Below are 111,958 nucleotides of genomic sequence, written 5' to 3' on the forward strand. Positions count from 1 at the left end.
CGCTCGCCGTCGCGGTTCGGGACCGTCGAGCCGAGCAGGCCCGTGATCTCGTCCTCGCGAGCGCCGTCGAAGACCGGGGTGGCGGTCTTCGTGCCGGGCTCGACGTCCATCAGCTCCTCGGGCAGGTTCTTCGCCCAGTCCGGGTCGCCGTTGATGCTCCAGCCCTGCTTGGCGATCCACCCGAGGTGGGTCTCCAGCACCTGGCCGATGTTCATACGACGGGGCACGCCGTGCGTGTTCAGCACGATGTCGACCGGGGTGCCGTCCTCGAGGAACGGCATGTCCTCGACCGGGAGGATCTTGCCGATGACGCCCTTGTTGCCGTGGCGGCCGGCGAGCTTGTCGCCGTCCTGGATCTTGCGCTTCTGGGCGACGTAGACGCGGACCAGCTCGTTCACGCCCGGGGGCAGCTCGTCGTCGTCCTCGCGGCTGAACACGCGGATGCCGATGACCTTGCCGTACTCGCCGTGCGGCACCTTCAGCGACGTGTCGCGCACCTCGCGGGCCTTCTCGCCGAAGATCGCGCGCAGCAGGCGCTCCTCCGGGGTCAGCTCGGTCTCGCCCTTGGGGGTGACCTTGCCGACCAGGATGTCGCCCGGCTGGACCTCGGCGCCGATGCGGATGATGCCGCGCTCGTCGAGGTCGGCCAGGACCTCCTCGGAGACGTTCGGGATGTCCCGGGTGATCTCCTCGGCGCCCAGCTTGGTGTCCCGCGCGTCGATCTCGTGCTCCTCGATGTGGATCGAGGTCAGGACGTCGTCCTGCACGAGGCGCTGCGACAGGATGATCGCGTCCTCGTAGTTGTGGCCCTCCCACGGCATGATCGCGACGAGCAGGTTCTTGCCCAGCGCCATCTCGCCGTTCTCGGTGCACGGGCCGTCGGCCAGCACCTGGCCGTGGTGCACCCGGTCGCCCTCGTTCACGATGGGCTTCTGGTTGATGCAGGTGCCCTGGTTCGAGCGGCGGAACTTGTGCAGGCCGTAGGTCTGCCGCGAGCCGTCGTCGGCCATGACCGTGACGTAGTCGGCGGAGATCTCCTCGACCACACCGGTCTTCTTGGCCACCACGACGTCACCGGCGTCGACCGCGGCGCGCAGCTCCATGCCCGTGCCGACCAGCGGCGACTCGCTGCGCAGCAGCGGCACCGCCTGGCGCTGCATGTTGGCGCCCATCAGGGCGCGGTTGGCGTCGTCGTGCTCCAGGAAGGGGATCATGGCGGTCGCGGCCGACACCATCTGGCGCGGCGAGACGTCCATGTAGTCGACGTCGCGCGGGTCGATCATCTCGACCTCGCCGCCCTTCTTGCGGACCAGGACCTTCTCCTCGAGGAAGTTGCCCTCGATGTCGATCCTGGCGTTCGCCTGGGCCTTGACGTACCGGTCCTCCTCGTCCGCGGTCAGGTAGTCGACCTGGTCGGTGACCCGACCGTCGACGACCTTGCGGTACGGCGTCTCGATGAAGCCGAACGGGTTGACCCGCCCGTAGGAGGACAGCGAGCCGATCAGGCCGATGTTCGGGCCTTCCGGCGTCTCGATCGGGCACATGCGGCCGTAGTGCGACGGGTGGACGTCGCGGACCTCCATGCCGGCCCGCTCACGGGACAGACCGCCGGGACCCAGCGCCGACAGGCGGCGCTTGTGGGTCAGACCCGCGAGCGGGTTCGTCTGGTCCATGAACTGCGACAGCTGGGAGGTGCCGAAGAACTCCTTGATCGCCGCCACCACGGGGCGGATGTTGATCAGGGTCTGCGGCGTGATGGCCTCGACGTCCTGGGTCGTCATGCGCTCGCGCACGACGCGCTCCATGCGGGACAGGCCGACCCGGATCTGGTTCTGGATCAGCTCGCCGACGGTGCGCAGGCGGCGGTTGCCGAAGTGGTCGATGTCGTCGACCTCGACCGGCACCTCCATCTCGCCCGGCTGCATGTTCGTCTCACCGGCGTGCAGGCGGACCAGGTACTCGATCGTCGTGACGATGTCGTCCTCGGTCAGCACGCCCTTGGCGATCGGGAGGTCCAGGCCCAGCTTCTTGTTGACCTTGTACCGGCCGACCTTGGCGAGGTCGTAGCGCTTGTCCTTGAAGAACAGGTTCTCCAGGAGGGCCTGCGCGGACTCCTTCGTCGGCGGCTCGCCCGGGCGCAGCTTGCGGTAGATGTCGAGCAGCGCCTCGTCGGTACCCGCGGTGTGGTCCTTCTCCAGCGTCGTCAGCAGCGTCTCGGAGAACGAGAAGCGCTCGCGGATCTGCTCGGTGCTCCACCCCAGCGCCTTCAGCAGCACGGTGACCGGCTGCCGGCGCTTGCGGTCGATCCGGACGCCGACGGTGTCGCGCTTGTCGACGTCGAACTCCAGCCAGGCACCCCGGGACGGGATGATCTTGACGCTGAAGACGTCCTTGTCGGTCGTCTTGTCGATCGCCGTGTCGAAGTAGACACCCGGCGAGCGGACGAGCTGGGACACCACCACGCGCTCGGTGCCGTTGATGATGAACGTGCCCTTGTCCGTCATCATCGGGAAGTCACCCATGAACACCGTCTGGCTCTTGATCTCGCCGGTGGTGTGGTTGGTGAACTCCGCCGTGACGAACAGCGGGGCCGCGTACGTCATGTCCTTGTCCTTGCACTCCTCGACGGAGGCCTTGACCTCGTCGAAGCGCGGGTCGGAGAAGGAGAGCGACATCGAGCCGGAGAAGTCTTCGATCGGGGAGATCTCGTTCAGGACCTCCTCGAGGCCGCCGGTGGGGGCCTCGTCACCCGCGTCGACGCGGCGCTGGAACCACGCCTCGTCGCCGGTGAGCCATTCGAACGACTGGATCTGCAGGTCGAGCAGGTTGGGCGTCTGAAGCGGTTCGTGGATCTTCGCGAAAGAGACTCGCTTCGGCGCTCCGGGAATCCCCGACGTGGAGTTGGTCGCAGCAGTGGCCTTGGTCGCGCGAGAGATCGCCAAGATGCGTCCTTCCAGGGACAGGTAGCTGGCTAGTCAGCGGAACTAGCACGGCTGTCAAGGGTGCGGCGATGCCCGGCAATCCAGCTCTCGGCGAAGGGCAAACGGAAAGAGGGCAGCGCAAAGGGGCAGTCTAGCCGCGCGCACGCCAACTGTCGAGAGGCACGTGGAAGGACCTTTCTCGTGCTCACCGACAGAGTGACCCTGCTGACGCCCACAGTCAAGATGCCACGCGGCGATCACCCTAGCGGCGCAAGCGGTGATAACGGGGCGTTATCGTCTTGACCTGCCGAAACACCGGGACGTGAACCAGGGTGAACCTTTGGCGGGCGGTGCGGGGGTCGGGGAGGGCCTGGCGATTTCGTTCGGTCACTGGCCGAAAACTGTGACCGAGGTCACTCTATTCGGGGCTGGTCAACGGGCTTCCGGGCCCCTTTCGGACGACACCGGGTGCCCGAGCGGGGGACAGGGGCGAGCGGCGGGTTCGAGGCGCGGGCGGCGGGGTAAGGAGGGGGCGGCGAAGGCGGCGGGAGGGGAGCGGGTCGGCCCCGGGTGCGGCGAGGGGTACGACCTCCGGGGCGGCGGGGGCCGCGGCCCGGGGCGCGGCGGCGAGGTCGGCCCCGGGGGTGGCGGGGGCTGCGGCCCCGGGTGCGGCGAGGGGGCGGGTCAGCACTTGGCGGTCTCGGCGGCCTGGTCGCCGCTCTGGCCGAACATCTCCATGTTGTCGACCCGCCAGCGGCCGTCGAGCTTCTGGGCGCCGACCCTCATCATCGCGATGCCGCCGCCGCTCTGGTTGTCGGTGGTGCGGGTGGTGACCTGGTCGAGGAAGAGCAGCACCGCGGCGCGGTCGCCGTCGAGCGAGGTCACGCCGCTGGAGACGGCCTTGACCGTGACCACCAGCTTCTGCTCGGGCGCGAGGGTGCGGACCGGGCCGAAGATCGCGTTGTACTGGCACCGGGCCTTGCCGACCAGCAGCTCGTTGGCGGCCTTCTCGGTGGCGGCGACGTCGGCGAAGTTGTAGGAGAACGCCTTCTCGACGGCCTCGCGGGCCTGGCCGGCCACCTCGGTGGTGCCGGCGCTGTCCACCAGGGCCTGGTCGTAGCGCACGTCGCCCGCCCTCTGCTGGAACCACGCGCCCAGCCCGACCAGCAGGGCGGCCAGCACGAGCAGGGTCACGGGCAGCAGCGGGCCGGAGCGGTGCGGGCGGCGGGACCCGCGGCCGGGGGCGAACGGGGCGGGGGCGCGGTCCGCCTCGTCGGGGTCGGACGCGCGGGTCCGGGCCGTGCCCGGGTCGTCGAGCACGCTCGGGGCCACCGCCTCGCCACGCCTGCGCCGGCCCCGGGGGCGGGGGCTCGGGGCCCGGGTGTCCGGGTCGGGGATGTCGGCCTCGTGGGTGTCGACCTCGGAAGTGTCGGCCTCGGGGGCGTCGGCCTCGGGGGCGACCGCTCCTGAGGTGTCGGCCCCGGAGGTGCCCGAGTCGGAGGTCTCGGTGGTCCCGATCCGGCCGGTGTCGTCGCGGGGCTCGATCAGGCCGAGTTCCTCGGTCGACCGCGCCGGGGCGGCCCCCACCGGGCCGTCGACCGGCTCGTCCCCGGGCTGCCGGGTGTCGGGCTGCCGGGTGTCGAGTTCGGCGGGAGCATCCGCGGCCGGGGCGTCGACCGGCTTCGCCCCGGGGCGTTTGCGCAGGCCGGCGACCTTCGGCCGGGTGGTGGGCGGCGTCGGGACCGGGCGGCGGCGGGACGGGGGCACTGTCATCTCCTCGCGATCACGCGCCGCCGGCCGCGACGGGCCCCAGCGCGCTGAGCTTCCAACCGGCGTCCGTGCGGGTCAGGTCGGTCTGGTAGCGGTTGACCTTCTTGACCGCCTGCCCGCCCTCCGGCGTCACGGTGGTCTCCACCACGGCGATCAGGTGCGCCTGCCCGGCCCGCGCGTCCAGCTCGGTCACGGCCGCGTCGAGCACCCGGCTCATGGTCACCGTCCGGGCGTCCGCGATCTGCTGCTTCCGGGTGTCCCGGCCGCTCTCGATCTCCGCCCGCAGCTCGCCGGTCGACGACTCCAGCCACCGGTCCAGGTCCTCGTCGACCTTCCGGTGGTCGAGCGTGGTGAAGTTGACGATGCCGACCTGCCCGACCCGCAGCACCTCCTCCCGCTCCCGGGAGAACGCCGCGGACTCGTCGGACGACGCGCTCCACCACGTCACCCCGGCCCACAGCGCGTAGCCGGCGGCCAGGACCACCAGCACGGCCGAGACCGGCAGGAACCAACGCCGAAGCCCCATCAAGACCCTCCTCCGACCGGCAGGCCGAGCAACTGCCCCAGGCTGGTCAGCAGCGGGGCCCCGGCCGCCTGGTCCACCACCGGCTCCCGGCCCGGCTGCGTGGTCTCGCCGCCGGTCGGGGTGGTCGGGGTGCCACCGTAAGGCGCGTTCTGGGCACCCCGCACGCCGGTGGCGCTCCCCGGCGCCAGCGCGCAGTACGCCTGCGTGTTCAGCGGGGCCGCGCTGGTGTCGGTGCCCTGCCGGATCGCGGTGCCCTCGTAGCCGACCGTGCAGGGCGGCGGGTCGAACACGTTCAGCGCGAGGCCGAAGTGCGCGCCCGTGCCGTCGCCCTTGGCGACCGAGAAGCCGCCGCCGACCGCGATCGGGTAGGTCACCGCCATCTGCTCCAGGCCGTCGAGCCTGGTCACCAGGATGTTGCCGGTGGTCAGCAGGTTGGCGAGCACGACGCCGAGGTTCGGCCCCGTCTCGCGCAGCAGCGCCGACACCTGCTCGGCGACCCCCGGGGACACCGCGATCAGCCGCCGCAGGTCGCCGTCGGAGTTCTTCAGCTGCTCGGCCAGGGCCCGCAGGTCCGTCGAGAACGACCTGATCGCGCTGCCCTGCTCGGCCTGGGTGTTCAGCACCACCAGCCCGTCGTCGATCAGCGCCTTGGTCTGCGGCAGGTGCTCGGTGGCGGCCCTGGTGAAGGCCCGCGTGTTGTCCAGCAGCACCTGGAGGTCGGGCCCGGTCCCGGCGAACGCCCGGTCCAGCTCGTCCACCACGATCCGCAGCGAGTCGGTCGGCACGGACCGCGCGAACGCGTCGAGGTTGCCCAGCAGCGCGTCCACGGGCGGCGGCGTGCTGGTGGCCGACCGGGGGATGACCGAGCCGGCGCCCAGGTAGGGCCCGTCCTCGCCGCGCGGGCGCAGGTCCACGTACTGCTCGCCCACCGCGGACCGGTTGGCGACCACGGCCTCCAGGTCGGCCGGGATGGGCGGCGCGCCCGGCTCGATGTCCAGGTCGACGTCGAGCCCGTCGGCGGTCAGCCGCATCTGCGCGACCCGGCCCACGCCCACGCCCCGGTAGGTGACCTCGGCGTTGGTGAACACGCCGCCGGAGTCCTCCAGCTGCATCGTCACCACGTACCCGGTGGCGCCGAACACCCGGCCGAGGCCCGCGTACCGGGCGCCGACGTAGCTGATGCCGACCAGCGCGATCACCACGAACGCGCCGATCTGGAGCTTGGTCCTGCGCGGGATCACCGGCCCACACCCCCCAGCAGCCCGCCGAGCAGGTCGCCGAGCCCCGAGCGCCCCGGCGTCACCCCCGGCAACGGCAGGTTCGGCAGCGGCAGCGGCACCGACGGGGCGGTGCCCGTGATGCCCGGCAGCACCGGCACCTCGGGCAGCACCGACTGCCGCGACCGGCCCAGGTTGTCCACGATCGAGCCCAGGTCCAGGTCGATGTCGGCGTAGAGGTTGGTGTAGTCGCCCCGCACGGCCGGGATCGAGGCGTCCGGGAACGGGTAGGTCAGCAGCAGCTCGAACGCGTTGGGCAGGTTGCTGCCCGCCTCCACCAGCTTCCGCAGGGTCGGCGCCAACGCTCTCAGGTCGGCCACGACGTCGTCCTTCGACCTGGTCACGGTGTCCACCGCCACGTCCGACAGCGCGTCCAGCGACTGGAGCAGCGTCACCAGCTGGGTGCGCTGCTCGCTGAGCACCGCCAACCCCGGCTCCAGCCCGTCGAGCACGCCCTCGATCCGACCGCGCTGCGCGCTCAGCGCCCCGCCGAGCCGGTTGAGCCCGTCGAGCGCGCGGGTGATCTCGCCCCGGTGCGCGTCCAGGTCCCCGACCAGCGCGTCCAGCCGGCCCAGCAGCGACTTGACCTGCGGCTCGTTGCCCTCCAGGGCGGCGTTGAGCTCGCGCGAGATGTCCTGGAGCTGCGCCACGCCACCGCCGTTGAGCAGCATCGACAGCGCGCCGAAGACCTCCTCGACCTCGGGGTTGCGGTTGGTCCGCTCGACCGGGATCAGCGCGCCGTCGGTCAGCTCGCCCTGCTCGGCGCCCTCGGTACCGCGTCCTCCGGTGGGACCGTCCAGCTCCACGTACTTCTCACCCAGCAGCGCGGACTGGCGCAGCCGCGCGACCGCGTTGCCCGGCAGCCGGACCCCGCCGTTGACCAGCACGGTCACCTCGGCGGTCCAGCCGTCGGCGGCCAGGTCGATGCGGTCCACCCGGCCCACCGGCACGTCGTTGACCTTCACGCCCGCCTGCGGCACCAGGTCCAGCACGTCCTGGAACCGGACCTTGACCGTGTACGGCCGGTCCCCGAGGTCCGCGCCGCCGGGCAGCGGCATGGTGTAGACGCCGTCGAAGCCGCCCGAGCCGCAGCCGGCCAGCAGCAGCGCGCCGGTCACCAGGAGGACCGCGGGCCGCCTCACCGGGGCACCCCCGCGAGCGGCAGGGGCAGCGGCACCCGGCCCTGGGCCAGGTCGGACAGCACCTCGGCCGGCGGCTTGAGCGCCACCTGCCCGGACAGGACCGGCTCCAGCTGCCGGCACGCCTGCGCCAGCACCCCGGGCACGCGGCCCGGCTCGATGCCCTGGACCAGCTTGCAGACCAGCACGATCGGCGGCTGGTTCAGCTCGTTGATGTCGGCGCGGGTGTCGAGCGTGCCGGAGGCCGCGTTGTAGGTGTTCTGGAGGTTGCCCAGGGCCAGCGGCGCCACGTCCAGCACCTCGGCCAGCGCGGCCCGCTGGTCGACCAGCACCTGCGTGACGCCGGCCAGCTTGTCGACGTTCGACTTGAGCACCGCCCGGTTGTCCTGGATGAAGCCCTGCACCTGCCCGAGCGCGGAGGCCAGCTCGGCCAGCGCCCCGCCCAGGTTCTCCCGCTCGTCGGCGAGGAACCCGGCGACCTCGGCCAACTGCCGGTTGACGTCGCGCACCTGGCTGTCGTTGGCGGCGAGCATCCCGGTGAACTTCTGGAGCTGGTCGACGGTGGCGAACAGGTCCTCCTTCGAGCCGGACAGCGTGCGGGCGGCGTCGCCCAGCCGCTCGACGGTGTCGCCGATCGCCTGGCCGTTGCCCTCCAGGTTGGCCGCGGCGCCGGTCAGCAGGTCGGACAGCGCGCCGTCGCGGTTGGCGCCGTCCGGGCCGAGCGCCGTGGTCAGCTCGTTCAGGCTCGCGTAGAGCTGGTCCAGCTCGACCGGGGTGGCGGTGCGCTCGCGCGGGATGGTCACGCCGTCGCCCAGCGCCGGCCCGCCGGTGTAGGCGGGGGCGAGCTGCACGTACCGGTCGCTGACCACGCTGGGCGCGACCACGACCGCCCGCGCGTCCGCGGGCACCTCCACCGACCGGTCGAGCGACAGGGTGACGCGCACCGTCGTGCCCTGCGGCTCCACCTCGTCGACCGAGCCGACGCGCACACCGAGCACCCGCACGTCCGAGCCGGGGTACACCCCGACGGCCGCCCCGAAGATCGCGGTCACCCGCCGGGTGTCGCCCCCGGCGAACGCCCACCACAGCGCCGCGGCCGCCACGATCACCAGCACGCACGCCATGGCCAGCGCACGGGTCAGGTCGCGGCCCGTCCTCGTCGTCGCCACCTAGTTCCCACCCCCCGCGGGTGAGCGCTGCACACCGGGTGGGAGGCAGCCCTCCTCGTTGAAGCCGATCACGCCGAGGTTCACCGACGGCGGCAGCAGGCCGCAGATGTAGACGTCGAACCAGCGGCCGTTGCCCAGCGTGTTGGCGAGCACCCGGTAGAACGGGGCCAGCAGGTTCAGGCTGCGCTCCAGCGTGTCCTGGTTGCGCTGGAGCACCGTGGTGACCCGGTCCAGCTGCTCCAGCGCGGGCCGCAGCTGCGCCTGGTTGTCCGCGACCAGCCCGGTCAGCTCCCGGGACAGCGCGCGGGTGCCGTCGAGCAGCGCGCTGATCGCGTCCCGCCGCTTGCGCAGCTCCCCCAGCAGCAGGTTGCCGTCCGCGAGCAGCCGCTCGAACTGCTCGTTGCGGTCGGACAGGGTCTCGGTGACCTGGTTGGTGTTGGCCAGCAGCCGCGCCAGCTGCTCGTCGCGGGAGGAGATCGTCTTCGACAGGGCGGCCAGGCCGTCCAGCGCGCCGCGGACGCTGTCCGCCGAGCCCTGGAGGGTCTCCGACAGCACCCGGAAGCTGGTCGCGAGCTGCTCGGTGTCGATCTGGCCGACCGTGGTCGCCAGCCCGTTGAACGCCTCCTGCACGTCGTACGGGGACAGCGTGCGCTCGCGCGGGATCGGCGTGCCCGGGTCCAGCGGCTGCTCGCCCTGCGGGTCCAGGGCCAGGAACTTCTGGCCGAGCAGCGTCTTGATGCGGATGGTCGCGGTGCTGCGGTCGCCCAGCCAGGCGTCCTTGACCTTGAACGACACGCGCACCCGGTCGCCGGCCAGCTCGACCCCGGTGACCTTGCCGACCTTCACCCCGGCCACGCGCACCTCGTTCGACTCGATCAGGCCCGCGGCCTCGGTGAACTCGGCCGAGTAGGTGGTGCCGCCGCCGACGATCGGCAGGTCGTCGGAGTTGAGCGCGGCGAGCACCAGCAGCGCGATGACCGTCAGGGAGACGATGCCGACCGTGATCGGGTTGCGTTCGGTTCTCACGGGCGGCACCTCGGCTGCGTGACCGGCAGGACGGGGATCGGGAGGGGGTCGTTGATGATCGGCGGCACGGCCACCCGACCGGTGCCCTCGCACAGGAAGAAGTTGAACCAGGACCCGTAGGACGCGGTCCGGGCCAGGGACTCCAGCTTGGTCGGCAGGTTCCGGATGACGCCCTCCACGACCGCCTCGTGGTCCCCGAGCGTCCGGGACACCAGGCCGAGGTTCGCGATGTCGTCCTTCAGCGGTTGCCTGGCCTCCTCCAGCAGGCCCGCGGTGGCGCCGGTGAGGTCGCCCAGGGCGCTGATCGCCTCGCCGATCGGCTGCCGGTCGCCCGCGAGGCCCGTGGTCAGCTCCTGGAGCGTGGTGACCAGCTCGGACACCTGGTCGGTGCGCCCGTTCACGGTGTCCAGCACGGTGTTGAGGTTGTCGATCACCTCACCGATCACCTGGTCCCGGCTCGCCAGCGTGGTGGTCAGCGAGGCGGTGTGGCGCAGCAGGCTGTCGATCGTGCCGCCCTCGCCCTGGAGGACCTTGACGATCTCCTCGGACAGCTGGTTGACGTCCTCCGGGTTCAGCGCCTGGAACAGCGGCTTGAACCCGTTGAACAGCACGGTCAGGTCCAGCGCCGGCCGGGTGCGCTCCAGCGGGATCACCTCGTCGGGGCGCAGCGGCGACGGGTCGCCCGCGCCCGCCTCCAGCGCGACGTAGCGCTGGCCGACCAGGTTTCGGTACTTGATCGTGGCGGTCACCGAGGCGGGCAGGGTGCGGTCGCCCTCCAGCGAGAACTCGACCTCGGCCACCCGCCGGTCCACCACCCGGACCTCCTCCACCTGGCCGACCCGGACGCCCGCGATCCGCACGTCGTCGCCCTCGTTGAGCGCGGTGACGTCGGTGAACCGGGCGGTGTAGGGGGTGGAGCCGGAGAAGTTGACGTTGGCGATGGTCACCGCGAGCAGGGCCGTCGCCAGGACGGTGACCGTGGCGAAGATCCCGAGCTTGACCAGGGGTGCGGCCAGCGACCTCACGCGGTCACCTCCGCGCCCCGGTACAGCGGGCCGAGCAGCAGCGCGGTGAAGCTCGGCATCTGGTCGCGCTCCAGGCCGAACTGCGGGGCCAGCAGGCCCGCCAGGAAGTCCTGCTCGGCGGGCGAGTTGGCCAGCGTCGGCACGCCGGTGGCCGACGACGGCGAGGTGGTGCCCCCGACGCCGGTGGCGGGCGGCAGCACGCCGTCGTTGGCGACCCGGGCGGCCGGCGGGTGCGTGGAGCCGTCCTGGACCGGGCCCTCCGGCGGGTACTGCGGGAACGGGTCGGGCCGCGGCACGAGGTCGTAGCAGCGCGGGCCGCGCTCGTCGCCGTACTCCGGGTCGTCCCTGCCCGGCACGTACTTGCCGCGGTTGGCGGTGATCTCCAGGGTGATGTGCAGGCCGGGCTCGTCGGTGCCCTTGCCGAACACCTGGTCCATGATCGGCTTGAACTCGGACAGGCCCTTGAGCAGGCACGGGTACTCGGGCGAGTACTCGGCCAGCAGCTCCAGCACCGGCCGCGAGACGTCGGCCAGCTGGATCAGGTTGTTCCTGTTCACCGCGAGGAAGCCGGCCAGGTCCGTGGAGGTGGTGGTCAGCGAGCCGTACACGGTGAGCAGGTCGTCGCGCTGCTCGACGAGGGTGCGGCTGGTGGCGGTGGCGTCGTCGAGGGCCCGCACCAGGTCGGGCGCGGCGTCGGCGTAGACCTCGGACACGTCCGCCAGGCGGCTGATGCCCTCCTTGAGCGCGGGCAGCTGCGGGTTCAGCTCGCCCAGGTAGGCGTCGAGCTGGACCAGCGTCTCCCCCAGCGGCCTGCCCCGGTTCTCCAGGGCCTGCGACACCGCGGTCAGCGTGGTGGCCAGCTTCTCCGGCTGCACGGCCTGGAGCACCGGCATCAGGCCGTCGAGCACGCGCTCCAGCTCGACCGCGCCGCTGGAGCGGTCCTGCTCGATCACGCCGCCCTCGGCCAGGGGCGCCTGCCGCCGCTCGGGCAGCACCAGGTTCACGTACCGCTCGCCGAACAGCGTCTTGGGCAGCAGGCGGGCGGAGACGTTGGCCGGGATGTGGTGCACCTGGTCGGGGTCGAGCGCCAGCTCCACCTCGGCGCCCTCCCCCCCGGTGCGGATGGCGTCGACCCGGCCGACGACCATGCCGCGGACCTTCACGTCCGAGTCGACCAGCAGCTGGTTGCCGACCCGGTCGGTCTTCAGCGTCACCCGCACGACCTTGGTGAACGCGTCGTTGTAGAGCGCGATCGTGAACGCGAGGAACAGGGCGATCACGGTGAGGAGCACGACGCCCAGGAAGCGGCGTTTGATCATCCGGCGATCCTCACGGTCGTGGTCGTGCCCCAGATCGCCAGGCTGAGGAAGAAGTCCAGCAGGCTCGTCGTGACGATCGCGGTGCGCACCGCCCGGCCGACCGCGATGCCCACGCCCGCCGGGCCGCCGCTGGCGCGGTAGCCGTAGTAGCAGTGGGTCAGGATGATCACGACGGCGAAGACGAGCACCTTGCCGAAGGACCAGAGCACGTCCACCGGGGGTAGGAACAGGGTGAAGTAGTGGTCGTAGGTGCCCGCCGACTGGCCGTAGAACTCCACCGTGATGAACCTCGCCGCGAGGTACGAGGTCAGCAGGCCGATCACGTACAGCGGGATGATCGCGACGAAGCCCGCGATGATCCGCGTGGTGACCAGGTACGGCAGGCTGGGGATGCCCATGACCTCCAGCGCGTCGATCTCCTCGGAGATCCGCATCGCGCCGAGCTGGGCGGTGAAGCCCGAACCCACGGTCGCGGACAGCGCGAGCCCGGCCACCAGCGGCGCGATCTCGCGGGTGTTGAAGTAGGCGGAGACGAAGCCCGCGAACGCCGAGGTGCCGATCTGGTTGAGCGCGGTGAAGCCCTGGAGGCCGACGACCGTGCCGGTGAACACCGACAGGCCGACCATGACGCCGATCGTGCCGCCGATGACCGCCAGCGCGCCCGAGCCGAAGCTCACCTCGGCGAGCAGGCGCAGCGTCTCGCGCAGGTAGCGGGTCAGCGTGCGCGGCGTCCAGGCCAGCGCGCGCAGGTAGAACCACAGCTGGTCACCCAGGGTGTCGAGCAGCGACAGCGGTGCGCCTGCCACCCTGCGGAAGCGGTTGTCGGACGTGGCCACCTCAGCTCCCCTTCGCCGGGACGACCTGGAGGTAGATCGTGGTCAGCACGAAGTTCACGAAGAACAGCAGCAGGAACGTGATGACCACGGCCTGGTTGACCGCGTCGCCGACGCCCTTGGGGCCGCCCGCCGGGTTGAGGCCGCGGTAGGCGGCCACGATGCCCGCGATGAAGCCGAAGATGAGCGCCTTGATCTCGGAGATCCACAGGTCCGGCAGCTGGGCCAGGGCGCTGAAGCTCGCCAGGTACGCGCCGGGCGTGCCGTCCTGGAGCACGACGTTGAAGAAGTAGCCGCCCATCACGCCGACCACGCTGACCATGCCGTTGAGCAGCACGCTGACCAGCATCGCGGCCAGCACGCGCGGCACCACCAGGCGCTGGATCGGCGAGACGCCCAGCACCTCCATCGCGTCGATCTCCTCGCGGATCTTGCGGGAGCCGATGTCGGCGCAGATCGCGGAGCCGCCCGCGCCCGCGATGAGCAGGGCCGTCACGATCGGGCTGGCCTGCTGGATGATCGCCAGCACGCTCGCCGCGCCGGTGAACGACTGGGCGCCGAGCTGGCGGGTCAGCGAGCCGAGCTGGAGGGCGATGACCGCGCCGAACGGGATGGACACCAGGGCCGTCGGCAGCACGGTCACGCTCACCACGAACCAGCACTGCTGGATGAACTCGCGCAGCTGGAACGGGCGGCGGAAGGTGTTGCGGACCACGTCGATGCCCAGCGCGAACATCTGGCCGGTCTCGCGCAGCGCGCCGGCGCCGGGGAACGTGGCCTGCGCGCTCACAGCACGCCCCCCTGCCGGGGCCACGGGCTGGGCGCCGGCGGGGCGGTCGGGGCCGCAGAAGAAGCCGCGGAGGACGCCGCGGCAGGGGCCGCGCTGCCCGCCATCACGCCGTAGTGGCGGCGCTCGTCGGGGGTGAGGCTCTCGATGATGCCCTGCTGCGCGTCGGCGGGCAGCGCGTGCAGGACGCTCATCACCCGGTCCTTGCGGCGGCGCACCGCGTCGCGCGGCGGCAGGCCGGGCGTCGGTTCGAGCTGGGGCACCACGCCGCGCACGTCCTCGTCGGGCGAGCCGTCCGAGTGACCCGCCCGCAGGTGCGCCAGCTCGGCGGCCATCGTGGCCTGGTCCTTCTCCTCCGACATGCCGATCGGCCCGAGGCGGCGGCCGTTGAGGAACTGCTCCACCACCGGCTCGTCGCTGGTCAGCAGCACCTCGCGGGGGCCGAACATGACCAGCTCGCGGCGGAACAGCATCCCCAGGTTGTCCGGGACCGTGCGGGCCAGCGTGATGTTGTGCGTGACGATCAGGATGGTCGCGTCGATCTGCGCGTTCAGGTCGATCAGCAGCTGGCTCAGGTAGGCCGTGCGGACCGGGTCGAGGCCGGAGTCCGGCTCGTCGCACAGGATGATCTCGGGGTCGAGCACCAGGGCGCGGGCCAGGCCGGCGCGCTTGCGCATCCCGCCGGAGATCTCGCCGGGGAGCTTCTTCTCCGCGCCGACGAGGCCGACCATCTCCATCTTCTCCAGCACGATCCGGCGGACCTCGGCCTCGGTCTTCCGGGTGTGCTCGCGCAGCGGGAACGCCACGTTGTCGAAGAGGTTCATCGAGCCGAACAGCGCGCCGTCCTGGAACAGGACGCCGAACAGCTTCCGGATCTCGTAGAGCTTGTGCTCGGAGCAGCGCACCAGGTCGGTGCCGTTGATGACGATCCTGCCCCGCTCGGGCTTGAGCAGGCCGACCAGCGACTTCAGGAACACCGACTTGCCCGTCCCGGAGGGCCCGAGCATGACGCTGACCTCACCCGGCGGGAGGGTGAGCGTGACGTCCCGCCAGATGGTCTGCTTGCCGAAGGACTTCGTCAGGCCCTCGACCACCACCTCGACGCCCATCGCACCTCCCGCTTCGACGGCACCGGCGGTGACGCCGGACAGGCCGGCGTCATACCGGTGCAACGAGGTCGCCGCGTCGTGGTTACTCGCCAGTTGGGTCAACGCAGTCTCAACTGGGTAACGACGTGACGCTTACCACCGGCACGACCCTACCCACGAGTAGGCAAGTTTTTCCAGTCCCTTCGGCGGTCCGCACGGCCCTGAACAGCACGAGGGCGGGCACCCGGTCCGGGTGCCCACCCTCGCAGCGGCGTGGAGCGCTAGATCACTTGAGCGAGATCTTGGCGCCGGCGGCCTCGAGCTTCTCCTTGGCGGCGTCGGCGACGTCCTTCGCCACGTTCTCCAGGAGCGCCTTCGGAGCGGACTCGACCAGCTCCTTGGCCTCCTTCAGGCCCAGGCCCGAGACGACCTCGCGGACGACCTTGATGACCTGGATCTTCTTCTCGCCGGCGCCCTCGAGGACGACGGTGAACTCGTCCTTCTCCTCCTCGGCGGGGGCAGCGGCGGCGGCGGGGCCGGCGGCCGCGACGGCGACCGGGGCAGCCGCGGTGACCTCGAAGGTCTCCTCGAACTGCTTCACGAAGGCCGACAGCTCCAGCAGCGTCATGTCCTTGAACGCGTCGAGCAGCTCGTCGGTGCTGAGCTTCGCCATGATGGCGGTCCTTTCTCTTTCAACGCCCGAACTGCGGCCGGGACGCGGAGTGTCTGGGGTTGATCAGCTTTCGGCCGGAGCGTCGGCCTCGTCGGAAGCCGTGGCCTCCGACGCGTCGGAGGTGGGGGCCTCCGCGGCCTTCTTCTCCTGCAGGGCAGCGGCCAGGCGAGCCACCTGGGAAGCCGGGGCGTTGAACAGACCCGCGGCCTTGGCCAGGTTGCCCTTCATCGCGCCCGCCAGCTTGGCGAGCAGCACCTCACGGGATTCGAGGTCCGCGATCGCGGCGACCTCGTCGACCGAGAGGGGACGGCCATCCATGTAGCCGCCCTTGATGACCAGGGCCTTGTTGTCCTTCGCGAAGTCACGCAGCGCCTTCGCCGCGTCGACCGGCTCGCCCTCGACGAAGGCGATGGCGGTCGGACCGACGAGCAGGGTTTCGAGACCCTGGACGCCCGCGTCCTCAGCGGCACGCTTGACCAGCGTGTTCTTCGCAACGGTGTACGTGGTGCCCGCGCCGAGAGCGCGACGCAGCGTGGTGAGCTGCGCCATGGAGAGGCCACGGTACTCGGTGACGACGGCGGCCGAGCTACCGCGGAACTTGTCCGACAGCTCGGCGACGGCCGAAACCTTGCTGGGCTTCGCCATGATCGCCTCCTCTCTGGGCTGGGGTGACCACCGGCCGGGAGAAGGACCCTCGAAAAGACGAAACGCCCACGCGCAGCAGCACGGGGCGGGACAGACCTCGACGGCCTGAGCTTCCTCGTCCTCCTGCGCGGGTCGCCCGTCGAGCGGGACCTTCGATCCGGGTTGACCCGGATGACCAGCGGTCTTCGGTGAACCGCCACCCAGAGTACGGGACGTGTCCCGGGCGCTCCAAATCGGCATGATGTGACGCGTGACCGAAGAGCCCCCGAGGAACCCGCCGCCGGACGTCGACCCGGAACAGCTCCGGCAGTTCCAGGAGTTCCAGCGGTTCCAGGAGTTCCAGCGCTTCCAGCAGGCGCAGGGCACGCCCGCCCTGCCGCCGGGCAGCCCCGCGGCGCCGGGCGGCCCCCTGCCGCCGATGATCCCGCAGCCGCCCCAGCCCCCTCCGCCACCACCCCGGCGGCCGAGGAAGCCGCTGTGGCAGGTGGTGCTGGGCAGCAAGCTGTTCCGGCGCCTGGTGTACCTGGTGGTCGCCCTGCTGGTGGCCAACCACTTCTACGAGCAGTACTTCGGCGGCGACGACCCCGGCGACATCGCCGTGGACAGCGGCGGCGTGGAGAACAACGTCCTGGCGCCGCAGACCCCGTACGGCATCAGCGGCACGGTCGCCCTGTTCTACAAGCACGTCGGCACCGGCGACGCGGGCGAGGCGTGCCGCCTGTTCAAGGAGGACGGGCCGCGCCGGGCGTTCGCCGAGGCGTTCGGGGAGGGCGAGTGCGCGGCGGCGGTGGAGAAGCTGAAGCCGCGGGTCACCAACGTGACGAACTACCGCCAGCTCGGTTTCCCGGCCACCATGCGCGGCACGCCGGCCGGCGGCTCGGTCCAGGTCAGCTCGTGCGAGCTGACCGTGCGCGACGGCCCGCGGCTCGGCCGGTTCACGCTCACCGCGCAGCCGAGCAAGAGCTGGGTGATCACCGGCTACGAGGCCGAGTCGACCTGCCCCTGAGCCGGTTGCCGCACAACGCGAAGCGCCCCCCGGCCGGAGCCGGGGGGCGCTTTTCGCCACGAGGGCCGGGTCTCAGACCGCGGCCTCGTCGCTGAGCAGGTTCCGGGTCCGGTTCGGGTCGACCGGGATGCCGGGGCCCATCGTCGTCGAGACGGTGACCTTCTTCAGGTACCGGCCCTTCGCCGCGGACGGCTTCGCGCGCAGGATCTCGTCCAGCGCGGCGGCGTAGTTCTCGACCAGCTTCTCCGGGTCGAACGACACCTTGCCGATGACGAGGTGCAGGTTGGCCTGCTTGTCGACGCGGAAGTTGATCTTACCGCCCTTGATGTCCGTCACGGCCTTGGAGACGTCGGGCGTCACCGTGCCGGTCTTCGGGTTCGGCATCAGGCCGCGCGGGCCCAGGATGCGGGCGATGCGACCGACCTTCGCCATCTGGTCGGGTGTCGCGATCGCGGCGTCGAAGTCGAGCCAACCGCCCTGGATGCGCTCGATCAGCTCCTCGGTGCCGACCGCGTCGGCACCGGCGGCCTCGGCCTCGGCGGCCTTGTCGCCCGTGGCGAAGACGATCACCCGGGCGGTCTTGCCCGTACCGTGCGGCAGGTTCACGGTGCCGCGGACCATCTGGTCGGCCTTGCGGGGGTCCACGCCGAGCCGGATGGCGACCTCGACGGTCGCGTCCAGCTTGACCTTGGAGGTCTCCTTGGCGAGCTTGGCGGCCTCCAGCGGCGAGTACAGCCGCTCCCGGTCCACCAGCTCGGCGGCGTTCTTGTACGCCTTGCTGCGCTTCATGCTGCTGTCCTTAAGAGTGGATCAGTTGTGGTGCCGAGCCAGCGCGTGGCTCTCCCACGAACTACCGATGGAGAAAGGTCTCAGCCCTCGACCGTGATGCCCATGGAGCGGGCGGTGCCGGCGATGATCTTCGCGGCCTGGTCCACGTCGTTGGCGTTCAGGTCGACCATCTTGGTCTGGGCGATCTCGCGCACCTGGTCCATGGTCACCTTGGCGACCTTGACGCGGTGCGGCTCGCCCGAGCCCTTCTCGACGCCGGCGGCCTTGAGGATCAGCTTCGCGGCCGGCGGGGTCTTGAGCTTGAAGTCGAACGAGCGGTCCTCGTACACGGAGATCTCGACCGGCACGACAGTGCCCCGCTGCGACTCGGTCGCGGCGTTGTACTGCTTGCAGAACTCCATGATGTTGACGCCGTGCTGGCCCAGCGCGGGGCCGACCGGCGGCGCGGGGTTCGCGGCACCGGCCTTGATCTGCAGCTTGATGACCGCTGCGAGCTTCTTCTTCTTGGGAGGCATCTCGGTTCCTTCATTGCGGTGTCCACGCGCGACCCTGCCAGCCGCGGCGTGACTGCCGACTCCCCCGCGCCGGGGGCGCGGGGAGCCGGAGATCGTGTTGTCCTGGCTAGATCTTGGAGACCTGGCTGAACGACAGCTCGACCGGGGTCTCCCGGCCGAAGATCGACACCAGGACCTTCAGCTTCTGGCCGTCCGCGTTGACCTCGCTGATCGTCGCGGGCAGCGTCGCGAACGGGCCGTCCATGACCGTGACCGACTCGCCGATCTCGAAGTCCACCTCGACGGTCGACTTCGTGGGCGTCGCGGCGGACTTCTTGCCCGCGGCGGGCTTCTGCTCGACCTGGGGGAGCAGGAACTTCAGCACGTCGTCGATGGTCAGCGGCGACGGCTTCGAGGTCGCGCCGACGAAACCCGTCACGCCGGGCGTGTTGCGCACCGCGCTCCACGAGGCGTCGTTGAGCTCCATCCGGACCAGGATGTAGCCGGGCAGCACCTTGCGCTGCACCTGCTTGCGCTGGCCGTTCTTGATCTCGGTGACTTCCTCGGTCGGCACCTCGACCTGGAAGATGAAGTCCTCCATGTCGAGCGTCTGGATGCGCGTTTCGAGGTTGGTCTTGACCTTGTTCTCGTAGCCCGCGTACGAGTGCACGACGTACCACTCGCCGGGCGCGTGGCGCAGGGCCTCGCGCATCTCGGCGGCCGGGTCGGCCGGCTCGTCGTGGATGTCGGCGACCGGAGCGGCCGGGGCCTCGTCGGCGTCGACCTCACCGGTCCCGGCGTCGGCCTCGTCGGTGTCGGGACCGTCGGTGGCGGCCTCGTCGGCAGCGGACTCCCCGGTGCCCTCCGACGCCTCGCCCGGCTCGACACCACCGTCGAGGTCACGCTCGTCGGTCAGGTCGTTGTGCTCCTGGGCGTCAACGCCGTTCTCGGAGGTCACTGTGGGTCTCGCTTCCTCTCGTGCATCACATGTCCGCCACCCCACCCGGGGCGGTGCGGTGTTCGGCTCAGCCGAACACCTGGAACATGCCCCAGGCGAAGGCCGAGTCAAGGCCGAAGACCAACGCCACCATGAAGGCCACGAAGACCAGCACGACCCCGGTGTAGGTGATCATCTGCTTGCGGGTCGGCCAGATGACCTTCCGCAGCTCGCTGACCACCTCACGGATGTACCGGACGAGCCTGGCGAAGATGTTGGGCCGCTTCTCCTGGTCCGTCCGCGAACGCGTGGCGCGCCCCTTGCCGGCCTCGGTGTCGGAGTCGGCGTCGGCCGACTTCTTCGCCGGGGCCGCGGCGTCCTTGCGGCCCGCCGGGCGGGCGGAGCCACGGCGCTCGCGCCGCGCTGCGGCGGTAACCGGCCGGGTCGCGCTCTCGCGCTCGTCCGGCTGGTCCTGCTCGCGGCCCTCGCTCATGCCGTCCTCCGCTCACCATCGCGCTTCGACGCAGGGGCGACAGGACTTGAACCTGCAACCTGCGGTTTTGGAGACCGCTGCTCTGCCAGTTGAGCTACGCCCCTTTGGAGTTCCACGACTGGAACCCCCTGGCTGGAGACGCCCCGCACCGCCCTCACGTGGCTCGTGAGGCAGCGACTCGGCGTTCCAAGACCGGAAGCATACGGCACCAGTCGACCCGGATACCAACTGGCCCGGTCAGAGGGGGTGCCGAGGGCCGCTCGGTTGTGCCGTCTGCCACGATTGGAGGCATGGGCACGCCTGACACGACCACCGAGAACCACCCCGCCGAGCACCCGCGCGTCTCGGCGCGCATCGGCGGTATCGCCGAGTCCGCCACCCTGGCGGTCGACGCCAAGGCGAAGGCGCTCAAGGCGGCCGGTCGACCGGTGATCGGCTTCGGCGCGGGCGAGCCGGACTTCCCCACCCCCGAGGCGATCGTGGCCGCCGCCCAGGCGGCCTGCGCCGACCCCCGCAACCACCGCTACACGCCCGCCGCCGGCCTGCCGGAGCTGCGGGAGGCCGTAGCCGCCAAGACCCTGCGCGACTCGGGCTACGAGGTCCCGGCCTCCCAGGTGTTGATCACCAACGGCGGCAAGCAGGCCGTCTACCAGGCGTTCGCCACGGTCCTGGACCCGGGCGACGAGGTGCTGCTGCCCGCGCCGTACTGGACCACCTACCCCGAGGCGATCACGCTGGCGGGCGGCGTGCCGGTGCAGGTGACGGCGGACGAGACGACCGACTACCTGGTCACCGTCGAGCAGCTGGAGGCGGCGCGCACGCCGCGCACCAAGGTGCTGCTGCTGTGCTCCCCGTCGAACCCGACCGGCTCGGTCTACGGCCGTGAGCAGATCACCGAGATCGGCGAGTGGGCCCTGGAGCACGGCCTGTGGGTGATCACCGACGAGATCTACGAGCACCTGGTCTACGACGGCGCGGAGTCGGTGTCGCTGCCGGTGGTCGTGCCCGCGATGGCGGACCGGACGATCGTGCTCAACGGCGTGGCGAAGACGTACGCGATGACCGGCTGGCGCGTGGGCTGGCTGATCGGCCCGCAGGACGTGGTGAAGGCGGCCGCGAACCTCCAGTCGCACCTGACCTCGAACGTGGCCAACGTCTCGCAGCGCGCGGCCCTGGAGGCGGTCTCCGGCCCGCTGGACGCGGTGCACGAGATGCGCGCGGCGTTCGACCGGCGGCGGCGCGCGATCGTCGACCTGCTCTCGGCCATCCCCGGGGTGGAGTGCCCGACCCCGAAGGGCGCGTTCTACGTCTACCCGTCGGTGAAGGCGCTGATCGGCAAGCGGCTGCGCGGCGTGGAGATCACCGACACGGTGCACCTGGCGGCGCTGGTCCTGGAGCACGCCGAGGTGGCCGTGGTGCCCGGCGAGGCGTTCGGCACGCCCGGCTACCTCCGCCTGTCCTACGCGCTGGGCGACGACGACCTGAAGACCGGCGTCACCCGGATGGCCGAGCTGCTGGCCGAGGTGCAGTAGAAAAAGCGACTATCCGTCACGAAAAGCGCCCTTTCGGGGGCGCTTTTCGCTTGTTTGGACACGTTCCGGTGACGATGGGTAACCAGGCTGCGGATCTTCCCGATGCTCCGGGCAGCACGCTCGCCGCCGGCGAGCGGTCCCCGTTCGAGGAGATCCCGTGACCTACCCGCAGCCGCCGCAGCTCCAGCACCAACCGCCCGTCCCCCCGCCCCCGCCGCAGAACGGCCTGGGCACCGCGGGCTTCGTGCTCGGCCTCGTCGGTCTGCTGTTCAGCTTCCTGCCCGTCATCGGGGTGGTCGCGTGGCCGCTGGTCATCCTCGGGTTGGTGCTGGGCCTGGTCGGGTGGGCGCGGGCCGACCGCGGCCGGGCGACCAACAAGGGCCTGGCGATCGCCGGCGTGGCGCTGTCCGCCGTCGGGCTGGTCATCTGCGTCCTCTGGGCGGCGGTGTTCACCAAGGCCGCCTCGGACGCCTCCACCGCCCTGGACGACCTGGAGGCGCAGGCGAACCGGGAGGCCGTGCTCGTCTACGAGATCAGCGGCGACGCCCCCGGCGCGAGCATCACCTTCTCCACCTACAGCGACGGCGGCAGCGCGGTGAACCAGGAGGAGGCCGGGACCCTGCCCTGGACCAAGGAGTTCACCGTCAAGGGCCTGTTCAGCGGCGGCACGCTGAGCGCCTCGACGGGCGCCGAGGGCGGCACGGTCACCTGCCGCATCACCGTGGACGGCGTGGAGAAGAAGACCGCCACCGCCAGTGGCCCCTTCGCCCTGGCGAGCTGCTCGAACTTCTGACCCGGTAACCCCTTCGGGCGAAGGCTGTAACCGCCGGTCGAACGACGCCGATGGATCTTTCAGCCCCACCGGTCTTCACCCGAGGAGCCCGACCCATGACGGAGCCCGACCCGCCCGAGCGCCGGTCCGCCAGGTGGTTCCTGATCCCGGTCTGCGCGGTGCTCGTGGCGGGCGCCGCCGTGCTCGTGCCGCGGCTGACGGCGCCCGCCCCGCCGGTCCGGGTCGTCTACGACGTCACCGGGCGGGCGGAGCGGGCCACCGTCACCTACTCGGCGGAGGACGGCGGGACGCGCCGGGAGGAGCTGACCTCGTTGCCCTGGCACCGGGAACTGGTCGTGCCCGGGGGGCCCGAGCGCGGCGTGCTGACCGTCACCATCGGCCCCGCGGGCGGCGAGGTGGCGTGCGAGGTGAGCGTGGACGGCGTGGAGCAGCGCTCCGCGACCGCCACCGGGGCGCACACCAGCGCCCTGTGCGACGGCTTCCGGGGCGGCTCCGGGACGGGCTAGGGCAGGCGCACGCGGGCGAACGCGCCACCGAGCACGGACTTGCCCTCGTAGGCGGCGGTGACGGCCACCCGGAACGTCCCGTCGTCGAGCACCTTGGCGACCTTGGCGGTCACCTCCACCAGCGCGCCCTCGCCGTCGTCGGGCACCGGGACGGGGCGCCCGAACCGCACGCCGCACTCCACCACGGCGCCCGGGTCGCCGGCCCAGTCGGTGACGATCCGGCCGGCCAGCCCCATGGTCAGCATTCCGTGGGCGATCACGCCCGGCAGCCCGACCTCGCGGGCGAAGCGCTCGTTCCAGTGGATCGGGTTGAAGTCGCCCGACGCGCCCGCGTAGCGGACCAGGTCGGCGCGGGTGACGCGCACCGACAGCGGGGGCAGCACGTCCCCGACCGAGACCTCGGCGGCCGTGATCACGCGTCCTCCCCCCGGACCACCAGCGTCGACTTCGCGGTGGTCACCGGCGCGCCGTCCTCGTCGACGAGCTCGGCGCGCAGCGCCAGCAGGTCGTTGCCCATGCGGGAGGTGATGCCGTCGACGTGCAGCACGACCGACAGGCGGTCGCCCGCGGTGATCGGGCGGTGGTGGACGAACGCCTGGTCCCCGTGCACCACCCGGCTGTAGTCGAGACCCAGCTCCGGGTCGTCGACGAGCAGGTCGTTGATCTTGAGCGACAGCACGATCGCGAACGTCGGCGGCGCGATCACGTCCCGGTGTCCCAGGCCCCGTGCGACGTCCGGGTCGCGGTAGGCGGGGTTGGCGTCCCCGATCGCCTCGGCGAACTCGCGGATCTTCTCGCGCCCGACCTCGTACGGGGGCGACGGCGGGTAGGAACGTCCGGTGAAGGACTGGTCGAGAGGCACCCGATGAGGTTATACGGGGCGCGATCACCTGGGGGTGCGGTGAGCCGGATGCGAACGAGGCCCGCCCCCGGGAATGGGGACGGGCCTCGTTCGGGTCCGGCTACCGGCTCAGCGGGTTTCCTTGTGCGAGCGGTGGGTCTTGCAGTTCGGGCAGAACTTCTTGATCTCCAGGCGGTCCGGGTCGTTGCGCCGGTTCTTCCTGGTGATGTAGTTCCGGTGCTTGCACTCCTCGCACGCGAGGGTGATCTTCGGGCGTACGTCGGTTGCAGCCACGGCCTTGCCTTCCTAGAGCGCGTCAACCCCGACCACCCAGTGCGGGCTTACCGCCTGGCGGGGATCTTCGTGTTGAGTAGCGGTGGCCGGACTTGAACCGGCGACACAGCGATTATGAGCCGCTTGCTCTACCAACTGAGCTACACCGCTTCACATGACTGCGAGCCGCAGTGCCCACGCACTGCGGCCGCGCCATATGGAGCCCCTTTACGGAATCGAACCGTAGACCTTCTCCTTACCATGGAGACGCTCTGCCGACTGAGCTAAAGGGGCTTGCTCTCCCGCAGCGATCAGAACTCTACAACAACCGCCCCGCAGGAGTGAAATCGGGGGGTGGTCTCAGTGCACCAAAGTGAGCACCGTCTCATCGCGAGCACCCCTGACCTGCACCGTCCGCGCCCGCAGCCACGCCTCGAAGCGCTCCTCGGACAGCGGCCGGGAGATCAGGTAGCCCTGCGCCACGTCGCAGCCCATGCCCACCAGCTGGTCGCGGGCGGCGTCGTCCTCGACGCCCTCGGCGACCACGATGAGGCCCAGGGAGTGGCCCAGCTCCACGATCGAGCGCACCACGGCCATGTCACCCAGGTCGGTGCCCATGCCGAGCACGAAGCTCTTGTCGATCTTCACCTCGTCCACGGGCAGCTGCCGCAGGTAGGCCAGCGACGAGTAGCCGGTGCCGAAGTCGTCCACGGCCAGCACGACGCCCATCGCGTGCAGGCGCCGCAGCACGGGCAGCGCCCGCTCCGGGTCGGCCATCACGCCGGACTCGGTCAGCTCGAACGTCAGCAGCTCCGGCGTCACCTCGTGGCGCGCCAGCGCGGCCGCCACCCGGTCGGGGAACTCGGCGTCGGCCAGCGTGCGCACGGACAGGTTCACCGCGATCGACATCCGCAGCCCGCGGTCGAGCCAGCGGCGCACCCGCTCCAGCGCCCGGTCCATCACGAAGTCGGTCAGCACGTCGACCAGGCCGGTGGCCTCGACGGCGGGCACGAACTCGTCCGGGTCGACCCGGCCGAACTCGGGGTGCTTCCAGCGCACCAGCGCCTCCGCGCCGACCACCTGGCGGCTCGGCAGGGCGACCTTGGGCTGGTAGTGCACGGAGATCTGGCCGTTCTCCAGCGCCGAGCGGAACTGGGTGACCAGCTGGAACCGGCGCAGGAAGATCTGGCCCATGCTCGGCGCGTACTGGCGCAGCGGCTCGTTCTCGGTGGTCGCCCGCACCGCCACGTCCGCGCGCTGGAGCAGCGCGTCCGGGTCGGGGTCCTCGACCTCGCAGTCGGCGGTGGTGGCCCAGCCGACGACCGCGCCCGCCTCCACGGTGAGCCGGTCGACCGGGTAGGGCATGGACAGCGCGGTGCGCAGCCGCTCGGCGATCTCCTGGACGCACCCGGTCTGCCGGTCCAGCAGCAGCGCGGCGAACGCGCCGCCCTCCAGCCGCGCCAGCGGCACCTCGGGGCCCAGCTCGTCGCGCAGGCGGCGACCGGCGGCCACGACCATCCGGTTGGCCCAGGTCTGCCCCAGCGCGTCGGACACGGTCGACAGCACGTCCAGGTCGATCCGCAGCACGATCGCGGTGTCCGCCTGGCGCATCGGCTCGGTCGCGGCCTCGCGGAAGCCCGGCCGGTTCAGCAGGCCGGTCAGCGGGTCGTGGTAGGCGTCGTGGCGCAGCCGGGCCAGCAGCCGCCGGTTGTCGACCGCGGTGGACAGGTGGCTGGCCAGCGTGCGCAGCAGCTGGATGTCGGACTTGCCGAAGCCGCGCCACCGGCTGAGCCGGTCGTGCACCTCGACCGCGCCGAGCAGCTGGGTGGCCCCGCGCAGCGGCACGACCAGCGCCTCCTGCACGTCGCGGCGGATGAGGGAGTCGGCGATCTCCTCCCCCGCGTCCGCCCGGCGGAAGTAGCGCACCTGCGCGCCGGGCAGCTGGAGCACGGCGTCCTCGCGCAGCACGCGCGGGTCGTCGCGGCGCATCCCCGGCGGCAGCGGCTCGCCCGCGACGAACGTGCGCATCGGCGCCTGCGGGTCGGTGCGCAGCCGCAGCACGACGCGGTTGGCGTTGAGCTGCTCGCGGATGCGCTCGGCGATCGGCTGCCACTCGTCGTCCTCGGCGCGGCCGTCCCCGTCGTCGGGGCCGGCGCCGCGCGGGCCGGTGGCGTGGCGGCCGGAGCGGGCGACCCGCAGCGAGACCTCGCTGAGCGCCTCCAAGTCGCGCTGCTCGCGCAGCAGGCCCGAGTAGGCGAGGTAGATGGCGGTGATGCCGGCGAAGACCAGCCCGATCAGCAGGCCGCCCCACGGCGCGCGGGTGGCGATCTCGTAGCCGACCAGTCCGGCGGAGGTGTTCAGCAGCGCGACCACGAGGGTCTGGAGCACCAGGCGCAGCGACGGGCCGACCCGCATCCCCTTGCCCATGGTCCGCAGCGCGGTCAGGCCGAGGACGCTGGCCAGCAGCGGCACCGCGATCGTGCCGACGAACGCGCCCGCCCAAAGCGGGCCGTCCCGCCCCAGCAGCTGCTTCACCCACTCGGCGACCGCGAAGGCCACCGAGATCTCCATGAACATCAGGCCCGCGTTGTAGACGGCGCGGTCGAGCACCCGGCGGCCCAGCAGCGTGCCGACGCCCGCGACCACGTGCGCGGCCAGCACGACCTCGAACGGCGCCACCAGCAGGCCCAGCACCAGCGGTATCTCGGTGAAGGAGATGGTCCAGGCCACGCCGCTGCGGACGTCGACGTTGATGGCCAGCTGCTCGGCCAGCAGGAACCCGATCACCAGCAGCGGACCGGTCCAGTAGAGCGCGCCGTCGGCCTGGTCGTCGGGCAGCCAGGAGCCGACGACGAACGCGGACAGCGCGCCCGCCACGAGGAGCAGGCCCGCGAACACGGTGAAAGCGCGGTTCGCCGACCGGGTCGGCGCGTCCGGCGCCACGACCGACGCGTGGTCGGACATCCAGCCTCCTCGTCGGCCATCGTCTCGGCGGGCCGGGTCGCGGCCTGCGGGCTCCTGGCGTGACTGAGGGGTCCCGAACACCGACCAGGACCCCTCCAAGGTTGCCAATGTACCCCGGTCGGACGACGAAATGGCAGGTCGAGTAGCCGATTACCACGAGAAGTAACAGGACGACCCCGGTGCCGGCCTCCTCGTGGAGCAACGTCACCGCCCGTCCGGCGAGGGTGGGGAGATCATCCGCGCACCCGGTCCCGCCTGCTCGGCGGGGGTGCGAGCGCGGAACCGGTTACGGAACTCCGCAGCGCGCGTCGGGTTCGGGCGCGGACCCGACGCCGTCCGACCGGCCGCCCGCGGCTGATCCGGCCGCCCGCGGCTGATCCGGCCGCCCGTCGCCAACCCGGCCGCGCCCGTCGCCGACCCGGCGGCCCGTCGCTGACCCGGCCGCCCATCACCGACCCGGCGGCGCGGACCCGCGCGCTAGACGCGGACCAGTTCCCGACCGGGGGACCGCTCCTCGCGGCGCAGGCCGTGCCGGACGCCGTCCAGGAGGCGACGCGCCTCGGCCGCCGCCGAGTGCTGCGCCGCGCCGCTGCCGACCGCGTCGCGCAGCGCGAGCCAGACCGCGGCCTCGTCCTCGCGGACCGCGGCGAACAGGTGGTGCCGCTCGGGGTAGGGGTGCAGGGCGATCTTGTCGAGGTGGTCCCGCAGCACGCCCAGCACGGCCCCGCCCACCTGCCCGGTCGCGACCAGCCGGTCGTACTTGGTGCCCAGGCCGACGGAGACCAGCTCGGACGACGACAGCGGACCGAAGTTGAGCACCGCGTTCAGCCCGTACTCCAGGTCGTCCGCCGCGTCGAGCAGCTCGCGCGCGTCCGCGGGGCCGCAGGGCCGCCCCCGCCCGGCCCTCCGGACGAGCAGGCCGACCACGACACCGAGCGCGAGGGCCGCGAGGGCGATGAGGATTTCGCTCATGCCCCTCAGTCTCGGGGTCGCGAGCGGTACCGCCGGCCCCGGATCCGGCGTGGGGTCGATCGCAGCGCCGACCGGTCGGCCGTACTTCGGTTGGGCTGAACAGCTCAACCGGTCGGCGCAGCATTTGTCACGCGACAAGGTGATCTCGCCTGGTCCACCCGAGTGAAGTCGGGGGTGAGGGGTACTCGCGACCCGGGTCGGAGCTCCTGGAGAAGTGAGGGGAAACAGGCGATGAGAGGCGTGGGCGAGGGGGTCGCCATGATCGTGGCCGAGGAGCTGTCCGGCCGGGCCAGGGCCGTGCTGCGGGCGGTCGCCGCAGGCAGGGCGCAGTTGACGGGGGGCTGCGAGCCGGACCTGTACATCGACGGGTTGCCGTGCTGCGACCAGATGGTGTCGCACGACCTCGTGCGGGCGGGGCTGCTCAGGGGGCGGCGGGAGGTGGGGCTGTACGAGCGCACGGAGGCCCTGCTGACGGAGGCGGGGCGCGCGGCGATCAGTTGACACTCGAACAGACGTTCGAGATGGGTTATGCTGCATTACGAGGCCGGCACGCAAGCGAGAGGAAGCGCTTGCGCGCCGGCCTCACCCCCGCGCCCAGCGGTCCGCGGCGGCCTCGAAGTGCTCACGCACCCGGCACGGGCGCCCGGTCCGCGGCGGGCCACCCGCCCCGATCGGCGCGCCAACGGCGAGCAGCGCCGCGGCGACCGGCCATGATCCCGGCATGACCGAGGACCGCCACGCTCCGGTGTCGTTCCCCCACCCGGCCCCCGACGCGCGGTCCTCCACCCGCTCACCCGTGCCGCCACCGACACCGACCACGCCACGCGCGCCGCTGGTGCCCGTGCCGCGCAGGGTGATCGCGACCGCGGCCGCCCTGATCGCCGCGGCCACGATCGGTTTGGTGGTCGTGCTGTGGTGGGCGGGCACCGCGGGCCTGTCGGGGGCCGCGCTGGTGACGGCGCGGTTCGACGCGCTGCGCACCGGGCTGAGCATCGGGATCGGCGGGGGCGGGGTCTTCGCGCTGTACCTGGCCTGGCGACGCCAGCACGCCACCGAGATCGGGCTGGTGCAGAAGGAACGCGACCAGGCCGACGTCGCCCGCGCCTACGAACTGCAACGCGAGACCGCCGAGCACACCCGCCAACACGCCGAACACGTCGCGGCCACCACCGAGCGCGACGCCGAGGCCCGCCGGATCACCGACCTCTACGCGAAGTCGGTGGAGCAGCTCGGGTCGGACAAGGCCCCGGTCCGCCACGGCGGCCTCTACGCCCTGGAACGCCTCGCGCAGGACCACCCCGCCCTGCGGCAGACCGTGGTCAACGTGCTCTGCGCCTACCTCCGCGCGCCGTTCGACCCCTGCGGCGACCCACCCGACGCCGACACCGACCGGGCGGTCCGCGACGAGCACCGCGAACGGGTCCAGGAGCGCGAGGTCCGGCTCACCGCCCAACGGATCCTGACCACCCACCTGGAGCCCGGGAACGACGCCGACCACCCCGTCGCCACCTTCTGGCCCGGCACCGACCTCGACCTCACCGCCGCGGTCCTCGTCGACTGGGACGCGACCGGCTGCCTGCTGCGCGGCGCGACGTTCCGCCGGACCACCTTCACCGGGGACACCCGCTTCGACGGAGCGACGTTCACCGGCGAAGCCCTGTTCGACGAGGCGGTGTTCACCCGAAGCGCCCCTTTCAGCAGGACGAGGTTCGCCAGGGTGACCTACTTCACCGGGGCGACCTTCACCGAGGAGGCCCGCTTCAAGGAAGCGGAATTCGCCACAGCCGTCTGGTTCCAGGGATCGACGTTCACCGGGAGCGCCTGCTTCGACGGAGCGACGTTCACCGGGAACGCCATGTTCGGCGGAGCGACGTTCGGCAGGAGCGCCCTGTTCAGGAGAGCCGAGTTCATCGGCGACGCCCTGTTCCCCAAAGCCCGGTTCACCGGTAACGCGCTCTTAGGGGAAGTGCGGTTCACCGGGACCGGCTTCTTCGGGAGGACGACGTTCGCCGGGGACGCGCTCTTCGGCAAAGCGACGTTCGGCAAGAGCGCGCTGTTCAGCAGAGCCGAGTTCATCGGCGACGCCCGGTTCGGCAAAGTGACGTTCACCGGGGACGCCTGGTTCAGCGAGGCGGCTTTCACCGGGAACACCCGGTTCGAGAACTCGACTTTCCGCCACTCCTCATCCGATCGGACGTCGTGGCCCGACCGGTGGCGCCCCTCGCCCGACCACACGACCATCGGGGGTCGCGAAGGCACCTGGCACCACCTCCTGGAGGTCGAGCCGGGGTGTGGACACCCGGACGAACCAGCCCTCGGCGCCGCTGGCCACCTGTCCCGGGAGCCCGTGCCCAACACCAGCTCGACAAGTGCGCGGCGGCCCCACCGGTGCACGGCGCCGTGAAGCGCGGCACGCTCGCCTCGATCACGCGTCAGCGTTCACCCCGCCACCGGCAACGCGTCACAGGACGGTCGCAGTCGGACCGGAACGGAAGCGCCACCCCGTCCGACTACTGACACCCTGGCTCACGACATTCACCAGGAAGCCGGATGAGGAAACGTCACCGCTCCGGCTCAGCCCACCTGGACGACGTAGACGTCGTAATCTTCCCCGAACTCGACGCGGTGGTCGCCACCAACCACAGTCAGCACCTCGCGCCCACTGGGAAGAAGCGCAAGAACGTCGCCCACCAGGTCGACCGGCGGTCGGTGGCCAACCCCGTCCAGGCCCGGACGCTGCTCAACGCCGTGGGCCGCCTTGGGCGCACCGGCGGCAAGCTCGTGGCGTTCTTCGGGCTGATGTACTTCGCGGCCCTACGCCCGAGGAAGCCTCCGTGGTGCGTCGCAGTGACCTGGTCATGCCCCCGCGCGAGTGGGACGACCAGGCGGGCCGCTGGCAGGTCACGCAGTGGGGTGACATCCACCTGGCCAAGGCGGCCCCCGAGATCGGCGCTGAGTGGGCTGAGTGGATCGACAGCGGTCGGCGGAGCGAGGAACGGGGGTTGAAGCACCGGGAGGACGGGGAGGGCCGCACGGTGCCGCTCTCACCCGAACTGGCGGTGCTGCTCCACGAGCACTTCGACCGGTTCGGCACCGCGCCGGGCGGACTGCTGTTCGTCGCCGAGCGCGGCGGACGGATCGGTAGCTCGACCTACGGACGGGTGTGGGCGCTGGCCCGTGAAGCGGTCTTCACGCCCGACGTAGTGGCTTCCCCACTCGCCAAGCGCCCCTATGACCTCCGTCACGCCTGCGTCTCGACGTGGCTCAACCTCAGCGTAGAAGCTCCGCGGGTTGCCGAGTGGGCCGGTCACAGCCTCAACGTTCTAATTCGGGTCTACGCGAAGTGCCTCGATGGCGGAGAGGAACGCGCCCGACAGCTTGTCCAAGCGGGGTTTGATGCAGCCTGACCTGTTCAACCATTCCGAGTACGCGTAAGCATCCCATCAGCACCAGGCTGTACCGTGCTTGCCTTAGCGAGCAGTAGAGCAACCGAGGTGGAACCCTGCCCGATACGACCGCTGCCCCCGACGTCACGCCTGGTCAACTAGCCGAGGCGTCGGGGCAGTCTGTCGTTCTACAGGCAGGCCGCGACATCCTGGTTGTCTACGTCATCATTCAAAAAAACTCTACGAAACCCGCAGATTGCGGCCTGGTCACCTCCGTTTGGGGAGACCATCGCCCCGCGCAGCCAGAGAGAGCACGAGTCATCCTTGCTGACTCAAAAAGCAGCATGACCTCTGTATTTCCACCCGAGGCGCCCACTTGCCCCACTGCCGACAGCAACGTGATCTGAGTCACAGGCCCTGATGGGTGTCCGACTTCGGAACGTTTGGTAGAGGCAGCGACGCGACGGTGCATGCCCCCAGCACCTGTGGAAGCCAGGCGCGCCCCTGACCGTCACGCCAGGCAGTCAGGGAGCGCCAGTCAACTTCGGTACGTCCTCGGTACAGCCACTCGTAGAACGCCGGTTGCGGCCGGACACAGCCGGACAGGACGAGAAGACCCCCGTGACCTGTTCTTGCCGGTCACGGGGGTCTTCTCACTGGTGTGGCGGGTAGAGGATTCGAACCTCTGTAGCTTTCGCGACGGATTTACAGTCCGCTCCCATTGGCCGCTCGGGCAACCCGCCCCGCGCCCGGTCTCCCGGGTGCGGTGGAGACAATACATAAGCCTGCCGGACCCCGCGCAACCGGGTATCCCCGGTAGGCTTCCGGGCGGTTCGCAGATCCACCGACGCGGAGGTACCGGGCACGTGGCAGACCCGTCGTTCGACGTGGTGAGCAAGGTCGACCGCCAGGAGGTCGACAACGCGCTCAACCAGGCCGCCAAGGAGCTGAGCACGCGGTTCGACTTCCGGGGCACCGGCACGTCGGTCGCCTGGGCGGGCGAGGAGGCGATCGCCTTCGAGTCCGAGACCGAGGAGCGCTGCCGGGCCGCGATCGACGTCTTCCGGGAGAAGCTGATCAAGCGCGGCATCTCGATGAAGGCGTTCGAGATCGACGACCCGGCGGTGTCCGGCAAGGTGTTCAAGGTCACCGGGAACCTGGTGCAGGGCATCTCCGGCGAGAAGGCCAAGCAGATCGCCAAGAAGGTCCGCGACGAGGGCCCGAAGGGCGTCCAGGCGCAGATCCAGGGCGACCAGCTGCGCGTGACCGGCAAGAAGAAGGACCACCTCCAGGAGGTGATCTCGCTGCTGAAGAGCTCCGACTTCGGCATCGCCCTCCAGTTCACCAACTACCGGTGACCCGACCGACGCGCGTGCCCGCCCCGGGCGGGTAACGCGCGGTGCCCGCGGGCCGACATCGTGGATGGCCCTCCGGGGCACCGCGCCGGGCGAACGAGCCGCGGTGCCGACCCCGGGCGGGCGACGGGGAACTACCTGGGGAGAGAGCAGATGAAGGGCATCATCCTGGCGGGGGGCAGCGGCACCCGCCTGCACCCGATCACCCAGGCCGTCTCCAAGCAGCTGCTCCCGGTCTACGACAAGCCGATGGTCTACTACCCGCTGTCGGTGCTGATGCTGGCCAGCATCCGCGAGGTCCTGCTGATCTCCACGCCGACCGACCTGCCGCTGTTCCGCCGCCTCCTCGGCGACGGCTCGCAGTTCGGCCTGAGCATCTCCTACGCCGAGCAGCCCCAGCCGAACGGCCTGGCCGAGGCGTTCGTCATCGGCGCGGACTTCGTCGGGGACGACAGCGTGTCGCTGGTCCTGGGCGACAACATCTTCTACGGCCAGGGCTTCTCCCGGGTGCTCCAGCACCACGCCGCCTCGCTGGACGGCTGCGTGCTGTTCGGCTACCCGGTGAAGGACCCCGAGCGCTACGGCGTGGGCGAGGTCGACGCGGAGGGCCGGCTGGTCAGCATCGAGGAGAAGCCGGCCGCGCCGAAGTCGAACAAGGCCATCACCGGCCTGTACTTCTACGACAACCAGGTCGTGGACATCGCCAGGAACCTCAAGCCGTCGCCGCGCGGCGAGCTGGAGATCACCGACGTGAACCTGACCTACCTGCGCCAGGGTCGCGCGCAGCTGGTGGACCTGGGCCGCGGTTTCGCGTGGCTGGACACCGGCACGCACGACTCGCTGGTGGAGGCGGGCCAGTTCGTGCAGGTGCTGGAGCACCGGCAGGGCGTGCGCATCGCGTGCCCCGAGGAGATCGCGCTGCGCATGGGCTTCATCAGCGCGGACGAGTGCTACGCGCTGGGCGAGAAGCTGGCGAAGTCCGGCTACGGCCAGTACGTCATGAACGTCGCGCGCGAGGCCCGCTAGCCGGCGGCGCCCGACGGCCGGCCGGCGCCTAGTGGCGCCGCGCCAGCTCCTCCAGCCGCCGCACCCGGTCCGGGATCGGCGGGTGGGTGGAGAACAGCCGGGCCAGTTGCTCCCCCGGCCGGAACGGGCTGGCGATCATCAGGTGCGACTGCGCGACCACGGCGGGCTCCGGCGCGAGCGGCGCGGCGCGCGTGCCGTGCTCCAGCTTGAGCAGCGCCGAGGCCAGCGCCAACGGGTCGCCGGTCAGCTCCGCGCCCGACTCGTCGGCCTGGTACTCCCGGGACCGGCTCACGGCCATCCGCACGATGCCCGCCGCGACCGGTCCGAGCACGGCGATCAGCAGCACGGCCAGCGGGTTGGGCCGGTCTTCGTCGTCGCCGCCGAACACGCTCGCGAACATCGCCAGGTTCGCCAGCGTGCTCACCGCGCCGGCCAGCGCGCCCGCCACGCACGAGATGAGGATGTCGCGGTTGTAGACGTGCGACAGCTCGTGCCCCAGCACGGCGCGCAGCTCGCGCTCGTCCAGCAGCTCCAGGATGCCGGTGGTGCAGCACACGGCGGCGTTGCGCGGGTTGCGGCCGGTCGCGAACGCGTTCGGCGCGGCCGTGGGGCTGATCCAGAGCCTCGGCATGGGCTGCCGGGCGGCCTGCGCGAGCTCACGCACGATGCGGTACATCGCGGGCTGCTCGACCTCGGACACGGGTCGCGCGCGCATCGCGCGCAGCGCGAGCCGGTCGGAGTTGAAGTACGCGTAGGCGTTCACGCCCAGCGCCAGCAGCAGGCCGATGACCAGGGCGGTCCGCCCGAACAACGAGCTGATCGCGATGATCAGCGCGCTCATGGCGCCGAGCAGCAACGCGGTCTTCAACCCGTTGAAGTGCTTGTGCACGTCGCGTCGCCTCCGGCTGTTCTACGTCCTCCCCCTCAACGCGCCCGGCCGGCCGGGGGTTCCGGCACCCGGTCGTGCCGGTCGGGCGGCGGTGCTCTCCGGCGCGGGCTCGGCGCCCGCGTCCAGCGGCGGCGGGGGCGGCACGTGCGCGACCCACGCGCCCAGCACGTCGCGTTCCTGGACCAGTTCGGCCACGGCGCCCTCGCCCGCCGGGGTGCCCGTGCCGGGGTAGGAGAAGTCGGGCGCCCAGTGCAGGGCGTCGAACGGGCACGCCTCCACGCAGATCCCGCAGTACAGGCACGAGCCGTAGTCGATGGCGAACCGGTCGAGCACGTTGCGGGCCCGGGGGCGGGCCGAGCCGGGCGCCTGCTCGGTCTCGGTGTGCGAGTCGATGTGGATGCACCAGTCGGGGCACTCGCGGGCGCAGATCATGCACACCGTGCAGTTGGCCTCCAGCAGCGCGATCACGCCGCGGGTGCGTGGGGGCAGGGTGGCCGCGACCGGCTCCGGCGAGACGTGGGGCGGCGCGGCCCGGCCGGCCGGGTCGTGCTCGGTCGAGCCCCGACCAGGGGAAACGTCCTCCGGCGCGCCCTGGGCGGCCGGATCGCGCTCGGACGAGCCCCGGCCGGCCGGGTCGTGCTCCGGCGGGACGTGCTCCGGGAAGTCCCGGCCCGGGGAGGCGTGGTCAGTCACCGGTGTTCTCCTCGTATCGCGGTCCCCACGACGGGTCGGGCACGCCGGGCGGCGCGGCGCGCCTACGGCTGGGCGCGGACGTGCCGTCCTCACCGGGTTCGAGCCGCCCCGGCCACGGGCGCACCACGCGGGACGCCAGCACGAAGTCCTTGCGCAGCGGGTGCCCGCTGAAGCTGTCGGGCAGCAGCAGGTGGGCGGCCTCGCGGTCGAGCGCCAGGCCGAACATCTCGGCGGCCTCCCGCTCGTGCCACCCCGCCCCCGCCCACAGTCCCGCCACGCTCGGCAGCGCGTCCTCCGGCCCCAGCTCGGTGCGCAGCAGCACACCGTCCCCGGTCCCGGGGTGCAGCACGTGCAGCAGCACGGCGTGCCGCTGACCGGCGGCGCCCGGCCGGCCCGCGTCCTCGACGCCGAGCCAGTCGAACTGGGCGCAGCCCAGCTCGTCGCGCACGTGGCGGGCGGCCGCCACCCACGAGTCGAGCGGCACGTGCGCCGTGCTCTGCCCGAACGCCGCCTCCACCCGCGCGCCCGGCACGCGCGCGGCCAGGTCCCCCGAGGCCGCGCTCACGAGATCAGCCGGTGGAGCGCGGCGAGGCCGTCCAGCAGCGCCTCGGGGCGCGGCGGGCAGCCGGGGACGGCCACGTGGACCGGCAGGACCTGGTCGATGCCCTTGGTCACGCTGTAGGAGTCCCAGTACGGGCCGCCGGTGTTACTGCACGCCCCGACGGACAGGACGTAGCGGGGTTCCGGCATCTCCTGGTACGAGGCGATCACCGCGGGCAACATGGCGTCGGTGACCGTGCCGGACACGACGAGCACGTGGGCCTCGCCGGCCGCGTGCACCGGGTCGACCCCCAGGGCGGCGAGCTGTTCCGGGCGGTGGCCCTCCAGGGCCGCCATGACCTCGACGCCGCAGCAGGCCAGGCCGAGGTCGAGCACGGTGACCCGGTACGTCGTGCCCCAGTCCAAGGTGGAAACCGTCACGGGGGACGAGGTTAATACGTGGGGGCCCGCCGGGCTCTCGCCCGGCGGGCCCCCAACCCCCCAATACCCCCCACGATTGCTCCCACGTGAACACGCACCTGGTTGCGGAAGAAGTCTCTTACGGGCCTCGCTTACTGTCCAGGGAAAGCACCAAGATCTTCGGATAATTTCACCGTGAACTGTGGCCAAGTTCAGTACAACTGACCGGTAGAACATCTCGCCCCGACCCGAGAGGCCCTGCATGTCGACCTCGACCCAGCTGCTCCTGCCCGCGGGCAACCGGCTCAGCAGACTCCTGCACGCCTCGCCGGTGCTGCTGGACACCACGTTGGACCAGCTCAGGACGCTGATCGCGGTGTACGAGACGCGGTCGGCGCTGCGCGCGGCACGGGTGCTCGGGCGGGAGCAGTCCAGCGTGCAGAAGCAGGTCGACACGCTCAACCGCAACTTCAAGCAGCTGTGCGGCGAGCCGCTCGTGGTCAAGCAGGGGCGCGGGAAAGACGTGCTGATCACCCCGACGGGCGAGGCGTTGGTGGAATTGGCGCGCCGGACGCTGAGCGAGTGGCTGGATTCGATTCACGAGTGCCGGCGCAAGCTCGGCACCACGCTGACGGTGGGTACCACTCGGTTCATGCTCGACTCGCTGGCGAAGGCGTGGCACCACGTGGTGGAGGACTTCCGCCGGCGGGACGTGGAGCTGAAGGTCGTGCACATCCGCACGAAGGACATCTGGACGAGCCTGGAGTCCAAGGAGGTCGACATCGTCTGCGGCAGCGTGGTGACGACCGCGGGCCGGTCGACCGGGTTCGACGAGTTCGACGTCATCGAGTGGCGCCGGGGCGGGTTGGCGCTGCTCACGAACCTGCCGCCGCACCGGCTCGGCGACCGCGTCGGCACGGGCGAGCTGCCCGGCCTGCCGCTGGTGGTGCCGGGCGACGGGCTGATCGCCGAATTCCTGCGCGGCTGGTTCGGTCCGGATTACCGGAACGAACTGGACATAGCGGCAGAAATCGACGAGATCCAGTACGGCATGTCCCTGTTGCGCTCGGGTCTGGTCGAGGGCTGCATGATCGTCACCTCGGGCCTCGGCGTGGTCGCCGCGAACGGCGAGCTGCGCGAGGGGTCCGGACTGCGGGTGGTGGAGCTGAAGAACGACCGGAAGCCGCAGCTGGAGCGCCTGGTCGGGGTCTTCGCCCGCAAGGAGGAGCGGGCGAAGTTCCCGGCCGACCACCCGTTGAACCTGCTGTGGGCGGCGTTCCAGCGCGAGGTGCCCGACTAGCGCGCCGGGCGGCGCCGCTGGGCCTGGCGCACCAACCACTCCAGCCCGGTGAGCTGCCGCGGTGAGGCGGGCTTCGGCGGTTCCGCGGTGCCCTGCGGATCGCGCCGCGGTCGGTGCGACGGTCGCTGGGCGTCGATGTCGTTCATGGTGCGCTCCCTACGTCGGTCGACGGCGAGTGCCGTCGATCGGAGCACCGACAGGGCCCGGCTCGCTAGACCGATCAACCGTACGGGTGACATGTCGCGGAATCACGCACAGGAGTGGTTCGCCTGTGGGGTCGGGTGTACCGGTCGGCGCGTGTCACCCGTTCGAGGAGTGAGCTCGACCCTGCCGGAAACCGCCCTGACGGGTGTCGCCCGCGGCGGCCGGAGGGCTAGCCGTAGCGCTGCGCGTACCGGGTCGGCGTCTCACCGAACATGGCGGTGAAGTCGCGCACGAAGTGGGACTGGTCCGCGTACCCCAGGTCGGCCGCCAGCGCCGCCCAGTCGATGCGCCCGCCCGCCGCCATCCGCTCGGTCACCTCGCGCAGCCGGTAGCGGCGGATCACCCACTTCGGGCTGATGCCCACGTGCTCGGTGAACAGCCTCTGCACGCTGCGCACGGTGGTGCCCAGTTCCCGGGCCAGCACGTCGACCCGCGTGACGTGCGGCTGGGCGATGACCAGGTCGACGACCTCGACCGCGTGGCGGGCCCGCGGGTCGGGCTCGGGCAGGTTCGCGCGCAGCGCCGCCTCGACCGACTCCACGTCCGCGCGCGCCGGCAGGCCGGTGAACACGTCGGCGGCGGGCAGGCTGCGGTCGGTGATCGACTGGACCGGGGCGCCCAGGAACGGCCGGAACGCGCCGGGGTGGAAGGCGACGCCGAAGACGCGGCCGGTCCCGTCCAGCTCCTGGAAGACGTGGCCGCTGGACACGCCGTGCACCTGAGGCCCGCTCTCGTGGAACGACAGCTGCACGTTCGGGTAGGGCACGATCAGCTGCCGGTACGGGCGGTCGTAGGTCCACTCGACCGCCCAGTACCGCGCGACGAACGCCGCCAGGTCGGGCGAGGGCTCCAGGAACTCGTGCCGCTGGTGGCGGCGCCAGGCCAGCTCGCGCTCGTCCCGCGTCACGCCCGGGAGCGTATGTCGCCTTTGTTCAAGACACGCCCGGCACCCCGTTCCTACGGTGGCGGCATGTCTCGTGAGCAGTTGATCCCCCGGGCCGTGAAGACCGCCGTCGAGGTCGTCGGCGGCGTTCAGCCCGACCAGTTGGGCACGCCCACGCCGTGCAGCGAGTACGACGTGCGCGCGCTGGTGCACCACCTGCTGTTCTGGGGTCCGTCCCTCGAAGGCGCGGCGCGCAAGGAGAGCGTGCCGCCGCCCGCCGCCGCCGAGTCGGACGTCGACCTCACCACCGGCGACTGGGCGGCGGACCTGACCGCGCAGCTCCACCGCACGGCCGACGCGTGGAGCGCGCCGGGGGCGTGGACGGGCACGACGCGCATGGGCGGGCCGCACGAGATGCCGGCCGAGCTGGTGGGCGGCATGGTGCTCGGCGAGGTCGTCGTCCACACCTGGGACCTGGCTCGGGCGACCGGTCAGGCGCCCGAGTGGGACGACGACGTGCTGGAGCAGGTCCACCGCGACCTCGTGCCGACCGCGCAGATGGGGCGTGACATGGGCATCTACGGGCCCGAGGTGCCGGTGCCCGCGGACGCGCCGCTGCTCCACCGCGTCCTGGGCCTCACGGGCCGGCGGCCGTGATCGGCGCCGGTGGCTCCGGCACCCTGGCCGGAGCCACTCGCGCCACCACATCCGGCATGGCCTCACACGCATTGCCGTTCAGCCCCGCAGGAGTGCTGGAAGGCAGCGGGGACGATCGCCGGTGGAATCGGTGATCAATCAGTTGCCACGACAGTGCCCGCAATTTTCCGCACAGGCGGAGTGGTACACGTTGATGATGTAGACCGCCCCTGCCTGGACGGCATCACCCGAGACCGGGCCCGAGATGTGGTTCCGGACGCCCGAACCGGTATCGACCTGCACATACTTCCTCTTCGACCGCCCTCGGACGAAGCGCTTCGCCAACACGACGCAAAGCGCGACGAGGACGATCGAAGGACTCAGGAAAAGAGCCAGGCCCATCCCCGCACGGAGCACTTCCCCCGGTTTTAGGGCAGGTTCAGCCAATAAGTGCGATAACGAAAAGGCTCAGGAGATGCAGACCTGTTGGTCTCATCGATCCCCCCTCACCCTCCGCCATCGGACGCCCCGCGAGAACGGGACGTGCTCACCGACCACAGTACAGCGACCACGGACCGGGTGGACTGCGACACGCCTGAGACGTCCGATCACGACCGAAGTGCCACTGGTAACCGGGTGGTATCCGCGCTGGTCAGCCAGGTCCCACCAGGCTGACCAGCGCGAAGCTCAGACCCCGGAACAGACCGGATCAGTCCCGCAGTTCCATCGTGCAGCACTTGGGCCCGCCACCGGACTTCCGGAGCTCCGAGATGTCCACGAACACCGGCTCGAACCCGCGCTTCGCCACCTCGCCCGCCAGGTGCACGGCCTCCACCGGCAGCACCACGTGCCGCCCGTCGGACACGGCGTTCAGCCCCAGGCACGCCGCGTCCTCCTCCGTCGCGACCACGGCGTCGGGGAACAGGCGCTCCAGCACCCGCAGGCTGCCCGGCGAGAACGCCTCCGGGTAGTACGCGACCAGGTCGTCCGCCAGCACGAACAGCGCCACGTCGAGGTGGTAGTACCTGGGGTCGACCAGCTGGAGCGAGATCACGGGCACCCCCAGCGCCTCCTGCGCCTCCGCGTGCGCCAGGGGGTCGGTGCGGAAGCCGGTCCCGGCCAGCAGGTACCTGCCGGTCCAGGCGAGGTCGCCCTCGGCCTCGTTCGTGCGCTCCGGCATCACCACGTCGCGGTAGCCGTTGGCCAGGAACCAGCGGCGGAAGTGGTCGGCCTCGGCGGCGCGCTGCGGGGCCCGGAAGCGGGAACCGAGGACCCGGCCGTCGACCACGGTGCCGGAGTTGGCCGCGAACACCATGTCCGGCAGGCCGGGCTCCGGCTGGATGGTCTCGACCCGGTGCCCGAGCCCCTCGTAGGTCTCCTTGAGGGCCGTCCACTGCTCGACCGCCAGCGCCGTGCTGATGGGCCGCGTCGGGTCCATCCACGGGTTGATCGAGTACGCGACGGTGAAGTGCTCCGGCGCGCACATGAGGTACCGACGGGTGGTCGGCACGCGTACCGGGGCGGTCGGCACGTCCAGCACGATCGGCTCTTCACCGGGGCCCACGAGGGAAACCGAGGTCATGGATCGAAATGTAGATGGGCCTCAGACCATCGATCAACGCCGCGATATTGCGTCTTCTGGTGCAGAATGTTGCGTGTGGACTCGATCGACCAGCGAATCATTTCGTGCCTGATGGCCAACGCCCGCTCCAGCTACGCCGACATCGGCAAGGGGGTGGGCCTGTCCGCCCCCGCGGTGAAGCGGCGGGTCGACAAGCTGCTGGACACGGGCGTCCTGCGCGGCTTCACCGCGGTCGTGGACCCGGAGCGGCTGGGCTGGGGCACGGAGGCCCTCGTCGAGGTGCACTGCCGCGGCAACGTGGCGCCGCACGACATCCAGCAGCACCTGGAGCCGATGGCCGAGGTCAGGGCCGCCTACACGGTCTCCGGCGCGGCGGACGCGATCGTGCACCTGCGCGCCGCGAACATCCACCACCTGGAGACCGCCCTGGAGCGGCTGCGCGCCGTGGAGATCGTCGACCGGACCGTCTCCACCGTGGTGCTGTCCCGGCTGCTGGACCGGCCGCCCGCCCCCTAGGCCGACCCCCCGAAACCACCGGCCCCCTAAAGTCGCGGCATGGCCGAGGTGCTGCTGGACCGCTCCGACCGCGTGGCGGTCATCACCGTGCACGACCCCGAACGCCGCAACGCGCTCACGCTCGACCTGTCCGACCGGCTCGCGGACGCGGTGCGGACCTGCGAGTCGGACACCGGCGTGCACGCCGTCGTGGTGACGGGCACTCCCCCGGCGTTCTGCGCGGGCGCGGACCTGACCGTGCTGGGCGAGGCCCGCGAGGAGGGCCTGCGGCGCGTCTACGCGGGTTTCCTGGCGGTGGCGAACTGCTCCCTGCCCACGGTCGCGGCCGTGGGCGGCGCGGCGGTGGGCGCGGGGCTGAACCTGGCGCTCGCGTGCGACGTGCGCCTGGTCGGTCCCCGGGCCCGGTTCGACCCCCGGTTCCTCCAGCTGGGCATCCACCCGGGCGGCGGGATGACGTGGATGCTCCAGCGCCTCGTCGGCCCCCAGACCGCGACCGCGATGACGCTGTTCGGGCAGGTCCTGGACGCCGACGCGGCGGTGGCGCGCGGGCTGGCCTGGCAGCGGGTCGAGGGCGGGCACGACGAGCTGGTCGCCGCCGCCGCGGAGCTGGCCCGACCGGCCGCCGACGCGCCGCGCGACCTCGTCCGGACCACCAAGGCGTCGATGCGCGCGACCGCCGACCTGGCCGACCACGGTCGGGCCGTGGACGTCGAACTGGCACCGCAGGCGGCCTCGATCGGCACCCCGGAGTTCCAGGCCGGGCTCGCCGCCGCGAAGGGCCGGATCAGCGGTAAGGGCTGAGCTGGACAGCGCGGCTCCCCGGCCGTAACTTCGAGTAGCAGTTACCTGCCGGTAAGCACAAAAGCCCCTAGTCGACCCCTAGTTGACCGGCCACGGCGCCGAGTGGGACGGATCGTCCCGCAGAGTGGTACGTCACGAACCGGGGCGCCCGGCGACACGACTACCCTCGGACACGCGGGGGACGGGGCACTGGCTCCCGAAGCGGGTGTGAGAAAGGGATCGGCGGAGGAATGACTACCGACGTTGGTAACGGCGCCGCCCCGGGTGGCTCCTCGGGAGGAACGGTCCGCAAGCTCGACCGCGTGGTGATCCGGTTCGCCGGCGACTCCGGTGACGGCATGCAGCTCACGGGCGACCGGTTCACCTCCGAGGCCGCCGCGTTCGGCAACGACCTCGCGACCCTGCCGAACTTCCCGGCCGAGATCCGCGCGCCACAGGGCACCCTGCCCGGCGTGTCCAGCTTCCAGCTGCACTTCGCCGACTACGACATCCTCACCCCCGGCGACCGCCCCGACGTGCTGGTGGCGATGAACCCGGCGGCGCTCAAGGCCAACATCGGCGACCTGCCCAAGGGCGGCATGCTGATCGTCAACACCGACGAGTTCAGCAAGCGCAACCTGATCAAGGTCGGCTACGCCGCCAACCCCCTGGAGGACAACTCCCTGGAGGCGTACCAGGTCCACGAGGTGGCCATGGCCACCCTGACCATCGGCGCCCTGGAGAACACCAGCCTGGGCAAGAAGGACGCCGAGCGGGCGAAGAACATGTTCGCCCTGGGCCTGCTGTCGTGGATGTACCACCGGCCCACCGAGGGCACCGAGCGGTTCCTGCGCGAGAAGTTCGCCAAGAAGCCCGACATCGCCGAGGCCAACGTGCTGGCGTTCCGGGCGGGCTGGAACTACGGCGAGACCACCGAGTCCTTCGCGGTGACCTACGAGGTCGCGCCCGCCAGGCTCAACCCGGGCACCTACCGCCAGATCACCGGCAACACCGCGCTCGCCTACGGCATCGTCGCGGCCGGCCGGCTCGCCGAGCTGCCCGTGGTGCTCGGCACCTACCCGATCACCCCGGCGTCGGACATCCTCCACGAGCTGTCCCGGCACAAGAACTTCGGCATCACCACGCTCCAGGCCGAGGACGAGATCGCGGGCATCGGCGCGGCCCTGGGCGCCTCCTACGGCGGCGCGCTCGGCGTGACCTCCACCTCCGGCCCCGGCATCGCGCTGAAGTCCGAGACCATCGGCCTGGCCGTGATGACCGAGCTGCCGCTGCTGGTCATCGACGTGCAGCGCGGCGGCCCGTCCACCGGCCTGCCCACCAAGACCGAGCAGGCCGACCTGCTCCAGGCGATGTTCGGCCGCAACGGCGAGTCGCCGGTGCCGGTGGTCGCGCCCCAGTCGCCCGCCGACTGCTTCGACGCCGCGCTGGAGGCCGCCCGCATCGCGCTGGCCTACCGCACCCCCGTGCTGCTGCTGTCCGACGGCGCGATCGCCAACGGCTCCGAGCCGTGGCTGATCCCGGACATCGACGCGCTGCCCGACCTGCGGGTGGAGTTCGCCACGCAGCCCAACGGCCCCGACGGCGCGTTCTGGCCGTACCTGCGCGACCCGGAGACGCTGGCCCGCGCGTGGGCCGTCCCCGGCACCCCGGGCCTCCAGCACCGCATCGGCGGCCTGGAGAAGGCCGACGGCACCGGCAACATCTCCTACGACCCCGCCAACCACGACTTCATGGTGCGGCTGCGCCAGCGCAAGATCGACGGCATCGAGGTGCCCGACGTCGTGGTGGACGACCCGTCCGGGCAGGCGCGCGTGCTGGTCGTCGGCTGGGGGTCGTCCTACGGCCCGATCGGCGCCGCCGCGCGCCGGGTGCGCAAGCTGGGGCTGCCCGTGGCGCACGCCCACCTGCGGCACCTCAACCCGTTCCCGCGCAACCTGGGCGAGGTGCTCAAGCGCTACGACCGCGTGATCGTGCCGGAGATGAACCTGGGTCAGCTGGCGCTGCTGCTGCGCGCCAAGTACCTGGTCGACGCGATCAGCTACACCAAGGTGCAGGGCCTGCCGTTCAAGGCGGAGGAGTTGCAGGACGTGCTCGCCGACGTGATCAAGGGAGTGTCCGAATGACCACAACGGATCTGGGTCTGCCGGGCCTGGGGGGCCTCGCTGGTGTGCCCACCTCCGACGAACCGCAGAAGGCCAAGGACTACAAGTCGGACCAGGAGGTCCGCTGGTGCCCCGGCTGCGGTGACTACGTGGTGCTCAACGCCGTGCAGTCCTTCCTGCCCTCGCTGGGCCTCAAGCGCGAGAACATCGTGTTCGTCTCGGGCATCGGCTGTTCGTCGCGGTTCCCGTACTACATGAACACCTACGGGATGCACTCCATCCACGGGCGCGCGCCGGCCATCGCGACCGGCCTGGCCGTGGCGCGGCCGGACCTGTCGGTGTGGGTGGTGACCGGTGACGGCGACGCGCTGTCCATCGGCGGCAACCACCTCATCCACACGCTGCGCCGCAACGTGAACCTCAAGATCCTGCTGTTCAACAACCGGATCTACGGCCTGACCAAGGGCCAGTACTCGCCCACCTCCGAGGAGGGCAAGGTCACCAAGTCCACGCCGTTCGGGTCGCTGGACCACCCGTTCAACCCGGTGTCGCTGGCGCTGGGCGCGGAGGCCACGTTCATCGGCCGGGCGGTCGACTCGGACCGCGCGGGCCTGACCGAGGTGCTGCGGCAGGCGGCCGAGCACCGGGGTTCGGCGCTGGTGGAGATCTACCAGAACTGCCCGATCTTCAACGACGGCGCGTTCGACGTGCTCAAGGACGCCGACGAGGCGTCGCAGCGGATCATCAACGTGGTGGACGGGCAGCCGATCACCTTCGGCGGCGGCGAGTACGCGGTGGTCCGGGACGGCTTCGGCCTGGCCATCGCCAAGACCGCCGAGGTGGCCGCGTCCGACGTGGTGGTGCACGACGCGGCGGACCTGAACCTGGCGTTCGCCCTGTCCCGCCTGTCGACGCAGGACCTCCGGCACACCGTGACGGGCGTGTTCCGGAAGGTCTCGCGCACGACGTACGACGACGCGGCGCGCGCGCAGGTCACCGAGGCCCAGGCGGGGAAGCCCGCGGACCTCGCGGCGCTGCTGCACGGCAAGGACACCTGGACCGTGGTCGGCTAGGCCGGCGGTCCCCCGGACAGACGGAGGGCCCCTGTTCCGCCTCCCGGAACAGGGGCCCTCTCGTGTTCCCTCCCCAGGGAAACCGTGGTGCGGGCGCCCCCGTGGGGGCCCGGTTTCATACTGCCGGCTGATGCCGGCCGGTGCCTGGCAGTTTCGGAACGTGGCCGGAGTCGGTGGTCGCTCGGGCTGGGCAGCCCCAGCCCGGGTGATCACGCGAGCCCGGCAGCCGGCTCGCTCGGCCGGTCGGCGGGCTCGGCCGGGAGCTGCCGGACCGAGCGCACCGCCGGCGTGAGCGGCACGCTGACCACGGCGGCCACCGCACCCACCACGAGCACCGCGCCCGCGCCGACGCGCTCGGCGGCGGGTCCGGCCGGCGCCATCCCCAGGGGCGCGGCGCCCAGGCCGACGACGGTGGCGAAACGGCGCGGCGGGACAGCAGGTCGCCCGCGACTGGCCGGGGTGGGGGCAGGGGCGAGGGGCGGGGCAGGGTTGGTGGCCGGGGCGGCGCGGGTCGGGGCGATGAGCGCGGGGCGAGGCGGGGAGCAGGGCGAAGCGGCGAGGCAAGGCGCGAGGCGGGGGCCCGCCGACCGGACGTCGGCGGGCCCGCTCCTCTAGGGAGCCTGGTGGAAGCCGGCCTTCTCCGCGTCCGACGTCGTGCGGAACCAGACGTCGGCGCGGGTCTCGCGGAAGTTCGCCGACTCGCTGGTGAAGTAGCGGCGACCGGTGAGGGTGGCCTTCACCTGGAAGTCGGGCGCGGGTGCCATGCCGTCCGACTTCGGCAGCACGGAGCCCGGCCCGAACGGGGAGCGCGGGTTGAAGCCCTCCTCCTGCCCCCGGTACCGGGTGCTGCTGCTCGCGGGCCGACCGCCGGTGCTCGGGCTGAAGCCCACCGGGCGCGGGCGGACCGGGCGGGCGGCGGGCGGGACGGCCGGCTTCGGCGCGGGCGCGGGCGTGGACGCGGGCGACGAGGCGCGCCGGTCGCCCGACCGGCGGGCGGAGCGCTGCGGCAGGCCCGTGCCCGCGGTGCTCCCGGCGGTCACCTGGTCGCCCCCGGTGGCCGCCAGCAGCTCCGGCGCCAGCTTGGGCACGAACGGCTGGTCGTCGCCCACCCTCGCCGCCGGGCGGGACGGCTCCGGCTCCGGCTCGGCCTCTGCCTCCGACGTCGGCAGCGGCTCGAACAGGCTGCGCGGGCGGGTCGGCTCCTCCTTCGCCGCCGGGGCGGGCTTCGGGGCGGGCTCGGGCTCGGGAGCGGCGGCGGGCTTCGGCGCCGGCTCCGGGGTCTGGTGTTCGACGAACGTGGGCACGAACGGCTCGGGCTCGGCGGGGGTGGGCTCGGCGGGGGTGGGCTCGACGAACGCGGGCTCGAACGGTTCCGGCTCGACGGGGCGCACCTCGGTGGGGTGGTCGTCCCCGGCCCGGACGTCCCCGGCCCTGGCATCCCCGGCCCGGACGTCCCCGGACCAGGCGTTCCCGGACCGGCCGTCCTCCGGCCAGGTGTCGGAGTGCCTCGGTTCACCGGTCGGGGCCTCGTGGCGCGGCGCGGGCGGCACCTCCGGCGCGGCCACCACCTCGGGCGCCCGGCGCTCGCGCGGCTCGACCTCCGGGACGGGAGGGGCGGACCGCTCGCCGGACACCGGCCTGAGGATCTCGGTCGCCGGCCCGTGCCGGTCGGCCTCGACGTCCACGGGCGCGAAGTGCCCGGTCAGGTCGTGCTCCGGCCAGACCTGGGGGTCGTCCCGGTCCACCTCCGCGATGGCCCGCGCCAGCTCGGTCGCCGGGATGAGGGCCGTCTCCTCGGAACCCCGGCGCTCGGGCTCGTCGTCCTCCTCCTGGTGCCGGCCCGGGAGGTGGTCCTGGTCGTAGACCTCCTGGACCACGGTCTCCTCGCGCCACACCTCGCGCGGCTGGAACGCCCGCACCTCGGGCGGCGCGACCGGCTCCTCGCGGCGCGGCGCGACCTCGGCCACCGGCACGGCGGGCATCAGGTGCGTCTCCTCGGCCGGCAGCTCCGGCTCCTCGTCGACGCCCCGGCGCGACGGCACCGACACCTCACGCGCCGACGACCCGCGACCGGCCGGGTCGCGACCCGGCACCTCACGGCCAGGCACCTCACGGCCGGCCAGCTCCCGACCGGCCGAATCCCGACCGGCCTCCGCCCCCAGCGGCTCCCGGGCGTCACCGCCCTGCGGCGCCGACCGGTCGAACAGGCTGCGCGGCCGGTCGTCGTCCAGCTCCGGGAAGTCGTGCTCCTCCTCGAAGTCCGTCAGCGGCCGGTGCTCGTCGTCCAGCTCCTCCAGCAGCTCCTCGCGCTTGAGGTCGGCCGCGTCGTAGCGCGGCGGGTCGGGCGGCCGCACGTCGTCGGTCAGCGAGCGCGACGCCTCCACGTGCCAGTCGTCGGCCCGGTCGCGCACCGGGGCCGGGGTGATCGCGGTGGTGGTGGTCGTCGGGCGCGGCGCGGTCAGCAGGCGGTCCTCCGCCTCCTCCAACTGCCGCTTGGCCGGGCGCACCATGATCAGCCAGGTCAGCGCGACGCCTGCCGCGAAGGACAGCAGGCTCCACAGCCACACCTGCCCGAAGAGCGAACTCACGGGAGACCCTCCCACCGCTGCTTGTCACACCCCGACACGCTCCGCTTCCAGGTATTCACCCGGTCGGGGAAGCGGTGTCAAACTACCCTGACCCCCTCGTTCGGCGCGTGGGGCCGGCCGGACGCGGGACCAGCCTCCGATGGTAGGCCATCCGGAGCAACTGACCAGCCAAAACGGCAGGCGTACAGTAGCCCGCGTGCCGCCGTTGACCTCTTCTTCCGCTGCTCCGACCGGCACCGGCACCCCCGGCAGGGGCATCGCCTTCGGCACCGTCGCCTACTTCCTCTGGGGCATCGTGCCCGCCTACTGGCCGCTGCTCCAGCCGGCCGGGTCGGTGGAGATCCTGGCCCACCGGATCGCGTGGTCGCTGGTGGTGATGGCGCTGCTCACGGCGGTCCTCGGCCGCTGGGCGGGCATCCGCAGGCTGTCCCGGCGCGGCTGGCTCATGGTGACCGCCGCGTCGGTGCTGATCGCGGTCAACTGGGGCGTCTACATCCACGCGGTCAACACCGGGCACGTCGTCGAGGCCGCCCTCGGCTACTTCATCAACCCCCTGGTCAGCGTCCTGCTCGGGGTGACCGTGCTGCGGGAGCGGCTGCGCGTCGCCCAGTTCGCGGCCCTGGGCGTCGCGGTCGTCGCCGTCGTGGTGCTGGCCGTCGACTACGGCAGGCTGCCGTGGATCTCGCTGGTGCTGGCCTGCTCGTTCGGCTTCTACGGCCTGCTGAAGAAGACCGTGCCGCTGGACGCCACGGCCAGCCTGACCGCGGAGAGCCTGGTGCTGGCCCCGGTCGCGATCGGCTACCTGGTCTGGCTCGGCCCCGGCGGCACCTTCCACGACCACGGCTGGGGCCACGCGCTGTGGCTGGTGTCGGCGGGCCTGGTGACCGCGGTCCCGCTGCTGCTGTTCGGCGCCGGGGCGCGGCTGGTGCCGCTGGCCACCATGGGCATGCTCCAGTACCTCGCCCCGGTGCTCCAGTTCGCCTGGGGCGTGTTCGTGGTGCACGAGCCCATGCCCGCGTCCCGCTGGTTCGGCTTCGGCCTGGTGTGGGCGGCGCTGGCGATCTTCACCGTCGACGCCCTGCGCGCCCGCCGCCGCCTGCCGGTGGCCGACCTCGCCTAGGGGCTAGTGCGAGCGGGTCACCACGTAGTCGCTGACCGACTCCAGGGCGTCCCGCGCGGTGCCCGCCGGCAGCACCTCCAGGGTGGCCCGCGCCCGCGCCGCGTAGTCGTCCAGGGTCTTGCGCGCCCGCGCCAGCCCCGAGGACGCCCGCAGCAGCTCCAGCGCCTCGACGACCTCGGCGTCGTCGGTGATGGGGGCAGCCAGCAGCCGCGCCAGCCGCGAGTCCGGCTCGTCCTCCAGCGCGTACAGCATGGGCAGGGTCTTCACGCCCTCGCGCAGGTCGGTGCCGGGCGTCTTGCCCGACTCCTCGGTGGGGGAGGCGATGTCGATGACGTCGTCGGAGATCTGGAACGCCGCCCCGATCACCTCGCCGTACGAGCGCAGCGCCTCGACCTGCCCCGGCGACACGTCGGAGAACATCGCGCCGAACCGGGCGGCGGTCGCGATCAGCGACCCGGTCTTCTCCGCGATCGTGGTCAGGTAGTGCGCGACCGGGTCCTCGCCGTCGCGCGGGCCCATGGTCTCGCGCATCTGGCCGGTGACCAGCTCGGAGAACGTCTCCGCGATGATCCGCGCGGCCCCCGTGCCCAGGTCCGCCACCAGCGCGGAGGCGTGCGCGAAGAGGTAGTCGCCGGTGAGGATGGCGATGCTGTTGTCCCACTTCGCGTTGGCCGAGGCCGCGCCGCGGCGCATGGTGGCCTCGTCCATCACGTCGTCGTGGTACAGGGTGGCGAGGTGCGTCAGCTCGACGACCGCCGCCGCCTTGATCACGCTCTCGCGGTCCCAGGTCGCGCCGAACTGGGCGGACAGGATGGTGAACAGCGGGCGGATGCGCTTCCCGCCCGCCTCGACCAGGTGCAGCGACGTCTCCATCACCGGGTGGAACTCGCTCTGCACCACCTTGTGCAGCAGCTCCTCCACCTCGTTGAGGCCGCCCTGCACCACCTCCGCGAGCACGGGGTCCGCAAACCGGAACCCCGCCCCCGCCCGCTCGCTACTGGTCACGCCTACAGAGCCTACGTACCACTAGAAGATGAACGCGCCGGTACCCGCCCATTCGAGCACCTTGGGCGGCCAGACACCGAGCACCAGCGTGAACAGCACGCCCATCGTGATCGCCATGGTGGTGAACGCGCCGGGCACGCTCACCGCCGGGCCGTCCGCCGCGGGCTCGCTGAAGTACATGAGCACGATGACCCGCAGGTAGAAGAACGCCGCCACGGCGCTGGCCACCAGCGCGATGACCACCAGCGGCGTCATGCCCGCCTCGACCGCCGCCGTGAACACCGCGAACTTGCCGATGAAACCGCTGGTCAGCGGCAGACCGGCGAGCGCGAGCAGCAGGAACGTGAACACGCCCGCCACCACCGGCGACCGCTTGGCCAGGCCCGCCCACTGCGACAGGTGGGTGGCCTCGCCGTCGGCGTTGCGCACCAGGCTGACGATGCCGAACGCGGCGATCGTGGTGAAGCCGTAGGCCATCAGGTAGAACATCGTGCCCGACAGGCCGTCGGCGTTCAGCGAGATCGCGCCGACCAGCAGGAAGCCCGCGTGCGCCACCGACGAGTAGGCGATCATCCGCTTGACGTCGGTCTGGGTGAGGCCGAGCACCGAGCCGATCACCATCGACACGATGGCCACGCCCCAGAGCACGCCCTCCCACTCCCAACTGGAGCGCTCGAACGCGCCGTAGAGGACGCGCAGGATGCCGCCGAACGCGGCGACCTTCGTGCACGACGCCATGAACGCCGTCACGGGCGTCGGCGCGCCCTGGTAGACGTCCGGGGTCCAGGCGTGGAACGGGCCGACGGACGCCTTGAACAGCAGGCCCACCACCAGCAGGCCGAAGCCCGCGTACAGCAGCGTGTCGGACCGGTCGGTGCCCGAGGTGGCGACGGCGATGTCGGCCAGCTTGACCGAGCCCGCGTAGCCGTAGAGCAGGGCCACGCCGTAGAGGAAGAACGCCGACGCGAAGGCGCCCAGCAGGAAGTACTTCACCGCGGCCTCCTGCGACAGCAGGCGACGGCGGCGCGCCAGGCCGCACATCAGGTAGAGCGGCAGCGAGAGCACTTCCAGCGCGATGAACATGGTGAGCAGGTCGTTCGCCGCGACGAAGGCCATCATGCCGCCGAGCGCGAACAGCGTGAGCGGGAACACCTCGGTCTGCATCCCGAACCGGGTGGCCTGCTCCCGCGTCATCAGGACCGTGGCGGCCCCGCCCCGGTCCTGGGCGCCGGAGTCGGCCTGGCCCCGGTAGGTGGCGCTGCCGCCGGGCGTGTTCTCCGGCATGAACGCGCCGCCGGGCTCCACGGACCGGTCGGCGATCAGCAGCACCGAGCCGAGGCCGAGCAGCAGCAGCGTGGCCCACAGGAAGATCGCCGGCTGGTCCACCGAGATGGCGCCCGCCAGGGTGGTCTTGCCCTGCTCGGGCGTGTCCGCGTCGGACGCGTAGGCGACCAGCAGCGCGCCCGCCGCGGCCAGCGCGGCCAGCACGAGCACGACCTGCGCGGCCCAGCGCTGCGCCCTGGGCAGGAACGCCTCGACGAGCACGCCGGCGCACGCCGCGCCCAGCACGATCAGCAGCGGCGCGACGGCGAAGTAGTCGATCTCCGGTGCTTGCAGCCGCTCCACGTTCTGCGAGAGGAACGTCGTCACGTCACTTGCCTTCCTGCGCGACCGGGTCGGCCACCCCGACCTCGCTGAGCGTCGCCCCGACCGACGGGGTGATCACGTCCAACACCGGCTTCGGGTAGAAGCCGAGCACCAAGATCAGCGCCACGAGCGGTGCGAGCACGGCCAGCTCGCGCTTGTTCAGGTCGGGCACCGACGTGCGCTCGGGGTCGACCGCCGCGCCGGGTCCGCCCGCCAGGCCGACCAGCGCGGTGCCGCGCACCGGGCCCTGGAAGACCCGCTGGTAGAGCCACAGCACGTACAGCGCGGCGAGCACCATGCCGAGCGCGGCGATGACCGTGAACACCGGCTCGTTCGGGTAGGAGCCGATGAGCACGAGGAACTCGCTGACGAACGAGTTGGTGCCCGGCAGCGCCAGCGACGACAGGCCGGCCACGAAGAACAGCCCGCCCAGCACCGGCGTGAGCTTCGCCATGCCGCCGTAGTCCTCGATCAGGCGCGACCCGCCGCGGGCCATCACCATGCCGACGACCAGGAACAGCATGCCGGTCGAGATGCCGTGGTTGACCATGTAGAGCACCGCGCCCGCGCCCGCCTGCGAGCTGAACGCGAAGATGCCCAGCGCGATGAAGCCGAAGTGCGCGATCGAGGTGTAGGCCACGAACCGCTTCATGTCCGACTGGCCGACCGCCAGCAGCGAGCCGTAGACGATGCCCACCACGGCCAGCACCAGCACCAGCGGCGCCAGCTCCTGGCTGGCCGCCGGGAACAGCGGCAGGCAGTAGCGCAGGAAGCCGAACGTGCCGATCTTGTCCAGGATGCCGACCAGCAGCACGCCCGCGCCGACCGGCGCCTCGGCGCCCGCGTCCGGCAGCCAGGTGTGCAGCGGCACCAGCGGCGCCTTGATCGCGAAGGCGATGAAGAAGCCCAGGAACAGCCAGATCTGCGTGGACAGCGGCGCGTCCCGGGTCACCGTGACCAGGGTCGCCCAGTCGAAGGTGCCCTCGCCGATCCGATCCCGGCTCACCACGTACAGGCCGATCACCGAGGCCAGCATGATCAGGCCGCCGAGCAGCGAGTACAGGAAGAACTTCATCGCCGCGTACTGCCGGTTCGGCCCGCCGAAGCGGCCGATCAGGAAGTACATCGGGACCAGCACGGCCTCGAAGAACACGTAGAACACGAACACGTCGGTGGCGGCGAACACGCCGACCATGCCGGTCTGCATGGCCAGCAGCAGCGCGAAGAACCCGCCCGCGCTGCGGCCCTCGGGCAGCTTCTCCGCCCACGAGCCGCCGATGACGACCGGCACCAGGAACGCGATCAGCGCGATCATCACCAGCGCGATGCCGTCCACGCCGAACGACAGGTGCACGCCGAAGGCCGGGATCCACTCCGCCGAGCTGGTCAGCTGGAGGCGGTCGCCGCCCGGGTCGAAGGCGGTCCACGCGAGCACCGCGAGGGCCAGCTCGACCAGCGAGAACGCCAGCGCGACCAGCTTGGCGAGGCGGTCGTTGCCCCGCAGGAACGCCACCACCAGGCTGCCCACCAGGGGCAGCAGGAGCAGCGCGATCAGCACCCAGCTCACGAGAACCTCACCATCAGCAGCGCGCCCAGGACGAAGACCGTACCCAGGAGCATGGAGAGCGCGTACGAGCGGACGAACCCGGTCTGGAGCCTGCGCAACCGGCCCGAGCTACCGCCCAGCAGCGCCGCCGACCCGTTGACCAGGCCGTCGACGCCCTTGTTGTCCACGAACACCAGCGCGCGGGTGAGCCAGGTGCCCGGCCGCGCGAACAGCGCCTCGTTGAGCGCGTTGCCGTACAGGTCGTTGCGCGCCGCGCGGACCGGGAACGACACCCGCGCCGGGCGCTCCACCGGCTGGTCGCCGCGCAGGAACAGCGCGAACCCGAGCAGCGCGCCCGCCAGCGACAGGCCCAGCACCAGGAAGTTGGCCGCGGTGTGGCCCAGCACGCCGTGGCCCTCCTGGAGCTCGCCCAGCGACGGGGTGAGCCAGCCGGACAGGTTGTGGTTCGACTCGAAGAACCAGCCCGCGCCGACCGAGCCGAACGCCAGCACGATCATCGGGATCGTCATGGACAGCGGCGACTCGTGCGGGTGGTACTCGCGGCCGTCCTCCGAGCGCAGCTCGGTGTAGCGCGGCTTGCCCAGGAACACCAGCGCGAACAACCGGGTCATGTAGAACGCGGTCAGACCCGCGCCCAGGGCCGCGACGCCGCCGAACACCCAGCCGCGCCACCCCTCCATGCTGAACGCCGCCGCGATGATGGCGTCCTTGGAGAAGTAGCCGGACAGGAACGGGAAGCCGATCAGGGCCAGGTAGCCGAGCGTCCAGGTGACGAACGTGATCGGCATCTTCCTGGCCAGGCCGCCCATCCGCCGGATGTTGCCCTCGTCGTTCATGCCGTGCATGACCGAGCCGGCGCCGAGGAACAGGCCCGCCTTGAAGAAGCCGTGCGTGAGCAGGTGCATGATGCCCAGCGCGTAGCCGATCGGGCCCAGGCCCACGGCCAGGATCATGTAGCCGATCTGGCTGACCGTCGAGTAGGCCAGCACCTTCTTGAAGTCGTCGTAGGCGCAGCCGATGACGCAGCCGATCAGCAGCGTGACACCACCGATGACCATGACGACCAGGCGGCCGTCCTCGCTCAGGTTGTAGATCGGGTTCGAGCGGGCGATCAGGTAGACGCCCGCGGTGACCATGGTGGCCGCGTGGATCAGGGCGGACACCGGGGTCGGGCCGGCCATCGCGTCGGGCAACCACGCCTGGAGCGGGAACTGGCCGGACTTGCCGCACGCGCCGAGCAGCAGCAGGAGCGTGACCGCCAGCACCTCGGCCGAGGACAGCTCGCCCACGCGGGCGAACACCTCGGTGTACTGGGTGGTGCCCAGCTCCTTGAACAGGATGAAGATGGCGATCGCCAGGCCCAGGTCACCGACCCGGTTCATCAGGAACGCCTTCTTCGCGGCCGACGCCGCCTCCGGCTTGTGCTGGTACCAGCCGATGAGCAGGTAGGAGGCGAGGCCCACGCCCTCCCAGCCGAAGTACAGCGTCACGAAGCCGTTGCCCAGCACCAGCAGGAGCATCGCGGCGACGAACAGGTTCAGGTAGGCGAAGAACCTCCGCCGCCCGGCCTCGTGCGCCATGTAGCCGATCGAGTAGACGTGGATCAGCGACCCGACACCGGTGATCAGCAGCACGAAGGTCAGCGACAGCGGGTCCAGGCGCAGCCCGAACTCGACGTCCAGCGCGCCCACCGGGATCCAGTCGAACAGGTGCACCTCGGTGGTGCGGTTCTCCGGGCCCTGACCCAGGACGTCGAAGAACAGCGCCAGGCCGTACGCGAACGCGGCGACCACGGTGGCGCAGCCCAGCAGGTGGCCCCACCTGTCGGTGCGCCTGCCACCGACCAGCAGCACGACCGCGCCGAACGCGGGCAGGGCGAGCAACAACCAGGCGAGACTGCCGATCCCGCTGGCGGCAACAGGTTCCGTCACCGTGGACCTCTCAGTACTTCAACAGGTTGGAATCGTCGACCGAGGCCGAGCGACGCGACTTGAAGATCGCCATGATGATCGCCAGGCCGACCACGACCTCGGCCGCGGCCACGACCATCACGAAGAACGCCATGACCTGGCCGTCCAGGCCGCCGTTGATGCGGGCGAACGTGACCAGGCTGAGGTTGACCGCGTTGAGCATCAGCTCGACGCACATGAACACCACGATGGCGTTGCGCCGCACCAGCACGCCGACCGCGCCGAGGCTGAACAGCAGCGCCGACAGCAGCAGGTAGTACGTAGGGGTCACGACGACTCTCCCTTGAGCGCGCGTGCGTCGGGCTGCTGCCCGGTGCCGGACACCTCCGCGACGTCGTCGTCGAAACGTTCCTTGCCGGTGGTCTCGATCAGCTCGGACAGGGACTCGGCGGCGACCGAGCCGTCCGGCAGCAGGGCGGGCGTGGCCACCGAGTTGGCGGTGGCGAACACGCCGGGACCGGGCAGCGAGCCGGGGCGGGGACCGCGGAAGCGCTCCTCGACCAGCTCGCGCTGGGTCTTCTTGGCGTCCCTGCCGGCGCGCGAGGAGAAGGCCAGCACCATCGCGCCGACCGCCGCGGTGATCAGCAGCGCGGAGGTCAGCTCGAACGGGAACAGGTAGTCGGTGAAGATCTCCGCGCCGATGTTGGCGACGTTGCCGCCGCCCTGGCTGTTCGACTCGACCAGCCCGACCGGCTGCACGGAGGTCAGCGCGCGACCCAGCGAGCCGACCACCAGGCCGGCGAAGCCGACGCCCAGCACGGCCGCGGCCAGCCGCTGGCCGCGCAGCACCTCGACCACCGAGTCGGAGCTGTCCCGGCCGACGAGCATCAGCACGAACAGGAACAGCATCATGATCGCGCCGGTGTAGACGATGATCTGCACGAAGCCGAGGAACGGCGCCTGCTGGACCATGTAGAGCACACCGAGGCTGAGCATGGTGAGCACCAGCCACAGCGCGGAGTGCACCGCGTTCCGCGCGAAGAGCATCCCCAGCGCGCCGGCCAGGGCGAGCGGGCCGAGGACCCAGAACACGACCGCCTCGCCGGTGGTGACGACGTCGACCGCGGTCTCGACCGCTTCGGGCTGCTGGAGGAGCAGGGACGAGAGGCTCACTTCAACGCCTCCTCGGGCCCCGTCTCGACCGTCGTGCCCTCGGGCACGCCCGCCTCGCGGGCCAGCGCCGGGCCGTTCACGTAGTAGTCCTTCTCGTCCTCGCCCAGCCGCATCGGGTGCGGCGGCTGCTCCATGCCGGGCAGCAGGGGCGCGAGCAGGTCTTCCTTGGTGAAGATCAGCTTCTGGCGGTTGTCGTCGGCCAGCTCGTACTCGTTGGTCATGGTGAGCGAGCGGGTCGGGCACGCCTCGATGCACAGGCCGCAGCCGATGCACCGCAGGTAGTTGATCTGGTAGTCCGCGCCGTAGCGCTCACCGGGCGAGTAGCGCTCGTCCTCGGTGTTGTCGCCGCCCTCGACGAAGATCGCGTCCGCCGGGCAGGCCCACGCGCACAGCTCGCAGCCCACGCACTTCTCCAGCCCGTCCGGGTGCCGGTTGAGCTGGTGGCGGCCGTGGAACCGCGGCGCGGTGACCTTCTTGACCTCGGGGTACTCCTCGGTGACGACCTTCTTGAACATCGTGCCGAAGGTGACGCCGAAGCCCTTGACGGGATCAAACATCCCCATCGCTGGCCTCCTTGGATGCGGTAACCGCTGCCGGTTCCTGGGTGCGGGTGCCGGCTCCGCCGGCGGTGGTCCGATCACCGGCTCCGCCGGTGGTGGTGGGCAGCTCCGCGACCGGGACCTGCCGGCGCGGCGGGGCCTTGGGGACTGCGAGGTCGAGCGGCGGCACGGGGTAGCCGCCGCCGGTGACCGGGACGGCGTTCGGGTCGTGCGGCTCGCGCTTGTCGGGCAGCAGGAACGCGATCAGCAGCACGATCGCGAGGAACGCGCCGATCACGATCAGGGCGGTGCTGGTGTCCAGCCCGCCGCGGGCCTCCCACTCCTGGCGCAGGAAGCGGGCGAACGCCACCGCGACGAACCAGATCAGCGCGACCGGGACCAGGAACTTCCAGCCGAGCCGCATGAACTGGTCGTAGCGCAGGCGGGGCAGCGTGCCGCGCAGCCAGATGAACAGGAACAGGAAGGCCAGCGTCTTGAGCACGAACCACAGCAGGCCGAACCAGCCGCTGTTGAGCAGGTGGTCGTCGCCGACGAACGGGAACCGCCAGCCGCCCAGGAACAGGGTGGTGGCCAGCGCCGAGACGGTCACCATGTTGACGTACTCGGCGAGGAAGAACAGCGCGAACTTCAGCGAGCTGTACTCGGTGTGGAAGCCGCCGACCAGCTCCGACTCGGCCTCGGGGAGGTCGAACGGCGCGCGGTTGGTCTCGCCGACCATGGAGACGACGTAGATCAGGAAGCTGACCGGCAGCAGGTAGAAGTACCAGCCGCCGGACTGCGCGTCGACGATCTCCGAGGTGGACAGCGAGTGCGAGTGCATGACCACGGCGACGATCGACAGGCCCATCGCGATCTCGTAGGAGATCACCTGCGCGGCCGAGCGCAGCGCGCCCAGCAGCGGGTAGGGCGAGCCGGACGCCCAGCCGGACAGCACGATGCCGTACACGCCGAGCGAGGAGCAGGCCAGCACGACCAGCACGCCGACCGGCAGGTCGACCAGCTGGAGGGCGGTGCGCTCGCCGAAGATCGAGACCTCGCCGCCGATCGGGATGACCGAGAAGGCGAGGAACGCGGGGACGCAGGAGATCACCGGGGCCAGGAAGAACACCCACTTGTCCGCCAGGACCGGGCGGATGTCCTCCTTGAACGCCAGCTTCAGGCCGTCGGCCAGCGACTGGAGCCAGCCGTTGGGGCCGACCCGGTTCGGGCCGGGGCGCTGCTGCATCCGGGCGACGACCTTGCGCTCCCAGTTGATCATGAAGAGGGTCATCACGACGAGGAACGCGAAGATCCCCACGACCTTGATGACGATCAACCAGAGCGGGTCGTCGGCGATGAGTTCTGCGGTGGTCATGCCTCGCCTCCGAGCGTGCTGTTGCTCCCGGTGACCGCCGGGACGACCGCGACCACGGAGCCGTGGCCCGCGACCAGGTTGCGCCGCACGGTGACCGCGCCCGAGTTGCCGGGCAGCCACACGACGCCGTCGGGCAGGTCGGCCGCCTCGACCGGCAGCACCACCTCGCCCCGGTCGGTGGACACGGTGATCTCGCCGCCCAGCTCCACGCCCAGGTGCACGGCGGTGGCCGGGGACAGCTTGGCCACGACCGGGCGCGCGGTGCCCGCCAGGTTCGGCTCGCGGTCCTGGAGCGAGCCGTTGTCCAGCAGGCGGCGCCAGGTCGCCAGGACGGCCTGGCCGTCCCGGGGCTGGGTCAGCAGCGGCGCGGCCGCGGTCGGGGCACCGGCGCTCACGGTCGCCGTGCCCAGCCGCGCGAAGTCGGCCGCCGCCGCCGCCGGGGTCTGGGTGAACAGGTCGGCGTCCATCTCCACGGCCAGCGTGTCCAGCACGCGGCCGTCCGACAGCGCGCCGGTGCCCTCCAGGGTGGTCCGGAACGACCGCGAGCGGCCCTCCCAGTTCAGGTAGGTGCCCGCCTTCTCGACCGCCGGCGCGACCGGGAGCACCACGTCGGCGTGCGCGGTGACCGCGCTGTGCCGCAGCTCCAGGCTGACCACGAAACCGGTGGCGCGCAGCGCCCGCTCGGCCAGCCCCGGGTCCGGCAGGTCGAACGGGTCGACCCCGCCGACCACCAGCGCGTCCAGCTCGCCGCCCGCGGCGGCGGTCAGGATGCCCGTGGTGTCGCGGCCCGCCACGGCCGGCAGCGAGCCGGCGCCCAGGCCCCAGGCCGCCTCGACCGCGGCGCGTGCCGCGGGGTCGCCGACCAGGTGGCCGCCCGGCAGCAGCGTGGGCAGCAGGCCGGCCTCCAGGGCGCCCCGCTCACCGGCGCGGCGCGGCACCCAGGCGACCCGCGCCCCGGTGCGCTCGGCCAGCGCCGCGACCGCCGAGAACAGGCCCGGGACCTCGGCGGCGCGCTCGCCCACCAGGATCACCGCGCCCGGCTCGGCCAGGTCCTCGACCACGTCGGCCGCGTGCTCGGGCAGCGCGTTGAGCGCCGACGGCTCCTGGCCGGGCACGCAGGCCAGCAGCACACCGCCGGTCTTCTCCACCGCCGGGGTCGTGTACTGGCCCAGGTGGAAGACCTTCGTCCGGTTCTTGCGGACCGCCTTGCGCAGCCGCAGGAACACGATCGGGGACTCCTCCTCCGGCTCGAACGCCACCAGCAGCGCGGCCGGGGCGGACTCGATCGCCGCGTAGGTGACGCCGCCGCTGTCCGGGGTGCGGCCGAGGACCGCGCCGGTCAGGAACTCCAGCTCCTCGTTCGAGTGCGGCCGGGCGCGGAAGTCCACGTCGTTGGTGCGCAGCGCGACCCGGGCGAACTTCGCGTAGGCGTAGGCGTCCTCGACGGTCAGCCGGCCACCGGCCAGCACCGCCGCGCCCCGGCCGTCGCGGGCCCTGGCCAGGCCCTCGGCCGCGACCTGGAGCGCCTCGGTCCAGGAGGACTCGCGCAGCTCACCGGTCTCCGCGTCGCGCACCAGCGGGCGGCGGACCCGGTCGTCGGCCGTGCTGTAGCGGAACGCGAAGCGGCCCTTGTCGCAGGTCCACTCCTCGTTGACCTCGGGGTCGTCGGCCGCCAGCCGCCGCTGCACGGCGCCGCGCCGCCAGTCCGTGCGGGTGGCGCAGCCCGACGCGCAGTGCTCGCACACGCCGGGGGTCGACACCAGGTCGAACGGGCGGGCCCGGAACCGGTAGGCGGCGCTGGTCAGCGCGCCCACCGGGCAGATCTGGATGGTGTTGCCGGAGAAGTACGACTGGAACGGCTTCTGCTCGGCCACGCCGACCTGCTGCTGCGAGCCGCGCTCCAGCAGCTCGATGAACGGGTCGCCCGCGATCTGGGACGAGAACCGCGTGCACCGCTGGCACAGCACGCACCGCTCCCGGTCCAGCAGCACCTGCGTGGAGATCGGGATCGGCTTGGGGAAGGTCCGCTTGTGCTCGTGGAACCGGGAGTCCGCGCGACCGTGCGCGAGGGCCTGGTTCTGGAGCGGGCACTCGCCGCCCTTGTCGCAGATCGGGCAGTCCAGCGGGTGGTTGATGAGCAGCAGCTCCATCACGCCCTGCTGCGCCTTGTCCGCCACCGGCGAGGTCAGCTGGGTCTTGACGACCATGCCGTCGGCGACCGTCATGGTGCAGCTGGCCTGCGGCTTCGGCATCGGCCGGCCGCCCATCTCCACCTCGACCAGGCACTGCCGGCAGGCGCCCGCGGGCTCCAGCAGCGGGTGGTCGCAGAACCGGGGGATGACGGTCCCCAGCCGCTCCGCGGTGCGGATCAGCAGCTCGCCCTTGGGCGCGACGACCTCCTGGCCGTCGATGACGAGCTTGACGTGGCCCTCGGGGACCACCACGGCGTCCGGTCCCTTCGGGGCGCTCTTGTCAGGGGCGATCGTCATGCCTGTGCACCTGCCAACACCTTGGAGTTCTGGTCGCACAGCGCCAGGAACTCGTCCCTGAAGTACTTGATGCCGCTGGTGATCGGGCTGACCGCGCCGTCGCCGAGCGCGCAGAACGAGCGGCCCAGGATGTTGTCGCAGACGTCCAGCAGCGTGTCGATGTCGCTCGGCGTGCCCTCGCCGCGCACCATGCGCTGGAGGATCTGCACCAGCCAGTAGGTGCCCTCGCGGCACGGCGTGCACTTGCCGCACGACTCGTGCTTGTAGAACTCCGTCCACTTCATGACGGCCCAGGGCACCGACACCTTCTCGTTGAAGATCTGGAGCGCGGTGGTGCCGAGCATCGAGCCCGCCTCGGCCGCGCCCTCGAAGTCCAGCGGCACGTCCAGGTGCTCCGCGGTGAACAGCGGGGTGGACGAGCCGCCCGGCGTCCAGAACTTCAGCGGGATGCCGTCCTTCATGCCGCCCGCCAGCTCCAGCAGCTCGCGCAGCGTGACGCCCATCGGGGCCTCGTACTGGCCGGGGCGCTCGACGTGGCCGGACAGCGAGAAGATCTTCGGGCCCGGCGACCGCTCGCGGCCCATGGTGCGGAACCAGTCCGCGCCGCCGTTGACGATGTAGGGCACGCTGGCGATCGTCTCGACGTTGTTCACCACGGTCGGCGACGCGTACAGGCCGGCGGTCGCGGGGAACGGCGGCTTGAGCCGCGGCTGACCGCGGCGGCCCTCCAGCGAGTCCAGCAGCGCCGTCTCCTCGCCGCAGATGTAGGCGCCCGCGCCCGCGTGCACGACCAGGTCGAGGTCGAAGCCCGAGCCGAGGATGTCCTTGCCCAGGTAGCCCGCCTCGTACGCCTCGCGCACCGCCGCGTGCAGCCTACGGATCACGTGCAGCACCTCGCCGCGCACGTAGATCGCGGCGAAGTTCGCCCGGATCGCGTACGAGGTGATGATGATGCCCTCGACCAGCGAGTGCGGGTCCGCCATCATCAGCGGGATGTCCTTGCAGGTGCCCGGCTCGCCCTCGTCGGCGTTGATGACGAGGTAGTGCGGCTTGCCGTCGCCCTGTGGGATGAAGCCCCACTTCATGCCGGTGGGGAAGCCCGCGCCGCCGCGACCGCGCAGCCCGGAGTCCTTGCACTGCTGGATCAGCTGGTCCGGGTGGGCGGTGAGCGCCTTGCGCAGCGCCGTGTACCCCTCCAGCTGCTCGTAGGTCTTCAGCGTCCAGGAGCGCGGCGACAGCCAGCGCTTCGTCAGGACGGGGGTCAGGGGTGCCGACGTGCTCTTCCCCGCGGAGGCACCATTGGATACCGCGACCATGTCCGGCTGCCCTCCTACTTCTTCTCCGGCAGCGGCGGGAACTCCGCGTGCTCCGGCATCGCCGGTGCGGTCCACCCGCGCTCGGCCGCGATCTTGGCCCCGCGCACCGTCTCCGGGGCGGCGGACGGGCCGTCCAGGTCCGCGTCCCGGCCCTCGAAGAACCCGGCCAGCTGGAGCTCGGCCTGGCGGAAGTCGGTCAGCCGCGCACCACGCGTGGGCTGCGGCTTCTCCCCCGCCTGGAGGGACCGGACCAGCTCCAGCGCCTGCTCCGGCGTCTGGTTGTCGAAGTACTCGTAGTTGACCTGGAGCACCGGCCCGAGGTCGCACGCCGCCAGGCACTCGGCGTGCTCCAGCGTGATCGAGCCGGGCGCGCCCGGCTCGCCCGAGGTCTCCTCGTGGCCCAGCGGCCGGCCGTCGCTGCCCAGGTGCTCGCGCAGCCGGGCGTAGATGTCGTCACCGCCCAGCGCCGCGCACAGCGTGTTGGTGCAGACGCTCACCAGGTGCTCGCCGCACGGGCGGCGCTTGTACATGGTGTAGAACGTCGCGACCGCGCTGACCTCGGCGTTGGTCAGGTCGAGCTGGTCGGCGCAGAAGGTGATGCCGGCCTGGCTGACGTACCCCTCGACCGACTGCACCAGGTGCAGCATCGGCAGCAGCGCCGAGCGCGGCACCGGGTACCGGGCCACGATCGCCCGCGCCCGGTCGACGACGTGGTCGAACGCGCTGGTGTCGACGACGTTCTCGTCCACCAGGCGCTGCGTCGCCACGGGGTCCAGCGGGGAGGCCGCGTAGACCTCTTCGGAAGTGCTCATCGGTCACAACCACCCATCACCGGGTCGATAGAGGCCACCGACGCGATGACGTCGGCGACCATGCCGCCCTCACACATCGCGGGCATCGACTGGAGGTTCACGAAGCTGGGGTCGCGCACGTGGACGCGCATCGGCCGGGTGCCGCCGTCGGAGACGAGGTGGTAGCCCAGCTCGCCGCGCGGCGACTCGATCGGCACGTAGACCTGCCCGGCCGGCACCGCGAAGCCCTCGGTCACCAGCTTGAAGTGGTGGATCAGGGACTCCATGGACTGGCCCATGATCTTGCGGACGTGCTCCAGGGAGTTGCCCATGCCGTCCGCGCCGATGGTCAGCTGGGCGGGCCAGGCGACCTTGGCGTCCTCGACCATGACCGGGCCCGCGGGCAGGGCGGCCATCGCCTGCCGCACGATCCGCAGCGACTGGTGGATCTCCTCCACGCGCAGCAGGTAGCGGGCGTAGGAGTCGGCCGCGGTCGACGTGGGCACGTCGAACTCGTAGTTCTCGTAGCCCGAGTAGGGGTCGACCTTGCGCAGGTCCCACGGCAGGCCCGCGGAGCGCAGGATCGGGCCGGTGATGCCCAGCGCCAGGCACGCGTCCACGGGCAGGTAGCCGACGCCCGCGAGGCGGTTGCGCCAGATCGGCTGGCCGGTGAGCAGCTTGTCGTAGTCGGGCAGGCGGGAGTCCATCACCTTGATGAACTCCTCGATGCGCTGCACCGCGCCCTCGGGGAAGTCCTGCGCGAGGCCGCCGGGCCGGATGAACGCGTGGTTCATCCGCAGGCCGGTCAGGAACTCCAGCAGGTGCAGGACCTCCTCGCGCTCCCGGAAGCCCGCGGTCATGCCGGTCAGCGCGCCCAGCTCCATGCCGCCGGTGGCCAGCGCCACCAGGTGCGAGGAGATCCGGTTGAGCTCCATCAGGACGACCCGCGCGACCTGGGCGCGCTGCGGCACGGTGATGCCGAGCAGCTTCTCCACGGCCATGCAGTACGCGGCCTCGTTGTGCAGCGGCGCCAGGTAGTCCATGCGCGTCACGAAGGTGACGCCCTGGGTCCAGTTCCGGTACTCGCAGTTCTTCTCGATGCCGGTGTGCAGGTAGCCGATGACGCTGCGGGCCTGGGTGACGGTCTCGCCCTCCAGCTCCAGCACCAGGCGCAGCACGCCGTGGGTGGAGGGGTGCTGCGGACCCAGGTTCATGATGATGCGCTCGTCGCCCGCGGCCTCGGCCAGGACCTCGTCCCAGTCGCCGCCGGTCACCGTGTAGACGGTGCCCTCGGTGGTCTCCCGGGCGCCCGCGTAGGAGTCCGGGTTCGACGTGGTGCGGTTGGCCTCGTACGAGTCGCTGTCACGGCCCTCGGCGCTGGTGTCCGTGCCGGTCGTGACGTCGGAAAGCCGTTCAGTCATGAGTAGGACCGCCTCTGGTCTGGCGGGGGGATCTCCGCGCCCTTGTACTCCACCGGGATGCCGCCGAGCGGGTAGTCCTTGCGCTGCGGGTGGCCGTCCCAGTCGTCCGGCATGAGGATGCGGGTCAGCCCCGGGTGGCCGTCGTAGACGATGCCGAACATGTCCCAGGTCTCGCGCTCCTGCCAGTCGGCGGTCGGGTAGACCGACACGACGCTGGGGATGTGCGCGTCGTCCACGTCGACCGCGACCTCCAGCCGGATGCGGCGGCGGTAGGTCATCGACGTGAGGTGGTAGACCGAGTGCAGCCGCTGCGGGGCGTCCACGCCGTAGTCCACACCGGACACCGAGCTGCACAGCTCGAAGCGCAGCGCCGGGTCGTCGCGCAGGATGCCCGCCACCTGGAGCAGGTTCTCCCGGCGCAGGTAGAAGGTGATCTCGCCGCGGTCCACGGTGATCTGCTGGACGGTGTCGGCGGGCAGGCCCCGCTCGCGGATCGCGGCCAGCAGCTCGTCGGCGACCTCGTCGAACCAGCCGCCGTAGGGCCGCTCGGACGGCGCGGAGACGTGGGCGGGCAACCGCAGGCCGCCGAAGCCGGAGGTGTCGCCGGAGCCGGAGATGCCGAACATGCCCTGGCGGGCGCGGCCGGCCACGACGCCGCCGCGGTCCAGGTGCTCCTCGTACTCGGACTCGCTCATGGTCGAGGAGCTGAGGGCCTCGCCGGTGGCGTTGCTCGGGGTGTCGGCGCCGGGGGTCTTCTCGACCTCGCCCCTGGTGTTGTTGTCGTCAGCGCCGGTCTCGTTTGGCATTGCCGCTCACTTCTTCGCAAAGCGCTGGGAGGACGGGATCAGGTCGGTGCGGTGGCCCTGCTCGGCCAGCAGCGCAGCCCTGTTCGGTCCCAGCGGCTCGTCCATGATCTTCGCGTGGATCTTGAGGATCGCGTCGATCAGCATCTCCGGCCGCGGCGGGCAGCCCGGCAGGTACATGTCGACCGGCACGACGTGGTCCACGCCCTGCACGACCGCGTAGTTGTTGAACATGCCGCCGGAGGAGGCGCACACGCCCATGGCCAGCACCCAGCGGGGCTCCGGCATCTGGTCGTAGATCTGGCGCAGCACCGGGGCCATCTTGTTGGTCACCCGGCCGGCCACGATCATCAGGTCCGCCTGGCGGGGCGAGGCGCGGAAGACCTCCATGCCGAAGCGCGCCAGGTCGTAGCGCGGGCCGCCGGTGGTCATCATCTCGATGGCGCAGCAGGCCAGGCCGAAGGTGGCGGGCCAGAGCGAGGACTTGCGGGTCCAGTTGACCAGCTTCTCGACGCTGGCCAGCAGGATGCCGTTCGGGAGCTTCTCTTCGAGACCCATGGTCTTCCCCCTCAGTTCCAGTCGAGGCCGCCGCGACGCCAGACGTAGGCGTACGCGAAGCCGACCGTGGCGACGAACAGCACGATCTCCACCAGGCCGAACAGGCCGAGCCGGTCCGCGGAGACCGCGAACGGGTAGAGGAAGACCATTTCGATGTCGAACAGGATGAACAGCATCGCCGTGAGGTAGTAGGCGACCGGCATGCGGCCACCGCCGACCACCGGTTGCGGCGACGGTTCGATGCCGCACTCGTACGCGTCGAGCTTCGCGCGGTTGTAGCGGCGGGGGCCGATGTACGGGGCGGCCGTCACCGAGAACAGCGCGAAGGCCGCGGCGAGGGCGAACATCAATACGAGGGGGAGGTAAGGGTCCAGCACTCTCCGTCGTCCTTTCCTCGCTGTCGCGGTGGTGGTGCACCGCCGACCGTTGCGCACCCTAAGGGGTGTTCCTGCACCCTCCGGGAGTTAGGCACGCCTAACAATCCGCAGGTCGCTTGTGAAACACTTCACAAGGCATCTCAGCCGGTTGTGAACTGATTCACAAGACCCGAGGGCCAGTGTAGAACGTCACACAGAGGCGTGACACACACCCCCTGAACCGCTCTGACCTGCCCATATCGGGCTAGATCAACAGGGGGGAGGGTCGGGGGTGAACCGGAGCACACCGAATGCGGAACAGCGCCGCCCCGGAGGACGACGCTGCGCCGTTCAGGTGACCCCCGTTAGGCCGTTGGAGTGAGTTTGGTGGCCGCCGTGATGAGACGGTCGAACGAGTCGCCGTCCTTCGGGTCGTAAAGGCCCGCGAGCAGCTTGAGCACCAGTTTCATCAGCGTCTTGCGCGGCAGGCCGTACCTGGTCGCGGTGCGCATGACGGTGGGGTTGCCGATGAGCCTGCTGAAGACGTTGCCGAGCCGGTAGTAGCTGCCCAGGGCCTGCTCGATGCGCACCGGGTAGCCGTGCAGGGCGCGTTCGCGGCTCGCGCCGGTGCGGGCCAGGGCCTGCACCACGCTCTCGGCGGCGATCCGGGCCGACTCCATGGCGTAACCGATGCCCTCGCCGTTGAACGGGTTCACCATGCCGCCGGCGTCACCGACCAGGAGCAGCCCGTTCCGGTAGTGGGGCTTGCGGTTCAGGCCCATGGGCAGGGCCGCGCCGCCGATGCGGCCGGTGGCGTTCTCCTCGCGGAAGCCCCACTCCTCCGGGGTGCCGTCGAGCCAGCTCTTCAGCAACGCGCGGTAGTCGGTGGTGCCGTACGCCTTGGAGGTGCTGAGGATGCCGAGGCCGACGTTCACCGTGCCGTCGCCCATGCCGAAGATCCAGCCGTAGCCGGGCAGCAGCACGTCGTTCTCGCGGTCCCACAGCTCCAGGTGCGACTCCAGGTAGTCGTCCTTGGTGCGGGGGCTGGCGTAGTAGCGGCGGACCGCCACGCCCATCGGCTTGGCGTCGTCCTTCTGGATGCCGACCGACAGCGCGAGGCGGGCGCTGACCCCGTCGCACCCGACCACGATCGGGGCCCGGAACTCGACCGGCTCCTTGCCGGGGCCCTGCTTGGCGCTGACGCCGACCACGCGGCCGTTCTCGACGACGGCGCCGGTCACGTTGGTCTGCTCGTGCAGGCGCGCACCGGCCCGGACGGCGACCTGGGCCAGCATCTCGTCGAAGTCCTGGCGGGGCCGGACCACGCCGTAGGGCGGGAAGGTGGCCAGCTCGGGCCAGTCCAGTTCGAGCCGGACCCCGCCGCCGACCACGCGCAGGCCGCGGTTGTGCAGCCAGCCCGCCTCCTCGCGGGTGTCGATCCCCAGGTCGATCAGCTGCTTCACGCCGCGCGGCGTGAGGCCGTCGCCGCAGACCTTCTCGCGGGGGAAGGTGCTCTTCTCCAACAGCAGCACGTCCAGGCCCGCGCGGGCCAGGTAGGCGGCCGCGGTCGAGCCCGCCGGGCCCGCGCCGACCACGATCACGTCGGCGTCCTCGCCTGCCCTGCGGCGGCTGGGAGTCGTCATCCCCGCTCCTTGTGCGTGTGTTCACAAAGTCAGGGCCGAGTCTACTTGCGCGGTGCCGGGGGCCGCGTCCCTAGACGGGCTTGGTGGCCTTGTGCAGCGCGACCACGCCCCCGGTGAGGTTCATCCAGGCCACGTCCTCCCACCCGGCGCGGGCCACGACCTGGGCGAGCGAGCGCTGGTCGGGCCACGTGCGCATGGACTCGGCCAGGTACTGGTAGGCGTCCGGGTTGGACGAGACGAAGCGCGCGACCAGCGGCAGCACCTTGAGCAGGTGGCGCAGGTAGACGAACCGGAACGGCCGGAACGTCGGCGTGGACACCTCGCAGACCACCAACCGGCCGCCGGGCCGCACCACCCGGCACATCTCGCGCAGCGCGGCCTCGGTGTCGTTGAAGTTGCGCAGGCCGAAGGACACCGTGACCGCGTCGAACGCCCCGTCGGCGAAGGGCAGGCGCAGCGCGTCGGCGGCCACCTTCGGCACCGGCCGGTGGGCGCCGCCCAGCAGCATCCCCAGCGAGAAGTCGGCCGCCACGCACCAGGCCCCGGACGCCGCGTACTCGACGGTGGACACCGCCGTCCCGGCCGCCAGGTCGAGCACCTTCTCGCCCGGCCGGGCGTCCAGCACGCGCCTGCTCCACTCCCGCCAGCGCCGGTCGAACCCGAGCGTCATGACCGAGTTCGTGCGGTCGTAGCCCTCGGCCACGCCGTCGAACATCTCGGCGACCTCGCGGGGGTTCTTGTCCAAACCTGCACGCGACATGGCAAAAGCGTAGGTGACGCCCACCTCCCCGGCACCGCGCCACCACCCAGCCGCCCCCGAACACCCACCTCACGAGCCCCGAACACCCAAGCTCACGCAACCTGAACGCACAACTCGCGGGGTCTGAACGTACGACTCGTGGGATCTGAACGTACGACTCGCGGGGTCTGAACGTACGACTCGCGCGGCGCGGGTGTTCGACACGTGCGCGAGTCGTACGTTCGGGACCACCGTGTCGTACGTTCAGGACCCCCGAGTTCAACGTTCGCGACGGCGCTCGGCGGCGTGGTCACCACGTTGGCGGGAAGATTTCGTGATGATCGCCACGCGTGGGTCGGTCACACCGCGGGGTGTGAGGACACGGTGGTGTGACACCTCGGCGAACGACCGCCGAACTCCTCGCGTCGCGCTTGACGTTGGCCCCCGCTTCACCTTCTGTACGCGTCGCGGTCACTCCGTGCGTTCACACTAGGTCGGCATGACCGTCTTGTCGTCACGCCCCGCCCGGCCCGTCGATCCCGGCCTGGTGTCGATCGCGCTGGAGATAGCGGGCCGCCTCGCCAACGACGCGTCGGACGTGATCATGGCGACGGCCGGCCGCGGCGCCCGGCCCGAGGACGACACCTCGCCGTTCGATTGGGTGACCGACACCGACCGGACCCTGGAGCGGCACACCCGGCGGGTGCTGACCGCCGAGTTCCCGGACATCCCGGTGTTCTGCGAGGACTCCGACGAGGACGTGGCGAGCGACGTCGAGTACCGCTGGGTGGTGGACCCGGTGGACGGCACGGCCAACTACGTGGCGGGGGTCCCGTGGTGCGCCTACAGCCTGGCGCTGGTGGACCGCTGGGGGCCGGTGGTGGGGGTCGTGGCCGACCCGTACCGGGCCCAGATCTACGCGGCCGCGCGCGGGCGGGGGATGCGGGCCAACGGGACGCCGGTGAAGCTGGGCGACCAGGCGGCGAGCGCGATCGTGTGCACGGAGATGACGCGGACGGGGCCGTGGCCGGGGATGGGCGAGTTCATCTCGCGGGCGGCGGTGGCCGGCACGGGGGTCCGGGTGCTGGGGTCGAAGGCGCTGGCGGTGGCGCAGGTGGCGCTGGGTCACGCGGCCGCGGCGGTGCTGCACAGCTACCACGAGTGGGACGTGGCGGGCGCGGTGGCGCTGGCGGTCGAGTCGGGCGCGGTGGTGCTGGACCGGAGGGGCGAGGACGACCCGCTGCCGGTGGACGGGCTGCTGGTGGCGATGCCGGAGGTGGCCGAAGAGGTGCTGGCGTGGTGGCAGTCCTCGACGAGTCGCTAGGCCGTTTGGCGGATGAGCCAAACTTGTGTATAGTTATTTTTGCCGGGCCCAATAGGGCTCGGAAGTGAACCCGGTTCACCTACCGGACGGTGGGTTGCCGGGTTTCGCGCTGTCTAGGGCACTTGCAGCCGGTGCACCCTCTCGATCAGGCCGGCGACCCGGCGTCGCCATTCGCCGCCCGCGCCGTAGCTCCACGCGATGGCGTCGCTCGCCCACAGCATCGGGTCCTCGTGCGGGCGGAAGTGCTCGTACTTCAGGTCGAAGATCTTGCGCACCACGAGGGCCAGGGTGTGCCGGTCATCGGCGTCCTGGTGCGCGCAGCTCTCCAGCACCAGCCTGGTCGCACTGATGTTGATCAGGTGACGCCCCGCACCCGCCAGGCAGATCTGCCGAGCCGCCCGGTCGTTCGAGTGATCGCACAGGAAGATTCGTGCGTGAACGCCGAGGGACTGCAACAGGGCGAGGATCTCCCTCCGCCGGGAGTCGCTCTCCCGGTTGAAGTGCAACCGGCGCTGACCCGGCTTGACCTTGGCGCGCAGGGCACCGCGGGTGCGGTCCAGGTCGCGCGGGAGTGCGATGACCACGGCGACCAGGTAGGTGGGACCGCGGCGGGACTCGTCGAGGAATGCTTGCCACATGACGAGATGATCCCAAAGGAGCAACGCGCTACTGCATCCGGCCTACTCGTTGCCCAGGTGGGGCAACTGCTGCTCCAGCACCTCCAGGTGCACCCGCGCCCGCTCCAACGACGGCTGGTTGAACATCTGGAGCGCCACCCGCCCCACCTCGTCCTCGAACGCGGTGAAGTCGCGCACCGCCGCCGACATCCGGTGCGCCACCGGGTGCCGCTGGTCGGCCCCCAGCGCCCGCCCCAGGTCGGCGATCCGCCGCACGTCCCCCAGCTCACCGCCGAACTGCGCGGCGATCCGCTCCAGCCAGTCCCGCGCCGGGGACGGGGGCACCGTCGCCACCGCGGCCGACACCCGGCGCACCGACAGCTCGCACCGCGCCACCATCGCCGACCAGCGGTCGTTCGGCGGCAGCCGCACGGGCGGCGGCGCGGGCGGCACCAGGGCGGGCTGCGGACGACGGCGGGCCGCGCCCACGATCACACCGATCAGGGTCCCCGGCAGGCCGCCCAGCGGCCCGGCCATGATCGACGCCCCGATGAACGTCCCCATCAGCTCACCGGCCGACGAGCCGTCGTCGTCCGACAGCGAGAAGCTCGTGGTCAGCAGCACCACCATCAGCGCCCAGCCGATGAGCAGTCCCCAGAGCGCCGAACGTCCCATGCTCCCCAATGTGCCAGATCAGGCGTCGAAATCGACGGTGATCTCCGCGGACACCGCCACCGCCTGGCACGTCAGCACGAACCCCGCCGCCACCTCGTGCGGCTCCAGCGCGTAGTTCCGCCGCATCTCCGCCTCACCCGACACCACGCGCGCCCGGCACGTCCCGCACACCCCGCCCTTGCACGCGAACGGCAGGTCGGAGCGCACCCGCTGCGCCGCGTCCAGGATCGGCGTCCCCGCGGGCAGCGGCACGGCGGTCTCCCGGCCGTCCAGCACCACGGTCGCGACGCCGACCGCGTCCGACGGCACGGCCCGGCGCGGCGCGGGCGGCGGCTCGTCGACGTAGAACAGCTCGTGGTGCACCGCCGTCGGCGGCACGCCCAGCGAGGTCAGCACCTCGCGCGACTCCCGCACCAGCCCGTGCGGCCCGCAGAGCCACCACTCGTCCACGTCCGCCCACGGCACCACCGTCGACAGCAGCGCCCGCAGCTTCGCCCCGTCCAGCCGCCCGGAGAACAGCTCCACGTCCCGGGGCTCCCGCGACAGCACGTGCACCAGCTGGAACCGCGTCGGGTAGCGGTCCTTCAGGTCGGACAGCTCCTCGGCGAACATCACCGTGTCCGCCCGCCGGTTGCCGTAGAGCAGGGTGACCCGCGCGCCGGCGGCCAGCTCGGTGGCGGCGATGGACAGCGCGGGCGTGATGCCCGACCCGGCGACCACCAGCCCGTGGTGCGCGCCCCCGGCGGGCGTGAAGTTCCCGATCGGCGGCGACACCTCCAGCACGTCGCCCGCCCGCGCCCGGTCCACCAGCAGCGACGAGAACCGCCCGCCGTCCACCCGGCGCACACCGATGCGCAGCGGCGCGCCGACCGGCGCGCAGATCGAGTACGACCGCCGCTCGTCGCCGTCGCGCAGGGTCACGTGCTGCCCGGCCTTGAACGCGAAGTCCTCGGCCAGCGGTCCGGGCACGTCGAACGTCACCGCGACGGCGTCCTCGCACAGCCGCTCGACCGACGCCACGGCCAGCTGGTGGAACGGCATTCAGATCTCCTTGACGTGTTCGAACGGCTCGTCGCAGTCCGCGCACCGCCGCAGCGCCTTGCACGCCGTGGAGCCGAAGCGCGACAGCTCGGCGGTCCGGGACGACCCGCAGCGCGGGCACGCCACCCGCCGCGACGGCGGCACCAGGTTCAGCGGCACCGGCCCGGCGGCGCGCGGCCCCAGCCGGGACGGCGGCGCGATGCCCGCCTCCCGCAGCTTCCGCAGGCCGTCCTCGCTGATCCAGTCGGTGGTCCACGCCGGCGACAGCGACGTGCGCACCTCCACCTGCTCGAACCCGGCCGCCAGCAGGGAGCGCCGCAGGTCGGCGCCCATCTCGTCCAGGGCGGGGCACCCGGAGTAGGTGGGGGTGATCGTCACCGACACCCGCCCGCCGGACTCGGTCACGTCCCGCAGCACGCCCAGGTCCGCCAGGGTGAGCACGGGCAGCTCCGGGTCGCGGACCCGGGCCGCCACGTCGTAGGCGCTGACCGCGTGGACCACGGCTACCACCTCGCGCCCGGCAGCGACCGGTGCAGGTGCTGCATCTCGGCCAGCAGGTAACCCATCACCTCGGTGTGCACGCCGTCCCGCCCGGCCAGCCCGTTCACCCGCGCCGCGGGCGGCACGTCGCCGGGCCGCGCCAGCCGCGCCGCCGCCAGCACCTCGTCCAGCACCCCGTCGACCTCGGCGCGCAGCCCGGCCGGGTCGACCGCCACACCGGCCAGCCGCAGCTCGACCGGGTGCGCGGTGAACAGCTCGTCCAGGTAGGGCCACACCCGCGCCAGCCCGGCGGCCATCCGCCGGTGCGACTCCCCGGTGCCGTCGCCGAGCCGCACGACCCACTGGGCCGCGTGGTCCCGGTGGTAGGCCAGCTCCTTCACGGACTTCTCGGCCACCGCCGCCAGCACCGGGTCCGCGCTCGCGCGCAGCCGCGAGCACTGGGCGAGCCTCCACGACGAGAACACCAGCAGCCGCGCCACCGTGGTGGCGAAGTCGCCGCCCGCGAAGGGGCCGCACTCGATCTCGGCCAGGTGCACGTTGCGGAACTCGCGCTCCTCGCGCAGGAACGCCAGCGCGTCCTCGTCGCGGCCCGCGCCCTCGGCCTCGGCGGCCCTGGTGAGCAGCATCCGGGCCTGGCCGAGCAGGTCGAGCGCGATGTTGGCCAGCGCCACGTCCTCCTCCAGCTCGGGCGCGCGCGAGGTCCACTCGGCCAGCCGCTGCGCCAGCACCAGCGCGTCGTCGCCCAGCATCAGGCAGTACGCCGACAGGTCGGCGCGGTCGACGCCCGCCGGCAGCTCCCGGTCGACCCCGGCCAGCGGCTCGGAGAACCCCGTCCCGAACGCCCAGTGCGAGTCCTCCTGGTCCACCAGGCCGTCGTAGGCGTTGCTCATAGGTGCGGCACGTCCTCGGGGATGGGGTAGAACGTCGGGTGCCGGTAGACCTTGTCGCCGTTGGGCTCGAAGAACGGGTCCTTCTCGTCCGGCGACGAGGCGGTGATCGCCGCCGCGGGCACCACCCAGATCGACACGCCCTCGTTGCGGCGCGTGTAGACGTCGCGCGCGTTGCGCAGGGCCATCTCGGCGTCCGGCGCGTGCAGCGACCCCACGTGCACGTGGTTCAGCCCGCGCTTGCCGCGGAGGAACACCTCCCACAGCGGCCACGACGCGCTCATGCCGCGCCCTCCACGGCGGCGGCGCGCTTGGCCGAGAACGCCTCGGCCGCCGCGCGCACCCACTCGCCGTCCTCGTGCGCCTTGCGCCGGTGCGCCACGCGCTGCTCGTTCGCCGGCCCGTTGCCGCCGACGACGCGCCAGAACTCGTCCCAGTCGGGTTGGCCGAAGTCGTGGTGGCCGCGGTCGGGGTTCCACCGGAGCTCGGGGTCGGGCAGCGCCACGCCCAGCTTCCCGGCCTGCGGCACGGTCATGTCGACGAACTTCTGCCGCAGCTCGTCGTTGGTGTTGCGCTTGATCCGCCACTTCATCGACTGCTCGGTGTTCGAGCTCTCCGCGTCGGGCGGGCCGAACATCATCAGCGACGGCCACCACCAGCGGTCGACGGACTCCTGGACCATGGCCCGCTGCGCGTCGGTGCCGCCCATCATCGTCATCAGCAGCTCATAGCCCTGCCGCTGGTGGAAGGACTCCTCCTTGCAGATGCGGATCATGGCCCGCGCGTACGGCCCGTAGGAGGTGCGGCACAGCGGGACCTGGTTGCAGATCGCCGCGCCGTCGACCAGCCAGCCGATCACGCCGACGTCGGCGAACGACAGCGTGGGGTAGTTGAAGATCGAGGAGTACTTCTGCCTGCCGGAGATCAACTTCTCGGTCAGGTCGCCGCGGTCCGCGCCCAGCGTCTCGGTCGCGGCGTACAGGTACAGGCCGTGCCCGGCCTCGTCCTGCACCTTGGCCAGCAGGATCGCCTTGCGGCGCAGCGACGGCGCGCGGCTGATCCAGTTGCCCTCCGGCTGCATCCCGATGATCTCGGAGTGCGCGTGCTGCGCGATCTGCCTGATCAGCGTCCTGCGGTAGCCCTCGGGCATCCAGTCACGCGGCTCGACGCGCTGCTCGGCCGCCACGGTGCGCTCGAACCGGTCCTCCAGGTCCATGAACCGATGTTACACCTGGAGGCCGATTCCGGGGAAGACTGTAACAAGGGGCGGTCACGGCCGCCGGCGCAGCCACCAGACCAGCGGCGACAGCACCGCCCACACGCCGAGCAGGAACGTGCCGACCGGCAGCAGCGCCAGCACGGCGGTGCGCCCGGCGACCCGCGCCACCTCGGGGTTGCCGGTGTCGTACTCGATGCGCACCAGCTGCCCCGGCTCCAGGCCCTCGGGGTACAGCACGCCCTGCTCCGGGCTGTGCACGGCGCCGTCGTCGGAGGCGAAGCGGACCACGGCGCGCTGGAACGACACCGACACGACCTCGGCCGTCGCCTTGCCCAGCCGCTCCTCGATCATGGCGTCGTCCCGCCGGCACGCCGCCAGCAGCACCAGGGCGATCAGCGTCACCAGCCCGCCGAGCACCAGCAGCGACCGGCCGAGCAGGAGCCGAACCGCCGGGCGGACCGGCGTCCTCAGTGCGTTGTCCACCACAAACACGGAGTCTAGGGCGGGCTCGGCGACCCGTCTCAGCCGTCGGTCCATACCCTCGCAACCGTGACCACAGCTCCCGCCTCCCGGATCGGACAGCGGCTGCGCGTGCGCACCGCGCACGCGCCGGACGTCGACCTGCTGGGCCGGCTGCCCGCGCCGACCGGCGCACTGAGCTGGGTGCGGGGCGGGTCCGGCCTGGTCGGGTGGGGCGAGGCCGCGCGGTTCGAGACCTCGGGACCGGACCGGTTCGCCGCCGCCGACCGGTGGTGGCGGGCGTTCACCGCCGACCTCGACGTGGACGACGAGCTCGGCGTGCCGGGCAGCGGGCCGGTGGCGTTCGCGAGCATGGCGTTCGACGACCACCCCGGGCACTCGGTGCTGGTGGTGCCGGAGGTCGTGGTGGGCAGGCGCGACGGGCGCGCGTGGGTGACCACGATCGGCGACCACGAGCCGCGCGGCACCACGCCCGTGCGCGGCCCCTCCCGGGTGCGCTACGCCGACGGCGAGCTGTCCGTCACGGCCTACCGCGAGGCGGTGCGCGCGGCGGTCGGGCGGATGCGCGCGGGCGAGCTGGACAAGGTCGTGCTGGCCCACGACCTGCTGGCCGTGGCGGACGTGGAGATCGACCACCGGTTCCTGCTGCGCGGCCTGGCCCGCCGGTACCCGGGGTGCTGGGTCTACGCGGTGGACGGCCTGGTCGGCGCCACCCCCGAGCTGCTGCTGCGCCGCACCGGCCGGGTGGTCGACTCGCGCGTGCTGGCGGGCACGACCTGGCCGCGCGACGGCGCGTCCGACGAGGAGCTGGCCGCCGCGCTGCTGTCGTCGCCCAAGGACCGCGAGGAGCACGGCTACGCGGTGGCGTCGCTGGTCGAGGCGCTGCGGCCGTTCTGCTCGACCCTGTCGGTGGACGGCCCGTCGGTGCTGCGGCTGCCGAACGTGTCGCACCTGTCCAGCGACGTGGTCGGCCGGCTGGGCGGCACGCCGTCGCTGCTCGCGCTCGGCGCGGCCCTGCACCCCACGGCCGCGGTCGGCGGCACCCCGCGCGCCGGGGCGGTGCGGGTCATCCGCGAGCTGGAGGGCCTGGACCGCGGCCGCTACGCGGGCCCGGTCGGCTGGATCGACGCCAACGGCGACGGCGAGCTGGGCATCGCGCTGCGCTGCGCGCGGGTGGAGGGCCGCACGGCGCGGCTGTTCGCCGGGTGCGGCCTGGTCGCCGGGTCGGACCCGGACACCGAGGTCCGCGAGGCGCACGCCAAGATGCGGCCGGTGCGCGAGGCGCTCGAAGGCCGCTAGGTGTGACCGGGGTCACGGGGACGCCGGGAGGCCGTGCGGCCAACCGGTACGTGACCACAGCACTGGACGAACCGCCGGACCTCCGCGGCCCCGACGTGACCGCCGCGTTCGCGGAGCTGTTCGACACCCACGCGCGCCGGCTGCGCGGCTACCTCGCCGGCCGCGTCGGCGAGTCGGCGGCCGACGACCTGGTGGCCGAGACGTTCCTGGTGGCGCTGAAGCGGCGGCACAGCTACGACCCGGAGCGCGCGCCCGTGAAGGGCTGGCTGTACGGGATCGCCACCAACCTGGTGCGGGAGCACCTGCGGCGCGAGGCGCGGGGTCGCCGGGCGGTGCTCCGCGTGGTCGGCCGCGCCGAACCCGAGCCCGACCACGGCCACCGGGTCGACGCCCGCGTCGACGCCCAGCGGCGGGCCGCGGTGCTGGCCGGCGCGCTGGCCGGGCTGCGCGACGAGGACCGCGACGCGCTCCTGCTCACCTCCTGGGCCGGGTTGACGCCCGCCGAGGTCGCCGCCGCGCTCGGCGAGAACGACAGCACCGTCCGCTCCCGGCTGCACCGGGTCCGCACCAGGCTCCAAGCCCTGCTCACCGAGGAGAACCCCGATGCGTGAACTCGACGACGCGCTGGACCTGCTCCACCGCGACGCGCGCACGTCGGACGCGCCGCTGGACGCCGTGCGCGCCCGCGTCCTGGCCGCCGCCGCCGACGAGGGCGCCGCCGCGAGCCCGTCGTCCCCGCGCTCCCGCCGCTGGTACGCCCCGGTCGCGGTGGCCGCGGCGGCCGCCCTCGTCGCCGGCGTGCTGGCGGTGGACCACCGGTCCCGGTCGGAGCAGCCGCTCGCGGTGCCGGGCGCCGGCAGCGCGTCGCCGGCCCCCGAGGTGCGGCTGCTGTCCGCGCCGGAGTACCTGAACCTCGCCGCCGACGCGATCACCGCCACCGACCTGCCGCTGGCGCCCGGCCAGTACCGGTACATCGCCGCGCACCAGTGGAACTCGATCAGCATGGTTTTCGGCCGGCCCGCCGACCAGCCCACCGCGGCCCCGGCCGGCTACACCTGGCTGCGGGAGTCGCGCTACGAGAAGTGGATCCCGCGGGACCAGTCCCAGGACTGGATGGAGCGCCGCACCCCGCTGGAGGGCCTGAGGTGGCTCGGCGGCACCGTGCCCGAGGCCGAGGCACCCGAGCCCGAGATCACGGAGACCGACACCGGCGAGCGGCGCGGCAGGTGCGGCGACTTCTTCCCCGAGGCCCGGCCGAAGAAGGTGTGCGGCGACCCCGCCGACTGGGACAACCCCGGGTTCTACGACGCCCTGCCGCGCGACCCGCAGGCCATCGTGGCGTACCTGCGCGACGCCACCGCGCACCGCGGCTCCGCGCCGACCGCGGTGTTCCACTGGGGCGTGGAGATCCTGCGCACCGGCCTCATGCCCGCCGACCTGCGCGCCCAGTGGTACCGCGCGCTGGCGCTGCTGGAGGGGGTGACCGCGTTCGAGCAGGGCGTCAACCTGGATGGCCGCACCGGCGTGGCCATCGGCATGGAGAGCCCGCTGGAGCGGCGCGAGCTGATCATCGACCCGGCCACCGGCGACTTCATCGGTGAGCGCACCGCCGCGGGTCCCGAGTCGTACGACCCCTGGATCGAGCCCGGCACGGTGACCGGCTTCAGCTCCATCACCACGACGGTCGTGGACGGGATCGGGCAGACCGGCTGAAGACCGGGTCGGGGGCCGTCCCACCGCCGGTGGGACGGCCCCCGGGCTCAGTGGTGGTGCCCGGCGAGGATCTCGTGCGTCTCCCGCATCTTCCGGAAGGACTTCGGCTCCGCCACCGCGGTGCGCGCCTGGACGCCCACCGCGCCCGGCAGCGCGGCCGGCTTGACGGGCGTGAACAGCCAGGTCCGGAACAGCTCGTCGAGCTGCTCCCCGGACACCTCCTCCGCCAGCGCGAGGAAGTCCTCGATCGTCGCGTGACCGCTGCGGTGCCGGACCAGCCACTCCCGCAGCAGCTCGAAGAACGCCTCGTCGCCGATCTCCAGGCGCAGCGCGTGCACGGCCAGCGCGCCCCGGTCGTACACGGCGCCGTGGAACTGGTTCGCCGCGCCCGGGTCACCCGGCAGCACCTGCCAGAACGGGCTGTCGGCCGGGTAGAGGTCGTAGAGGTACTGGGCGTTCTCCTGGGCCGTGCCCTCGCCCACGTGCTCGGACCACAGGAATTCCGCGTAGCTCGCGAAGCCCTCGTTCAGCCAGATGTCCCGCCAGCGCTCCACCGACACGGAGTCGCCGAACCACTGGTGCGCGACCTCGTGCGCCACCACGTAGGTGTTCGCGCCGCGGCGGAAGAACGCGGCGTCGTAGGTGGAGCGGGTCTGGTTCTCCAGGGCGAAGCCGATGCCCGGCGCGGCCACGCCGCCGTTGGCCTCGAACGGGTAGGGCCCGAAGCTCCCCTCCAGGAACTCCGTCACCTCCACCGTGCGCTCCAGCGAGGCGACGGCCGCGTTGCGGTCCGCGCCCAGCCGCTCCGAGTAGGCGGTGATCACCGGGCGGCCCGCCGAGTCGGTGTCCTGCCTGACCTCGAACTGGCCGATCGCCAGGAACGCCAGGTAGGTGGCCTGCGGGGTGGTGCTGCGGTAGCGCCACCGGGTCCAGCCGTTGATCTGCTGGGCGGTCCCGCCGAACAGGCCGTTGGACAGCACCTCCACCCCGCTCGGCACGGCCACCGACACGTCGAACGTGGCCTTGTCGGTCGGGTGGTTGTTGCTCGGGAACCACCACGGCGCGATGTCCGGCTGGTCGATGGCCAGCGCGCCGTCGGGGGTGCGCTTCCACGCGGTGTAGCCGTCCTGCGCGCGGCCGGAGGGCACGTCGGCGTAGGTGACGACGATGGTCAGGTCGGTGCCCGCGCGCAGCGTGCCGGGCGGGTCCACGGTCAGCTCGCCACCCCGCTGCACGTGCTCGGCCGGGCGGTTGTTGACCCGGACCGACTTCACCGCCAGCAGGAAGTCGAGGTTGAAGCTGGTCAGCTCCTGGGTGGTCCGGGCCAGGATCGTGGTGGTGCCGGACAGGTCGTCGGTGGCCGGCTGGTAGTTGAGCCGGATGTCGTAGTGGGAGACGTCGTAGCCGCCGTTGCCCGCGCCCGGGTAGTACGGGTCGCCGATGCCGGGCGAGCCGGGCTGGGCGGCGGTCGCGGTGCCGGCGAGCAGCAACAAGGACGCCGCGGTGGCGGTGCCGAGGGACAGCTTCGCTCTCAGGGACATGCGGCGAAGCTAGTCCCGGCCCCCCGGCTCATGTACCCCCGTACGTCGGTGGTTCGGCTACTGGAAAGCGGTTGACACGGCCGCTTTGAGGCGTGCGTGGAGATCGCGCAGTTCGCCCCTCTCCACCCTGATCTCGACCACCGTCAACCCCTTCGGGCGATCCAGCGCCCGGCGCAGCTCGGCCGGCGTGCGGACGGCGGTGTGCGGGACGCGGTGGGCCCGGCAGAGCGCTTCGAGGTCGGCGCCGTGGGGGGTGCCGAACACGCGCTCGAAGCTGTCCGCGTGCTCCGGGGAACCCTGCTCCAGCAGCGCGAAGATGCCGCCGCCGTCGTCGTTGACGACCACCACGGTGAGGTCCGGGCGGGGTTCCAGGGGACCGATCAGCAGGCCGTTGCTGTCGTGCAGGAACGTCAGGTCGCCGATCAGGGCGTAGGTGGGGCCCTGGGCCAGCGCGATGCCGGCGGCCGTGGACACGCTGCCGTCGATGCCCGCCACGCCCCGGTTGGCGTGCGTGCGGACGTCCCGGCGCGGCGCGGCGACCAGGTCCACGTCGCGGACCGGGTTGGAGGAGCCGAGGAACAGGTTCGTGCCCGGCGCGACGGCGGCGACCAGGTCGCGGGCCACGTGCAGGCCGGTCGGCCAGGGCTGCTCGGCCAGCAGGTCGTCCACCACGTCGGCGACCGCCTTGTCGGCGTGCTGCCAGCCGGTGAGCCAGTCGGGGTCCACCTCGTGCTCGCCGCTCAGCACCAGGTCGGCCGAGGTGTGCGTGGCGGCGAACCGGGGGTCGGGCCACTCCGGGTCGTCGGACAGGACGTGCACGACCGGGGTCGAGGCGATGAGCTTGAGCACACCCCGGGAGAGGGTGGCGCGGCCCACCACGACCACGGCGTCCGGGCGCAGGTGGTCGGGCAGGCCCTCGGCGTTGAGCAGCAGGGAGCCGTGGCGCAGGCCGTGGCCGGTCGGTTCGGCCACGACCGGCCAGCCGGCGCGTTCGGCCAGGTCGGAGAGGTCGCGGTCGGTGTCGCCGACCACGACCAGGGTACGCGGGCCGAGGTGGTCGGTGGAGTGCGGCGAGGTCGTGGTGCGCGGGGCCGTGCGGGTCCACGGCATCCCGAACGGGCGGCCGTCGAGGTCCTCGGGCCAGCTGTCGTCGCCGTCGGGGACCAGGGGCTCCCGGAACGGGACGTTGACGTGCACCGGGCCGCCCGCGCGGGCGGTGGCCGCGGCGCGGCAGACCAGGGAGCGCCACAGCCCGTTCTGGCCGCCGCGCCGCTCGGCCACCGGCAGCTGGAGGGTGTCCAGGCCGAAGACCCGCTGCTGGTCGACGGTCTGGCTGGCGCCCGTGCGGTACAGCTCGACGGGGCGGTCGGCGGTCAGGGCGATCAGCGGTACGCCCGCGTACCTGGCTTCCAGCACGGCGGGGTGGAGGTTGGCGACGGCGGTGCCGGAGGTGCAGGTCACGGCGGTCGGGTGGCCGCTGCCCCGGGCCAGGCCGAGGGCCAGGAAGCCCGCCGTGCGCTCGTCGACGCGGACGTGGAGGGTGAGCCTGCCCCGCGTCGCCGCCTCGTGCAGGGCGAACGACAGGGGCGCGTTGCGCGATCCGGGGCTCAGCACGACGTGGCGGACGTCATTTCGGATCAGCTCGTCGACGAGCACCCTGGCCTGCGCGGTGGACGGGTTCACCTGGCCATTGTCACCCAGTACACGAATGGGCGACTCACCTTGCCACATCGAACACACGTTCGAACAATGAGATCATGACCCCCCACCAGGACTCCAAGCCCCGACTCCCCCACCGCCGAGCGGCCCCGTTCTCGGCTCCGGCCCGGCCCCCGGCTCCCCACCGGGTCCCGGGCGGCCCGCGGGCATATTGTCGCCCGCGTGGCAGATCAGGACGTCTCCGAGCTGTTCGACCCGTCCCGCTGGAAGCGCGTGGAGGGCTTCGACTTCACCGACCTCACCTACCACCGCGCGGTGGACCAGGGCACGGTGCGCATCGCGTTCAACCGGCCGGAGGTGCGCAACGCCTTCCGCCCCCACACGGTCGACGAGCTGTACCGCGCGCTGGACCACGCGCGGATGAGCTCGGACGTCGGCTGCGTGCTGCTGACCGGCAACGGTCCGTCCCCCCGTGACGGCGGGTGGGCGTTCTGCTCGGGCGGCGACCAGCGCATCCGCGGCCGCAGCGGCTACCAGTACGCCTCGGGTGAGACGGCGGACACCATCGACCCGGCCAGGGCGGGCAGGCTCCACATCCTGGAGTGCCAGCGCCTGATCCGCTTCATGCCGAAGGTGGTGATCGCGGTGGTCCCCGGCTGGGCCGCGGGTGGCGGGCACAGCCTGCACGTGGTGTGCGATCTCACCCTGGCGAGCGCCGAGCAGGCCCGCTTCAAGCAGACGGACGCGGACGTCGGCAGCTTCGACGGCGGTTACGGCTCGGCCTACCTGGCGCGGCAGGTGGGGCAGAAGTTCGCCCGGGAGATCTTCTTCCTGGGCCGCGCCTACACCGCCGAGGAGATGCACCGGATGGGCGCGGTCAACGCGGTGGTGCCGCACGAGGAGTTGGAGTCGACGGCCCTGGAGTGGGCGAGGGAGATCAACGGCAAGTCGCCCACGGCCCAGCGGATGCTGAAGTACGCCTTCAACCTCATCGACGACGGACTGGTCGGCCAGCAGATCTTCGCCGGCGAGACCACGCGCCTGGCCTACATGACGGACGAGGCGGTCGAGGGCCGCGACGCGTTCCTGGAGAAACGCGACCCGGACTGGTCCCCCTTCCCCTACCACTACTGACCCCGCCACCGACCGCGATGATCACCATCGAGGCAGTGCGGGCAGCCCTGGCCGGCGCCGTGTCCAGCGGTGCAGGCCCGAGCAGCGCTGTTCCGGACAGCGCCGCCCCGAGCAGCGCCACACCGGACAGCGCCACACCGCCCACTTCCCCCAGCCCTGCTACCACGAACCCGGCCGCCGATCCAGCCACCACCAACACGTCCGCCACCAACCCCGGCCCAACCACCGATCCAGCCGCCACCAACCCGACCACCGCCGACCGCGCTCCAAGCCCTGGCACCGATTCCGCGCTCCGAAGCCACGCCGAAGCCAAGGGAGGTACCGATACGCACCCACCCCTCCTCATCGCCCAGCCAACCGCTGCTCAGCCCCCGGCCTCAGTTCCGGCTGCGGTCCCGGCTCCGGCTCCCACTCCCCCCGCTCCGGGTTCCCCTCCGGCCGCGCCACCCCCTCCCCTCCCCCTCCAGGGCTGGGAGACCGAGGCGGTGCTGGCGGTGGGCACCTCCGGCTCCACCGGCGAGCCCAAGACCGTCCTGCTCTCCGCCTCGGCCCTGGTGGCCTCGGCCCGACTGACGCACGCCCGGCTCGGCGGGCCCGGCACGTGGTTGCTCGCCCTGCCGACCACCCACATCGCCGGCATCCAGGTGCTGGTCCGCTCGGTGGTGGCCGGGACCGAACCGGGGGTCATGGACCTCGCGGACGGTTTCCGGGCCTCCGGCTTCGCCGCCGCCGCGCGGGAGGTGCTGGCCCGACCCGGGCGGCACTACACCGCGCTCGTGCCGACCCAGCTGTCGCGGCTGACGGCCACGGACGGGCCGGGGCTGGCGGCCGTCCGCGCGTTCGACGCCGTGCTCATCGGCGGCGCGGCCACCCCTCCGGCGCTGCTCGCACGGGCTCGCGGCCTCGGGGTGCGGGTCGTCACCACCTACGGCATGAGCGAGACGTCCGGCGGCTGCGTGTACGACGGGCTGCCGCTCGACGGCGTGCGCGTGCGGCTCGTGGACGGGCGGATCGAGGTCCGGGGGCCGGTGCTGGCCCTGGGCTACCGGGGTGGGGAGCGGTTCGGCGAGTGGTTCCGGACCGGGGACCTCGGGCGCATCCGCCCCGACGGCGTGCTGGAGGTGCTGGGGCGCGCCGACGACGTGATCATCAGCGGTGGCGAGAACATCCCGCCGACGCTGGTCGAGCGGGTCCTGGTCGCCCAGCGCGGGGTGCGCGAGGCGTGCGCGGTCGGCCTGCCCGATCCCGAGTGGGGTCAGGTGGTGGCCGCCGCCGTCGTGCCCGAAGATCCCGGGGACCTGCCGGACCCGGAGGCGTTGCGTGCGGCGGTGGGGCTCTCGATCGGGCGGTTCGCTGTGCCGAAACGGGTGATTTTCGTGTCCGAGCTCCCGCTGCGGGGACCCGGAAAAGTGGACCGGCGCGCCGTGTTCGGCACATTTGGGTGATTTTTTCTCCAAGCGACATGCTTGTTGGTTGACAGGTAACTCCCATCACGATTGGCTCAGCGGTGCCGGAGCACGTGGCCCTGCCGCGGTCCCCACCGCACCGCGTGTCCGGACGAGGAGTGCTGCGATGACCAGGCGCTACCTGTTACCGCTAGCTGTCGCCGCCGCCCTGACCACGGCCCTGGCGGCACCTGCCGCCGCCGCGGCCGACACCCAGTGGCGAGCCGACCTGACCACCCTCAACGACGACGACACCGGTGTCACCGCGCACCAGGGCGCCGTGCGGCTCGACCGCGCCGCGCCCTCGCCCGCGAGCACGCGGCGGGCCTCCGTGCGCACCGGCTTCCTGCTGCTCGACCCCCGGGAGCTGGACTCGCCGGCCAACGCGGTCGCCGCGACCGTCCGGAGCACCGTCCCGGCCGGCGCCGAGGTGGCCGTGGACGTGCGCGGCGCGCTCGGCGGCGACCAGTGGACCGAGTGGGTCGAGGCCCGTCCCGACGCGCCCGCCGTCCTGCCGCGGGCCGTGCGGACCGTGCAGGTCCGGCTCGCGCTGACGGCCGAGGGCGACTCGCCCGAGGTGCGGGAGCTCGACCTGCGGGCGCTCAACCGGCCGGCCGGCGAAAGCGTCGGCGCGGAGGCCGCGGGCCTGTCCTACCGGGTCTACGCGACCCGCGAGGGCCTGGTCGGCGGCACCACCGCCAACGGCCACGTCATCGTGTCCCGCGACCACTTCGCCGCCCTGCCCTCGCGGCGCGGCCTGTCGGCCAAGGGCACCGGGACCTACAGCGTCCGGGTGTGCGCGGCGAACGGCCGGTGCGAGTGGGCGCCGGTCTGGGACGTCGGCCCGTGGAACACCAAGGACGACTACTGGAACCCGGCGGCCACCCGCGAGTCGTGGAAGGACCTGCCCCAGGGCAAGCCGCAGGCCCAGGCCGCTTACCAGGACGGCTACAACGGCGGCAAGGACCAGTTCGGGCGCACCGTCGCCAACCCGGCGGGCATCGACCTGGCCGACGGCACGTTCTGGGACGGGCTGAAGCTGACCGACAACTCGTGGGTGACCGTCACCTACCAGTGGACCGGCTCCGGCCCGGCCGGGTTCGTGCGCACCTCCAGCACCCCGCTGAACGTGCGCAGCGCCGCGAACAGCACGGCCTCGCAGGTCGGCCTGGCCGCCAACTACGCGCAGGTGCGGGTCGAGTGCCAGGTCACGGGCGAGTCGGTGACGGGCACGCAGGGCACGTCGAACATCTGGTACCGGATCGCCGCGGGCAAGTTCATCGCCAAGGCGTACGTGTCGGGAGTCTCGGGCGCCACGAACTGCTGACACCCGGAAGCGGGTCCCCGTTCACCATGTCGGAGGATGTTCCGCATGGCCACAGTCGCCCAGTGGGTTTCGGGGACCCGCCCCCGCACGCTCCCGAACTCGATCGCGCCGGTCCTGGTCGGCGCGGGGGCCGCGCACCACATCGACGGCTTCCACCTCACGTGGACCCTGCTGGCCCTGGTGGTGTCGGTCGCGCTCCAGATCGGCGTGAACTACGCCAACGACTACTCCGACGGCATCCGCGGCACCGACGCCCACCGGGTCGGGCCGTTCCGCCTGGTCGGCTCCGGCGCCGCGAACCCGAAGGCGGTGCGCCTGGCGGCGTTCGCGGCCCTGGGCGTCGCCGCGGTCGCGGGCCTGCTGCTGGTCGTGCTGTCCGGCCGGTACTGGATGATCGCGTTCGGCGCGGTCTGCCTCGCGGCGGCGTGGTTCTACACCGGCGGGCGCAAGCCGTACGGGTACTCGGGCCTCGGTGAACTGGCCGTGTTCCTGTTCTTCGGCCCGGCGGCCGTGCTCGGCACCCTCTACGTGCAGAGCGGCGAGATCACCGGCATCGGCATCGGCGGCGCCGTGGCGATGGGCGCGTTCTCCACCGGGGTGATGATCGCCAACAGCCTGCGCGACATCCCGACCGACGTGCGGGCGGGCAAGCGCACCCTGGCCACCACCCTGGGCGACCGGGACTCGCGCCGCCTCTACCTGGCCCTGGTCGCGGTCCCGTTCGTGATCACCCTGGCCGTCTGCCTCCGCGAGCCCCTGGCCCTGCTCGGCTTCCTCGCCCTGCCGCTGGTGGTGCTGGGCGCGCGCCGGGTCGTGAAGGGCGACAAGGGCCGCGACCTGATCCCGGTCCTGCGCGACACCGGTCTGGCGATGCTGGTGTGGGGCATCGCGGTGCCCGCCGCCCTGGTCCTGGGCTGAGGCTGACGCGCGGGCTCGGCGGTACGCCCGGACGTGAACCACCGGCGCTCACCGAGCGTGACGTCCTGCCGGCGCAGGCCCCCGGTGCTCACCGGGCGCAACGCCCTACCGGGGCGGGCTCCCGGCCCTCACCAGGCGTCCTCGGTGAAGCTCATCGGCTCGTCGTCGTCCCCGGGCTCGGGCTTCGGCGGCGGCTCCACGCGCGGCTCCTCGCCCCGGCACAGGGCCGCCAGCGCGTCCCGGTCCGCCTCCAGGGCCGCCCGCACGCCCCGGTCGCCCGCCGCCTCGCCCATCAGCACCTGCCGCCAGCTCAGGTGACCGCCGGCGATCCGCCGCTGGAGCGCCTGGAGCTCCGGCGACGCCGCGTTGGACTTCGCGTACCGCATGACCCGCCGCACGTCCTCGGCCGAGGGTTCGCGCCGGGGTCGGCGCAGGGCGGCCGCCTCGCGCACCGCCCGGTCGGCGTCGGCGACCGACCTGGCCAGCACGTCCTCGGCCGTGAGCACCTCCGCGGTCCGCCACGCGCCCACCACGAACCCCTCTCCGTCCCCGCTGCGACGCGCGGCGGCCGCCCCGAGTTCCACCGCGACCGGAAAATCAGCCGGACCAGGTGCCCGTGGTCCGGAACCGGACCAGCGCCTCCAGGTGCGGCGCCAGGTCCATGCCCTGCTCGGCCACCCACCCGTCGTCGTAGTAGGTGTCCGCGTAGCGCTCGCCGCCGTCGCACAGCAGGGTGACCACGCTGCCCCGCTGCCGCGAGGCCCGCATCTCCGCGATCAGCTGGAACGCGCCCCACAGGTTCGTGCCGGTCGACCCGCCGACCCGCCGGCCGAGCACCTCCTCGACGTGCCGGATGGTGGCGACCGATGCCGCGTCGGGGACCTTGATCATGCGGTCGATGACGTTGCCGATGAACGACGGCTCGACGCGCGGGCGGCCGATGCCCTCGATCCGCGACCCCTGCCCCCCGACCAGCGAGGTGTTCCCGTCGCGCCACGCGTCGAAGAACACCGAGTGCTCCGGGTCCACCACGGCCAGCCGGGAGCGCAGCCGCCGGTAGTGGATGTAGCGGCCGATGGTGGCGCTCGTGCCGCCCGTGCCCGCGCCGACCACCACCCACTCCGGCTCGGGCGCGGCCTCCATCGACATCTGCTCGAACACCGACTCCGCGATGTTGTTGTTCCCCCGCCAGTCGGTGGCCCGCTCGGCGTGGGTGAACTGGTCCATGAAGTGCCCGTGGAGGTCCGCCGCCAGCCGCCGCGACTCGTCGTAGATCGCGGACGGCTCGTCGACGAAGTGGCACCGCCCGCCCTGGCGCTCGATCAGCGCCACCTTCTCCGGGCTGGTCGACCGGGGCATCACCGCGATGAACGGCAGCCCCAGCAGCCGGGCGAAGTACGCCTCCGACACCGCCGTGGACCCCGAGGACGCCTCGATCACCGGTGTGCCGCCGACGATCCAGCCGTTGCAGATGGCGTAGAGGAACAGCGACCTGGCCAGGCGGTGCTTGAGCGAGCCGGTGGGGTGGGTGGACTCGTCCTTCAGGTACAGGTCGATCCCCCACTCCAGCGGCAGGGGGAAGTGCAGCAGGTGCGTGTCGGCGCTGCGGTTGGCGTCCGCCTCGATGATGCGGACCGCCTCGCACACCCAGTCCCGGGTGCGGGAACTGCATCGGTCTACCGAAGAAATCACGTCCGGCACGATAACTTCTCCCACCGTGACCTCACCCCTGAGCAGCTCGTTCCGCGGCAGCCTCCTCGCCGGCGCCGTCGGCGACGCGCTCGGCGGCTCGATCGAGTTCGACCGGATCGACCGCATCCGGAGCCGCTTCGGCCCCTCGGGCCTCACCGACTACGCCCCCGCCTACGGCCGGCTGGGCGCGATCACGGACGACACCCAGATGACCCTGTTCACGCTGGAGGGCCTGGTCCTGGCCCGCCGCCGGGGCAGCGACCCGGTGCACGAGGTGCGCGTGGCCTACGGGCGCTGGCTGCGCACCCAGGGCGGTCCTGAGGTGCCGCACGACGGGTGGTTGCTGGACGTGCCCGAGCTGCACCAGCAGCGCGCGCCCGGCGCCACGTGCCTGGCCGCGCTGCGCTCGGGCGCGCCGGGCACGGTGGACGACCCGATCAACGACTCCAAGGGCTGCGGCGCGGTGATGCGGGCGGCGCCCGTGGCGCTGTGGTCGGACGACGTGCGCGAGGTCTTCGGGCTGGCCGCCGCGACGGGCGCGCTCACCCACGGCCACCCCAGCGGCTACCTGTCGGCGGGCGTGCTGGCGGTGCTGGTGCGGCAGGTGCTGGCCGGGGCCGACCTGGTCGACGCGGTCGGCACCGCCCGCGCGGAGCTGGTCCGCTGGGCCGGGCACGAGGAGCAGCTGAGCCTGCTCGACCTGGCGGTGGAGCTGGGCGCGCGCGGCGTGCGGCCGACGCCCGAGGTGGTCGAGACCGCCCTCGGCGGCGGCTGGGTCGGCGAGGAGGCGCTGGCGATCGCGGTGCTCACCGCGCTGGCCGCCCGGGACCTGCCGGACGGACTGCTGCTCGCGGTCAACCACTCGGGTGACAGCGACTCGACCGGCGCGCTGTGCGGGAACCTGCTGGGCGCGCGGGACGGCGACGGGGCGATCCCGGGGCACTGGCTGGCGGGCCTGGAGCTGGCCGACGTGGTGGACCGCCTGGTGGGCGAGGCGGGCGAGGTGTTCGGGTTCTAGCGCCGCGCCCGGGGGTGCCCGCGCCCGCCGGCCGTGGACACGCTTTATCTACATAGGTAGCATTGGGGCCGTGGAACCCCTCGGACGCATCGGCCGGACCACCGTCGACGTGCTGGCCGTCCTGCTGGACAGCGACCGGCCGCGCTGGGGCCTGGAGATCATCAAGCTGACCGGCCGCCCGTCCGGCAGCGTCTACCCGCTGCTCGACCGCCTGGAACGGGCGGGCTGGGTGACCTCCGACTGGGACGACGACAGCGACCGGCGCGGCCCGCGCCGACGGCTGTACGTGCTCACGCCCGACGGTGCCCGCGAGGCCGTCCGGGTCTGCGCCCGGAAGGCCCGTCCCACCACCGCCACCCGACCGGAGGTAGCCCGATGACCCGTCTCGCCCTGGCCCTGGTGCGGGTGGCCGCCGCGCTGCTGCCGCCGTCCCAGCGGGATCGCTACCTGGAGCAGTGGCGGTCCGACGTGGCGGGCGCCCGGGAGGTGGGCCTGCACCCGCTGGGGGTCGCGTTCGGCGCGGTCCGCATCGCCCGCCGGGAGGGGGGCCCGGTCCTGCCGCCCGTAGGCCCGCTGGCACTGGCCCTGCGGCTGCGCGAGAGCACGAACGTCGGGGCCGTGCTGGCGGTGGTGCTGCTGGCGAACCTCGGCGGGGTGATCCTGCTGGTGATCTGAGCGGCGCGATCGGACGGCAGGACCGGGTGGCCGGATCGGCGCGACCAGGCGGCGCGACCGGCGCGGTCAGGCGGTGGTGTCGGGGACGCTGTCGCCACGTAGCTGGGCGCGCAGGCGCTCGCGCTCGGCGCGGCGGACGGCCTGCTTCGCTTCCAACCCCTCCGCCACCCGGTTCCTCAACCCCTTGAACACGAACAGCGACAGGGGCAGCGCCACCACCACGCCCACGACGAGCGCGACCAGCAGCGGCACGTCGACGAGCACGAGCAGCGCGGTGATCGCGGCGACCATGCCCAGGCGCGCGCAGATGTAGAGCGTCACATCACGACCCAGGTGCACGGTTCCCCAGGCTACGCCGCCCCTCCGGGCTCAGGCGTCGGGGCCGGTCGTGGCGGGGTTGGGACGCCCCTCGAACCGCGTGGACAGCACGACCGTGGTGCGCGTGCGCGCCACGCCCGGGATGCGCCGCAGCCTGCCCAGCGACCGCTCCAGGTCGTCCACCGTGGCCACCCGCACCTTGACGATGAACGACTCGTCGCCGGCCACCCGGTAGCACGACTCGACCTCGATCAGCTCGCCCAGCGCGACGGCCAGGTCGTCGTCGTCGGCGGTGTCGGTGGGGTGGACGCCGATCAGCGCGGTCACCCCCAGGCCGACGGCGCTCGGGTCGACCACGGCGTGGTAGCCGGTGATGACCCCGGTGGCTTCGAGCTTGCCGACCCGCTCGTGCACGGCGGAGGCCGACAGGCCGACCTTGCGGCCCAGGTCGGCGTAGGTGGCCCGACCGTTCGCCCGGAGAGCGGCGATGATCTGGCGATCAAGAGCGTCCATCGGGTACAGGGTAGGGCCAGGGAGGTCGATGTCCGAACCGCGCGCTTCGTCCCTTACTACCTCTTTACCATCACCCAAGCGTTCGAGTACCCGAAGGGTGTGATGCCACGATGCGTCCGGTACGTCTGTTCACCAGCGGGGAGGATCACCGTGACCGTGACGCAGGGACACCAGGGGGAACGGCTGCTCACACCGGGCGAGGTCGCGAACCTGTTCCGGGTCGACCCCAAGACGGTGACCCGCTGGGCCACCGCGGGTCGCATCGGTTCGATCCGCACGCCGGGCGGGCACCGGAGGTTCCGCGAGTCCGAGGTGCAGCAGCTGTTGTCGCAGCTGACCACCGAGGCGACCGAACCGGTCAGGCACTGACACCGCACACCTCCGGCACGAGGGTAATCTCGTGGCAAAGGAGGTGGCGACCATGCTGTACCTGCTCGCGGTGGTCGGTGCGCTGACGATCGCCGTGCTGCTGTGGCGTGCGTTCGGACCGGACCGGCTCGACACCGCCCCCAGTCGTCGGTTCGTGGCGCCCGACGACAACCCGGACTTCCTGCGGGAGCTCGGTGAGCAGCGCAAGAAGCCGCAGGACCGCAAGGAGCCGCAGGACGAGGAAGAGTGACGTCGGGGGGCCTCGCCACCGAGGCCCCCTCGTCGGGACTAGCTGTTGGGGAAGTCGTCCGCCACGGTGGCGGCCAGCTCCAGCAGGGCCAGCCGGGTCGCCGGGTCGAGCTTGTCCAGCTCGATCTCCGCGCCCTCCTCCAGGTGCGAGTCGAACGGGATGCGCACCACCGCGCGGCACCGCTGGGCGAAGTGCGCGGCCAGCTTGTCCAGGTCCACCTTGCCCGAGCCCGGCCGCACCGAGTTGATCACCACGACGGACTTCGCCACCAGCTCGCGGTAGCCGTGCGCGTCGAGCCAGTCCAGCGTCGCCGCCGAGGTCTGCGCGCCGTCCACCGAGCCGGACGACACCAGCACCAGCGAGTCGGCCTGGTCGAGCACGCCCTTCATGGCCGAGTGCATCAGGCCGGTGCCGCAGTCGGTCAGGACGATGTTGTAGAACAGCTCCAGCAGCGAGACCGTGCGCAGGTAGTCCTGGTCGCTGAACGCCTCCGACACGGCCGGGTCCTGGTCGGACGCCAGCACCTCCAGCCGGCTGGGCGACTGCGAGGTGTACGCGCGCACATCGCTGTACCGGGTGATGCGCGAGGCGTCGCGCAGCAGGTGCCGCACGGTCGCCGTGGTCTCCCGGGGCACCTTCAGCGCCAGCGTGCCCCGGTCGGGGTTGGCGTCCACCGCGATCACCCGGTCACCGCGCAGCGACGAGAACGTGGAGCCCAGCGTGGTCGTCGTGGTGGTCTTGCCGACACCGCCCTTGAGGCTCAGCATCGCGATCTTGTAGCACCCGCGCAGCGGCTGGTTGATCCGCGCGATCAGCTCGCGCCGCCGCAGGTCGGCCGGGCTCTCGCCCAGGTTGACCAGGCCGCCGGTCACCGCGTGCAGGGTCTTGCGCCAGCCGGACTGCGGCGGGCGCTTGGCGCGCTTGATCAGCTCCTGCGAGGACATCGAGTTCGCGTTGGCCTGCTGCTGCGGCTGCGGTTGCGGCTGGACGCTCTGCGGGAAGTTGTTGGGGAACCCGCCCTGGAACTGCGCGCCCTGGAACTGCCCCGGGCCCACCGGGTACGGGCCGGACTGCGCGCCGGGCACCGGGTAGGCGCCGGACTGGCCGCCCGACACGGCGGGGTACGGACCCGACTGGCCACCGGACACCGGGTACGGACCCGACTGGCCACCCGGCACCGGGTAGGCGCCGGACTGGCCACCCGAGACCGGGTACGGGCCCGACTGCGCGCCGGGGACCTGGTACGGGCCGGACTGGGCACCGGGGACCTGCTGCGGACCGGGCTGGCCGGGCACCTGGTACGGCCCGGACGGCGCGCCCTGCGCCGGGAAGCCGCCGGAGGGCGGGCCGGTCACCGGGCCGATGGCCGCCGGGTCCAGGTACACCGTCTGCGGCTCCACGTACCGGGGCTCGGGGTGCGGCTGGGGTTCGGCGTACTGGGGCTCGGGGTGCTGGGCGCCGGGCGCCTGCTCGACCTGGTGACCGCCCGACTGGTTCGGGTTGGGCTGCTGCCCCTCCTCGCCGGGCGGCTGCTGCCACGACGGCTCGGGATTCTCGTAGCGACCGGTCACCGCTGGGGTCCTCCCTGAGCTGAGCGGATCGAGACCTCCCCGACCCCACCCGTCCGACGGTAGCCGGGGACCGGCGGTTCCACGACACCGGGTGGGGGCCGGGAAAAGCCTTCCAGCAGGTGGTCTACGCGATCAGCCGACGCCGGCGTACGAGTGCAACCCAGTCGTTACGAGGTTGATGAAGAACAGGTTGAAGACGGTCAGCGCGAAGCCCAGCGAGTTGATCCACGCCGCCGGCCTGCCGCGCCAGCCCGCCGTGGCCCGCGCGTGCAGGTACGCCGCGTAGACGACCCACGACACGAACGCCACGGTCTCCTTGGGGTCCCAGCCCCAGAACCGGCCCCACGCCGCCTCGGCCCAGATGGCGCCGCAGATGATGCCGATGGTGAACAGCGGGAACGCGAACACGGTGCTGCGGTAGGCGAGCCGGTCGAGCACCTCGGCGTCGGGCAGCTTGACGAACCGCGCGCGGCCGGAGGACTTCAGCAGGTACAGCACGCTGGCCACGCCCGGGACCAGCAGCACCCCGCTGGACACCGAGATCACCGACACGTGCACCACGAGCCAGTACGACTGGAGCGGCGGCGGTACCGGCGACGCCTCGGCGTAGAGGACGGTGCCGCCGAGGAACATCAGGACGACCACCGGCACGAGCACGAACCCGCCGAGCCGGCGCACCGGGAACATCCGCGCCAGCACCAGCCACGTCACCACGCCCGCGAGCGTGAGCAGCGACATGTACTCGTACATGTTGCTCCACGGCACGCGCCCGGTGGCGAAGCCGCGCAGCACCAGCGAACCGGCCTGGAGCAGCACGCCCAGCACGTTCAGCGCCAGCCCCATGCGGCCCAGGCGCTCGGCGCGGGACTTCTCCGGCCTGGTCACGCGGCCCGGCGCCCAGGTGCCGTCGGCCCGCGTGCCGCCGGCCGCGACCAGCGACCCGGCCCTGACCTTCGCGGGCCGGGCGAACGCGGCCTCGCACAGGTACAGGACAGCGGCGAGGAAGTAGACCAGCACCGCCGCGCCGTAGGTCCAGTCGCTGTAGGTCGACAGGGTCTGGTTGACCGGCATCAGCTGCCCTCCTTGTGTGCGAGCAGGTCGCGGGACAGCCCGCCGAACTCCTCGCCGTACCCGGCCTGGTCGGTCCGCGCGAGTCCGCCGACCTCAATCAAAGTACGCCCGTCCCCGAGCGGCGTCGCCCGCACCCAGACCCGGCGCCGCTTGATGCTCAGCGACACGCCCAGACCCAGGATGACCAGCACGGAGAACACCAGCACCCAGTTCTGCGCGGGGTCGTGCGAGACCTGGAGGGACACCCAGTCGCGCACACCCTCGAAGCGGACGGTGGTGCCGTCGTCGAGGGTGAGCTGCTCGCCCTGGCCCAGGTTCTGCCGGGCGACCCGCTTGAGCTTGCCGTCCTCGATCATCTTCTGGTCGAGGGAGAAGATGGACTGGCCGCGGCCGGAGTCGGTGCCCAGGTCGCCGCGGTAGACGTCGATGGCGACCGCCGGGTCGTTCGCCGCGGGGAACGCCGAGTCCAGCAGCTCGCCCCGGTACGCGGCGGTGGGCGCGAGCAGGCCGGTGATGGCGAGCTGGCTGCGGCGGCGTTCCTCGGCGTCGGGCACGTCCGGCGGGTCGAACTTGGTCGCGCCCTCCGAGGCCAGCGTGACCGGGTCGACCGGCCGCCACTGGATCGCGCCGGTGCGGGTCTGCCCGTTGGGGAAGGTGACCGTGAACACCGGCGTGTAGCCGTGGCCGAGCAGGTAGACGCGGTCGCCGGCGGTGCGCAGCGGGCTGTTCACGCGCAGCGGGTAGGGCCGCCACGTGCCGCTGTCCAGGTCCGCGCCGGACTGGTACCCGATGTCGGCCAGGAAGCTCTCGGCCTGGCCGTTGTGCAGGTAGGAGGCGGAGAAGTCGTCCACCTTCACGCAGAACGGGGTGAGGCCGGAGCCGTCCACGCGCAGGCCGGGCCGGAACGTGTCGTAGTTGTAGACGCCGGAGTTGCAGAACTGGCCGCCGTCGGCCTGCACGATGACCTGGCCCTCGTAGCCGAACATCTTGCCCAGCGCGAACGCCACCAGCAGGCCGAGCAGGGCGAAGTGGAAGACCAGGTTGCCGGTCTCGCGCAGGTAGCCGCGCTCGGCGCTCACGGTCCGGGTGCCGTCGGCCTCCTCGCCGGTGACGCGGCGCCAGCCCCTGAGGCGGCGCTCGGCGTTCGCGACGACGTCGTCGGGGGTGGTCCCGACCTCGGCGCTCGCGTGGTGCGGCATCCGGGCCAGGTTGCGCGGGGTCAGCACGGGCCTGGCCCGCATCTGCTTGAAGTACTCCCAGGTGCGCGGCAGCAGGCAGCCGACCAGGGAGACGAACAGCAGCACGTAGATCGCGGAGAACCAGTAGCTGGCGTAGACGTCGTAGAACTGGAGGTCGTCGAGGAAGCGGCCCCACCAGCCGTTCCCGGCGATGTACTCGTCGACCTTCCGGGCGTTGAGCGAGCGCTGCGGCAGCAGGGCGCCCGGCATCGCGCCGAGGGCGAGCAGGAACAGCAGGGTCAACGCGGTGCGCATGGCCGTGAGGCCGCGCCACGTGTTGCGCAGGAAGGCGAGGGCGGTGTTCGGCACTAGAGCGGCAGTTCCAGGTCGTTGACCACGTTGTCGCGCAGCCAACCGACGAAATCGCCCCACAGGCCGGTGACCAGGGCGACGCCGACCGCGATCAGCAGCACGCCGCCGAACACCTGCACCTGGCGCACGTGGCCGCGCAGCCAGCCGGTCACCCGCACCGCCCAGCGCGCGCCGAGCGCGATCAGCACGAACGGCAGGCCCAGGCCCAGGCAGTAGGCCAGCACCAGCACCGCGCCGCGGGCCGTGGCCGAGCCGACCTCGGTGCCGCGGGCCAGCGCGAGCACGCCCGCGAGGGTCGGGCCGAGGCACGGGGTCCAGCCCAGCGCGAAGACGCCGCCCAGCAGCGGCGCGCCGACCAGGCCGGCGCTGGGCGCGCGGCGCAGGCGGACGTCCTTCTGGAGGGCCGGCACCAGGCCGATGAACACCAGGCCCATGGCGATGGTGACGACGCCGCCGATGCGCTGGAGCAGGTCGGTCTCGAACCAGAACAGGTCGGTCAGGCCGAGGACCACGAACGAGGTCAGGGCGAACACGACGGTGAACCCGAGGACGAACAGCAGCGCCGCGCCCGCCACCCGCCAGCGACCGGTCTTGCGGGCCTCGCCGTCGCCGACCGCGGGCGCCTCCGCGCCGACCAGGCCGGCGAGGTAGGCGAGGTAGCCGGGGACGAGCGGGACCACGCACGGGGAGGCGAAGGAGATGGCCCCGGCCAGCACCGCCACGCCGGTCGCGAGCAGGATCGGACCCGAGGTGGCCAGATCTGTCGGGTTCACGCCGTCCAGGGTAGGTAGCCCCTGGGCAGGTCCGCGCACCGGACTCCCCTAGGAGCGACCCGGCTCACAGTTGCCCGCCCGTCGAGACAGCTTCCCCGATCGAAGAAAACTCAAACCCAACCATCAACCCTTGTGGGTGAACAACCAACTTCATAACGTGACGACATGCGCGTACACCGGCTGACCCTGCCGCTGCTGGCCGTCGCCCTCGCCGTCGTCGCCGCCCCCCTGCCCGGTGGCGCCGCGGAGTCCGGCCCGCCCGTCGGGACCGGGCTGGAGCGGATGGAGGTCTTCTCCCCCGACGGCACCATCACGCGGACCGACGTGCCGCGGGCCTTCGAGGCCGCGGCCTCGCCCGACGAGCTGGAGGCCGACGTGGTCGCCATCCAGCAGACCGGCGCCCCGGACCAGCGGTTCGACCTGGTGTTCGTGGGCGACGGCTACACCGCGGCCGAGGTCGGGACCTTCCACTCGCACGTGGTGGGCAAGTGGGCGGAGCTGTCCGCCGTGGAGCCCTTCGCCTCCTACAAGCAGTACTTCAACGTCTGGCAGGTCAACGTCACCTCGCCCCAGTCCGGTGTGGACCACGACCCCACCCTGGGCGTCGCGCGCGACACCGCGCTGGACATGGGCTTCTGGTGCCAGGGCCGGGACCCCCAGACCGAGCGCCTGCTGTGCGTGAACCAGACCAAGGCCACGCAGTTCGCGGCGTTGGCGCCCGGGTCGGACCAGGTCATCGCGCTGGGCAACACCGCCAAGTACGGCGGCGCGGGCGGCGGCGTCGCCACCGCGGCGGGCGCGAACGACCAGGCCGGGCAGATCGCCGTGCACGAGTTGGGGCACTCCGTCGGCGGGCTGGCCGACGAGTACGACTACCCCTACGACCGGTATTCCGGCTCCGAGCCCGCCGAGGTCAACGTGACCGCGGACCCCACCGGCGCGAAGTGGGCCGAGCACCTCGGGCAGTCCTCGCCGGACGGTGGCGTGGTCGGGGCGTTCGAGGGCGCCAGGTACCACAGGTTCGGCCTGTACCGGCCCACCGACAACTCGATCATGCGCACGCTGGGCCGCGAGTTCAACCTGATCGGGCGGGACGCGATGGTCGAGGCGTTCCGCGCCAGGGTGCCGGAGCTCCGGACCGCCGGGGGGCCGGAGCTCCGCACCGGGCCGTGAGGCCGGGGAGTACCGGAAGACCCGGGAAGACCGGACCGCGGCGGCGGGGTCCTCTCAGGACTCCGCCGCCAACCGGTCCACGACGGGCATCAGGTCGCTCGCGATCACGCCGCCCAGGAACGCCGCCGCCACCCGGTGCCGCCGATCCAGCACGAACGTCGACGGCACCGTGTTCGGGTGCAGCCCGCGGAAGGCGAGCATCGCCCGCCCGGACTCGTCGTAGATCGACGGGTAGGTCAGCCCCCGGTTGCGCATGAAGTCGCGCGGCAGCTCGGTGGAGGTCTCCTTGACGTCCACCCCCAGCACCCGCACGCCCAGCGCGCCCTTCTCGTCCTGGACCTGCTGGAGCTCGGGCGCCTCCGTGCGGCACGGCGGGCACCACGCGCCCCAGATGTTGACCACCACGACCTGGCCCGCGAAGTCCTTCGCCAGCGAGATCGTCCGACCGTCCTCCATCAGGCTCGGGCCGGTGAGGTCGCCCAGCGCCTTGCGCTCGTCGCCCTCGTAGCGGAGCTTGGTCTCGCCGTTCGGCGCGACCAGCTGGAACTCGCCGCCCGCCACGACCGCGTCGTCACCCGTCGAGCACGCCGTGGTGACCAGGAGGAGCGCGGACAGGAACGCCGCCACCCGCCTCACGCGCCGGTCACCCGCGGGTTCGTGGCGCCGACCGGCTCGGAGTAGACCAGGCGCACCAGCTGCTCCCCCTCGAACACCAGGCTCGTCAGGGACGCCAGCGAGCACTCGCGCCGCCGCGGGTCGTGCCACATCCGGCGGCCCTCCAGGAACCGCCGCAGCGTCCAGATCGGCAGCTGGTGCGACACGCACACCGCCTCGTGGCCCTCCGCCACCGCCCGCGCCCGCTGCACCGCGCCCAGCATCCGGTGCGCGATCCCCAGGTAGGGCTCGCCCCAGGACGGCCGGAACGGGTTGACGAGCTTCGGCCAGTGCTGCGGCGAGCGCAGCGCGCCGTCGCCGACCGACACCCGCAGGCCCTCGAACTGGTTGTCCGCCTCGATCAGCCGCTCGTCGGTGCCCAGCTCCAGCCGGTGCGAGTCGGCGATGGGCGCGGCGGTCTGCTGGGCCCGGTCCAGCGGCGAGGCCACCACGTGCGCGATGTCGTGGTCGGCCAGGTGCTCGGCCACGGTCAGCGCCTGCCGCCGACCGCGCTCGGACAGCCGGAAGCCGGGGATGCGGCCGTAGAGGATGCCGGTCGGGTTGTGCACCTCGCCGTGGCGCAGCAGGTGGACGACGGTCCGGTCCCCGCCCCCGGTGGGCGCGTGGTCCCTCACTTCGCCGCCCCCGCCGTGACCTGCGCCGCGGCGCGCGCGGCAGCCGGCAGGGCGTCCGCGATGACCTCGAAGTCCCGCTCGGTCATGGCCGCGTTGACGAACCACGCCTCGAACGCGCTCGGCGGCGGGTAGACGCCGCGCTCCAGCAGGGCGTGGAAGAACGGCGGGAAGCGCCACGTCTCGGCGGCCTGCGCGCCCGCGTAATCGGTCACCTCGTCCTCGGTGAAGAACACGCTGACCAGGTTGCCCGCGAACTGCACCCGGTGCGCCACGCCCGCCTCGGTGAGCGCGGCGGTGAACAGCGAGCCCAGGCGCGAGGCGTTGGCGTCGAGGGTGCGGTAGACGTCGTCGGTCGCGGCGCGCAGCGTGGCCAGGCCCGCGGCCACCGCGACCGGGTTCCCGGACAGCGTGCCCGCCTGGTAGACCGGGCCGGACGGGGCCAGCCTGGACATCACGTCGGCGCGGCCGCCGAACGCGGCGGCGGGCAGGCCGCCGGACATGACCTTGCCGAAGGTGTAGAGGTCGCCCTCGACCCGCTCCAGGCCGTACCAGCCGGCGCGGGACACGCGGAAGCCGGTCATGACCTCGTCCATGACCAGCAGCGCGCCGTCGGCGCGGCAGAGGTCGCGCAGCTCGGCGTTGTGCCTCGGGGCGATCGCGCCCATGTTGCCCGCGGCGGCCTCGGTGATCACGCAGGCGATCTCGCCCGGGTGGTCCGCGAAGACGCGGCGCACGGCCTCCGGGTCGTCGTAGGGCAGCACGATCGTGTCGGCCGCCTGCGCGCCGGTCACGCCCGGCGAGGTGGGCAGGCCGAGGGTGGCGACGCCGGAGCCCGCCTGGGCGAGCAGCGCGTCCACGTGGCCGTGGTAGCAGCCCGCGAACTTGACCACCTTCCGGCGGCCGGTGAAGCCGCGGGCGAGGCGGATCGCGCTCATCGTGGCCTCGGTGCCGGAGTTGACCAGGCGGACCCGCTCCACCGGCGCGACCCGGTCGATGATCTCCTCGGCCAGCTCGATCTCGCCCTCGGTGGGCGTGCCGAACGACAGACCGCCGGTGGCGGCCTCGCGGACGGCCTCGACCACCCGGGGGTCGGCGTGGCCGAGGATCATCGGGCCCCAGGAGGAGACGAGGTCGACGTACCGGTTGCCGTCGGCGTCCCACAGGTGCGGGCCCTCGCCGCGGACCATGAACCGCGGCGTGCCGCCGACCGAGTGGAACGCCCGGACCGGGGAGTTCACGCCGCCGGGGATGACCGCCGTCGCGCGCTCGAACAGGGCCTGGGATCGGGTCGCTGTCACGGGGTCCAGTTTCACACGTCGTTGTTTGTGACCTGCTGCACGCCGGGTTTTGCCACCTGGTGGGGGTGGGCGGGCGCGGGGTGCGCGGGCGAGAAGTCCTCGTCCGGGTACTCGTGGTCGTGGTCGTACTCGTGGTCGTGCTCGGGTCGGCGGGAGCGGGTGGCCAGCACCGCCTGGCGGACCGCGTCGAGCACCAGCACGCCGGCCGCGGTGGACAGGGCGACCGCGAGGCCGATCCAGTTGCCGCGGTAGCGGGTGGCCCCCAGCGGCTCGTGGTCGGGGACCGGGTAGCTGTGGTGCTCCACACCGCGTTGCCAGCACCACACCGCCGCCAGGACCAGCAGCACGCCGAGCAGCACCTCGCCGGCGGCGATGAACGCCCGCTTGGGCTGGTGCAGCCTCGGGGACTGGGGCACGGTCTGGCTCTCCGCGGTGGCCGCTGTCACGCCGGTCAGCTTCTCACGTGCCGCTCGTCGGCAGCAGCCTGGCCACGGCGGCGCGCAGGGCGTCCGCGTCCCGGGCCCAGGCCGTGACGACCGTGCCGTCGGCCAGCCGGACCGGGACCGGTCCCGTGCCGCGCGGCAGGGTCCAGCCGCCGCCGAGGACCCTGGCGCCCGCGCGCCGCTCCACGCCCTCCACCTCGGCGATGTCCCGCACGGGCAGCTCCTCGCGGCCCTGGTGCAGCGCCGCCGGCGTGAGGCGCACCTCGTAGACGCGCCGCCTGCCCCGCACCCAGACGAGGGTCGGCAGGACCAGCGCCAGCGCCACGACCACCCACAGGAGGGGGCGGACGGCGCCGGTCAGCGCCTCCACCGCGAAGCCGAGCAGGGCGAACACCGGGCCCCACAGCAGGGGCCACCAGGACGCGCCGGGCTCGGCGTACAGGGTCGGCTGCTCCACTGTCCCCGCCCTCAGCCCAGGTTGCCGGCGAAGTAGTGCCGGGTGCCCGGCAGGAAGCTGAACACGGCCGCGGCGGCGGGCAGCGCCAGGCGCAGCGCGCTCACCACCCAGGGAACTGGTTCGGCGTCGCCGCGGGCGGCCACGACCGCGGCGGCCAGCGCCAGCACGCCCAGGACCAGCGCGCCGCCGCACAGGCCGAGGCGTGCGTGGTAGCTGCCGCGCAGGAGGGCGACCGCGCCCCACAGGCCGGCCAGGGCCACGCAGGTGGTGAGGAACAGGGTCATGACCGGGCCGAAACCGGCGAGCGAGCCGGGGCCCGCGAGGGCCTGGGCGATCGTGCCGAGGGGCCAGGACAGGGCGGCGAGCAGCCACAGCGCGAACGCCACGGCGACCGGGGCCGGGCGGAGGACCGCGGTGGAGGACTGGTCCACCTCCCGCATCCGGCCCGGGAAGCCGAACGGGTGGGGCGGCTGGTGGGGTGGTTGTTGGTAGGGCTGCTGGTGGGGCTGCTGCGGGTAGGGCTGCTGCCGCGGGTGGTTCACCGGGCGCAGGGGCGTGCCGTAGGGGTCGAACGGCGGCTCGGTCATGTCGTCACCGTCCTCGGTCGGGGTCGGCCCGCTAGTGCCGCCTCACCCACTGTGCCGTACCGGGCATCCAGGTGAGGGCCGATCCCGCGGCGATCAGCAGGAGCACGACCAGGTTCGCCGCGTCCCCGCTCGCCCCCGGCAGCACGATCCACAGCACGTGCAGCACGGCCACTGCGGTGAGCACGCCCCGCGCCCACCGCTTGCCCGCCTTCAGCAGCCACCCGAACAGCCCGTAGCCGATCGCGAGGAGCGCGCTGACCAGCGCGAGTTGCAGCAGGATCTCGTTCACCCGTGCCGGTGGGTCGCCGGCCCGCTCGGCGGCCGCCAGCAGGTCGTCGCGCCGGAACCACAGCACGGCGTGCTCGAACAGCACGAAGGCGGCCAGCGCCAACCACACGCCGACCGCCCCGCGCACGACGGCGGGCGGTTGCTCGCGCACCGTCACCCGAGTCGCTTGGCCGCCTCGAAGTACTCCTTCGAGGCGGGGGTGTAGAGCAGGAAGACGGCGGCCACCAGCGGCACCACCACCAGCAGGCTGAGCAGGGTGAAGCCGAACATGCTCAGCAGGAGCGCGACGATGCCCGTCACGTTCAGCCAGGTCCGCGCCCACGGCCGGCCGGCGCGCGCCTTGACCGCGAAGAACACCAGCAGGCCGGCCACGACCACGGCGGCGACGGTGAAGAACACCTGGAACGCGACCAGGCCGGTGCGCAGCTGCTCGTCGGTCAGGCCCTGGCTGCCGCCGTTCTGCTTGGCGATGTCGACCACGGCCTGGGGGTTGGCCAGCATGATCAGCAGGGCCGCGACCGCGAGGACCGTGATCAGGGCGGCGGTGGCGAGCCACAGCCAGAACGAGATCCGGACCTGCTTCGGCGCGGTCCGCGGGGCCGCACCCGGGACGTCGCGCTCCGGGGTCGGGTAGCCGCCGCCGGCCGGGTAGCCGGTGCTCGGGTAACCGGCGGGCTGGTACCCCGTGGACTGGTACCCGGCTGGCTGCTCGGACTGCGGCGGGGGAGGCGCCGGGGTGGCGTACGGCTCCTGCTGCGGCCGGTGCTCCGGGTCCTGTGGCGTGGTCACGGGTGGAACGCTAAGGGTGACCAGGGGCCCTGTCCACCGTGACGGGCCGCGACCGGAAGTACCCGGCGGCGGCGGGCTGGAACGCCAGCACCACGGCCACCGCGTCGATCGCCATGGTGATCACGTTGAACACCAGGTCCAAGGGGCTCACCACCAGCCCGTACGCGGTCGCGAAACCGGTGCCGACGGTGATCAACCGCACCACGCCGAGGAACGCGCCGGCGACCGCCAGCACGGTCAGCACGACGCGCGCCCAGTTGCGGCCGGCGGCCATGCGGTTCGCCAGCCTCGTGCAGATCAGCACCAGGCCGACCGCGAGCAGCAGGCTGAAGAAGGTGCCGCCGGTCGCGGCGACGTCCAGCTCGTCCTGGCCCAGCTCCGGCTGCCGCGCGCGCAGCTCGCCGATCAGCATCCCCCGGTCGGACACCTGCACCAGGAACCTGGCCATGCCGACGACGGCGCTGAGGATGAACAGCCACCGGGCCAGGTCCACCGGCTTGGGCGGGGTGGGGCGAGGCGCCTTGGGCCTCCGCTGTCGCCGTTCCGGCACCGGGGTCCTCATCACCGGTCGCGGGCGCCGAGCCAGCCCGCGGCTTCGACGGCCCAGTAGGTCAGCACGACGGCCGCGCCGGCGCGGCGGATCGAGGTCAGCGTCTCCAGCACGGTGCGCTCCCGGTCGATCCACCCGTTGCGGGCGGCGGCCTCGACCATCGCGTACTCACCGGAGATCTGGTACGCGGCGACCGGGACCGTGGCGAGCGCGGCGACGTCCTTGATCACGTCCAGGTAGGGCAGGGCGGGCTTGACCATGACCATGTCCGCGCCCTCGGCCAGGTCGAGGGTCGCCTCGCGGAGCGCCTCGCGGGCGTTCGCCGGGTCCTGCTGGTAGGTCTTGCGGTCGCCCGAGAGCTGCGACTCCACCGCGTCCCGGAACGGGCCGTAGAGGGCGGAGGCGTACTTGGCGCTGTAGGCGAGGATGCCGGTGTCGGTGAAGCCGGCCTCGTCCAGGGCGGTGCGGATGAAGCCGATCTGGCCGTCCATCATGCCGCTGGGTCCGACCACGTGCGCGCCCGCGCGGGCCTGGGCCACGGCCATCTCGCCGTAGACCTCCAGGGTGGCGTCGTTGTCCACGGCGCCGTCGGGGGTGAGCACGCCGCAGTGGCCGTGGTCGGTGAACTCGTCCAGGCAGCAGTCGGACATCAGGACCGTGCTGTCGCCCAGTTCGGCGCGCAGGTCGGCGAGGGCGGCGTTGAGGATGCCGTCGGGGTCGGTGGCGCCGGAGCCCACCGCGTCGCGCTCGGCGGGGACGCCGAACAGCATGATGCCGCCGACCCCGGCCTGCACCGCCTCCACCGCCGCCTTGCGGAGCGACTCGCGGGTGTGCTGGTGGACGCCCGGCATGCTCTTGATCTCGGCCGGCTGCCGCGCGCCCTCCTTGACGAACATCGGGAGGACCAGCTGGCGCGGTTCGACGGTCGTCTCGCTGACCAGGCGGCGCATGGCCGGCGTGGTGCGCAGGCGGCGGGGGCGGTGGGCTGGGAACACGGCGGGTACTCCCTGTCGGTCTGGCCGGTGTGCTCGTTGTCCTCGGTTGGCCGGAGGTCGATCCCGGCTCGATGTGGCACGGGGCCCTCACGGGTACCGGAGGCAGGCCGCGACCGGCAGGCCCAGCGGGGAAGAGCGCCCCGCCGAGCCTGCCGGCTCCGACCAGCCCGTGGCACCCGAACCCATGTCACATCGGGCCTCGTCGGCTGCCTCCCGTCCCGTCGTGGTCCCTGCTCGTCCTCGCGAGTCGTACGTCCAGGTCGGGCGAGTCGTACGTCCAGACCCGGCGAGTTGAGTGTTCAGGTGCGCGAGTCGAACGTTCACGACCACCGTGTCGAACACTCGGGACGGGTGAGTTCCGCGTTCAGGACGGGTTTCCTCAGGAGCGACGGAGGCGCTTGGTCTTGCGCGGGGGCGGCAGGGCGCCTTCCGCGCGCAGGCGGGCGGCGTGCTGGGCCAGGGCGTCCACCAGGGCCGGGACGTTGGCGTCCTCCGGCTGGACGTCCACCCTGAGGCCGAACTCGCGGGCCGTTTCGGCGGTCTGGGGGCCGATGCAGGCCACCAGGGTCCGCGCGTGCGGCTTGCCGGCTATGCCGACCAGGTTCCGGACGGTCGAGGACGAGGTGAAGCACACCGCGTCGAAACCGCCGGACTTGATCATCTCGCGGGTGTCGGCGGGCGGCGGGGCCGCCCGGACGGTGCGGTAGGCCGTGACGTCGTCGATCTCCCAGCCCCGATCGCGCAGGCCCGCCGCCAGGGTCTCGGTGGCGATGTCGGCGCGCGGGAGGAGCACCCGGTCGACCGGGTCGAGGATGTCGTCGTACGGCGGGAAGTCGGCCAGGAGACCTTCCGAGGACTGCTCGCCGGACGGGACCAGTTCCGGGATGATGCCGAAGCTCCGGACCTTGGCCGCCGTCGACTCGCCGACGCAGGCGATCTTGACGCCGGAGAAGGCGCGGGCGTCCAGGCCGAACTCGCGGAACTTCTCCCAGACCGCGCGCACGGCGTTGGTCGAGGTGAAGACGACCCACTGGTAGCGGCCGTCCACGAGGCCCTTGACCGAGCGCTCCATCTGGGCCGGGCTGCGCGGGGGCTCCACCGAGATCGTGGGTACCTCGACCGGGATCGCGCCGTGGGAGTGGAGGCGGTCGCTCATCGCGCCCGCCTGCTCCTTGGTGCGCGGGACGAGGACGCGCCAGCCGTACAGGGCGCGGGACTCCCACCAGGACAGCCTGGTCCGGTTGGCGACGGCCGCGCCGACCGTGACGACCAGCGGGCCGCCCAGGTCGCCCGCGTCCTGCGCCAGGCCGGCCAGGGTGGTGTCCACCGTGCGCTGGCTGAAGCCGGTGCCGTCGGCGGTCACCGAGACCGGGGTCTGCGGTGCCAGGCCGTGCTCCACCAGGGACGACGCCGCCTCGGCCAGGTGGCTCCCGGTGGCGTGCAGGACCAGGGTGCCGGGCGCGGAGGCCAGGCCCGCCCAGTCGGTGACGCCCCGGACGTCGGCCTCGGTGTGCACGGCGCCGAGGGCCACGCCCGCGTAGGCGGGCACGGCCGTGCCGGCGGGGACGCCGGGGACGACGTCGAACGCGATCGTGGTCTTGGAGACGGCCTGGGCCTCCTTGACCACGGAGTCCAGGGTGAGCGGGTCGCCCGCCACCAGGCGGACCACGGCCGCGCCGTTCTTGGCCTCGGTGACCAGGTCCTTCGCCACGTCGGCGGGGTCGCCCACGGCCGGGCGGACCTCGACGCCGTCCGGTACCAGCGCCACCACCTCGGTCGGTACGTCCGGGTCCGTCACCACCAGCTCGGCCTTGGCGAGCAGGTCACGGGCACGGACCGTGAGCAGCCCGGTGTCGCCGGGGCCTGAGCCCACGAAGGCGACTCGGCCGGGGGTCTTTCGTGCGCGGGTCATCTGAGGGCACTCCCCATCAACTACGCCTCGCCGGCGACGCGGTGGCGTGGCCGGAGAGGTCGAGCAACTCGGCGGCCAGCGCGCGGCCGAGTTCCTCTGCTGCGGTCAAGTCACCGGTGGCGGACGCACGGAGGAGGTCACCGTCCTCCGTCGCCATGACCCCGCGCAGGGACAGGCGGAGCACCACGGTCCCCTCGTCGCTGAGGTCTTCCACCACATCGGCCAGTGCGCCGACCGGCGCGCTGCAACCCGCTTCGAGCGCGGCCAGGAGGGCGCGCTCGGAGGCCACAGCGGCCCTGCTGGCCGAATCGTCCAGGGTGGACTGGAGCAGGTGCTCGGCGTCGACGTCGTCGACCCGGCACTCCACCGCCAGGGCGCCCTGCGCGGGCGCCGGGAGCATCTGGATCGGCTCCAGGGTCTCCGTGATCTCGGCGGTGCGGCCCAGGCGCGCGAGTCCCGCGCGGGCGAGCACGACGCCGTCCAGCTCACCGTCGGTCACCTTGCGGATGCGGGTGTCGACGTTGCCGCGCAGCGGCACCACCTCGATGCCCAGGCCGAGCGCGTCGAGCTGGGCGGCACGCCGGGGCGAGCCGGTGCCGACCCGCGCGCCCTGCGGCAGTTCGCCGAGGGTGAGGTTGTCGCGGGCGACGAGGGCGTCGCGCGGGTCCTCGCGGGGTGGCACGGCGGCCAGCGACAAGCGCGGGTCGCGGGCCGTGGGCAGGTCCTTGTACGAGTGCACGGCCACGTCGATCTCGCCGTTCGCGAGGGCGTCGCGGAGGGCTGAGGTGAAGACGCCGATGCCGATCTCGGCGATGGGCGCGTGCGACCGGTCGCCGGGTGTGGAGATGGTGACGATCTCCACGTTCGCGCCCGCCGCGCGCAGCTGATCGGCCACGTGGCCGGTCTGCGCGAGGGCGAGGGCGCTGCCGCGGGTGCCGATCCTGAGGGTGCGGTTCACCGCTTTTCACCTTCGGGTTGGGTCTTGTGGGGTGTGCTGACGGCGGACGGCGCCTGCGGGTCGAGCCCGAAAAGCTCGCGCAGCGCCTCGGCGTAACCGGCTCCCCCGGGCGCCGCGGCCAGCTCCTTCACCCGCACGGTGGGGGTGTGCAGGAGCTTGTCCACGACCCGGCGCACGGTCTTGGCCAGCTCGTCGCGCACCGCGCCGTCGAGTTCGGGCAGTCGCTGGTCCAGGCGCAGCAGTTCGGCGTCGACGACCTCGGCGGCGCGTTTGCGCAGGGCCGTCACGGTGGGCGTGACCCCGGCCGAGCGCTGTCCGGCCAGGTAGGCGCGGACCTCCTCGGCCACGATCTCCGCCGCGCGCCGGGTGTCCTGGCCCGTGGGGGCGTCGGACAGCCGGCGCTGGAGGGTCTCCAGGTCGACCACGCGCACGTTGTCCAGCAGCGCGGCGGCGGGGTCGACGTCCTTGGGCAGGCCGAGGTCGCAGACGACCAGCGGCCGGTCCGGGGCGCGGTCGCCGATGTGCTCGGCGCCGACGACCGTGTCGACGGAGCCGGTGCAGGCGAACAGCACGTCGGCGGTGGCGATCTCGTCGGTCAGGGCCCGCAGGTCGGTGTGGCGGGCGCGCACGCCCTCCTCGGTGAGGGCGGTGGCCAGGCGCTCGCCGTTGGCGGCGGTGCGGTTGGCGACCACGACCTCGCCGATGCCGGCGCGGCGCAGGTGGGCGGCCGCCAGGCCACCCATGGACCCGGCGCCGACGACGACCGCCTTGCGGCCGGTCAGCCCGTCGAGGGCCCGACCGGCGTCGGTGAGGGCCTCGGACACGACGGACGCGCCGGCGTGGTCGATGCCGGTGTCGGTGTGGATGCGCTTGCCGACCCGCAGGGCCTGCTGGACCAGTTCGTGCAGGGTGCGGCCGACGACGCCGGCCGCGTCGGCGGCGTTGTAGGCGGCGCGGAGCTGCCCGAGGATCTGTGCCTCGCCGACGACCATCGAGTCCAGGCCGCCCGCCACGGAGAACAGGTGCTCGACGGCGGCGGCCGAGTAGTGCACGTACAGGTGTTCGAACAGCTCGGCCGGCTCGGCGCCCGCCTGGCGGGCCAGCACCTCGACGACCTCGTTCATGCCGCCGTGGAAGGTCTCGACGAGCGCGTAGACCTCGACCCGGTTGCACGTCGACAGCAGCACCGCCTCGGACACGCTGGGCGAGGTCAGCAGCTGGTCGAGCACCTTGTCGCGGTCGGCGTCGGCCACCGCGACGCGCTCCAGGACGGGCACGGGGGTGGTCCGGTGGGACAGCCCGACGACGAGCACGCTCATGCCGCCTCCACCGTTCGGCCGGCTACCCGCACGATCACGGGCGAATCACCACCCCGTCCACTCCGACTCCGTTGACCACGTCACCGGCGGCCTGGTCAGCCCGCCGCGCGACGTGGAACGACAGGATCTGCATCTCGACCGCCAGGTCGACCTTGCGCACCTCGACGTAGTCCGGCACTTGGAGCACGACGGGTGCGAAGTTCAGGATGCACTGGACTCCGGCGGATACCAAACGGTCGCAGACGGCCTGAGCTGCCTGAGGGGGTGTGGCGATGACCCCTATCGACACCTCCCGCTCGGCGCAGACGGAGGTGATGTCGTCGATGTGGTGGACCGGTATGCCGCCTACCGGCACACCCGTCAGGTCGGGGTCGATGTCGAACAGCGCGGCCACCGGGAAGCCCCGGCTGGGGAAGCCGCCGTAGTTCGCGAGCGCGTGACCAAGATTACCGATGCCGACGACCGCGACCGAGTGCTTCCGGGTCAGCCCGAGGATTCGCTCGATGTGGCTCACGAGCACCTCGACGTCGTAGCCGACGCCCCTGGTGCCGTACGAGCCGACGTAGGAGAGGTCCTTGCGGAGCTTCGCCGAGTTGACGCCCGCCGCGCCCGCCAGCTCCTCGCTGGAGATGGTCGTCACGCCCTGCTCGGCCATCCCGGACAGCACCCGGAGGTACACCGCGAGGCGCGCCACCGCCGCCTCGGGGATCGCCCGCGCCCGCTCCCGGACGTCCGCGGAAGTGTCGGCGGGGATCTTCGGAGTGGTCACGACCCCGTCACCCTCGCCCCGCCGATCCGCCACGCTGGTACTCCTCGAGATCCGCCGCACCGACCCGCCGGGCACCCTCACCAGCGGGGTGATACGACCACCGTACCGCTTGTGAACGCTTGCACAAAGTTGGCGGACCGGCGCCCGTCACCGGTGGGAGGGCGGCGCGCACGCAGGTGGGCCGCATTCCCCACGTGGCGTGAGGGAATGCGGCCCACCAACGGGTGAACTTGCGAAGCCGCAGGTCAGGCGGCCGGCGGGGTGAGCACCTTGCCGATCACGAACACCGTGGCGTTGGCGGTCGGGATGTTGCCGCACAGCACCGGGGCGCCGTTCACGGTCATGGTGTCGCCGGAGCCCGCGATGGTCAGCTCCTGGCCGGTCAGGGCCTTGACGGTGCCGGCCTCCTCCAGGCCCTCGGCGTCGTAGCGCTGCCCGACGACGTGGAACTGGAGGATCTTGCCCAGGGTCGCCGGGTCGTTCGCCAGCTCCTGGAACTTCGCGTCGCCCAGCTCGGCGAAGGCCGGGTCGGCGGGCGCGAAGACGGTGATGGCCTTCTGCGAGTTGAGCGTGTCACCCAGGTTGGCCGCCGTGACGGCCGCCACCAGCTTGGTGAGCAGCGGGTTGTTGGACGCGGCGGTGGCCACCGGGTCGTCGACCATGCCCTGGAGGGAGCCCTCGTTCGAGGGGTCGGACGGGACGCTCGCGCAGCCGGGGCCGAACACGTCGGTCGTCCCGGTCACGCCGTCGCTCTCGGCCATCGGCATCGAGGAGGCGGTCGCCGCCGCGCTGGTCGTGGTGGTGGTGGACGCGGGGGCCGCCGCGTCGTCGCCACCGCCACCGCAGGCGGCCACCGACAGGGCGGCGGCGGTGACGGCGCCGACGAGGACGAGCTTGGGGTTCCGCACAGCGGATCACTCCTCAGTTTCACCGGATTCGGTATTCACTGAGGCATTCGATCCTCAGCGCCGTTCGGTTCGACCGGATCACTCGACCGTGAAAAAAATCGAGTGCCACCCGGTCGCGCCGTCCGGCACGGGGGCCACCCGCTCCGACGGCTGGGTGAACCCGGACCGGTCCGTGGCGCGCACCTCGACGGTGTGGCCGCCGGGCGCGAGGTCCAGCTCGGCCCGCCACATGCGCCAGGTCGAGCCGTTGACCTCGGTGGCCAGCTGGGCGGCCCGCCACGGCCCGCCGTCCGCGCGCACCTCGACCTTCGCCACGCCGGTCGGCTGCGCCCACGCCACGCCGGTCACCACGGGCCGGCCGGACACCGTGGCCAGGCCCTTGGGGCTGTCGATGCGGGACATGACCTTGATCGGCCCCCGCTCGCCCCACCCGCGCTCCAACCAGTAGGCGCGCTTGGCCGCGAACGTGGTCAGCTCCAGGTCGGTGACCCACTTCGTGGCCGAGACGTACCCGTACAGGCCGGGCACGACCAGCCGGGCCGGGAAGCCGTGCTCCAGCGGCAGCGGCTCGCCGTTCATGGCCAGCGCGATCAGCGCGCCCCGGTCGGCGTCCAGGACCACGTCCACCGGCGTGCCCGCGGTCCAGCCGTCGACGCTGGTGGAGAGCAGCTGGTCGGCCTCCGGCCGCACGCCCGCCTCCCGCAGCACGTCCCGCAGCGGCACGCCCACGAAGTTCGCGGTCGAGGTGTAGGGCCCGCCGACCTCGTTGGACACGCAGGTCATCGTGATGGTGCGCTCGACCAGGTCCCGGCGGCTCAGGTCGGTGTAGCGGAGGTTCAGCTCGCGGTCGACCAGGCCGTGCACGCGCAGCACCCAGTCCTCGGCCCGCACCCGCGGCACGCTCAGCGCCACGTCGACCCGGTAGAAGTCGCGGTTCGGCGTGATGAAGGACGGCGTGCCCTCGGCGGCGAAGTCGGCGCCGGCCGGCAGCGGCGGGGCCGGCCGCGCGGGGGTGAGGTCGCCCACGGCCCGCCGCGACGCCTCCACGTCCACCCGGTTGCCCAGCAACTGCCCGCCGAGCCCGGCCAGCACCGCCGCGCCCGAGACCACCAGGAACTCGCGGCGACCCCCGACCGACGCCTCCGACGACGCGCGGGCGTGCAGCCAACGGAACACCGCGACCCCGGCGACCAGGCTCGCGACCGGCGCGAGGACGCCCAGCAGCCCCAGGTCCGGCCGGTACAGCACGGCGGCCACGCCGAGCAGCCCGAGGACGACCGCCAGCACCGTCCCGGGCGTGGCCGAGCGGCGGGACAGCAGCCCGGCGACCACCGCCGCGACCGCCAGCACGGCGGCCATGCCGATCAGCAGGACGAGCTTGTCGTAGGTGCCGAACGTCCGGACCGCGAAGTCCTTCAGCCAGGACGGCGTGAAGTCGATCGCGGTGTTGCCGACGGCGAGGAACGGCGAGGCGGTCGGCCCGACCAGCGCCGCGACGAGGTGCCCGGCGGCCAGTGCGGCGGCCACGCCGAGGAGTCCGGTGAGAGCGGCGGTCCAGCGGGTCATACGGGGGATTCGACACCCGCCGCACTCCGGTTCACCGAAACCGCAAGGCTTCGGCAATTCAGGCGAGGGCGGCCCGCAGCCGGTCCTCCTCGACCTCCCAGTACCCGTGCTCCCGCCCGTCCACCAGGAACACGGGCACCCGGTCGCCGTACTCGGCGCGCAGCTCGCGGTCGGCGTCGACGTCCTGCTCGTCCCAGGGCACGCCGAGCTCCCCGCAGATCCGCTCGATCTCGTCCCTGGCCCGCTCGCAGGCGTGGCAGTCGACCCGGCTGACCAACGTGACGTGGTGGCTCACGCCGTCAGGTTAGAGGCAGCCTCAGCCGCGCCCGCGCCAGCTTCCCGGTCGGCGAGTGCGGCAGCGCGTCGGCGAACTCCACCGCGGTCGGCACCTTGAACTTGGCCAGCCGCCGGGCGCAGTGCTCCTTCACCGCGTCCTCGGTCAGCCCGCTGCCCGCGTCCCGCACCAGCACGACCTTCACCGACTCGCCGGTCCGCTCGTCCGGCACGCCGACCGCCGCCGACTCGGCCACCCCGGGCAGCTCGTTGACCACCTGCTCGACCTCGTGCGGGTAGACGTTGAACCCGTTGACGATGATCAGGTCGCCCGCCCGGTCCACCAGGTGCAGGTCGCCGTCGGCGTCCAGGTAGCCCACGTCGCCGGTGCGGAACCAGCCCTCCGCGTCGGGACCGTGCGCGCCGTCCGGCCAGTACCCGCCGAACAGGTTGGCGCCCCGCGCCGACACCAGCCCGGTGCCCGGCTCGTCGTCCTCGTCGAGCGGCCGGCCGTCGGAGTCGACCAGCCGCACCTCCACGCCCGGCAGCGCCCGCCCGAC

Annotated in this window: 115 protein-coding genes and 4 tRNA genes (2 of these 119 running past the window's edge); 30 read left to right on the forward strand and 89 right to left on the reverse strand. The window is 72.3% G+C overall.

The window, feature by feature from the left end; genetic code table 11:
- The 14 genes from rpoB to rplJ form a co-directional block, all read right to left on the reverse strand.
- Positions 1-2,942 carry the 5' portion of a DNA-directed RNA polymerase subunit beta gene (gene rpoB / locus ACFP3R_RS08155; protein WP_380634324.1) on the reverse strand. 541 nt of this gene lie to the left of the window's left edge, so only the first 2,942 of its 3,483 coding nucleotides appear in the window; its start codon is at positions 2,940-2,942; its stop codon lies off the left edge, out of view.
- 663 nt (positions 2,943-3,605) lie between these two features.
- Positions 3,606-4,694, reverse strand: a complete 1,089-nt coding sequence (locus tag ACFP3R_RS08160) for a hypothetical protein (protein ID WP_380634326.1) — start codon at positions 4,692-4,694, stop codon at positions 3,606-3,608.
- A gap of 10 nt (positions 4,695-4,704) precedes the next feature.
- Positions 4,705-5,217, reverse strand: coding sequence for a hypothetical protein (locus ACFP3R_RS08165; RefSeq protein WP_380634328.1), 513 nt, complete (start codon positions 5,215-5,217; stop codon positions 4,705-4,707).
- Positions 5,217-6,458 carry an MCE family protein gene (locus ACFP3R_RS08170; protein WP_380634330.1) on the reverse strand — a complete coding sequence of 414 codons (1,242 nt, stop codon included), beginning with the start codon at positions 6,456-6,458 and terminating at the stop codon, positions 5,217-5,219. The genes ACFP3R_RS08165 and ACFP3R_RS08170 overlap by 1 nt, the downstream gene beginning before the upstream one ends.
- A complete protein-coding gene (locus ACFP3R_RS08175) occupies positions 6,455-7,636 on the reverse strand; it encodes an MCE family protein (RefSeq protein WP_380634332.1) in 1,182 nt (393 codons plus the stop codon). The genes ACFP3R_RS08170 and ACFP3R_RS08175 overlap by 4 nt, the downstream gene beginning before the upstream one ends.
- A complete protein-coding gene (locus ACFP3R_RS08180) occupies positions 7,633-8,802 on the reverse strand; it encodes an MCE family protein (RefSeq protein WP_380634334.1) in 1,170 nt (389 codons plus the stop codon). Before ACFP3R_RS08180 ends, ACFP3R_RS08175 begins: the two co-directional genes overlap by 4 nt.
- On the reverse strand, positions 8,803-9,828 hold the full coding sequence (locus ACFP3R_RS08185) for an MCE family protein (RefSeq protein WP_380634335.1): 1,026 nt from the start codon (positions 9,826-9,828) through the stop codon (positions 8,803-8,805). It abuts the gene before it with no gap.
- Entirely contained in the window at positions 9,825-10,853 is a 1,029-nt protein-coding gene (locus ACFP3R_RS08190) for an MCE family protein (RefSeq protein WP_380634337.1), read from the reverse strand. The genes ACFP3R_RS08185 and ACFP3R_RS08190 overlap by 4 nt, the downstream gene beginning before the upstream one ends.
- Positions 10,850-12,172, reverse strand: coding sequence for an MCE family protein (locus ACFP3R_RS08195; RefSeq protein ID WP_380634338.1), 1,323 nt, complete (start codon positions 12,170-12,172; stop codon positions 10,850-10,852). The genes ACFP3R_RS08190 and ACFP3R_RS08195 overlap by 4 nt, the downstream gene beginning before the upstream one ends.
- Positions 12,169-13,008: an MlaE family ABC transporter permease gene (locus ACFP3R_RS08200; RefSeq protein ID WP_380634339.1), complete on the reverse strand. Its 840-nt coding sequence runs from the start codon at positions 13,006-13,008 to the stop codon at positions 12,169-12,171. Before ACFP3R_RS08200 ends, ACFP3R_RS08195 begins: the two co-directional genes overlap by 4 nt.
- Position 13,009: 1 nt before the next feature.
- Complete coding sequence (locus ACFP3R_RS08205; RefSeq protein WP_380634647.1) at positions 13,010-13,741, reverse strand: MlaE family ABC transporter permease; 732 nt, start codon at positions 13,739-13,741, stop codon at positions 13,010-13,012.
- A gap of 50 nt (positions 13,742-13,791) precedes the next feature.
- Positions 13,792-14,901 (reverse strand): ABC transporter ATP-binding protein, encoded by a 1,110-nt coding sequence (locus ACFP3R_RS08210; protein WP_380634341.1) that lies wholly within the window; start codon positions 14,899-14,901, stop codon positions 13,792-13,794.
- A gap of 265 nt (positions 14,902-15,166) precedes the next feature.
- A complete protein-coding gene (gene rplL, locus ACFP3R_RS08215) occupies positions 15,167-15,553 on the reverse strand; it encodes a 50S ribosomal protein L7/L12 (protein WP_380634342.1) in 387 nt (128 codons plus the stop codon).
- A gap of 63 nt (positions 15,554-15,616) precedes the next feature.
- Positions 15,617-16,198 carry a 50S ribosomal protein L10 gene (gene rplJ, locus ACFP3R_RS08220; RefSeq protein WP_380634343.1) on the reverse strand — a complete coding sequence of 194 codons (582 nt, stop codon included), beginning with the start codon at positions 16,196-16,198 and terminating at the stop codon, positions 15,617-15,619.
- 250 nt (positions 16,199-16,448) lie between these two features.
- Here rplJ and ACFP3R_RS08225 point away from each other — a divergent pair, with 250 nt between their 5' ends.
- Positions 16,449-17,204: a hypothetical protein gene (locus ACFP3R_RS08225; RefSeq protein ID WP_380634345.1), complete on the forward strand. Its 756-nt coding sequence runs from the start codon at positions 16,449-16,451 to the stop codon at positions 17,202-17,204.
- Positions 17,205-17,276: 72 nt separating this feature from the next.
- Here ACFP3R_RS08225 and rplA read toward each other — a convergent pair whose 3' ends face one another.
- The 5 genes from rplA to ACFP3R_RS08250 form a co-directional block, all read right to left on the reverse strand.
- Positions 17,277-17,993, reverse strand: coding sequence for a 50S ribosomal protein L1 (gene rplA, locus ACFP3R_RS08230; protein WP_380634346.1), 717 nt, complete (start codon positions 17,991-17,993; stop codon positions 17,277-17,279).
- A gap of 80 nt (positions 17,994-18,073) precedes the next feature.
- On the reverse strand, positions 18,074-18,508 hold the full coding sequence (rplK, locus tag ACFP3R_RS08235) for a 50S ribosomal protein L11 (protein ID WP_380634348.1): 435 nt from the start codon (positions 18,506-18,508) through the stop codon (positions 18,074-18,076).
- A gap of 106 nt (positions 18,509-18,614) precedes the next feature.
- The gene (gene nusG / locus ACFP3R_RS08240) at positions 18,615-19,445 is read right to left on the reverse strand and encodes a transcription termination/antitermination protein NusG (RefSeq protein ID WP_380634350.1); all 831 of its coding nucleotides are present in this window, start codon (positions 19,443-19,445) and stop codon (positions 18,615-18,617) included.
- 67 nt (positions 19,446-19,512) lie between these two features.
- Positions 19,513-19,917 (reverse strand): preprotein translocase subunit SecE, encoded by a 405-nt coding sequence (gene secE, locus ACFP3R_RS08245; protein ID WP_380634351.1) that lies wholly within the window; start codon positions 19,915-19,917, stop codon positions 19,513-19,515.
- A gap of 31 nt (positions 19,918-19,948) precedes the next feature.
- Positions 19,949-20,021: transfer RNA gene (locus tag ACFP3R_RS08250), tRNA-Trp, on the reverse strand.
- Positions 20,022-20,207: 186 nt separating this feature from the next.
- Between ACFP3R_RS08250 and ACFP3R_RS08255 the strand changes: the two genes are divergently transcribed.
- From ACFP3R_RS08255 to ACFP3R_RS08265, 3 genes are all read left to right on the forward strand, one after another.
- Positions 20,208-21,449, forward strand: coding sequence for a pyridoxal phosphate-dependent aminotransferase (locus ACFP3R_RS08255; RefSeq protein ID WP_380634352.1), 1,242 nt, complete (start codon positions 20,208-20,210; stop codon positions 21,447-21,449).
- Between the two features lie 157 nt (positions 21,450-21,606).
- Positions 21,607-22,242 carry an MmpS family transport accessory protein gene (locus tag ACFP3R_RS08260; RefSeq protein WP_380634353.1) on the forward strand — a complete coding sequence of 212 codons (636 nt, stop codon included), beginning with the start codon at positions 21,607-21,609 and terminating at the stop codon, positions 22,240-22,242.
- Between the two features lie 95 nt (positions 22,243-22,337).
- On the forward strand, positions 22,338-22,748 hold the full coding sequence (locus tag ACFP3R_RS08265) for a hypothetical protein (protein WP_380634355.1): 411 nt from the start codon (positions 22,338-22,340) through the stop codon (positions 22,746-22,748).
- On the opposite strand, the gene ACFP3R_RS08270 is transcribed toward ACFP3R_RS08265, so the two are convergent.
- The 7 genes from ACFP3R_RS08270 to ACFP3R_RS08300 all read right to left on the reverse strand — a co-directional run bounded on the left by ACFP3R_RS08270 (position 22,745) and on the right by ACFP3R_RS08300 (position 27,798).
- The gene (locus ACFP3R_RS08270; RefSeq protein ID WP_380634356.1) at positions 22,745-23,164 is read right to left on the reverse strand and encodes a MaoC family dehydratase; all 420 of its coding nucleotides are present in this window, start codon (positions 23,162-23,164) and stop codon (positions 22,745-22,747) included. The two genes, ACFP3R_RS08265 and ACFP3R_RS08270, sit on opposite strands and share 4 nt — an antisense overlap.
- Complete coding sequence (locus ACFP3R_RS08275) at positions 23,161-23,610, reverse strand: FAS1-like dehydratase domain-containing protein (RefSeq protein ID WP_380634357.1); 450 nt, start codon at positions 23,608-23,610, stop codon at positions 23,161-23,163. Before ACFP3R_RS08275 ends, ACFP3R_RS08270 begins: the two co-directional genes overlap by 4 nt.
- Before the next feature lie 108 nt (positions 23,611-23,718).
- A complete protein-coding gene (gene rpmG / locus ACFP3R_RS08280) occupies positions 23,719-23,883 on the reverse strand; it encodes a 50S ribosomal protein L33 (protein WP_319976887.1) in 165 nt (54 codons plus the stop codon).
- A gap of 77 nt (positions 23,884-23,960) precedes the next feature.
- Positions 23,961-24,033 (reverse strand) — tRNA-Met (locus ACFP3R_RS08285).
- A 47-nt stretch (positions 24,034-24,080) separates the two neighbouring features.
- Positions 24,081-24,156: transfer RNA gene (locus ACFP3R_RS08290), tRNA-Thr, on the reverse strand.
- Positions 24,157-24,222: 66 nt separating this feature from the next.
- Positions 24,223-26,826, reverse strand: a complete 2,604-nt coding sequence (locus ACFP3R_RS08295; protein ID WP_380634359.1) for a putative bifunctional diguanylate cyclase/phosphodiesterase — start codon at positions 26,824-26,826, stop codon at positions 24,223-24,225.
- 477 nt (positions 26,827-27,303) lie between these two features.
- The gene (locus ACFP3R_RS08300) at positions 27,304-27,798 is read right to left on the reverse strand and encodes a hypothetical protein (protein ID WP_380634361.1); all 495 of its coding nucleotides are present in this window, start codon (positions 27,796-27,798) and stop codon (positions 27,304-27,306) included.
- A 231-nt stretch (positions 27,799-28,029) separates the two neighbouring features.
- Between ACFP3R_RS08300 and ACFP3R_RS08305 the strand changes: the two genes are divergently transcribed.
- The 3 genes from ACFP3R_RS08305 to ACFP3R_RS08315 all read left to right on the forward strand — a co-directional run bounded on the left by ACFP3R_RS08305 (position 28,030) and on the right by ACFP3R_RS08315 (position 31,205).
- Positions 28,030-28,299: a hypothetical protein gene (locus ACFP3R_RS08305; RefSeq protein ID WP_380634363.1), complete on the forward strand. Its 270-nt coding sequence runs from the start codon at positions 28,030-28,032 to the stop codon at positions 28,297-28,299.
- Between the two features lie 220 nt (positions 28,300-28,519).
- Positions 28,520-30,202, forward strand: coding sequence for a pentapeptide repeat-containing protein (locus ACFP3R_RS08310; protein ID WP_380634365.1), 1,683 nt, complete (start codon positions 28,520-28,522; stop codon positions 30,200-30,202).
- A 430-nt stretch (positions 30,203-30,632) separates the two neighbouring features.
- The gene (locus ACFP3R_RS08315; protein WP_380634366.1) at positions 30,633-31,205 is read left to right on the forward strand and encodes a hypothetical protein; all 573 of its coding nucleotides are present in this window, start codon (positions 30,633-30,635) and stop codon (positions 31,203-31,205) included.
- A gap of 641 nt (positions 31,206-31,846) precedes the next feature.
- Here the strand turns inward: ACFP3R_RS08315 and ACFP3R_RS08320 are convergent.
- Positions 31,847-31,927, reverse strand: a tRNA-Tyr gene (locus tag ACFP3R_RS08320).
- Between the two features lie 123 nt (positions 31,928-32,050).
- On the opposite strand from ACFP3R_RS08320, the gene ACFP3R_RS08325 reads away from it, so the two are divergent.
- Both ACFP3R_RS08325 and rfbA read left to right on the forward strand, forming a co-directional pair.
- Positions 32,051-32,542 (forward strand): YajQ family cyclic di-GMP-binding protein, encoded by a 492-nt coding sequence (locus ACFP3R_RS08325; protein WP_380634368.1) that lies wholly within the window; start codon positions 32,051-32,053, stop codon positions 32,540-32,542.
- A gap of 150 nt (positions 32,543-32,692) precedes the next feature.
- The gene (gene rfbA / locus ACFP3R_RS08330; protein WP_380634369.1) at positions 32,693-33,565 is read left to right on the forward strand and encodes a glucose-1-phosphate thymidylyltransferase RfbA; all 873 of its coding nucleotides are present in this window, start codon (positions 32,693-32,695) and stop codon (positions 33,563-33,565) included.
- Positions 33,566-33,593: 28 nt separating this feature from the next.
- Here the strand turns inward: rfbA and htpX are convergent, their stop codons facing one another.
- The 4 genes from htpX to ACFP3R_RS08350 are packed head-to-tail and all read right to left on the reverse strand — an operon-like array spanning position 33,594 to position 36,128.
- Positions 33,594-34,454: a zinc metalloprotease HtpX gene (gene htpX / locus ACFP3R_RS08335; protein WP_380634371.1), complete on the reverse strand. Its 861-nt coding sequence runs from the start codon at positions 34,452-34,454 to the stop codon at positions 33,594-33,596.
- Positions 34,455-34,475: 21 nt separating this feature from the next.
- Entirely contained in the window at positions 34,476-35,147 is a 672-nt protein-coding gene (locus ACFP3R_RS08340) for a 4Fe-4S binding protein (RefSeq protein ID WP_380634373.1), read from the reverse strand.
- On the reverse strand, positions 35,140-35,712 hold the full coding sequence (locus ACFP3R_RS08345) for an NADH-quinone oxidoreductase subunit C (RefSeq protein WP_380634374.1): 573 nt from the start codon (positions 35,710-35,712) through the stop codon (positions 35,140-35,142). Before ACFP3R_RS08345 ends, ACFP3R_RS08340 begins: the two co-directional genes overlap by 8 nt.
- Entirely contained in the window at positions 35,709-36,128 is a 420-nt protein-coding gene (locus ACFP3R_RS08350) for an NADH-quinone oxidoreductase subunit B (RefSeq protein ID WP_380634376.1), read from the reverse strand. The genes ACFP3R_RS08345 and ACFP3R_RS08350 overlap by 4 nt, the downstream gene beginning before the upstream one ends.
- Before the next feature lie 241 nt (positions 36,129-36,369).
- On the opposite strand from ACFP3R_RS08350, the gene ACFP3R_RS08355 reads away from it, so the two are divergent.
- Positions 36,370-37,407: a LysR family transcriptional regulator gene (locus ACFP3R_RS08355; protein WP_380634378.1), complete on the forward strand. Its 1,038-nt coding sequence runs from the start codon at positions 36,370-36,372 to the stop codon at positions 37,405-37,407.
- Here the strand turns inward: ACFP3R_RS08355 and ACFP3R_RS08360 are convergent.
- A complete protein-coding gene (locus ACFP3R_RS08360) occupies positions 37,404-37,553 on the reverse strand; it encodes a hypothetical protein (protein WP_380634379.1) in 150 nt (49 codons plus the stop codon). The genes ACFP3R_RS08355 and ACFP3R_RS08360 overlap by 4 nt on opposite strands.
- 227 nt (positions 37,554-37,780) lie before the next feature.
- On the reverse strand, positions 37,781-38,518 hold the full coding sequence (locus tag ACFP3R_RS08365) for a DUF6597 domain-containing transcriptional factor (RefSeq protein WP_380634381.1): 738 nt from the start codon (positions 38,516-38,518) through the stop codon (positions 37,781-37,783).
- 63 nt (positions 38,519-38,581) lie between these two features.
- Here ACFP3R_RS08365 and ACFP3R_RS08370 point away from each other — a divergent pair, with 63 nt between their 5' ends.
- Positions 38,582-39,151 carry a TIGR03086 family metal-binding protein gene (locus ACFP3R_RS08370; RefSeq protein WP_380634382.1) on the forward strand — a complete coding sequence of 190 codons (570 nt, stop codon included), beginning with the start codon at positions 38,582-38,584 and terminating at the stop codon, positions 39,149-39,151.
- A 688-nt stretch (positions 39,152-39,839) separates the two neighbouring features.
- Here the strand turns inward: ACFP3R_RS08370 and ddaH are convergent.
- The gene (gene ddaH / locus ACFP3R_RS08375) at positions 39,840-40,712 is read right to left on the reverse strand and encodes a dimethylargininase (RefSeq protein WP_380634384.1); all 873 of its coding nucleotides are present in this window, start codon (positions 40,710-40,712) and stop codon (positions 39,840-39,842) included.
- A gap of 75 nt (positions 40,713-40,787) precedes the next feature.
- Here ddaH and ACFP3R_RS08380 point away from each other — a divergent pair, with 75 nt between their 5' ends.
- From ACFP3R_RS08380 to ACFP3R_RS08395, 4 genes are all read left to right on the forward strand, one after another.
- Entirely contained in the window at positions 40,788-41,228 is a 441-nt protein-coding gene (locus ACFP3R_RS08380; RefSeq protein WP_380634385.1) for an Lrp/AsnC family transcriptional regulator, read from the forward strand.
- Positions 41,229-41,267: 39 nt separating this feature from the next.
- Positions 41,268-42,029, forward strand: a complete 762-nt coding sequence (locus ACFP3R_RS08385; RefSeq protein ID WP_380634386.1) for an enoyl-CoA hydratase — start codon at positions 41,268-41,270, stop codon at positions 42,027-42,029.
- A gap of 230 nt (positions 42,030-42,259) precedes the next feature.
- Positions 42,260-44,152, forward strand: a complete 1,893-nt coding sequence (locus tag ACFP3R_RS08390) for a 2-oxoacid:acceptor oxidoreductase subunit alpha (protein ID WP_380634388.1) — start codon at positions 42,260-42,262, stop codon at positions 44,150-44,152.
- The gene (locus ACFP3R_RS08395) at positions 44,149-45,204 is read left to right on the forward strand and encodes a 2-oxoacid:ferredoxin oxidoreductase subunit beta (protein WP_380634389.1); all 1,056 of its coding nucleotides are present in this window, start codon (positions 44,149-44,151) and stop codon (positions 45,202-45,204) included. The genes ACFP3R_RS08390 and ACFP3R_RS08395 overlap by 4 nt, the downstream gene beginning before the upstream one ends.
- 209 nt (positions 45,205-45,413) lie before the next feature.
- On the opposite strand, the gene ACFP3R_RS08400 is transcribed toward ACFP3R_RS08395, so the two are convergent.
- Together ACFP3R_RS08400 and ACFP3R_RS08405 are read right to left on the reverse strand one after the other, a co-directional pair.
- Positions 45,414-45,584 (reverse strand): hypothetical protein, encoded by a 171-nt coding sequence (locus ACFP3R_RS08400; protein WP_380634390.1) that lies wholly within the window; start codon positions 45,582-45,584, stop codon positions 45,414-45,416.
- A 231-nt stretch (positions 45,585-45,815) separates the two neighbouring features.
- Positions 45,816-47,792 (reverse strand): sunset domain-containing protein, encoded by a 1,977-nt coding sequence (locus ACFP3R_RS08405; protein WP_380634391.1) that lies wholly within the window; start codon positions 47,790-47,792, stop codon positions 45,816-45,818.
- 196 nt (positions 47,793-47,988) lie between these two features.
- Here ACFP3R_RS08405 and rarD point away from each other — a divergent pair, with 196 nt between their 5' ends.
- Positions 47,989-48,912: an EamA family transporter RarD gene (gene rarD / locus ACFP3R_RS08410; protein ID WP_380634392.1), complete on the forward strand. Its 924-nt coding sequence runs from the start codon at positions 47,989-47,991 to the stop codon at positions 48,910-48,912.
- 3 nt (positions 48,913-48,915) lie between these two features.
- On the opposite strand, the gene ACFP3R_RS08415 is transcribed toward rarD, so the two are convergent.
- The 17 genes from ACFP3R_RS08415 to ACFP3R_RS08495 all read right to left on the reverse strand — a co-directional run bounded on the left by ACFP3R_RS08415 (position 48,916) and on the right by ACFP3R_RS08495 (position 68,265).
- Positions 48,916-49,917, reverse strand: a complete 1,002-nt coding sequence (locus tag ACFP3R_RS08415) for a polyprenyl synthetase family protein (protein WP_380634394.1) — start codon at positions 49,915-49,917, stop codon at positions 48,916-48,918.
- A 21-nt stretch (positions 49,918-49,938) separates the two neighbouring features.
- Entirely contained in the window at positions 49,939-51,543 is a 1,605-nt protein-coding gene (gene nuoN, locus ACFP3R_RS08420) for an NADH-quinone oxidoreductase subunit NuoN (protein WP_380634649.1), read from the reverse strand.
- Between the two features lie 25 nt (positions 51,544-51,568).
- On the reverse strand, positions 51,569-53,131 hold the full coding sequence (locus tag ACFP3R_RS08425; RefSeq protein WP_380634395.1) for an NADH-quinone oxidoreductase subunit M: 1,563 nt from the start codon (positions 53,129-53,131) through the stop codon (positions 51,569-51,571).
- Positions 53,128-55,062 (reverse strand): NADH-quinone oxidoreductase subunit L, encoded by a 1,935-nt coding sequence (gene nuoL, locus ACFP3R_RS08430; RefSeq protein ID WP_380634397.1) that lies wholly within the window; start codon positions 55,060-55,062, stop codon positions 53,128-53,130. Before nuoL ends, ACFP3R_RS08425 begins: the two co-directional genes overlap by 4 nt.
- Positions 55,063-55,072: 10 nt before the next feature.
- Positions 55,073-55,372 (reverse strand): NADH-quinone oxidoreductase subunit NuoK, encoded by a 300-nt coding sequence (nuoK, locus tag ACFP3R_RS08435; protein ID WP_380634399.1) that lies wholly within the window; start codon positions 55,370-55,372, stop codon positions 55,073-55,075.
- Positions 55,369-56,214, reverse strand: coding sequence for an NADH-quinone oxidoreductase subunit J (locus tag ACFP3R_RS08440; protein WP_380634400.1), 846 nt, complete (start codon positions 56,212-56,214; stop codon positions 55,369-55,371). Before ACFP3R_RS08440 ends, nuoK begins: the two co-directional genes overlap by 4 nt.
- Entirely contained in the window at positions 56,211-56,777 is a 567-nt protein-coding gene (gene nuoI / locus ACFP3R_RS08445) for an NADH-quinone oxidoreductase subunit NuoI (RefSeq protein WP_380634402.1), read from the reverse strand. The genes ACFP3R_RS08440 and nuoI overlap by 4 nt, the downstream gene beginning before the upstream one ends.
- Positions 56,764-58,128, reverse strand: coding sequence for an NADH-quinone oxidoreductase subunit NuoH (nuoH, locus tag ACFP3R_RS08450; protein ID WP_380634404.1), 1,365 nt, complete (start codon positions 58,126-58,128; stop codon positions 56,764-56,766). Before nuoH ends, nuoI begins: the two co-directional genes overlap by 14 nt.
- Positions 58,125-60,617, reverse strand: a complete 2,493-nt coding sequence (locus ACFP3R_RS08455; protein ID WP_380634405.1) for an NADH-quinone oxidoreductase subunit G — start codon at positions 60,615-60,617, stop codon at positions 58,125-58,127. Before ACFP3R_RS08455 ends, nuoH begins: the two co-directional genes overlap by 4 nt.
- Positions 60,614-61,933 carry an NADH-quinone oxidoreductase subunit NuoF gene (gene nuoF / locus ACFP3R_RS08460; RefSeq protein ID WP_380634407.1) on the reverse strand — a complete coding sequence of 440 codons (1,320 nt, stop codon included), beginning with the start codon at positions 61,931-61,933 and terminating at the stop codon, positions 60,614-60,616. Before nuoF ends, ACFP3R_RS08455 begins: the two co-directional genes overlap by 4 nt.
- 14 nt (positions 61,934-61,947) lie before the next feature.
- On the reverse strand, positions 61,948-62,745 hold the full coding sequence (nuoE, locus tag ACFP3R_RS08465) for an NADH-quinone oxidoreductase subunit NuoE (protein ID WP_380634409.1): 798 nt from the start codon (positions 62,743-62,745) through the stop codon (positions 61,948-61,950).
- Positions 62,742-64,145, reverse strand: coding sequence for an NADH-quinone oxidoreductase subunit D (locus ACFP3R_RS08470; protein ID WP_380634411.1), 1,404 nt, complete (start codon positions 64,143-64,145; stop codon positions 62,742-62,744). Before ACFP3R_RS08470 ends, nuoE begins: the two co-directional genes overlap by 4 nt.
- Entirely contained in the window at positions 64,142-64,840 is a 699-nt protein-coding gene (locus ACFP3R_RS08475) for an NADH-quinone oxidoreductase subunit C (protein ID WP_380634650.1), read from the reverse strand. The genes ACFP3R_RS08470 and ACFP3R_RS08475 overlap by 4 nt, the downstream gene beginning before the upstream one ends.
- 117 nt (positions 64,841-64,957) lie before the next feature.
- Positions 64,958-65,506 carry a NuoB/complex I 20 kDa subunit family protein gene (locus tag ACFP3R_RS08480; RefSeq protein ID WP_380634413.1) on the reverse strand — a complete coding sequence of 183 codons (549 nt, stop codon included), beginning with the start codon at positions 65,504-65,506 and terminating at the stop codon, positions 64,958-64,960.
- Between the two features lie 11 nt (positions 65,507-65,517).
- Positions 65,518-65,883 (reverse strand): NADH-quinone oxidoreductase subunit A, encoded by a 366-nt coding sequence (locus ACFP3R_RS08485; RefSeq protein ID WP_344036212.1) that lies wholly within the window; start codon positions 65,881-65,883, stop codon positions 65,518-65,520.
- A gap of 344 nt (positions 65,884-66,227) precedes the next feature.
- Positions 66,228-67,505, reverse strand: a complete 1,278-nt coding sequence (locus ACFP3R_RS08490) for a geranylgeranyl reductase family protein (protein WP_380634416.1) — start codon at positions 67,503-67,505, stop codon at positions 66,228-66,230.
- A 70-nt stretch (positions 67,506-67,575) separates the two neighbouring features.
- Positions 67,576-68,265, reverse strand: a complete 690-nt coding sequence (locus ACFP3R_RS08495; RefSeq protein WP_380634418.1) for a demethylmenaquinone methyltransferase — start codon at positions 68,263-68,265, stop codon at positions 67,576-67,578.
- A gap of 478 nt (positions 68,266-68,743) precedes the next feature.
- Between ACFP3R_RS08495 and ACFP3R_RS08500 the strand changes: the two genes are divergently transcribed.
- Complete coding sequence (locus ACFP3R_RS08500) at positions 68,744-69,568, forward strand: inositol monophosphatase family protein (protein ID WP_380634420.1); 825 nt, start codon at positions 68,744-68,746, stop codon at positions 69,566-69,568.
- Between the two features lie 113 nt (positions 69,569-69,681).
- On the opposite strand, the gene ACFP3R_RS08505 is transcribed toward ACFP3R_RS08500, so the two are convergent.
- Genes ACFP3R_RS08505 through ACFP3R_RS08540 form a run of 8 tightly spaced genes read right to left on the reverse strand, consistent with a single transcriptional unit; the run spans position 69,682 to position 74,994 of the window.
- The gene (locus tag ACFP3R_RS08505; RefSeq protein WP_380634422.1) at positions 69,682-70,206 is read right to left on the reverse strand and encodes a hypothetical protein; all 525 of its coding nucleotides are present in this window, start codon (positions 70,204-70,206) and stop codon (positions 69,682-69,684) included.
- A 42-nt stretch (positions 70,207-70,248) separates the two neighbouring features.
- Positions 70,249-70,860 carry a hypothetical protein gene (locus tag ACFP3R_RS08510; RefSeq protein WP_380634424.1) on the reverse strand — a complete coding sequence of 204 codons (612 nt, stop codon included), beginning with the start codon at positions 70,858-70,860 and terminating at the stop codon, positions 70,249-70,251.
- Positions 70,861-70,878: 18 nt separating this feature from the next.
- The gene (gene paaE / locus ACFP3R_RS08515) at positions 70,879-71,901 is read right to left on the reverse strand and encodes a 1,2-phenylacetyl-CoA epoxidase subunit PaaE (RefSeq protein WP_380634426.1); all 1,023 of its coding nucleotides are present in this window, start codon (positions 71,899-71,901) and stop codon (positions 70,879-70,881) included.
- The gene (gene paaD / locus ACFP3R_RS08520; RefSeq protein WP_380634428.1) at positions 71,902-72,402 is read right to left on the reverse strand and encodes a 1,2-phenylacetyl-CoA epoxidase subunit PaaD; all 501 of its coding nucleotides are present in this window, start codon (positions 72,400-72,402) and stop codon (positions 71,902-71,904) included.
- Positions 72,403-72,404: 2 nt separating this feature from the next.
- Positions 72,405-73,292 (reverse strand): 1,2-phenylacetyl-CoA epoxidase subunit PaaC, encoded by an 888-nt coding sequence (gene paaC, locus ACFP3R_RS08525; protein WP_380634430.1) that lies wholly within the window; start codon positions 73,290-73,292, stop codon positions 72,405-72,407.
- Complete coding sequence (gene paaB / locus ACFP3R_RS08530; RefSeq protein WP_380634431.1) at positions 73,289-73,573, reverse strand: 1,2-phenylacetyl-CoA epoxidase subunit PaaB; 285 nt, start codon at positions 73,571-73,573, stop codon at positions 73,289-73,291. Before paaB ends, paaC begins: the two co-directional genes overlap by 4 nt.
- The gene (gene paaA / locus ACFP3R_RS08535; protein WP_380634433.1) at positions 73,570-74,505 is read right to left on the reverse strand and encodes a 1,2-phenylacetyl-CoA epoxidase subunit PaaA; all 936 of its coding nucleotides are present in this window, start codon (positions 74,503-74,505) and stop codon (positions 73,570-73,572) included. The genes paaB and paaA overlap by 4 nt, the downstream gene beginning before the upstream one ends.
- Positions 74,506-74,559: 54 nt before the next feature.
- Entirely contained in the window at positions 74,560-74,994 is a 435-nt protein-coding gene (locus ACFP3R_RS08540; protein WP_380634435.1) for a DUF3592 domain-containing protein, read from the reverse strand.
- A gap of 63 nt (positions 74,995-75,057) precedes the next feature.
- On the opposite strand from ACFP3R_RS08540, the gene ACFP3R_RS08545 reads away from it, so the two are divergent.
- Genes ACFP3R_RS08545 through ACFP3R_RS08555 form a run of 3 tightly spaced genes read left to right on the forward strand, consistent with a single transcriptional unit; the run spans position 75,058 to position 78,000 of the window.
- Positions 75,058-76,287 carry an isochorismate synthase gene (locus ACFP3R_RS08545; protein WP_380634437.1) on the forward strand — a complete coding sequence of 410 codons (1,230 nt, stop codon included), beginning with the start codon at positions 75,058-75,060 and terminating at the stop codon, positions 76,285-76,287.
- A gap of 50 nt (positions 76,288-76,337) precedes the next feature.
- Positions 76,338-76,898, forward strand: a complete 561-nt coding sequence (locus ACFP3R_RS08550; protein WP_380634438.1) for an RNA polymerase sigma factor — start codon at positions 76,338-76,340, stop codon at positions 76,896-76,898.
- Entirely contained in the window at positions 76,891-78,000 is a 1,110-nt protein-coding gene (locus tag ACFP3R_RS08555) for a CU044_5270 family protein (RefSeq protein ID WP_380634439.1), read from the forward strand. Before ACFP3R_RS08550 ends, ACFP3R_RS08555 begins: the two co-directional genes overlap by 8 nt.
- Positions 78,001-78,047: 47 nt before the next feature.
- Here the strand turns inward: ACFP3R_RS08555 and ACFP3R_RS08560 are convergent, their stop codons facing one another.
- Both ACFP3R_RS08560 and menD read right to left on the reverse strand, forming a co-directional pair.
- Positions 78,048-79,541, reverse strand: coding sequence for a M1 family metallopeptidase (locus tag ACFP3R_RS08560; protein WP_380634440.1), 1,494 nt, complete (start codon positions 79,539-79,541; stop codon positions 78,048-78,050).
- 57 nt (positions 79,542-79,598) lie between these two features.
- Positions 79,599-81,224 (reverse strand): 2-succinyl-5-enolpyruvyl-6-hydroxy-3-cyclohexene-1-carboxylic-acid synthase, encoded by a 1,626-nt coding sequence (gene menD, locus ACFP3R_RS08565; RefSeq protein ID WP_380634442.1) that lies wholly within the window; start codon positions 81,222-81,224, stop codon positions 79,599-79,601.
- A 198-nt stretch (positions 81,225-81,422) separates the two neighbouring features.
- On the opposite strand from menD, the gene ACFP3R_RS08570 reads away from it, so the two are divergent.
- The 4 genes from ACFP3R_RS08570 to ACFP3R_RS08585 all read left to right on the forward strand — a co-directional run bounded on the left by ACFP3R_RS08570 (position 81,423) and on the right by ACFP3R_RS08585 (position 86,024).
- A complete protein-coding gene (locus ACFP3R_RS08570) occupies positions 81,423-82,334 on the forward strand; it encodes a 1,4-dihydroxy-2-naphthoyl-CoA synthase (protein WP_380634444.1) in 912 nt (303 codons plus the stop codon).
- A gap of 485 nt (positions 82,335-82,819) precedes the next feature.
- Positions 82,820-83,779 (forward strand): o-succinylbenzoate--CoA ligase, encoded by a 960-nt coding sequence (gene menE, locus ACFP3R_RS08575; RefSeq protein ID WP_380634445.1) that lies wholly within the window; start codon positions 82,820-82,822, stop codon positions 83,777-83,779.
- A 127-nt stretch (positions 83,780-83,906) separates the two neighbouring features.
- Positions 83,907-85,106, forward strand: coding sequence for a hypothetical protein (locus tag ACFP3R_RS08580; protein WP_380634447.1), 1,200 nt, complete (start codon positions 83,907-83,909; stop codon positions 85,104-85,106).
- 45 nt (positions 85,107-85,151) lie between these two features.
- Positions 85,152-86,024 (forward strand): 1,4-dihydroxy-2-naphthoate polyprenyltransferase, encoded by an 873-nt coding sequence (locus ACFP3R_RS08585; RefSeq protein WP_380634448.1) that lies wholly within the window; start codon positions 85,152-85,154, stop codon positions 86,022-86,024.
- 128 nt (positions 86,025-86,152) lie between these two features.
- Here ACFP3R_RS08585 and ACFP3R_RS08590 read toward each other — a convergent pair whose 3' ends face one another.
- Positions 86,153-86,608, reverse strand: a complete 456-nt coding sequence (locus ACFP3R_RS08590) for a hypothetical protein (RefSeq protein WP_380634450.1) — start codon at positions 86,606-86,608, stop codon at positions 86,153-86,155.
- Between the two features lie 13 nt (positions 86,609-86,621).
- Positions 86,622-87,713, reverse strand: coding sequence for an L-cysteine desulfhydrase Cds1 (gene cds1, locus ACFP3R_RS08595; RefSeq protein WP_380634651.1), 1,092 nt, complete (start codon positions 87,711-87,713; stop codon positions 86,622-86,624).
- Positions 87,714-87,741: 28 nt separating this feature from the next.
- Here cds1 and ACFP3R_RS08600 point away from each other — a divergent pair, with 28 nt between their 5' ends.
- From ACFP3R_RS08600 to ACFP3R_RS08610, 3 genes are all read left to right on the forward strand, one after another.
- Positions 87,742-88,734, forward strand: a complete 993-nt coding sequence (locus ACFP3R_RS08600) for an ADP-ribosylglycohydrolase family protein (protein WP_380634452.1) — start codon at positions 87,742-87,744, stop codon at positions 88,732-88,734.
- Between the two features lie 70 nt (positions 88,735-88,804).
- Positions 88,805-89,113 carry a PadR family transcriptional regulator gene (locus ACFP3R_RS08605; protein WP_380634454.1) on the forward strand — a complete coding sequence of 103 codons (309 nt, stop codon included), beginning with the start codon at positions 88,805-88,807 and terminating at the stop codon, positions 89,111-89,113.
- A complete protein-coding gene (locus ACFP3R_RS08610) occupies positions 89,110-89,409 on the forward strand; it encodes a hypothetical protein (protein ID WP_380634455.1) in 300 nt (99 codons plus the stop codon). Before ACFP3R_RS08605 ends, ACFP3R_RS08610 begins: the two co-directional genes overlap by 4 nt.
- A gap of 66 nt (positions 89,410-89,475) precedes the next feature.
- Here ACFP3R_RS08610 and ACFP3R_RS08615 read toward each other — a convergent pair whose 3' ends face one another.
- On the reverse strand, positions 89,476-89,748 hold the full coding sequence (locus ACFP3R_RS08615; RefSeq protein ID WP_380634456.1) for a DUF4229 domain-containing protein: 273 nt from the start codon (positions 89,746-89,748) through the stop codon (positions 89,476-89,478).
- A 30-nt stretch (positions 89,749-89,778) separates the two neighbouring features.
- Entirely contained in the window at positions 89,779-90,240 is a 462-nt protein-coding gene (locus ACFP3R_RS08620) for an Lrp/AsnC family transcriptional regulator (RefSeq protein WP_380634458.1), read from the reverse strand.
- A 156-nt stretch (positions 90,241-90,396) separates the two neighbouring features.
- Between ACFP3R_RS08620 and ACFP3R_RS08625 the strand changes: the two genes are divergently transcribed.
- Together ACFP3R_RS08625 and ACFP3R_RS08630 are read left to right on the forward strand one after the other, a co-directional pair.
- A complete protein-coding gene (locus tag ACFP3R_RS08625; protein WP_033428769.1) occupies positions 90,397-90,609 on the forward strand; it encodes a BldC family transcriptional regulator in 213 nt (70 codons plus the stop codon).
- A gap of 52 nt (positions 90,610-90,661) precedes the next feature.
- A complete protein-coding gene (locus ACFP3R_RS08630) occupies positions 90,662-90,859 on the forward strand; it encodes a hypothetical protein (protein ID WP_380634653.1) in 198 nt (65 codons plus the stop codon).
- Positions 90,860-90,897: 38 nt separating this feature from the next.
- Here the strand turns inward: ACFP3R_RS08630 and ACFP3R_RS08635 are convergent, their stop codons facing one another.
- The 4 genes from ACFP3R_RS08635 to ACFP3R_RS08650 form a co-directional block, all read right to left on the reverse strand.
- Positions 90,898-92,430, reverse strand: a complete 1,533-nt coding sequence (locus ACFP3R_RS08635) for a nucleotide-binding protein (RefSeq protein ID WP_380634460.1) — start codon at positions 92,428-92,430, stop codon at positions 90,898-90,900.
- A 132-nt stretch (positions 92,431-92,562) separates the two neighbouring features.
- Entirely contained in the window at positions 92,563-93,501 is a 939-nt protein-coding gene (gene ccsB, locus ACFP3R_RS08640; protein WP_380634461.1) for a c-type cytochrome biogenesis protein CcsB, read from the reverse strand.
- The gene (resB, locus tag ACFP3R_RS08645) at positions 93,501-94,994 is read right to left on the reverse strand and encodes a cytochrome c biogenesis protein ResB (RefSeq protein WP_380634654.1); all 1,494 of its coding nucleotides are present in this window, start codon (positions 94,992-94,994) and stop codon (positions 93,501-93,503) included. The genes ccsB and resB overlap by 1 nt, the downstream gene beginning before the upstream one ends.
- 53 nt (positions 94,995-95,047) lie before the next feature.
- Positions 95,048-95,824 carry a cytochrome c biogenesis CcdA family protein gene (locus ACFP3R_RS08650; RefSeq protein WP_380634463.1) on the reverse strand — a complete coding sequence of 259 codons (777 nt, stop codon included), beginning with the start codon at positions 95,822-95,824 and terminating at the stop codon, positions 95,048-95,050.
- A 165-nt stretch (positions 95,825-95,989) separates the two neighbouring features.
- Here ACFP3R_RS08650 and ACFP3R_RS08655 point away from each other — a divergent pair, with 165 nt between their 5' ends.
- Positions 95,990-96,997, forward strand: a complete 1,008-nt coding sequence (locus ACFP3R_RS08655) for a M64 family metallopeptidase (protein ID WP_380634465.1) — start codon at positions 95,990-95,992, stop codon at positions 96,995-96,997.
- Between the two features lie 54 nt (positions 96,998-97,051).
- Here ACFP3R_RS08655 and ACFP3R_RS08660 read toward each other — a convergent pair whose 3' ends face one another.
- The 18 genes from ACFP3R_RS08660 to ACFP3R_RS08745 form a co-directional block, all read right to left on the reverse strand.
- Entirely contained in the window at positions 97,052-97,633 is a 582-nt protein-coding gene (locus ACFP3R_RS08660; protein ID WP_380634467.1) for a TlpA disulfide reductase family protein, read from the reverse strand.
- The gene (locus tag ACFP3R_RS08665) at positions 97,630-98,286 is read right to left on the reverse strand and encodes a histidine phosphatase family protein (RefSeq protein ID WP_380634468.1); all 657 of its coding nucleotides are present in this window, start codon (positions 98,284-98,286) and stop codon (positions 97,630-97,632) included. Before ACFP3R_RS08665 ends, ACFP3R_RS08660 begins: the two co-directional genes overlap by 4 nt.
- Entirely contained in the window at positions 98,283-99,584 is a 1,302-nt protein-coding gene (gene hemL, locus ACFP3R_RS08670; RefSeq protein WP_380634470.1) for a glutamate-1-semialdehyde 2,1-aminomutase, read from the reverse strand. The genes ACFP3R_RS08665 and hemL overlap by 4 nt, the downstream gene beginning before the upstream one ends.
- Positions 99,585-99,595: 11 nt before the next feature.
- Entirely contained in the window at positions 99,596-100,030 is a 435-nt protein-coding gene (locus ACFP3R_RS08675; RefSeq protein ID WP_380634471.1) for a hypothetical protein, read from the reverse strand.
- Between the two features lie 13 nt (positions 100,031-100,043).
- Positions 100,044-100,484 carry a DUF3093 family protein gene (locus ACFP3R_RS08680; protein ID WP_380634473.1) on the reverse strand — a complete coding sequence of 147 codons (441 nt, stop codon included), beginning with the start codon at positions 100,482-100,484 and terminating at the stop codon, positions 100,044-100,046.
- Between the two features lie 11 nt (positions 100,485-100,495).
- On the reverse strand, positions 100,496-101,071 hold the full coding sequence (locus tag ACFP3R_RS08685) for a hypothetical protein (RefSeq protein WP_380634475.1): 576 nt from the start codon (positions 101,069-101,071) through the stop codon (positions 100,496-100,498).
- A 31-nt stretch (positions 101,072-101,102) separates the two neighbouring features.
- Positions 101,103-101,510: a hypothetical protein gene (locus ACFP3R_RS08690; protein ID WP_380634476.1), complete on the reverse strand. Its 408-nt coding sequence runs from the start codon at positions 101,508-101,510 to the stop codon at positions 101,103-101,105.
- A 2-nt stretch (positions 101,511-101,512) separates the two neighbouring features.
- The gene (locus tag ACFP3R_RS08695) at positions 101,513-102,148 is read right to left on the reverse strand and encodes a hypothetical protein (RefSeq protein ID WP_380634477.1); all 636 of its coding nucleotides are present in this window, start codon (positions 102,146-102,148) and stop codon (positions 101,513-101,515) included.
- 10 nt (positions 102,149-102,158) lie between these two features.
- Positions 102,159-102,698 carry a hypothetical protein gene (locus tag ACFP3R_RS08700; RefSeq protein ID WP_380634478.1) on the reverse strand — a complete coding sequence of 180 codons (540 nt, stop codon included), beginning with the start codon at positions 102,696-102,698 and terminating at the stop codon, positions 102,159-102,161.
- Between the two features lie 11 nt (positions 102,699-102,709).
- A complete protein-coding gene (gene hemB, locus ACFP3R_RS08705; RefSeq protein ID WP_380634479.1) occupies positions 102,710-103,693 on the reverse strand; it encodes a porphobilinogen synthase in 984 nt (327 codons plus the stop codon).
- A gap of 379 nt (positions 103,694-104,072) precedes the next feature.
- Positions 104,073-105,605, reverse strand: coding sequence for a bifunctional uroporphyrinogen-III C-methyltransferase/uroporphyrinogen-III synthase (locus ACFP3R_RS08710; protein WP_380634481.1), 1,533 nt, complete (start codon positions 105,603-105,605; stop codon positions 104,073-104,075).
- A gap of 16 nt (positions 105,606-105,621) precedes the next feature.
- Entirely contained in the window at positions 105,622-106,563 is a 942-nt protein-coding gene (hemC, locus tag ACFP3R_RS08715) for a hydroxymethylbilane synthase (RefSeq protein WP_380634483.1), read from the reverse strand.
- The gene (locus tag ACFP3R_RS08720; protein ID WP_380634484.1) at positions 106,560-107,882 is read right to left on the reverse strand and encodes a glutamyl-tRNA reductase; all 1,323 of its coding nucleotides are present in this window, start codon (positions 107,880-107,882) and stop codon (positions 106,560-106,562) included. Before ACFP3R_RS08720 ends, hemC begins: the two co-directional genes overlap by 4 nt.
- A 34-nt stretch (positions 107,883-107,916) precedes the next feature.
- A complete protein-coding gene (locus ACFP3R_RS08725) occupies positions 107,917-108,651 on the reverse strand; it encodes a redox-sensing transcriptional repressor Rex (RefSeq protein WP_380634486.1) in 735 nt (244 codons plus the stop codon).
- 245 nt (positions 108,652-108,896) lie between these two features.
- Positions 108,897-109,559 carry a fasciclin domain-containing protein gene (locus tag ACFP3R_RS08730; RefSeq protein WP_380634487.1) on the reverse strand — a complete coding sequence of 221 codons (663 nt, stop codon included), beginning with the start codon at positions 109,557-109,559 and terminating at the stop codon, positions 108,897-108,899.
- A 78-nt stretch (positions 109,560-109,637) separates the two neighbouring features.
- A complete protein-coding gene (locus ACFP3R_RS08735) occupies positions 109,638-111,125 on the reverse strand; it encodes a molybdopterin-dependent oxidoreductase (RefSeq protein WP_380634489.1) in 1,488 nt (495 codons plus the stop codon).
- A gap of 58 nt (positions 111,126-111,183) precedes the next feature.
- A complete protein-coding gene (locus ACFP3R_RS08740) occupies positions 111,184-111,420 on the reverse strand; it encodes a glutaredoxin family protein (protein ID WP_380634491.1) in 237 nt (78 codons plus the stop codon).
- A 4-nt stretch (positions 111,421-111,424) separates the two neighbouring features.
- Positions 111,425-111,958 carry the end of an AMP-binding protein gene (locus tag ACFP3R_RS08745; protein ID WP_380634493.1) on the reverse strand. 930 nt of this gene lie beyond the right edge of the window, so only the last 534 of its 1,464 coding nucleotides appear in the window; its start codon lies beyond the right edge, outside the window; the stop codon is at positions 111,425-111,427.

The organism is Saccharothrix lopnurensis (genome assembly GCF_042658445.1).
Classification (GTDB): Bacteria; Actinomycetota; Actinomycetes; order Mycobacteriales; family Pseudonocardiaceae; genus Actinosynnema; species Actinosynnema lopnurensis.

Excerpts from the sequence above, each read along its gene's own strand:
- ACFP3R_RS08160 (WP_380634326.1), bottom strand. The coding sequence starts at position 4,694 with ATGACAGTGCCCCCGTCCCGCCGCCGCCCGGTCCCGACGCCGCCCACC.
- ACFP3R_RS08165 (WP_380634328.1), bottom strand. The coding sequence starts at position 5,217 with ATGGGGCTTCGGCGTTGGTTCCTGCCGGTCTCGGCCGTGCTGGTGGTC.
- ACFP3R_RS08195 (WP_380634338.1), bottom strand. The coding sequence starts at position 12,172 with ATGATCAAACGCCGCTTCCTGGGCGTCGTGCTCCTCACCGTGATCGCC.
- ACFP3R_RS08205 (WP_380634647.1), bottom strand. The coding sequence starts at position 13,741 with ATGTTCGCGCTGGGCATCGACGTGGTCCGCAACACCTTCCGCCGCCCG.
- ACFP3R_RS08210 (WP_380634341.1), bottom strand. The coding sequence starts at position 14,901 with ATGGGCGTCGAGGTGGTGGTCGAGGGCCTGACGAAGTCCTTCGGCAAG.
- rplL (WP_380634342.1), bottom strand. The coding sequence starts at position 15,553 with ATGGCGAAGCTCAGCACCGACGAGCTGCTCGACGCGTTCAAGGACATG.
- rplJ (WP_380634343.1), bottom strand. The coding sequence starts at position 16,198 with ATGGCGAAGCCCAGCAAGGTTTCGGCCGTCGCCGAGCTGTCGGACAAG.
- rplA (WP_380634346.1), bottom strand. The coding sequence starts at position 17,993 with ATGAAGCGCAGCAAGGCGTACAAGAACGCCGCCGAGCTGGTGGACCGG.
- rplK (WP_380634348.1), bottom strand. The coding sequence starts at position 18,508 with ATGCCTCCCAAGAAGAAGAAGCTCGCAGCGGTCATCAAGCTGCAGATC.
- secE (WP_380634351.1), bottom strand. The coding sequence starts at position 19,917 with ATGAGCGAGGGCCGCGAGCAGGACCAGCCGGACGAGCGCGAGAGCGCG.
- ACFP3R_RS08255 (WP_380634352.1), top strand. The coding sequence starts at position 20,208 with ATGGGCACGCCTGACACGACCACCGAGAACCACCCCGCCGAGCACCCG.
- ACFP3R_RS08265 (WP_380634355.1), top strand. The coding sequence starts at position 22,338 with ATGACGGAGCCCGACCCGCCCGAGCGCCGGTCCGCCAGGTGGTTCCTG.
- ACFP3R_RS08295 (WP_380634359.1), bottom strand. The coding sequence starts at position 26,826 with ATGTCCGACCACGCGTCGGTCGTGGCGCCGGACGCGCCGACCCGGTCG.
- ACFP3R_RS08300 (WP_380634361.1), bottom strand. The coding sequence starts at position 27,798 with ATGAGCGAAATCCTCATCGCCCTCGCGGCCCTCGCGCTCGGTGTCGTG.
- ACFP3R_RS08305 (WP_380634363.1), top strand. The coding sequence starts at position 28,030 with ATGAGAGGCGTGGGCGAGGGGGTCGCCATGATCGTGGCCGAGGAGCTG.
- ACFP3R_RS08310 (WP_380634365.1), top strand. The coding sequence starts at position 28,520 with ATGACCGAGGACCGCCACGCTCCGGTGTCGTTCCCCCACCCGGCCCCC.
- rfbA (WP_380634369.1), top strand. The coding sequence starts at position 32,693 with ATGAAGGGCATCATCCTGGCGGGGGGCAGCGGCACCCGCCTGCACCCG.
- ACFP3R_RS08355 (WP_380634378.1), top strand. The coding sequence starts at position 36,370 with ATGTCGACCTCGACCCAGCTGCTCCTGCCCGCGGGCAACCGGCTCAGC.
- ACFP3R_RS08360 (WP_380634379.1), bottom strand. The coding sequence starts at position 37,553 with ATGAACGACATCGACGCCCAGCGACCGTCGCACCGACCGCGGCGCGAT.
- ACFP3R_RS08370 (WP_380634382.1), top strand. The coding sequence starts at position 38,582 with ATGTCTCGTGAGCAGTTGATCCCCCGGGCCGTGAAGACCGCCGTCGAG.
- ddaH (WP_380634384.1), bottom strand. The coding sequence starts at position 40,712 with ATGACCTCGGTTTCCCTCGTGGGCCCCGGTGAAGAGCCGATCGTGCTG.
- ACFP3R_RS08385 (WP_380634386.1), top strand. The coding sequence starts at position 41,268 with ATGGCCGAGGTGCTGCTGGACCGCTCCGACCGCGTGGCGGTCATCACC.
- ACFP3R_RS08390 (WP_380634388.1), top strand. The coding sequence starts at position 42,260 with ATGACTACCGACGTTGGTAACGGCGCCGCCCCGGGTGGCTCCTCGGGA.
- ACFP3R_RS08395 (WP_380634389.1), top strand. The coding sequence starts at position 44,149 with ATGACCACAACGGATCTGGGTCTGCCGGGCCTGGGGGGCCTCGCTGGT.
- ACFP3R_RS08400 (WP_380634390.1), bottom strand. The coding sequence starts at position 45,584 with ATGGCGCCGGCCGGACCCGCCGCCGAGCGCGTCGGCGCGGGCGCGGTG.
- nuoI (WP_380634402.1), bottom strand. The coding sequence starts at position 56,777 with ATGGGGATGTTTGATCCCGTCAAGGGCTTCGGCGTCACCTTCGGCACG.
- nuoH (WP_380634404.1), bottom strand. The coding sequence starts at position 58,128 with ATGACCACCGCAGAACTCATCGCCGACGACCCGCTCTGGTTGATCGTC.
- ACFP3R_RS08455 (WP_380634405.1), bottom strand. The coding sequence starts at position 60,617 with ATGACGATCGCCCCTGACAAGAGCGCCCCGAAGGGACCGGACGCCGTG.
- nuoF (WP_380634407.1), bottom strand. The coding sequence starts at position 61,933 with ATGGTCGCGGTATCCAATGGTGCCTCCGCGGGGAAGAGCACGTCGGCA.
- nuoE (WP_380634409.1), bottom strand. The coding sequence starts at position 62,745 with ATGAGCACTTCCGAAGAGGTCTACGCGGCCTCCCCGCTGGACCCCGTG.
- ACFP3R_RS08470 (WP_380634411.1), bottom strand. The coding sequence starts at position 64,145 with ATGACTGAACGGCTTTCCGACGTCACGACCGGCACGGACACCAGCGCC.
- ACFP3R_RS08475 (WP_380634650.1), bottom strand. The coding sequence starts at position 64,840 with ATGAGCGAGTCCGAGTACGAGGAGCACCTGGACCGCGGCGGCGTCGTG.
- ACFP3R_RS08480 (WP_380634413.1), bottom strand. The coding sequence starts at position 65,506 with ATGGGTCTCGAAGAGAAGCTCCCGAACGGCATCCTGCTGGCCAGCGTC.
- ACFP3R_RS08490 (WP_380634416.1), bottom strand. The coding sequence starts at position 67,505 with ATGACGACTCCCAGCCGCCGCAGGGCAGGCGAGGACGCCGACGTGATC.
- ACFP3R_RS08495 (WP_380634418.1), bottom strand. The coding sequence starts at position 68,265 with ATGTCGCGTGCAGGTTTGGACAAGAACCCCCGCGAGGTCGCCGAGATG.
- ACFP3R_RS08500 (WP_380634420.1), top strand. The coding sequence starts at position 68,744 with ATGACCGTCTTGTCGTCACGCCCCGCCCGGCCCGTCGATCCCGGCCTG.
- ACFP3R_RS08505 (WP_380634422.1), bottom strand. The coding sequence starts at position 70,206 with ATGTGGCAAGCATTCCTCGACGAGTCCCGCCGCGGTCCCACCTACCTG.
- ACFP3R_RS08510 (WP_380634424.1), bottom strand. The coding sequence starts at position 70,860 with ATGGGACGTTCGGCGCTCTGGGGACTGCTCATCGGCTGGGCGCTGATG.
- paaE (WP_380634426.1), bottom strand. The coding sequence starts at position 71,901 with ATGCCGTTCCACCAGCTGGCCGTGGCGTCGGTCGAGCGGCTGTGCGAG.
- paaC (WP_380634430.1), bottom strand. The coding sequence starts at position 73,292 with ATGAGCAACGCCTACGACGGCCTGGTGGACCAGGAGGACTCGCACTGG.
- paaB (WP_380634431.1), bottom strand. The coding sequence starts at position 73,573 with ATGAGCGCGTCGTGGCCGCTGTGGGAGGTGTTCCTCCGCGGCAAGCGC.
- paaA (WP_380634433.1), bottom strand. The coding sequence starts at position 74,505 with ATGGACCTGGAGGACCGGTTCGAGCGCACCGTGGCGGCCGAGCAGCGC.
- ACFP3R_RS08555 (WP_380634439.1), top strand. The coding sequence starts at position 76,891 with ATGCGTGAACTCGACGACGCGCTGGACCTGCTCCACCGCGACGCGCGC.
- ACFP3R_RS08560 (WP_380634440.1), bottom strand. The coding sequence starts at position 79,541 with ATGTCCCTGAGAGCGAAGCTGTCCCTCGGCACCGCCACCGCGGCGTCC.
- ACFP3R_RS08580 (WP_380634447.1), top strand. The coding sequence starts at position 83,907 with ATGACCAGGCGCTACCTGTTACCGCTAGCTGTCGCCGCCGCCCTGACC.
- ACFP3R_RS08585 (WP_380634448.1), top strand. The coding sequence starts at position 85,152 with ATGGCCACAGTCGCCCAGTGGGTTTCGGGGACCCGCCCCCGCACGCTC.
- ACFP3R_RS08610 (WP_380634455.1), top strand. The coding sequence starts at position 89,110 with ATGACCCGTCTCGCCCTGGCCCTGGTGCGGGTGGCCGCCGCGCTGCTG.
- ACFP3R_RS08620 (WP_380634458.1), bottom strand. The coding sequence starts at position 90,240 with ATGGACGCTCTTGATCGCCAGATCATCGCCGCTCTCCGGGCGAACGGT.
- ACFP3R_RS08630 (WP_380634653.1), top strand. The coding sequence starts at position 90,662 with ATGCTGTACCTGCTCGCGGTGGTCGGTGCGCTGACGATCGCCGTGCTG.
- ccsB (WP_380634461.1), bottom strand. The coding sequence starts at position 93,501 with ATGCCGGTCAACCAGACCCTGTCGACCTACAGCGACTGGACCTACGGC.
- resB (WP_380634654.1), bottom strand. The coding sequence starts at position 94,994 with ATGCGCACCGCGTTGACCCTGCTGTTCCTGCTCGCCCTCGGCGCGATG.
- ACFP3R_RS08655 (WP_380634465.1), top strand. The coding sequence starts at position 95,990 with ATGCGCGTACACCGGCTGACCCTGCCGCTGCTGGCCGTCGCCCTCGCC.
- ACFP3R_RS08685 (WP_380634475.1), bottom strand. The coding sequence starts at position 101,071 with ATGACCGAGCCGCCGTTCGACCCCTACGGCACGCCCCTGCGCCCGGTG.
- ACFP3R_RS08710 (WP_380634481.1), bottom strand. The coding sequence starts at position 105,605 with ATGACCCGCGCACGAAAGACCCCCGGCCGAGTCGCCTTCGTGGGCTCA.
- ACFP3R_RS08720 (WP_380634484.1), bottom strand. The coding sequence starts at position 107,882 with ATGAGCGTGCTCGTCGTCGGGCTGTCCCACCGGACCACCCCCGTGCCC.
- ACFP3R_RS08735 (WP_380634489.1), bottom strand. The coding sequence starts at position 111,125 with ATGACCCGCTGGACCGCCGCTCTCACCGGACTCCTCGGCGTGGCCGCC.